Here is a 92,500-nt window from a genome sequence, read left to right as displayed (position 1 = left end):
CACGCCTGTATCAGTGGCAGCCAGGATAGCTGTGCCGTAGGGAGCGAGATCACGGATAGGAGGAGTGGGGAGCGGCGTGGTTACTGTGGCTACAGGGTCGCCCAGGGTGGCAGGTGCGGCCCGCAACACTTCGCTGCCCCCGCCCAGCGCAGGCCGGGCTACCACGCCCGTATCGCCCAGCACCGCCAGCCGAACTGGGGGGGTATCGGGGCCGGGAATCGGCGGGGTAAAGGTGGGCAGGGTGGCCGTCCAGATCAGCGTGCCGTCGCTGCGGTACAGGGCCAATTGCTGAGGCCCGTTGAGGCAGGCACTGAGGGTCAGCAGGCGGTCACGGGCAGCGCTGGTGGCCGTACTGGTGAGACACACGGGGGTAAAAGGCAGTGCAGTAAAGGCTTGAGGAGTGGCCAGATTGGCGTCCCGGCTTTCTAGCCCCGCCGCCAGCGTGAGGAGGGCGCGGCCACCCCCCGGCAAGGTATCCAGACTGACGCCGCCCGTGACCGGAACCGTGAATTCGGCAGGGGCAGGGTCGCCAGATATCCCTCCTGTGGTCACGGTTTGAAGGGTTGTGCCGCCATTGGTCAGGACAGCCAGCCGCAGAATAGGCAACCCTTCTTCGGTGCCGGTGCAGGCAGCCAGCAGCACCGGTAGCAGAAGGAATGACAGATGCTTTGGCCGAAGCGGAGTGCTGCTAGGCCATCTGCCTTTCCCACTGACCACTACCGACTCCCCACGCACAATCTGCCCTATCAAATTCCGTTTCAACATACTGACCTCACAGGGACGAACATCATCACCGGACACCCGGTAACAGCGTGGGCAGGGGCGTCAGGCCGCCCGCACCAATATCGAAGAGGGGGTAAGCGGTGCTGCCGGGAAGCCCGATGGCGAGTCGGTAGCGCTGGATGCTCAGGTCTATTTCGGCCTGTAGCGCCCAGCAGCAGCGGTCTATGGTGAGGCCGATGACGGGCGCGAGCGGGGTCGGGTTAAGCCGCACGCCATCTTGCCAAATAAACGTCTGGCGCAGGCTGGCCGTGAGGTACGCGCCGGGTTTGGGGCCGTTGCCCAGTGCCAGCCCCAGCTTCAGCGGGTTCAGGGTCAGGCTGTCGGTGGCCTTGTCGTCGGGGAAGGTTCCGGTGCGCGTGCGGCTGTAATTGGCTGTACCGGACAACGAAAAGCGCGTTCCAAATTGCCAGTCGGCGGTGAGGTTGGCTTGGGCGAGTTCAGTGCGCTGCTGATCCAGGCCCTTCACATTGAACAGAGCCGTCGCGCTGATGCTCTGGCCCGGACGGGTGGTTCGGAGGCTGGCACTGAGGTTGGGGCGCGTCCAGCCAAAACGGGCCACATCGAAGGGGCCGCCGTAGGTCACCTGCCAGTTGGTCGCTTGCCCCGCCGCCGTGCCCACGCTGAAGGTGACGGTGCCACTCTCTTTGACATTGGCGGGCTGATTGACCAGCAGATCATGTGCCGTAGACAGCGTGTAAGCGCCGCGCCAGGTCACGCTGGCGCCGCCGTTGAGGCGGGGAGTGGCCTGCGCCGAGGCAATGGCCGCGTCGGTGGGAAAGGTCAGCGTTTCGCGGGCACTGACGGTGAAGGGATTGAGCACCGTATCCCGTGTGCCCGTCGCGTTGAACTCTGCGCCGATGGCACTGATATTGGGCGTTTGAATGGCGTGCGTGACGAACACGTTGAAGTTGTTGGTTCGCACATCGCCCGTCACAGTGGCCCTCACCGTAAACGGCAAGTATCCCCCGGAGCGCGTGTAGCCCCCAGTGGCAGAAAGCGCGAGGTTGGGCGCAGGCCAGAGGCGGCGAATGGGCGGGGGTGGGGGCGGCGTGACAGGCGTGCTGGTGGTTACCGTGTTGGACGCTGCGGGCGCAGTTATCGTGGTTGGAATGGTTGTCGCCTGATTGGCTGGAGTCTGACTGGCTGTGGTCTGAGCTGCTGTGGTTGCCGTACCGTCAGCCTGAGTGCTACCCGCTGAACTGCCCGCGCCCACGTTCGCTCGGGTCTGTCCGGCTCCAGTCTGTGCCCCTCCAGTTTGCGCCGCGTCCGTTGACGTGCCCGTGCCCGAATTGGCCGAGGCTTGATTGGCATTGGGAACTACCTGGCTCTGACCCGTACCGGTTTGGCCCGTACTGGTTTGACCTGTATTGGTTTGACTCACGTTAGCCCGGTTCAGCGCTTCAATCTGCTCGTCGGTGCGTGGGTCGCTGAGCGTGATGGAATAATTGGCGCTCTCTACCACTCCGGTATAAAAGTTGTGAGACAACGACGCCGACGCACTCAGCGGCACGCGGTTCACCGACAGGTTGAAATTCGCGGGAGCCTGAGCCTCTGGCCCCAGCATCAGGTCGCGGGTAAGAGAGACGCCGAAGGTCACGTCCTTGACTGGGACAGTGCTGATGGTCAGGCCGATGGGCGCACTGACGCGGCGGCCCGACAGAGCGTCAAAGGCGAAGGGACTCGTGCCCTCGATGCGGGTATACGCGCCGCTGACGGTAAACGTGTTGGTGGTATTCCAGCGCTGGGTCAGCTGTGCGCCCAGATTCAGCTGCACAGTTCTGGCCCCAGTGCCGTAGTAGCGCCCGGTAAAGGTATTGTTGAGGGTCAGGTCGGCATTCGTCCACGGTTTGGCGGTGTAGGAAATGCTGTGCTGTTCTTCCAGCCGCGAGGTGGAGATGTTGATGCCCTGCAAAGTGGCGCTGCGTGAGAGTGGATTGCTCTGACCACTGTATTGCCCCACCGTAAATTTAAAATCGGTGCTGAGGCCGCCCTGCACGTAAGGTTTCGGGTCAACGACGACTTCCGGCTGCTTGAGGGGCGTGGTCAGCCGCGTGACTCCCTCAGGGCCATAGCGGTCTATGTAATTGAACTGCCCGCTGAACGACGGATACTCCACATTGACGCCAAAATTGACGTTGGTGACGCCGCGTTCTGGGTCGCCACTGGCGCGGCCCAGATCGCTACGGGTCACGGTAAGGCTGTAATCGAGGTCGCGCACGGCGGTCACGAGCGGAATCCGGCCCTTGGCGCTGAAATTGATGTCCAGATCGGTGCCGGGCTGCTGCGTACCGTCAGACAGGAAGGGGCGCGGGTTGTTGAGCACGTACAGATTCAGGCGGTCGATGAACGGGAGCGGCTGATAGGAACGCAGCGACACGCCGACGCCGAAGCTGGGGCTGCGGTTCTGGTAGTAGCGCAGCAGGGTCGTGCCCAGCGTGGTAGAGCCGATGCTGAAGGGCAAATCGGCTTCCACGGTGTAGCCGTCCTGCGCCGCCTGCCCAATCGAGAGGCGCGGTTGGCGTTCGGGGTCGTTGAGGGGCAGCACCAGCACGGGCAGATACAGCACCGGAAAGTCGGCCAGCAGCAGTTGGGCGCGGTAGGCGACAAGGCGGTCTCCGGGGTACACGATCAGGCGTTCGGCGCGGAAGGCGTAGTCGTTGGGCGTGCGGCCACACTTGGCGCAGGGCGTGAAGTAGCCGTTATTGGCCCGCAGTTGCCCCGGAATCCGGTCGACTTCCGAACCCCGAATCTCCAAGTCCGCGTCGCTGATCAGCACGTCCTGTCCGGTCAGTTCCTCGGTGCCCAAATCCACCACCAGGTTCTCCCCGGTCAGTGTTTGCGCGTCGGACGCTGAAAAATAGCTGGCCTGCCCCACCAGCGTCAGCGTGCGGCGGGTGCGGTTGTACTCCACGCGCAACGCTTTCACTATGTCGTCGTCTACCCGCAGTTCCACGCCGCCCGATTCCTGTGCGCCACTGATCAGGACGATCTCTTGGCCGTCCAGTTGCCGCAGTTCCAGCGTATCGGCGCTGATGATTTTGACAGTGCGGGCTTCTGCACCGCTTATCAGCCCAGCGAAGGTGAGGGCCGCGCCCAGCAGCAAGCCCGCCAGTCTGCTCCTCCGCTTCCTGACTGTGCCAGACGCACCTGCCCGCTTCATTGGGTCATCCAAGTGGGGGCAGCGGGGTGACTGGCAAAGAGATTCAGAGATGCAGGAGAAGGCAGCGGGCGAGCCAGCGCCAGCCTAGGCCGCGTTCCCTCTACCCCGCCCGCCAGCGCACTCAGCGATGTGCCGGGGTAATAGAAGCCCAGTACGTGCAGATGGTCGTAGCCCTGCCGCGCCAGCCCCAGCGCCCCGTACTGCGAGAGGCCGACGCCGTGCCCCGCGCCCGCGCCCTCCACGATCAGTGGGTTCAGGCCCGAGAGGGTGGCCCGGCTGCTGACCGCGCCCAGCGAACGCACAAAGCCGCCTGCCTCGGCCCCGGAAATGCGGGCCACACCCGACGCACCCGTAAAGCTGATCTGCTGTGGCCTGCCCGACGCGCTGAAACCGTTGACCGTGACGGCCTGAAGGATGCCGACGCGCACGCCGTAGCGCCCCGCGACTTCCTGCACCTTGCTCAGCGGAACCTCTATGCGCCACCGCGCACGTGGGCTGCCTGCCGAAAAGGGGTCAGCTTTGGCCGTCAGGTAGGGCACGTCCTTACCCCAGACTTCGGCGCTGGACGCCGTAAACCCGCCCGAATCGCTGGAAAAATAGGTGCTGGCCGCCTTGCCTGCGTAGGCCACGACTTGCCCAGCAGTGGCGGCAATGGCGGCGTCGGTGGCGGGTTTCTCGGACGCTATTCCGGTGTAGACCTGACAGCTTTCGGTGGCGCAGGTGTCAAACGGTAGGGCGGGATTCACGCGGGCAGCGACGTAGGTGCGGGCAATCACAGCCTGAGCCGCCAGCGCCGCAGCGGGCCAGGAACTCGGCATCTCGGACGCCACCACGCCGCGCAGATAGTCCTCGACATTCACCACATTAATGGCCTGCACGCCGCCGCGCTCGGTTCGCAGGAACACCCCGCCCCGGTAGGCCTTGCCGCCAATTTCCACGACGCTGCCGGGGGTTGGGGGCAAATACAGGGTAGCGTTGCCAGAGTCTTGCCCGTTCAGCGTCAGGCGTGCACCTGCGCCGCTACCCTGCACGCCCACGCGCCACGCCGCAAATTGCAGGGGCGCGGGGGTGGGCACGGCCGGATAGACCGGAAGGGGCGTTGCCGGAGGGGCCGCCACCGGAACCCGCACCGTCAGGCTGGGCGCAGCCAGCACCAGCACGCGCACATTCAGGGCCGAGGCCGCAGGAGCGCACAGCAGCCCGCCCACAACCAAGACGTGTGTGGGCAGCCGGGAAGAGAAACGCGGTGCAGACATGTGCGGCGAGTATACGCAGCCCCCCATCAGAGGGCCATGAGAAAAGCCGACTGTGGGTAAGGGGTGAGGATGGATTGGCGGTCAGGAACAGTCTAAGGGCCGGGGGTCTAAAGAAGGGCAAGGGCCACCCTCGTTGCCGACTCTCTTTTCGTGCTGCAAGTCCCGTAATCCACAGAGAAACAGCTTTAGCCAGAGCTTGTGATCACTTCTCAGACCGTCAGGCCCTTGACCCTTAGATGCCCTTCCCGTCAGGCATTCCCACAACGCACAGCCAAACACGCCATCATGCCCCCATGACGGCAGCGGCGGCGGGACAGGTCTGGGCACACGTCGGGCAATCTTTTTCGGAGACGGAATACGACATCGTGATCATCGGGGCCGGACGAATGGGCGCGGCCTGTGCCCTGTATCTGCGCCAACTGATGCCCGGTTCCAGACTCTTGCTCACCGAACAAGGTGGCCTGCCAAACGAAGACGGCGCGACGATTCTGGCGGCAGGCGTGTGGACCGTGCAGGACATTCCAGATGGAGACTCAGCTCAACTCTGGAAAGAGCGGGCCAACTGGACGCGGGCGCAATTGGCCGCCCAAACCGCCTCGATAGGGAACGGCATTCAGTTTCAGAGTCGCCCGTTGCTGAGCCTGCATCCAAAAGCTGCACTGCAACGGGTGCCGACTGCGGAGGCTCTGGCTGCGTATCCGGGTTCGCTGGCCCTGCTGGACGCCGATCTGCTCCCCTTCGCCGAGGCTGACCTGACGGCGGCCGCCTACAGGCCCGGTGCGCTGGCGGCGGCACAGGCGAGCGCGGCAGTGCGGGCGGGGGCTGACCTGATGCTGAACACTCAGGCTCATCTGGTTCCCGGCGGCGTGCGCCTAGACCGCCTGACCGTGACCAATACGCACCAGATCGTGACGCACGAAACGCACACCATCCGGGCTGGATTCGTGGTGGTGGCCGCTGGAGCCGAGGGGCCTGAACTGCTGGAGCAGGGGTTGGGCATTCATACCACCCACGCCCGCGCCTACCGCCAGACGCCGCGCCTGAATGCCCCCAGCGACAGTGGCGGCAGCGGGGCTGACCTCTCCCCTGTTCTGCGGGTGGATGGTCTGACGTTGCGCCCGCAGAACGGCGGCTACACGCTGTATCCGCGCATTCATCACCGTGACCCACACGGCTACGCGCCCACCGGGGGCCGCCTGACCGGGGTTCCGGTGGGCCTGCGCCGCGAAACGCTGGAAGATCTGGTGGGCCTGATGGACGCCCTGCCTGTATTGGGAACGGAGGCGCTGGAAACGGGCCGCAGCTTGGCCGACGTGCCGGGTGCGTGGCTGGCGTTGCCCAATGGCCGAACAGACGCGCCGCCCCTGCATCAGCGGGTGTTGCCGGATGTATCGCTGCTGCTGGGTGGCCCGCTGGCCGATACGTTTGGGCTGGCAGTAGCGTTTGATCTGGCGGCGAGTTTGGCGGGGGTGGAGGGGCGGCCCTGGGAGGAAGGCAATCACGTTGCTCACTCCCTCCCTCCCAGCCTCCCCCCTCAAGGGTGAGGAGCAAAAGGCCTCAGATTATTGCCCTCGCCCCAGCACCTTAGACCGCCCCCTTACGCCGGATTCAGCGTCAGCATCGTGATCTCTGGCGTACACAGATTGCGAACCGGCAGCCCGCTGACGCCTAAGCCCCGGCTTACATAGGCGGGGGTTTCGTGTGCTCCGGCGACCCAGCCCATCGCGTATTTTTGGCCGTAGCGACTGGGCACCATGAGCGCGCCTAACAGCGGCAACCGCACTTGCCCACCGTGCGTGTGACCGCACAGCACCAGACCCACTGGGGCGAGCAAATCGGGCAGAAGGTCGGGGTTATGCGTCACCAACAACGTGGCGCGGCTCCCCGCTCCGGCCAACGCTGCCGCCGCGTCTGGCTGGCCGTGCCATAGGTCGTCTACGCCGCCAATGTGCAGGTCGGCACGCAGGGTGCGGCCCTCATTGCGCAGCAGGGTCACGCCTGCTCCCGCAAACGCAACGCGCAATTCCTCGCGGCGATTTTGCCAATCGGGGCGCTTGGAGCCGTAATGCCGGTTGCCGTAATAGCCGAAGCTGCCGTAATCGTGGTTGCCCCACACGCCGTACACGCCCAGCGGCGCTTGCAGCCGTTCCAGTTGCCTCAGCAGCGGCGTGGGCGGGCCATCGGTGCGGTAATCCATCAGGTCGCCGCCCAGCAACACCACATCCGGGCGCTCGGCGTTGGTGGCCTCTATCCACTGCTGCACGTTGTTTTCGTGCATAAACAGGCCGTAATGCAGGTCGGTCAGGAAGGCCAGACGCAGCGGGGCTTGCAGTCCGGGCAAAGTGCGCGTATGGCGCGTGACACCGTGCAGATAACTCTGGGCCACCGTTGCGCCGCCGAGCAACCCCAACGCCGCGCCGCTGCCCAGCAGCCCACGCAGGAAGCGGCGGCGGGAAGAGTTGGGCACGGTGGACGGCTTGGGGAGGTCAGACACGCGCACAGGTTAGGGCAGGCGGGCGCGGCGCGGCATCCTCTAAAAGTTGGCCTTACCCGCGAGGAGGCCGGGTGCCGAAGCTCATTCCGTGAATTACGCGACGAATTTCTTGACCCAGTTCAGAGTTGAAAGCTGTACTGGGCGCTACACTGCCGCCTATGTCTGGTTCTGCCGCCCCCGAAAACCTACTGGCCCCAAATGTGCTGGTCATTGACGTGCTGGACGAGGAAGCAGGACTGGCCGACGTGGAGGATTTGCAGGGCCGTACCTTTCAGTTGCCTGCCGAATGGTTGCCTGGAGCCGCTGACGGAGCCGCCTACCGCGTGGAGGTGCAGGGGGGCCGCGTGACCTTTGTGCCCGATGCAGACGGCGCACGCCTGCTAAGGGAACGGAGCAAACAGACCCTCTTGGACTTCAGTGACGAGCACAGCACCGATGAACTGGAAGACGGCCACCAAAGCAGGCACGAATGAGTCGCCAAGTCCTGATCGTGCCCGACCTGCACGGACGCGCAGACCTGCTGATCGCCGCCGCCGAACGCTACCCGGACGCCCACTTTCTGAGCCTGGGCGACGCCATAGACCGGGGCAGGCACAGCATGGAAACCGTGCAACTGCTGCTGGATCTGAAGGGTCAGGGCCGCGCCACGCTGCTGATGGGCAACCACGAGCGCATGGCCGAAGAAGGCCTGAAGTGGTACACGCGCTACACGGGCACGCACGATCTGGGCGATTACCGCAAGGCGATGGAAGGCTACCAGTGGTGGATGGGGAACGGCGGAGACAGCGTGCGCAAGGAACTCGGCAGCCTGACGCTGGAGAAATTCCCGCCCCTGCTGTCGGCTTACTTGGAGCAACTGAAGCGGGTGGTGTTTGTCACCGCAGACGGGGAAATTCACGACGAACCCCCGTCTGAGCCGAGTGTGCTGGTATCGCACGCCGCGCCGCCCGTGAAGCATCGGCAGTACCCCAATCCCTTGTCGGCGGCGCTGTGGCTCCGGCCATTCGAGGGGCCCTTTGCCATGCCCGACGGCGTGGTGTACAGCGTGCATGGACATACGCCGGTGCGGACGCCCACGCGCCTGTACAACCATGTGTACATAGATCTGGGCGCGTATGAGACGGGCAGACTGGCCCTGCTGGACGTGAATGTGCAGGCCACGCCCGATATCACGGTGCTGTGCGGGCGCGGTGATCCGGGTGTGGCCCGCCGCTACAGCGCGTTCGGGGAGGCGATTCCTACCCAAAGCGTGAATCTGCTGGGGATGCTGTAGGACTGTAAAAGCTAACGAAAGAGGAAGGCAGGCGCGAACTTGATACTGTTTCCGCGCCTGCCAATCTGATGGGAGTTCGTCAGTCCAAGAAAGCCACAAATTCCCGCCCCGCCGATTCGTTTTCGGTATTCATCAGGACGCGGTGCCAACTGGGAAGGTGCAGCGTGGCGTGATCTTTGTGGCGCACGTCACCGCGCACGTACAGTTCGGGGTTGCGTTGGAAGGATTGCCAGTTCCAGTTGCGGGCCTTCGGGTTGGATTGGAGCAACTGGGTGTACCGCTGCATAGAAATCCCGTTGCGGTGCTTGTCGCAGGCCATCACGGGTTCGCCACCCAGGCGGGCGGCCTCGGCGCAAATGTGCGGTTTGCTACCCGCGCCCCGCGTCAGGGGTTCGTTGCGGCGCACCCGTTGAGCAGGCACGATCAGGTCAGGCATAGGCGCAAAAAACCATTCCCCTTGACGCACGAAGGCGGCATTCCGGCGGCGCAATCGGTCTTTGCCACGCACCCGCAGCCGCGCCTCACTGATCTGAATGGGCGTGGGCTTCAGCGCGTGCATGGCCCCCAGCACGTCGCGCACGCTTTGACCGGGCACGGCGGCGGTAAACAGGTGGCGTTCGTCGAAGCCGCACAGGAACTTGTCTTTGCGCTCCCCCACGCGGGCCAGCAACAGCAGTTGGCGCAGTTCGGGGCGCACGTCCAAGGTCAGCAGTTCGGGCGCGGCCTCTTCGGGCAGACGGATCAGGAAATGTTCGCCGCGTGCGTCACGGGCCACATCAATATCGAAGGTGGAAGCGCGGCGGCCCCAGCGCGGCATGTGTGTGGGCGCGGTCAGCACGCGCATGCCCAAGCGGGCAAAGGAACGCTGGAGATGCTGAACCGGGTCAGCAGTGTGAATAGTCATGGGAAAAACCTCGGCAGGAACGCCTTCCGAAGTAGAGTGGCCTGACCAGCCGGACAGGAGGATCAGGCCACCAGAAAGCGCGTCCTCAGCGGGAAGCGGGGAGAGTAAAAATACCGTCGGGTTGGGTTTGTTTCATGCGTAAACCTCCGTGCGTTGAAGTGCCCTACTGTAAAAGCCACACCGCCCACCGCGCATCAGCCAAGGGGCAGAGGTGGGGTAGGCGGTGTGGCGTGCAGGAGGAAGAAAATTAGGGCAGGAGGTACGCTGGCGGCAAGTTCATTAGGTGCAGAGAAATCTGGGCGTCGTCGGGAACAGTCCCGGCTTCCAACTGCTCTAGCAGCGCAGCGATCTCGCGGGCACAGTCCTGCACGGCCCGGTTCATGGTCGCCTCGCTGAAATACGGATATTTGCGGTCTAGGACAAAGGCTTCGGGATGGCTGTAAAACTCGCGCAGGTCGTCCAGACGGTAGGCCAGCGCCTCCGAGGGCAGAAACGCGAACGGTGACGGCGGATTGGGCGCACCCATCACCCAGCGGGCAAAAGCGTTGTCGGGGCAATCGCGCAGATATTTGTGATCCAGGCCGTACCAGTCGTCTTTGACACGGCCCCAAGTCGCTGCTTTGTCTTCAGCAAATTCGGCGGCAAACGCCTGCTTGATACTGTGTCCAATCAGGTGCATCCACAGGTTATCGGTGACCAGATGCGTGAAATACCCCAGCATGAAACTGAAATGGGCCGGGTCGCCGCCCCGCAATGGCCCCACGAACTCCCGATAAAAAGTCAGGTCACGAATTCGGCCTTCATCGTCGCCGGGTTGCAGGAAATGCGTGACCGACTTGGGCGGGTCGAAACTCGTCCAGTCGTGGTTGGGACGCCCGGAGTCGGGGGCCACATTGCCGATCACGAACTGTTGGGCGTCTAGGCCGGGTAAGCGTTCCAGCAGTAACTCTGCCACACGGAAATGACTGATCCAGGTGCCCATGCGGAGATTTTAGAACACTTCTTGCTTTACTGACCAGCTATACACTCTCGCCTGGATAATTTTCCCCCTCCGGAATTTCAGGTCAGAGTGAGCTAAATAAACAGAGGGAGCGGCCAAACAGCATAGAAGACCCACAGCTAGCATATTTTCAGCCCATTCAGCCTTCCAGCGCGGCCTTCAGTCCTTCTGCTACCGCCTGCGGCTCGGCTTTGCCCCCGGTGGCCCGCATGACCTGACCGGTGAAAAAGCCCATCAGGCCCACTTTGCCGCCCCGGTAAGCCTGCACCTTATCGGGGTTGGCGGCCACCGTTTCGGCGATCACGCGGGCCAGTTCGGCGGGATCCAGGCGGGCGCTGAGGCCTTCGCGCTCGATGATGGCGGCGGGGGCCTCGCCCGATTCGGCGGCGCGGGCCAGCGTATCGCGGGCAATTCGGCTGGTCACGGTTCCGGCGGCCAAGAGCGCGGCCAATGGCGCAAGGTCTGCGGGCTGCACGCGGGCACGGCCTTCACGGATGGTGGCGGCCAGATCATTGACCGCCCACGACGCGACCTGGGCCAGCGTGGAATCTGTAGGAGCCGTATTGACGAAGGCCAGCAATTGAGGATCGCGGGCCAGCGTGCGGGCGTCGGCGTCGGACACACCCAGCGCGGTCAGGCGGGCGACTTCGGCGGTTTGTTCGGGTGTCAGGGAGGTGGGCTGAGGGGCGTGAGGCGCGGGCTGCGGCGCGGCTTTTGCGTCCGCTTTGGCCTCGGCTTTCCCCCGGCGCGTCTCCACTTTGGCCGCCTCGCTGCTCTGGTTGGCCCAGGCATCCTTCAGCGTAATAATTCGCCCGAAGACCAACTTGTCTGCGCTGCTGTCTACCGGATCGCGCCAGAAGTAGCCCTGCCGCTCGAACTGGTAGCGGGTATCCAAGGGATCGGCGGCCACGCTGCCCTCAACAAACCCCTGTGTAATGTTCAGGCTGTTGGGGTTCAGATGACGCAGGAAGGCGGCGTCCAACGGTGCGGCGTCTTCCTCCATTTCTGGCGCGTCCTCGTCGGCGGCCTCGGTACGCTCCGGGTTGGGCACGGAAAACAGGCGGTCATACAGCCGGAATTCGGCGGGCAGGGCGTGTGCGGCGCTGACCCAGTGAATCACGCCGCCCGCTTTGGCCTCCTCAGTCAGCAGCGTGGCGTACACGCGGGTCACGTTGCCGGCTGAGTCAATATCAAAGCGGTCTGCACGGATAATCCCTGCACCGCGTAGCCGCACCGTGCCTCCCGGAGTCAGGCGCTTAAAACCTTTGGGTGGGTCGGCGTTGAAATCGTCCTGCTCTATGTACAGTTCAGCCCCCAGTGGCACGTCGCGCACCGCCTGTTCGGGCGACACACGCTGTCCGGTGGGCAGAGGCACCAGGCCGTCCTCACTGGCCTGCACCACGTCGTGCGGGTAGTAAGGAATGGGCAACACACGGTCAGCATCCAGACCGGCCAGGGTCACGGGCAGCGGCTCCAGCACGGCCATCACGCGGGGGGCGCGGTGGTTCAGGTCGCCGCGCACGGCGTTTTCGTACACAGCGAGGTCTACGGTGCGGTTGGTGCGGCTGACCCCGATCTGGGCGGCAAAGGCCCGCACGGCTTCGGGCGTCACGCCTAAACGCCGCTGGGCACGCAGCGTGGGCATCCGGGGATCGTCCCAGCCCGACACATGACCCTCATTGACCAGCAACCGCAATTTGCGCTTGGACACAATCGTGTATTCCAAGCTGCGCCGCCCAAATTCGTACTGATGCGGGCGGGGATTGAAGCCCAGCGTGTCCATCAACCAGTCGTAGATGGCGCGGTTGTCCACGAATTCCAGGCTGCACATGGAGTGCGTCACACCCTCCAGCGCATCTTGGAGCGGGTGCTGAAAGTCGTACATCGGATAGATGCACCACGCACTCCCGGCGCGGTAGTGGTCGGCCCGCAAAATCCGGTACAGCACGGGGTCGCGCAACTTCATATTCGCGTTGGCGAGGTCTATTTTGGCCCGCAGCACGTGTGCGCCTTCGGGGAACTCTCCGGCCCGCATCCGGGCGAACAGGTTCAGGTTTTCCTCGACTGAACGCTCACGGAACTCGCTGGGCGTACCCGCCTCGCTGGTGGTGCCACGCAGGCGGGCCATCTCGTCGCCGCTGACCGAATCCACGTAGGCTTTGCCCATCTGGATCAGCTTTACGGCGTAGTCGTAGTAGCGCTCAAAGTTGTCGGAGGCGTAATACAGATGCTCGCCCCACTGCCAGCCCATCCAGGCCAGATCATCCTGAATGCCCTGCGCGAATTCCTCGCTCTCGCCTTCCGGGTTGGTGTCGTCCATGCGCAGGTGGTAGCGCCCGCCGTACTGCACCGCCGTCTGGAAGTCCAGAAACGACGCGAAGGTATGGCCGAGGTGCAGGTAGCCGTTGGGTTCGGGCGGAAAACGGGTCACGACCTGAGGGTATTTGCCGGATTGAAGGTCGCGCTCGATGATTTCGGTGATGAAGTTGTCGATAACAGAAGTAGGGGCCGCACGCGCTGCGTTAACGGGAGCGGCAGCAGCGTCGGCAGGGGTGGGGCTAGGGTCGGGCACGGTCATAGCATGCAGGATACCCGCCCGGTCTGCCCTGAGCGCCTGCTTGGAGTGCTGACTTCCAGCACATATTGATAGTGATAAACAACACCAAACTCACCTGACACGTAAGGTCTGCGTCACTGACAACCCGGTAGGCTCGGCCACATGTCTGTCCCAACCCCGCCGCGTACCATCCTGATCGTGGATGACAGTTCTGGCGTGAGGCTGATGCTGGCCCGCCTGCTGGCCCCACATCTGTCGGTGCGTTTGGCCGATGGAGCCAGCAGTGCCCTCGACGCCCTGACGCCCGAAACGGCGCTGGTGCTGTCGGATGTGAGGATGCCGGGAGAAAGCGGGCTGGATCTGGCCCGGATGTTGCGTGAGCAGCGGCCCGATTTGCCCGTGGTGCTGATGACGGGGGTGGTAGAAGACGAACTGCGGGCACAGGCGCTCGAACTCGGTGTGCTGGACGTGCTGCGCAAGCCCATTACGCCCGGCACGCTGTTTCCGGCCCTGCGCGGCTGGCTGGGCGACGGGCTGGAAGCTGTCCTTTCGGCCAGTGTAATTGAAGCCAGTGTGATCGAAGCTGAGACAGCGCACAGCGCACAGCTCCATGAAGGCGCTGGTGCTCTGGCTGCCGCCCCCCCACCCTTTGACCCAGAACCCAACCGCGCCCTGATGACGGGCCTCGGCGCGCTGCCAGGGGTGGCGGCGGTGGCGCAGTACGACACTGAGGGGGTGCTGCAAGAAAGCTGGGGCGCGGCGCTGCCCAGCGAACTCGGCCCATCGGTGCGCGTGTTGGTCATGGCGGCCCGGCTTGGTGGCCCGCACATCGGTACATCCAATCTGCCCCGCGCCGTGCAGGTGGAGTACGCAGACCGTGTGCTGGTGGTCGCCGCTGTGCCCACAGGCTTTCTGGCCGTGCTGGTACGCGATACGCCGGGGGCCAGTACGGTCAAGGCGTGGCTGCGAAACCGCCTGGGCGACTGAGCGGGCCGTGTTGGCGGAGTGGACAGGAGAATTCGCCCAGTACCTCACCCCCGGGAGACGGAGGCAAAGGAAATTCCAGCTCTGCCTTAATTTACCTTCGCTGGCCTGCCGCTACACTGACTTATGCTCACCTTTGCAGAGGCGGCACGGCAACCAGAAGGCCGTGTAGGAGCCGAATCTCACCGATTGGCGGCGCGGGAGCCAGAACTGCCGGGCGGCATGGTGGTTCCGGCGGGCTTCGAGGAAGGCTTTTACCGGGGCGCGAACTTGCCCGAACAGATTCGGCGGCTGTTTTCGCTGATCAATCCGGCGCGGATAGATGAAGACCACCTGGAGGCGCTGTGCTTTCGGGCGCAGGAGGTGGTCCGCACCAGCTACCTGCTTGACGACGCGGTGCAGGTGTTTTACCGCGCTCTGGCGAATGCTGGGCTGGCCGGATCAGGCATAGCTGGGGTCGCCATTCGGGACGTGCATCTGCGCCGCCCCGGAGAACTTGGCAGCGAATCCGCCCACGTGACCCCGCCCGGAACCGCCGCCCTGCACGCCCTCAAGCGCCTCTGGACAGCCGATTGGACATTCGATGCCGTACTGACCCGTCTAGACGATACCGGCGGCGTGGGCTTGGAGGCGCGGCCTACTCTGATTTTGCCCGGCCCACCCGGAGTACCCGACAACGCCAAAGCGGAGGCGTTGGGCGTACCTGTGGCGCTGGTCAACGGGTTTGGGTTGGTGGGACTGCCCTAGGGGGAGGTGGTTGTCGGGTGTGGGACGGAGGAAGGGCGTCTAAGGGTTCAGGGTCTAAGGAACCAAGAGAGGGCAATCGCTGGCGCTCACTCTCCCCTCTGCTGGCGCAGCGGTCAGGCGTCCTCATGGGGAGGAATGGCTTGCCCATGCGAGTCCGTTTATGATGACAGTCCGTTCTGACCAAGAAGCTCTGCGAGTCCCAACCTCCGCCCTCAAGGGTGAGGAGCTAAAAGCCCCAGTTTCTAGCTCTTGCCCTTCCTTAACCCCTTGACTTTTAGACTCTTAGACCAACACCCACACAGCCAGAACGACATCATCAGCCCTTGCCCCGCCGCCCCTGCGCCAGCACCGCGCCGCCCAGAATCAGTAGGCCGCCCAGCAGCACCGCAGGCCGCAAAGGTTCGTCCAGGATCAGGAAGGCCAGCAGCACCGTAAACAGCGGCTCCAGCGTGCCCAGCAAACTGGCGCGGGCGGCCCCCAGACGGGCGATTGCGCCGTACAGGGCAGGCACGGCAACGATGGTGGATACCAGCGCCATGCCGCCAATCACGCCCCATTGCGGCCACGTGGTTGGCACGCTCAGTTGGCCTTCTGCGCCCGCCAACACCGTGAACCACACGCCTGACACCAGCGCCATATGCGCGGTAGCCGCCACAGGACTGACTCCCAACAGCCAGCGTTCGGAGGCCAGCAGGTACAGGGCGTAGAGGAAACCCGCGCCTGCCGCCAGCCCCAGCCCCAAAGCGTTCTGATCGCCTGCACCGGGAATACCGATCACGAGGGCCAACCCTGCCCCGGCCAACGCCACCGCGCCCAACTGCCTGCCGCCGGGTTTTCGGCCCAGCACGGCCCAGCCCAGCAGCACCACAAACGCCGGGGCCAGATACAGCAGCAGGCTGGTGGTTCCGGCGCTGATGCGGTCTAGCGCCCCGAAATACAGCGTGGTCGCCAGCGCATACACCACGCCCACGCCCGCCATTTTGCCCCGCGCCCGCCACGTCAGCCCGCGAGAGGTGAGGGGCAGCAGCAACACCACCACCCCCACAAAACGCCATGCCAGCGCCGTAAAACTGTTCAGTCCCACTTCTGAAGCCAGCTTGCCCCAGATGCCCAGCGTGCTGAAACTGAGGGCCGACAGCAGCGACAGCAACACGCCGGAGCGGGCAGAGGGCGCGATCACAGGAGCGGCAGTGGAAACAGCGTGGGGAGCAGACACGCCCGGCAGCGTAACGCCTGAGGGAGTGGGAACAGGCTGCCTTGTCTTGTGCCTGTGATCTGAAGAGCAACGTCAGTCTGGAGGGAGCCGTCTGTGGCTGCTCTGTGCAGGAAGCGGGGCACAGGACACAACGAGAGATACAAGCCAGCCTCAAGCCGCGAACCTCCTCAACTCCGCCTGTCTGTAGCCCCCTTCTGCTTTGCAAATCCGCCGCCGCGCTAGCCTGAAGATTGTGACGCCGCCCGCCGCCCCTTCTCTCGTTCCGTGGCTGGTGGCCGTGCCGCTGCCCGTTCCGGCGCTGGACTTTGCTGTGCCACACGGCTGGACGGGGCCAATCCCGCTGGGCTGCCGCGTGCTGGTGCCCTGGCGCGGAGAACTGACGGTGGGGCTGGTGGTGGGCACGGGAAATCCGGTCAGTGCCCACCGAGTCAGAGATGTGGTGACGGTGCTGGACGCCCCCGAACAACCCTGGGTGCCCGCCGCCACCACGGCTGGCATTGGCGGATGGGCGGCAGATGCCCAGTTGCCCGCCGGACTGGTCTGGGGCGACCTGGTGGGCGTGGGCTGGGACGCCACCTATGACCACCGCGTGCGGGCCGTGAAGGACGCAGACCTCTCGGCCTTCGGGCGTAAGGTGCCGGGGCTGGCGTGGGCCGATGCCGCCGCTTTTGCCCCCAATCTGCTGGACGCCATTCGGGAACAGGGCCTTCTGGAAGAAGCGTTCCGCCTGACGCCCAAAATGCGCGGCGTGGTTCAGGCACGGACGTTGGATGAGGTACCGCAGGCCAGCCGCCTGACCACCCTGCTGAGGGCCGAACCCTGGGCACAGGCCGACGCCAGCGTACGCCTAGAAACGTGGCTGGAAGCCGTGCCACCGCCCGACCCGGCAGCCCTAACCCCCAAGCAGGCAGGTGCGTGGGGCTGGCTGAATGCCAACGGCCCAGTTCGCAGCTTCAGCGAGTGGGCACACGGCACAGGCGTGGGCACGAGCGTGCTAAACGGCGTGACGGCCAAAGGGGGCACGCGGGCCGTGCAGCAGGAGCGGGAAGCGCCCCCCGCTTGGCACTGGCTGGCCGCCCACGAACCCCAATCCAGCCTGAGTGGGTGGGCCAAGGGTGCGGGCGTGAGTGCCGCCGCCGTGACTGCGCTGCTGAATGCGGGGGCGGCAGCCCACGTGCCCGAACTTGCGCCGCCGCCCGCCGCGTGGTCGTGGCTGCAAGAGCATGGCCCGGTGGAATCCCTGACCGCCTGGGCCAATGGCGCAAGCCTGGCGGGGGTGCATCTGACGCCTACGGTGGCCGGAACACTGGCGGCCAAAGGCTGGGCCGACACCGTGCAGCGGCCCGCCCCGCCGCCCCCACTTCCCGCGCCCACTCCCGCTGGCCCGCCCAGAGCGCCCGACCCCGACCTCTTGCCCGAAGCCCCGATCTGGCGTTTGCACGGTGGCCGCCCCACCAGCCGCGCCCGCACGCTGGCCCCGCGCATTGGCCGCCTGCTGACTCAGGGGCGCGGCGTGTTGGTGCTGGCCCCCGACCACGCCACCTTGCGCCGCGCCTGGGAACACTTGTCGGGGCTGGCAGAGGCGGCGGGCACGCGGGCCATTCAGATCAGCGGGCACCTGAGCGAGGTGCAGCGGGCGCACAGTTGGGCCTTGATCGGGTCAGGTGAGGCGCGGCTGGTGATCGGTTCCTATCTGGCCCTGACCGCGCCGCTGCACGACCCCGCCCTGATCGTAGTGCTGGAAGAGGGCAGCGACGCGCACAAGCTGCAGGCCGGATCGAGGGCCTTCGTGCCGGATGTGGCCGCACGCGTGGCCGCCGCGCACGACGCTGCACTGGCGATGGTCGGAGCCGCGCCCGCCGCCGAAAGTGTGCCCTTCGTGGGGGCCGTGCTGCCGCCGCCCCGTGCCCGTGTGCATGTGGTGGACTACGCCAACCCGCCCGAACAGGCCGAACTGGGGCCGCTGAGCAGCACCCACCTCACGCCCGCCGATCTGGGCTATCCGCTCAGTCATGATCTGGTGCGCCTGCTGCGGCAAGTCCATGAGCGCGGCAGACAGGCGGCCCTGCTTGCGCCCCGGCGAGGTTATTCCGCGCTGCTGCGCTGCCCCACCTGCGAGCATGTGCCGCAGTGCCGCAACTGCGATGTGCCGCTGCGGTTTCATCAGGACACCCGCCAGCTGACCTGCCACCAGTGCGGCTATCACGAGGCCATTCCCGAACGCTGCGACAACTGCGGCGAGCGCATGTGGCAGGCACGCGGCCCCGGTACCGAATGGATTGCCCAGATGGTAGAAAAGCTGGTGCCGGGGCTGAAAGTGTACCGACTGGACAAAGACCGCCAGGACGACCTGACACCCCTGTATGCCGGAGAAAGTGGCGTGGTGGTGGGCACTCAACTGCTGCTCTCGCACGACGCGCCGCCCAATCTGGCCCTGTTGGGCGTCACGCTGGCCGATACGTGGCTGAACGTGTCCGATTTCCGGGCCTCGGAACGCTACCACCGCCTGCTGAGGCAACTGGCCGAATGGCACCCAGACCGCGCTCCGCTGTTGGTGGTGCAGACCTTTCAGGCCGACCATCCGGCGCTGAAGGTGCTGATCGAGGGCCGCGACGCGCTGGCCTATCCCGCCGCCGAGGAACGGGTCAGGAAGGAGTTGGGCTACCCGCCGCACGCCCGCCTGGCCCAGGTGGAAATTGCCGCCCGTGACCCCGAAAAGGCCAAAATTGCCGCGCAAGCTGTAGCCGACGCCCTGCACGGCGCAGGAGCCACCGCGCAGGAAGTGCTTGGCCCCGCCGCCAGTCCGGTGGCCCGCCTGCGCGGCGTGTACCCCTATCACCTGTTCCTGCGTGCCCGCGACGACGCCCGGCTGGCGCAACTGCTGGCAGCGGTAGACCGCAGTGTGAAGGCCAGAGTGCGGGTAGACGTGAACCCGCGTGGGGGGCTGTAGCGAAGCCCACCTAATCGGCATTTCAGTTCCCATTTCAGCAACAATCCAGCGGCCCCTGCACCTGGTCAGCGGCAATCAAGACCAAGAAACCTTTGCGGCCTCGCCCGCCCGCTATCCTGCCCCCATGACCGACCTTTCCCCCGCCCCTGCGCCCCGCACCGATGAACGTGTGCCTGTCATCGTGATCGGCGGTTTTCTGGGGGCGGGCAAAACCACGTTGGTCAATCACCTGATCCGCTCCCTGCCGCACCGCCTGGGCATCATCGTGAACGAATTTGGGCAGGCGGGCGTGGACGGCGGCCTGATAGAACGCCTGAACGACGACGTGACCGAACTGACGGCGGGCTGCCTGTGCTGCACGGGCCGCGACGACCTGCTGCGGGCGCTGGTGACAATTGCCATGCGCGAGCAACAGCCTGACGCCGTAGTGGTGGAACTGTCGGGTGTGGCCGACCCGACGCCTGTGCTGGCAACCTTGCTGGAACGCTCGGTGCGGGCCGCCTTCCGCGTCACCACGCTGGTGGCGGTGGTAGACGCCCGCCACGCCCTGCAAACTCTGCGCGACCACCCGGAAGCGGCGCGGCAACTGGCTTACGCCAACGTGATCGTGCTGAACAAAACCGACCTGTCTGACCCCGTTTTGCTTGATCACGCAGAGAGCGTGCTGCGCGGTGTGAATCCCTTGGCCCGAATGGTGCGGGTAGAGCAGGGCCAACTGGACGCCGACGCGCTGCTGGCCCGCGACGACTTCGATCCCCGCGTGCTGGACGGAGCCGACACCGCCGCGCAGCACACGCCGGGGCTAAAATCCTTTACCTTGCGGGCCACCCGCCCTCTTGACCCCTACCGCTGGCAACGCTTCATGACCGACCTGATCCTGTCGCGCCCTGCCGAAGTGCTGCGCGTAAAGGGTTTTGTCGACCTGTACGGCTACCCCCAGCGCATCCTGTTTCAGGCGGTGCGCGACCTGTTTACCGCCGATGCCTGGGAAGCGGGCGACGGTAACACAGAACTGGTGTTCATCGGGCGTGGGCTGGATCAGGCGGAATATACGGCGGCGTTTGAGGCGTGCTTGACGGAAGAAGTGATGGCCTGAGCGCGGAGAAGCAACTCCAGCTCAGCGAATCTCTCCGGCCTGCCACAGCTCCACAAACAGGTCGGTGAGGTCGGGATCAAACTGGTTGCCGCGTCCGGCCCGAATAAGGTCGAGTGCCTGTTCGGGGGGCATGGCCCGTTTATAGGGCCGGGTGCTGATCAGCGCGTCGTACACGTCGCAGAGGCTAAACAGACGGGCCAGCAGCGGAATCTGCTCGCCGCTCAACTGGTCTGGGTAGCCGGTGCCGTCCCACCGTTCGTGGTGGTGGCGAATCACGGCGTGCGCTTCGGGGTGCAGGTAGGGAATACGGGCGGCGAGCACCGATCCGAGTGGCGCGTGGGCCTCCATTGCCAGGCACTCGTTGGGGGTCAGGCGTCCAGGTTTGAGCAGCACCGCGTCCGAGATGCCCAGTTTGCCGATGTCGTGCAGGGCCGCGCCGTGCCGCAGGGCCATCAGCCGGTCTTCGGGCAGGTTCAGCGCCTTGCCCATCACATGCGCGTGATGCCGGACGCGTTGGGAGTGGCCCTGAGTCTCGAAATCCCGCACTTCCAGGGCCACACCCAACGTGTTCAGCGCGGCTTCCAGGGCTTCCCGGAGGTCGGCCACATGGGCATGGCGTTCAAGCAGGCGCGATCCGACACTGGCGAGTAGCAGACCCAGATTTTCGTCGGCGGGCTGGAAAGGACGGTGGGCATCACGGGTCACGACCAACACGCCCAGCGGATCGTGCTGCCGCCCGAAGAGCGGCACGGCCATCATGCAATCGTGCCCCATCTGCTCGCGCCTGTAGATTCTGGGGTCGGCCCGTACATCGCTACTCCGCATGATGTTGCCAGTGTCGAGCGCCACCCACGAAAGCCCCTGCCCACGCGGCAACTGCACCGGGCCAAAGTTCCGGTAATGCCCCTCGGTTGCGCGGGAAGTCAGTTGATCTAGGTCGGCGTCGTAGCGCAACAAAGTAGCTTGATGGGCATGCAGCAAGTCCAGTGCGGCTTCGGTCAGGTGGAGTTCCAGGCGGGCTTCTTCTGCCGGGATATCAGGGGCCAGAGTGCCAGAAGGTAGAGCCCTGAGTCCGCCATCGGTCTGAAGGCCGAGGTGCAATCCACCCAACAAGTCGAGTTCGCGCCAGCGCTGCTGAAACTGGAGCAGGGCGGCCAACTGGTGTGCAAAGGTGCCTGCCACTTCGATGCTGGCCGCCGTAAACGCCTCCTCCGACGAGAACGAATCCAGATTCAGGTGAGCCACCACCTCGCCGCCCAGAATCACAGGGAGGCACAAATTGGCCCGCAACTCTGTGCGCCGTCCCCCCTCGTGAAAGGCCACATCCTGCCCGGTATCGTGCAGCAGATCAGCTTGAGTCCAGACGTCTACCAAAGCTGACCCGCTCAGCACCCGTGCCACACCCGCTCGCCAGTGGCCTACATCTGCACCGTACCAACGCTTCTCAGACCGTTCAGTGAGCGGCAAGCCCACCAGCGCACCGTCATAGCCTTCCACGGCACACAGCCGGAATTCCCGACCTTCGCGCACGTTCAGTGATCCAGCCTCCGCGCCGTCGACGCAGGCAATCGCCAACCGCAGCAACTCGGCCCAGTCCTGGTCGGTGATACTGCGCCGCTGAGACAGCAAATCCACGGTGGTTCTGAGCGATTGCCACAGCGTAAAGCGGGGCAAAATCTCCAGCGGGGCAATGTGTGGCGGGGCGGCGTCAGGCGTTTTTGCAACGCCCGGCTCACCCACCCGCGCTCGGGCTGGCGCGGCTTTGGCGTCCATTTGTTCCAAGCTGTTCGAGGCTGCTTTGACCTGCACAGGAATCAAGGCGGGATGCCCCCAGAAGGATGCGCTGGCCTCTGCCGGACGGCCGCTGGCCCGCGCATCAGCGGGTTTTCTGGTCTGTGCAGCCAGATCAGGGCTGCACACCAGGCGGTTGCGCCCATTGGTTTTGGCCAAATACAGGGCTTCATCGGCCCGCCGGAACAGGTCATGCGGGGTTTCGTGGACGCGGCGGGTGGCCAGGCCCGCGGAGATGGTGAGCGTGGTGGGCGGCAAGCCATTTGGACGGGAAGGAGAGATTCCGGCCAGCGCCATTCCTACCCCCGCCACTTCGGTCAGCAGGCCGCCGACGAGTGTGCGGGCGCGGCTCTCACCTCCCAGATCAGTCAGCAGGGCAAATTCTTCGCCGCCCACACGGTAGGCCCGCGCTTTTTGACGTTCATCGCGCCCCAGCAGCCGCGCCACGCCCTGCAACGCCTGATCGCCCACATCGTGCCCGTACTGATCGTTCACCACCTTAAAATGATCCAAGTCCAGCAACACGAGTTGTGCGCCTGCATCCAACTCGGCAAGGTCGGCGTCGAACTGGCGGCGGTTGCCCAGCCCCGTCAGTGGGTCGGTCAGCGCCTGGGTACGGAAGGCCTGCGTGACCCGCAACAATTGAAAGCGGGACAGCAAAATGACGGTGGCGATGCCCAGCCCCAGAGTATTGAGAGTCAGTCCCAGCGGGTACACCTGCCAGAACACCGCCCGGCCATCCGGGAAGGCCAACATGACCAGATTGACGCCCAAGAAAGGCAAGGGCAGCAACCAGCTATTCCGGGGGGTCAATACCAACATCTGGAGTTTGGGGCGCAGGAGACCCACCATCAGCATCATCGCGGCAATATTGAAGGCCCCCGTTACGCCAGCCTGAGTCCCGCCCTCCAGGTAGCGCCACAGCAGCATGGGCAAAGACGCCAGCGCCCCAATACCCACCCCGTAACGCACGGCCACCAATACCAGCGGCACCAACCGCAGATCAAAACGGAAGCCGTAGTGCTGAATAGAAAAAGCCATCAGCAGCAATGAAAAGGCGGACGCCAGCCCCACGCGCAGAGCGTGCTCACGGATTCTGCGGCGCACCGGCCATTCCTGATAGGTCAGGCTGAGGCCAAAAATACAGGTCACCAACAGGCAGAGGTTAAACAGGACTTCAGCAAAGCCCATGATCGCCAGCCCACCTCACCGTTCTGGTTCCAGCGACATCAGTTCCCACTCTGCACTCTGAATACTCCGCCGAGGGGGGCAGATGCTATGACTTTTTCGCCGCGCTGATGGGCAGAGGGCGCCTCCTGAAATTGGGGGTCGACTCCGCAACGGCAGCGCTGGGGCCGATCCTACTGTTCAGCGGCTGCGGAGCGTGCCCTGTACGGCGCTCATAAACTCGGCGCGGGTGCGGGCGTCATCTTTAAACAGGCCGCGCATGGCCGAGGTGGTGGTGCTGGAATTCTGCTTTTGCACGCCGCGCATCGCCATGCACAGGTGGACGCCTTCCATCAGCACGGCCACGCCTTTGGGAGCCAACAGTTCCAGCACTGCGTCGGCAATCTGGGTCGTTATGCGTTCCTGCACCTGTAGGCGGCGGGCGTACAAGTCCACAATTCGGGCAAACTTACTGAGGCCCAGAATTTTGCCGTCAGGGATGTAGGCGATGTGGGCGCGGCCATAAAACGGCAGCATATGGTGTTCACACATGGAATAGAACTCGATGTCCTTCACGATGACCATTTCGCTGCCTTCGGCCTCGAAGACGGCTTCATTGGTCACGTCGGCCAATGTTTGAGTGTAGCCACCGGTCAGGAATCCCCACGCTTTGGCAACCCGCTCCGGCGTTTTTAGCAGGCCTTCGCGCTCCGGGTCTTCGCCAATGGCCGAAAGCCAATCGTGAGTCAGCACCTTCAGGTCTGGCCGGGCCGCCGCCGAATGCTCGGCCACCGGGTCGCTGTGGCCGGAGTCGAGAAGGTCGAAATCAGTGTCAGTGGGCTTGGTGGTGGTCAAAGTACACGGCTCCAGTGTCGTTCCGCCAGGAGGAATGCGGAGGGCCGACAAATTGAATGCCGCGAGTGTAGGCCAAGGCCACTCGCGGCAATTGTCTGATGGATTTCAGGCGGGAGGTTGGAATTGGGGGCAGCGCGGTGGGGGCAGTCAGGCGGGGGGCAGGGGTGGGCGGTGGAGACTGGGATAGAAGGGGCGTGGTCTAAGAGCCAGGGGGTCTAGGCGCTCAGGTGTTGAGGTGGGTACGTCGTTGAACTGCCCCTCACCCCACTGGTGCTCAGCGCCCCTCTCTGCTCCGCAGCTCTACGAGTCCCACAAGGGGCGAGGGGGGATAAAGGCAAAGGCTAAAAGCGTTGTGTTCCTGCCTCACCCTTGAGGAGAGAGGGGAAGTGAGCGCAGCGATTATCCTTCCTTAGACGCCTTAATACCCTGCCCACGTCCCACACCCGACTTAAACCCAGTCCACCGCCCCATAGGTCTGCTCGCGGGCGGGGCCACACGAGAAGATGACCACCGGGCAATTGACCGTTTCCTCGATCAAGTCCAGATACGCCTGCGCCTGTTTGGGCAAGGTATCGCGGCTGTCGGCTCCGTCGGTGGTGGCCCAACCGGGCATCTGGCGGTAGACGGGCTGGCCGTCCCCGTCGTAGTGGGTACACACCGGAATGGTATCCAGGCCCGCCAGAATGTCCATCTTGTTGATGACCAGACCGTCCAGGCCGTTCACGTCTACGGCGTAGCGCAGCAGTTCCAGATCCAGCCAGCCCACGCGGCGGGCGCGGCCTGTGGTGGTGCCGAATTCATCCCAGGGCTTGGAGCCGTCGCCGCGCAACCGCAGTTCCATATCCCCGAACACTTCGGTGGGAAACGGGCCGTGACCCACGCGGGTGTTAAAGGCTTTGGCGACGCCGTACACACGGTGAATGGCCTTGTGGTTTACGCCTGCGCCCACCAGCACGCCGCCCACAGTGGGATGGCTGCTGGTGACGAAGGGATACGTGCCGTAATTCAGGTCGAGCAGGGTGGCCTGAGCGCCTTCAAACAGCACGTTCTGGCCCTCCTTGATGGCCTGACGTAGTTGCCCGCCGGTGTCCTGCACAAAGGGCAGCAGGGCTTCACGGGTGGGTGCGAGGGCGTCCAGGGCCACTTCTACGCTCGTCCAACCTGCGTCGCGGGTGCTGTTGGGTTTGGCTTCCAGCAGCCGTTCTACGCGCTCACGAAGCACGCCGTCGTCAGCGAGGTCGCCAAAGCGGATGCCCACGCGCCGCGCCCGGTCTGCGTAGGCGGGGCCAATCCCGCGCCCAGTCGTGCCCACGAAGTCCTTGCGTCCATCGACAAACTTGTGGTGAGGCAACACCAGATGCGCCCGGTCACTGATTCTGAGGTCGGGATTCAGGCCCGCATCCAGCAGATTCTGGCGTTCCTCCATAAACTTCTGAGGGTCGATGACCATGCCGTCGCCCAGCACCGACACCGTGCCTTCGTGCAGCACGCCGCTGGGCAGCAGATTCAGCTTGAAGGTCTGACCCTTGGCGGTTACGGTATGGCCCGCGTTCGCGCCTCCCTGATAACGGGCGATAAATGTTGCGCGGGGAGCGAGGAAATCGGTGATCTTTCCCTTGCCTTCGTCTCCCCACTGGGCACCAATAATTGCGATTCCGGGCATTTCAGCCTCCTGCCGCACGCGCAGACTTGCCCTTTTTTCCCACGCCGACGCTGCGGCAAGGCAAAAAAAAGCACGGCGCACAGCACCGTAATTCAGTGTACCCCGGCGAGGGGCAAAGTGTGGGCGGGGAGAGCTAGAAGTGAGGCAAGGCGTCTAAGGGTCGAAAGTCTGAGGGTCTGAGAAGGTCAAGGGCAACAACCTACGGCCTGCCTATCCCATCTGGTCTTTTTCCTAGAGAGCCAAAAACGCGGGAGGGGATCAGCACGATCCACCTCCCACGCTCCACGTTCTAAAGCTCTATCTCGCTCAGACCAGCAAGATTACAGGCTTCTCTAGCGTTTGGGCCACGCTGGCAAGGAAGCGGGCGGCGCGTTCGGTGTCCACGTTGCCGTTGAGGGTCAGGGCGGCGCGGCCCCCCTGCACGCGGCCCACACTGAGTGTCAGGGCGTGCGGGTAGTGCAGGTCGTCCAAGTCCAGCAGTCCGGCGTCCACGATCAGCAGGTCGGGCGTGCCGTCGTGGTCGGTGTCCAGGGCAGTCACGGCGTCACGGATGCTGCCGGGTTTTGCGCTGCGGGTGCGGCCCACGCTTGGGTCCTGAATGGCGACGGCGCTCAAGTCCAGTATGGCGGCGTGCTGCTGGGCGGCGCGGGCCACCAACAGGGCCAGCGGGACGTCGCGGCTGAGGGCTTCGCTCAGTTGCTCGCGGAGATCGGTTGCGGCGGCCACCTGTGCGTCACGGCGCAGGTAAGTTCCGAACCACACGGCGCCCTGGGGCAGGGCAGCAGGCGCGGTCACGCTCTGGCTCAGGCCTGCGCCCGACGTGGCAACGGCTCCGATCATCGCGGCGGCCACCGGGTCGGGTGTGGGCACAGGCTGCACTTCGGGGGTTGCGGCAGCCGCCATCGGCACCACGTCGTCTTTGCTGGCCCAAGGCTGCACGGCGTCGCTGACAGACCCGCTGACAGAAGGCAACTCCACCTGTGGGGCGCTGAAGTCGGGCGTGTTCTGCTCGGCTTCGATGCTCAGGTCGGCGGCGGTCAGTTCGGGTGCGGCCACTTCTGGGGCGGCCAAGGAAGGCAGAGCGATATCGGGAATCATCGGCGCGGCAATGTCCGGCACGGTGATATTCGGCGCGGCCACCTCTGGCATCGACACTGCTGGCATAGACACATCGTCTTTGGGCGTGGCAAACGCGGGGCCGACCATGCTGGGTGCAGGGGCAGCGGGCGTGTCTTGGGGCGCGGCGCGGTTCTGGTACAGGCGCGACAGCAATCCGCCCAGGCCGCCTTTGTTGGCAGCGGCGGCAGCGGGCGGAACCACAGCGGCGGCAGGAATCTGAATGGGTTCGGGTTGCACGGGTTCAGATCGCACAGGTTCGGGCAACGCAGGCTCCGGCACCACGATCCGTTCGGGGATCACGGCAGCGGCGTGCTGCACCTCAGGCTCAGGCACGGCTGCGGCGACGTCCGGCACTTCGATCTGGGCGGCAGGCACAAACGCGGGCGGCTCGGTGGTCAGCAAGTCTTCGCCGTCGTCCTCGCCCTCGTCCATTTCAAATTCCATCGCGTCTTCCTGAAAAGTGGACACAGGAGTCGCCGGAATGTGCGGGGCAGAGGGCCGGGCCTGCTCGATGTACGACGTGATGTCGGCGTCCACGCCCGCTGCACTCAGCGCGGCCATGTCGAAGTTGCTGTTGGCAAGGTCGCCTTCCCAGTCGGGCGGCGGCAAGTCCACGGGGGTTTCAGGCGGCTCTTCCTCACCGCTCATGACGCGTGACAGGTAGTTCAGGATGTCCTGCTCCACGATCATCCCGCCCTCGCCCGTGCCGTTGAGCCTCTGCCAGTCAATCCCGTTTGCTTCTGCCAGAATCTTGGCGAGCGGAGCAATCCTATCCATCATCAACTTCCCCCTTGGGCGTGCAGTGTAAGTGACATTCTTAGGGGGCATTCTAGCGAACAGACCCGCCTAACGCGTGCAATTTTCGTGCTAGAGGGCGGGGTGCGCGGGGGGCAATGGGGGTGTCTGCCTTGGGTTAAGGCGAGAACCCCGTGTTTTGAGACGATTTCGGGTCAGTTGACTGGCCTGATGGGAGTCGGACTTCACGGCTTCCCGGCGGCGCGGTGCTACCCTGCTTGGCATTACCGCGCAGCCAAAGCGCGTCAGGAGTCCCCATGCAGCGTCACAGTCTGGAGCCGTACAGGTCGGAGCAGTTCTTATGTTGATCTTAGAAGAAATGCAGGCGCGGGGCCACGAAGCCCTGACCCTACTGCACCACGCGCCCAGCGGCCTGCGGGCGGCTTTGGCTATTCATTCCACCGTGTTGGGGCCAGCCATCGCGGGCGTCAGGCTCGGCGCTCAGGATGAGCAGTTGGCGGTGCGCGGCGCACTGGCCCTCAGCGAAAGCCTGACCCTGAAGGCGGCGCTGGCGGGCCTGAACTACGGCGGCGGCGCTTGCGTCCTGATGATGCCCGAAGCGGGCGTAGACGACCCACACGCCCGCGAAGCTCTGTTCCGGGCACTGGGACGGCAGGTGCGTCCGCTGGAATCGCGGGTGGTTCTCACCGAAGACATTGGCGTATCGCCCGCCGATATTGCGTTTGTGGCGCAGGAAACGCCCGCCACCCTGGGCGTGAACACCGACACCAGCAGCGTCACCGGGTACGGCGTGTACCGGGGCATGAAGGCCGCCGCCCGCTTTGCCCTCGGCAGCGAGAGCATGCGCGGCGTGCGGGTGGCGATTTTGGGCGTGGGCGCGGTGGGCCGCACGCTGGCCGGGCACCTGCACCGCGAGGGCGCTCGGCTGACGGTGGCCGACCAACGCGCAGACCGGGCCGAAGCCCTGGCCGATCAACTCGACGGCGTGCAGGTCGTTTCTGCCGACCAACTGCTGGATTCACCCTGCGATATTTTCGCCCCCTGCGCCTACGGCCATTCCATCCGTTCCGACGATGTGCCGCGCTTGCAGTGCCGCCTCATCGCGGGCGGCGAGCATCACCCCCTGACCCGGCGCGGAGAAGCTGCCGTGAAGGAAGCCGGAATTATCTACATGCCCGATTACGCCATCAATGCCGCTGGCCTGATTGCCGCCGCGCAGGGAACCACGCCCGAACAGGCCGCCGAGCGCGTGTACATGATCATCAACCGGATTACGGCGGTGGCCGAGCAGTACGGCAAACCCGTGCATATCGTGGCCCGCCGCATGGCCGAGCGCCGCATCGACCTGATCGGCAGCCTGGGCCACGGCAAATGAGCATCAGCAAAGCCGAACCCTTCGTGATCGGCGTGGCGGGCGGGTCGGGCAGCGGCAAAACCACCGTGACCCGGCGCGTTATAGAAACGGTAGGCAGCGACGGTGTGGCCGTGCTGAGTCAGGACAACTACTACCGCGACCAGTCCGATATTCCTTTCGAGGCCCGTCTGAAAACCAACTACGACCACCCGGCGGCCTTCGATTGGGCACTCTTGCGCGAACACGTCGATGCACTGTTGGCGGGCGTGCCAATTGCCATGCCCGAATACGATTTTACCAAGCACACCCGCTCCGACCAGACCACGCGGGTTTTGCCGGGGTCGGTGGTGGTGCTGGAAGGCTTTTTCGCCCTCTATGACGAACAACTGCGTGAGCGGATGCACCTGAAAGTTTTTGTGGACGCCGACGCCGACGTGCGCTTTATTCGCCGCCTGCTGCGCGATACACAGGAACGCGGGCGCACCCCCGAAAGCGTGATTCAGCAGTATCTGGACTATGTGCGGCCCATGCACCTGAGTTTCGTGGAACCCACCAAACGCTACGCCGATGTGATTATTCCGCACGGCGGCATGAACGAGCCCGCGCTGGATATGCTGGCGGCGCGGATTCGGTCTACGGTTTAGGCAACGGCCAGAACTCACCCTCTCATCCGATAGGCGGACGATTCACCGGGCTGGCTGAAGGTAAGCTGGCCCGTTTTGCTGCCTTGCCTTAACCCTTGCCGCTTTCCCCTTTAGGATGTGCCCTGTGACTGATCCGAATCCCGCCGCCCGTTCTTCCCTGCCCGAATCACCGGGCGGCCCCTCCGCTCCCCCTAAGGCGACCCTCTCTCTGGAAACGCTGCCCGTGCCTACCCGCCATAGGCTTGCGCCGCTGCTGCTGGGCCTGATTCTGCTGTCGCTGATTCCGGCGTTCATCCTGGCCTACGGCCGCGTCACCTTCGAGCAGGCCGGAAAAACCACGTCCTACATCATGGATTATCCGAATCTGGTGTCTCAGGCGCAGCGGTACGGGCTGGAGCCGCAGGCACTCCTGAACCGCTACAAGGCGCTGGGGCTGAACGGTGTGGCCGTGTACGAGGACACGATTGGCAGCCTGCAACAGCGCGGCGAAGTGTATTTTCAGGACGGTTCCGATCTGGCGGTGCAGTTTCCCGGTCAAGGCGCACAGCCCCAGAAGTCCTACCTGCGCTCGCTCAAACCCGGTGTGGCCGAGGCGCTGCCTGCCCGCTACACCATTCCTACGCGGTTGGTGCAAATTGGCGGGAACCAGTGGGTAGAGTGGGCCACCGACCCGCGCTTCCTGCCCGCTGGGCCCAATACCGCACTCATCAACGATCTGAGGGCGCAGGGCATGACGCTGGTATACCGCCCTTACGCAGACGACGCCGTGCGCGAACCGGGCGCAGATTGGCCCGATGTGCCGTTCATCTCCTTTCCCAGCAGCGAGGTCATGGGCGCACGCAGCCCGGAACTGTTGGAGGAAATCAATGACCGCCTGGGCAAGCGGATTCCGACCCTGATCGAGGCGACGCCCCAGCTTGGGCTAGACAAACTGGTCGAGCGGCACGGCGCGGCCCGCATGTTCTCCATCAGTGCGGCGTGGCAAAACCTGCTGCTCCCCGAAGAGACTGCCAGCAAATTTGCCCTCGCCGCCCGCGAACGGGGCCACCGCCTGCTATACCTACGAACCTTTCCCACCATCGGCGAAACCGAGGTGTTCCTGGCCCGCACCACCAAACTGCTGGGCGATGCGGGCGTGAAGCTGGCAAATCCCACCATTACCCGCTACGAACCCAGCCCGTTGCTGCAAGTTCTGAGCGCGGTGGGGCCACTGGCGGCGCTGCTGCTCCTGGGCCTCAGTTACCCGCTGGTGCGGCTGGGGCTGCTGGCCTCGGCACTCACGGCGCTCCTGGCATTCGGCCTCAACAGCCTCGGCCCAGACGGGATCAAGCCGCTGGAAGGCCTCGCTCTGATTGCCGCCGTCACATTCCCTTCTTTGGGGCTGGTGCTGCGGCGTCGGCGCGTGTCCGATTGGTTCCTGGCTACGGGCCTCAGTCTGGCGGGCGTACTGTTCGTGTCGGCGTTGGGGGCCAACGGCAACTCCATGATCGGCCTGGAGCCCTTCCGGGGCGTGGGCCTCACGTTGTTGCTGCCGCTGGTGCTGGTGGGCGCAAGCTTCCTGCCGCGCCAGGACATCCGCAAAACCGCGCAGGACATCTACAACGCACCCATCAAACTGGGCGACATCGTGGTGATGGGCCTCGGAATCGCCGTGTTTGCGCTGGTGTTTTTGCGCCGGGGCAATACCAGTTCGGTGGGGGTCAGCGACGCCGAAAAAGAAGTGCGCCAGAACCTGCAAGATTCCATCGTTCGCCCGCGTTTCAAGGAACTCGCCGGGCATCCGTTGGCGCTGGTGGGCCTCAGCGGGGTCTTGCCGGGCTACTTCAGCACCCTGATTTTGCTGGGCGGCGTGATCGGTCAGGCCAGCATCCTCAACACGTTTTCGCACTTCCACACGCCCCTGCTGATCAGCGCCGCCCGCTGCTTTATTGGCCTCGGCGTGGGTCTGGTGGCCGGATACGTGGCGATCTGGGCCGTGAAGCAGGGCATCCGAATCTGGAACACGTATGGCACGCGCCGCACCGGAGCCGCTGCATGAAGGTGCCGCTCTGGAAGGTGGCCGAATGAAAGTTACCGTCAGCGGTTACTACGGCTTTGGGAACACGGGCGACGAGGCCATTGCGCTCGCCATTACCCGTGAGTTGAAGCAGCGGGGGAACAGGCCGCTGCTGCTGTCCGAAACGCCCGAAAAGACAGCCCAGACCTACGGCTGCGAGAGTGCGCCGCGCATGAAACCTGCCGGATTGCTGGGAGCCATTGCCCGCTCGGACGTGCTGCTGTCGGGCGGCGGCGGCCTGCTGCAAGACAAGACCAGCGCCCGCACGCTCACCTACTACCTCGGCGTGATCCGTGCGGCGCGGCTGCTGGGCAAGCGCGTGGTGATTTTTAACCAGAGCATTGGGCCGCTCAGTCCGGAAGGGGGACGCAAAGTGGCCTCTGCCCTGCGCGGTCTGCGGGTGATCGTGCGTGACCGGGGGAGCCTCGATACCCTGCAAGCCCTGGGGATTTCGGGCGAACTCGGCGGCGACCCGGCCCTGCTGCTGCACCCCAGCCCCAACCTGCCGCGCCAACTGGATCAGGTCATCATTGCCCCACGCGGCGACGTGACCGAGGCCACCGAGCGCCTGAAAACGGTCACGGCAAGCTTGCAGGCACAGGGCCGCCGTGTGCTGGCTCTCAGCTTTATGCCTGCCCACGATGACGCCGCCGCCCACAGTTTGGGGGCCGATGAAGTGCTGAGTACCGTAGACCCGCAGGTGGCCCTGGACGCGATTGCTTCGTGCGGCTTCGTAATCGGAGTACGCCTGCACGCCATCATTCTGGCTGCCGCTGCGGGCGTGCCGTTTGCAGGCGTGGCCTACGATCCCAAAGTGCAGGGCTTTTGCGCCGATGCTGGTGCGCCGTTTCATCCCATTGCCCTGGATCCACAGGAAGTGTGTCAGCAGGCCTATACCCGCACCGCGCCCGACTGGAACGCGGTGGCCGAGATGAAAGACCGGGCAGAGAGCAGTTTTACGCGGGCGCTGAGTCGGTAGAGCAGAGCGGGCAAAAGTAGAGAACGTGGAGCGGAGAACGTGGAGAAGGCCAAACCACGTTCTCCGCTCCACGTTCGTTTTCCCCAACAGCTCCGTTACCCCCGTGTGTTTACCCCCCGTGCGTCACCACATTGCAGGTGCAGCGGGCCAGCGTCGTCGTGCGGCCCTGCTCGTCCTTCATTTCCACTGTCCAGACCATCACTGTGCGGCCCCGGTAAGCCAGCAGAGCCTCGGCGGTCACCCAGCCCTCGGAAATGCCGCGAACATGAGTGCCGTTCAGGTCGACGCCCACGCCAAATTGTGTTCTGGGGTCGACATTCAGGAAGCTGCCCAGGCTCGCCAGTTCTTCGGCCAGGGCCAAGCTTGCGCCGCCGTGCAGCCGTCCGGTGGGCTGGCGGTTGCCCTCTACGGGCATGCGGGCGGTCAGGCGCTCACGGGTCACGCTCAGCAGTTCTATGCCGAGGCGTTGGCCGAGTGTGCCGCTCAGTTTGCCCATGCGCCCGGCCAATTCTTCGGGCGACAGGCGGGCAAATTCTTCGGGCGTAGGGATTTGAATATCGGGGTGGAGGGTCATGCGGGCATGGTAGAGCGTTTCTGACCGGGTGACCCGCGCCCTGATTTACTCTGGCTGACCCAAGTTCAGTGCAGCGGCGTACAGCATCTTCACGCCCGTTTCTAGGCTGGCTTCGTCGATGGTAAAGCGGGGGTGATGGTGCGGCCAGTGGCTGTCGGCGCTGTCGCTGGCACTGCCCACATTGAAGTAGGCTCCGGGCGCTTTTTGCAGGTAGGCGCTGAAATCTTCGCCTCCCATCGTGGGTTTGGCATCTTGGTACAGGTCAGGGCCGACCGTGTCCAGCGCAATCTCGCGCAGTCTGGCGGCCACCCAATCGGTGTTGATCACGGGGCGGTACCCGAACTCGTAGTTCAGGTCGTACGTCGCGCCGTGTGCGTCACACACACCTTTGATTACTCGCTCGATCAGTTGGGGGGCGCGTGCCCGCAACTCGGCTTCGAAGGTGCGCACTGTGCCTTGTAGCAGCGCCGTATCGGGAATGACGTTGTGGGTACTGCCACTCTGGAACAGCGTAATAGACACCACCAGCGCGTCGAGGGCCGCCACATTCCGGCTGACCACATGCTGCAAATTGGTCACGACCTGTGCGCCGACTGCAATCGGGTCTACGGTCTGTTCGGGGTGTGCGCCGTGTCCGCCCTTGCCGCGAATGGTCAGTGTGAGGGTGTCGGGCGCGGCCATGAACGCCCCCGGCTTCACGGCCACCACTCCGGCAGGCAGCGAGGAATTCAGGTGCAGGCCCGTCACCACGTCCACGCCGTCCATCAGCGGCGTCTCCATCACCAATTCTTCGGCCCCGCCCGGCCCGATTTCCTCGGCATGCTGGAAGATCATGCGGATTTCTCCAGCCACCTCTTCGGGGCGCTCGCTCAGCAGTTTGGCGACACCCAGCAAAATGGCGGTGTGTCCGTCGTGGCCGCAGGCGTGCATCACACCGGGGGTTTGCGAGGCAAATTCAAAGGTGTTTTCCTCGTGAATGGGCAGCGCGTCTATGTCGGCCCGCAAGAGCACCGTGCGGCCCGCTTTTTGACCCTTCAATACGGCCAGCACACTGGTTGGCGTGGGGCGAGACACGCTCAACCCCGGCATCTGCCCCAGCTCCGCTTCGATGTACGCCGCCGTCTGATGCTCGGCAAAGCCCACTTCTGGGTTTTGGTGCAGATGCCGCCGCCACGCCACGAGTTGCTCGGTCAGGGTGCTGGCCCGGTCAATGGATTGTGTCATGTGTGTAGGGTAGACCATTTGAGCGCAGGCGAACAACAAAAACCCCAGCGATGGCTGGGGCTGGGATAGAAAGCTTAACTTAAGAAAACTACTTGCCGTCCTGCCCGATTCGCTCGCTGCTCAGGCGGCCTTTGCCACTGACGTCGTCAAGCTGGGTGGCTCCGTTCTTCCGCATGATGCTCAGGGCTTCGTCGGCCCGCTTGCTGTCGGGGTCACGGGCAATAACGAGTGTGTGGCCGCTTTTCATGGCGTCGTAAAAGCGTTCGGCCTGCACGGGGGGCACACCCATCCGGCGCAGCAATTTGACGTAGTCGCCGTGATCGGAACCGGCCAGCGCACCGAACAGCCCACCGAGGCCCGCGCCGCCCAGCGCCCCGAAGAGCATGCCGTAGATGCCGCCCAGTTGGTAAATCCGGGTTTCGGGAATGATCAGCAGCAGCAGCCAGATGGGGAGCGTGAGGGCCACGCCCGCCAACATGCCGCCGATGGTGCCGCGAATGACCGAGGCGCTGCCGCCGGGTGCTCCAGCTTCGGGGCCGACGCCGGTGGCCTGCGCGATGTCGTCTTCCATGACCACATCGGTGAGGGCAAAGCCGAGGTGATCCCGGTCAAAGCCACGCGCCTTGAGGGCTTCGAGGGCGCTCTTGGCCTGTGTTGGCTCGCGAAAGACGGCAATGACACTTTCCATATCCTGTATTTTTAGCATGAGCGCCCCCCCCGATGTGAGGGACAAACTTCCGGAGGCGTTGGGCAGTCTTCCCAAAGCCGGGCCAAAGCGGGTGTACTGGGGAGCGGGGGTACTTTCGGCCCTAGCACACCGCGCTGCACTTCCTATACTGACAAGATGACTGGCGTGGTAGACGTGGCGGTGCCGAACGTGGCCTTCGAGGGGCGGCTGCGTGAGGTATTGCGCTCCCGCGTGGAATTTATCGAGCTGATCGGAGACGATCTGGTGGCGGCGGGCGGCAAGCGCACCCGGCCCCTGATTTCGTTTCTGGCCGCGCAGGTGCTGGGCGCACAACCGGAGCGGGCAGGCTGGAGCGACGTGATAGACGTGGGCGTGTGCGTGGAACTCCTGCACTCGGCCAGCCTGCTGCACGATGACCTGATCGACGATGCCGACACCCGGCGCGGCAAGCCTTCTGCATTCCGGCGCTTCGGCAACGTGGTCAGCGTGATGAGCGGCGATTTCATGCTGGCGCGCCTGCTGATGCTGCTCTCTAATTTGCCGGGCGGCGCGGCCCTCACGCGGGCTTTTGGGCAAACCGCCAGCGTGATCTGTGAGGGCGAGGTGCTGCAATTTCAGGTGGCCGCCTACGCCGAATACGCGCTGGAACACTATCTGGATGTGATTCACGGCAAAACGGCAGCACTCGTGGAACTGGCCGCCAGTGCGCCCGCCCTGCTGCTGTCGGCCCCCGATACCCAGCGGGAAGCCCTCGCCACATTTGGCCGCGAATACGGCATGGCCTTTCAGATGCAAGACGACCTGCTCGACCTTGCAGGCGAAGAAAGCAGCATTGGCAAGCCTGTGGGCGGCGACCTGCGCGAGGGCAAGGCCACGCTGCCCGTGCTGTACCTGCTGGACGGCCCCCACGCCGATGAGGTGCGCGAGATTCTGGAACGCCGCGCCGCGAACGAGGGCGACGTGGCCCGCGTACGCCAACTGGCCGCCACGGAAGGCACGCTGGAACGCACCCGCGACGAAATCAGACGTCGTGCCGGGCTGGCGGTGCGTGCGCTGGAAACCTTGCCCGCCAGCGAAGCCCGCAGTGCTTTGGCGGCGTTGGCGCAAAAAGAGATCGAGCGGAGTCACTAGGGACAAGGCCTCTCTAGGTCTAGGGTCTGATGGTCTAAGGAAGGGCAATCGCTTCGCTCACTCACCCTCTGCCCACCCCTCCCCCCTCAAGGGTGAGAGAGCCAAACACAGCTTTTTACTTTTAGCCCTCGCGCCCTGTGGGACTCGCAGAGCTGTGCAGCAGAGGAAACCACCAGTAACCGCGTGCGCCCCAGCCCCAGCACCTTCGACCCTCTACCCTTAGACCTCGCCCCTGCCGCCCCAACTCCCCCTCCCCGTCCCAATTGACCGGACAGCCTTTCTAGACCAGACTGACCCGCCGTTCTTCTCGTTTGGAAGGCGGCAGCGAGAGCTGGCCTCGCACTCACACGCTCTGGAAACGCTTCAACTTTTTGGCGTGCCTGTGGAGCTTTTCCGGTTCGCCTGCACTGTAGGTGGCGGCGGGGGCAAACAATGGGGGCAGGCCTCAGCCTTCACGCTTGCCCATTTGTCTATGCGTGTATGCTCTGGTTGCCTCACAATTGCACCGCCTTTTTTTGCTGACAACAGCAACTCACTACCTCTAAGGAGAACTCTGGAATGAGGGCATCAGGACTCAATTGGCAGGGCCTCATGGAGCAACTCCAGGATGCACTGCCCTACTGCGCGGTCAGCGATCAGTCGTTGGCCTATTTCAAGTACCCCAAACGCACCCTGAGCGTGAATTTGCCCGTTCGGATGGACGACGGCCAGATTCGCGTGTTCCGGGGCTACCGCACGGTTCACAGCACGGCGCGTGGCCCCAGCATGGGCGGCGTCCGTTTTAAGGCGGGCCTGAATGCTCATGAATGCGAAGTGTTGGCCGCCATCATGACCCTGAAAGCGGCGGTGGCCGACCTGCCTCTGGGCGGGGCAAAGGGCGGCGTGAACGTTGACCCGGCCACACTGTCGCCCGGAGAACTGGAAGGCCTGACGCGCCGCTATACCAGCGAACTGGTCGATCTGATCGGCAAGAATGAAGACATCCTGGCTCCTGACGTGGGCAGCGACGCGCAGGTCATGGCGTGGATTCTGGACACCTACGGCGAGAACACGGGTGAAACCGTGAGCGGCGTCGTGGTGGGCAAACCCATTCCGCTGGGTGGCAGTTACGCCAGCAAGGATGCACGGGGCCGCAGCGCCGCACTGGTGGCGGGCCGCGTGCTGAAAGAACAGGGCGAGAGCCTGAACCGCGCCCGCGCCGCCGTGTACGGCTTTGGCGACGTGGGCCGCAAGGCCGCCCGCACCCTCGCCGCAGAGGGCGCACTGGTGATCGCCGTGAGCGACCAGGACGGCGGCACCTTTGCCAGCGGCGGCCTGGATCTGGAAGCTCTCGCCGCTTACCGCGAGCAGCACGGCAGCGTTCAGGGCTTTGCCACCGACATCAGCGCCGACGAAGTGATCGAGCTGGACGTAGACGTGCTGATGCTGGCCTACGATTACGGGGCCGTGAACGCCGGAAACGCCCACGCCGTTCGCGCCCGCTACGTGGTGGAAGCCACCAACCGCGCCGTGCTGCCCGAAGCCGAACGCTTCCTGAAGGCGCAGGGCGTGACCGTGCTGCCCGATCTGGTGGCCTCGATTGGCGGCCTGATTGTCAACTATCTGGAATGGGTGCAGGACGCCAGCAACTTCTTCTGGACAGAAACCGAGATTGAGGAAGCGATTGACCAGCGCGTAGACCGGGCTGTAGACGGCGTGCTGGAATTTATGCGAACCCGCCAGACCGATATGCGGACGGCAGCTTACGCGATGGCCCTGAACAGGCTGCACGAAGCCAGCGTGATGCGCGGGGTTTATCCATGAGTCTGGGTTGCTCTGGAATTGATTGCTCTGGACTTGATTGCTCTGGGCCTGGTCCAAGGGTCTAGGGTCTAAGAGTCTGATAGCCCCCCTCATCTCCTGTTTTGCTCCCTCTCCCTTGAGGGGGGAGGGCCGGGGAGGGGGTGAATGAGCAAAGCGATTGCCCTTCCCACTCACTACCCCCGACAATCCACAACCCATATCCGCCCTCCAGAGGAGGTTCCCACCACATGACCACCACCGAACCCAACCCCAACGCCGCCGCGCAGGACACGTCCAAGCTCGGCCACCACGCCATTCCCAGCTACCTCGACTCCAACGACCTCGGCCCCTACGCCATCTATCTGGAGCAGGTGGAGCGGGTCACGCCGTATCTGGGCAAGCTGGCCTACTGGGTCGAAACCCTCAAGCGGCCAAAACGCATTCTGGTCGTAGACGTGCCGATTCACCTCGATGACGGCACGGTAGCGCACTTTGAGGGTTACCGCGTGCAGCACAACACTTCTCGCGGCCCGGCCAAAGGTGGCGTGCGCTACCACCAGGACGTGACGCTGAGTGAAGTGATGGCCCTCAGCGCGTGGATGACGGTGAAAAACGCCGCCGTGAACCTGCCCTACGGCGGCGGCAAGGGCGGCATCCGCATCGACCCGCGCAAGTACAGCACCGGAGAACTGGAACGCCTGACGCGGCGCTACACCACCGAAATCGGCCTCGTGATCGGGCCAGAAAAAGACATCCCCGCCCCCGACGTGAACACCAACCCGCAGACGATGGCGTGGATGATGGACACCTATTCCATGAACGTGGGCCGCACCGCGACGGGCGTGGTGACGGGCAAACCTGTGGCGCTGGGTGGCTCTTTGGGCCGCGCCGACGCCACCGGACGCGGCGTGTTCGTCACGGGCGCAGAAGCCCTCAAGAAGCTGGGCATCCGCTTGGAAGGCGCTCGCATCGCCATTCAGGGCTTCGGCAACGTGGGCGAGGCCGCCGCCCGCATCTTCCACGATCACGGCGCAAAAGTAGTCGCGCTTCAGGACGTGACCGGAACCATTTACAGCGACGGCGGAATTGACCCGCGCACGGCCTTCGCCCACCTGAAACAGACGGGGAAGATCACCGGCCTGGCCGATACCGACGAACTGACCCGCGACGCCTTCTGGGACGTGGACTGCGACGTGCTGATTCCCGCCGCGCTGGAAAAACAGATTACCGACGCCAACGCCGGACGGATCAAGGCCAAGCTGATCGTGGAGGGTGCCAACGGCCCCACCACGCCCGCCGCCGACGACCTGCTGGCCGAGCGCGGCATCACCATCGTGCCCGACGTACTCGCCAACGCGGGCGGCGTCACCGTGTCCTACTTCGAGTGGGTACAGGATTTCTCCTCGTTCTTCTGGACAGAAGATGAGATCAACAAGCGCCTCGACCGAATCATGGGCGAAGCCTTCCTGAGCCTCTGGGACGTGAAGGAGAAACACGGTGTGACTCTGCGGACGGCGGCCTACATCGTGGCCTGCACACGGGTGCTGGAAGCGCGGGCACTCCGCGGGTTGTACCCGTAAAGCTTGAGGGGGAAGGCGTCTAAGGGTCTAAAAGCCTAGGGTCTAAGGTGCTGGGGCAGTGCGATTTTTAGGTAGGCAGAGTATTTGAAATCAACGTCCAGCAAAGCATTCGCCCTTCTTGGACCCTTCGACACTAGACTATTAGACTTTCCCCGCATCTCAACCGAATCCCCCATTCAAAACAACCGCCCCAGCACCTCGGCGGTTGTTTTTCGTGTCCCCTAGCCCCTAGCCTGCCCTCATGCCCTCCCCTGCCCCCACGTTGCCGCCCGTTCTCGCCGAACTCGTGGCCTACTTCGAGCCGTTCTGTACGGTCAGGCGAGACTTCCGTGGGGCCGTGACCCTGCACACGCCAGGAATCAATGTGCTGGCGCTGAATACCTCTTATTTGCCGGAAGATGCGGGCGATGTGCTGCCACTGGTGCGGGCGTGGCATCTGGGGCAAGACGCGCCGCCGCTGGTGACCTCGGTGAGTGCGGTGGCGGGTGAGGACGTGGGGGGCCTGCGTGTAGGCACGTTTGCGCCCGTGCCTGACCCCGGCGTGATCGTGGTGGAGCAGGTGTCGCGGCTGCATCTGCCGACTTGGGCGGGAGTGCTGGCCGAAAGCTACGGCGCGGCAGAATGGGCCGAAGCGTTGGCCCGTCATTTTGCAGGGCCGCTGGAAGGCGATCCCACAAGTGTATTGCTGATGGCTTACGCGGGCGGAGAAGCTATCGGGTCGCTGCTGTGGCGCGAGTTGAATGGCCAGGGCGCAGCGCATCTGTGGGGCACACTCGATCCTGCCGCCGACGCGCCCCTACTGAATGCCGCTGCCCAACTATCGGGTGACACAGGGTCGGGCGGAGAGGTGCGTGTGAGTCTGCCCGACACCTCACCCCTTCATCTTCCGGATGCGAAAATCGTCGCCTTCACCCTCCTGCCGTGAACTATCGTTCTTTCAAGATGAGAAAGGTATCGTTTCCTTAAGATCAGATTTTCCACATAGGTCACATGCTTGGCCTACTGTACGGTCTTAGAGCGAATGTGAGAGATGAGAGGTTTAACCTCACGCCAGCAACAGGAGGAGCACACTCTAATGGCAGCACATGCACAAGCCTCTGCCTTTCGGCCAACACCTGCGCTCGTCTGCTGCCCCGGCGGCTTTTCTTCTTCTTGCGCTCACGCTGGCGGCCTGTGGAACTACGCCCAATTCGGGGCCACCTCCGGCTGAGGCTCCGGCGATTGCGGGCAGCCTGAACGCACAGGCCAGCGCCGGAACCCTTGTAGTGGGGCAGACCCGCCAACTGACCGTGACCGTGAGTGGCCGCGCCCCGCAACCCGGCGAACTGACATGGACGACGGGCAATGCGGCTGTCGCCACCGTGTCTCAAACGGGCCTCGTGACCGCCACAGGAGCCGGAAGCACCACCATTCGCACGGCGCTCTCCTCCAATCCCAGCGCGTTTATAGACTTCACGCTGACCGTGACGGCGGCTGGAACCACGCCCGCTCCGGCCCCCGCGCCCACCACCGGAACTTTTGCCCAGCGCGTGCTGACCCTGACCAACGCCGCCCGCGCTCAGGCCCGCACTTGCGGCAGCACCAGCTTTTCCGCCGCCGCGCCTGTAGCCGCCAACGCCCAATTGACGCAGGCCGCGCAGGGCCACGCCGCTGATATGGCCGCCCGCAACTACTTCAGCCACACCAGTCAGGATGGCCGCACGATGGCTCAGCGTATTACGGCCACCGGGTACGCCTGGCGCAACATTGGGGAAAACATTGCCGCCGGACAGACCACGCCCGAAGCCGTAGTGGACGGCTGGCTAAAAAGCGAAGGTCACTGCCGCAACATCATGAACGCCAGCTTTACCGAACTCGGCGTGGGCTACGCGGCGGTCGGAAACTACGGCCATTACTGGGTGCAGGATTTCGGACGGCGCTAAAGCGTTTGCCTGAGAGTCAAAGAAGCCAGCCCCAAATCGCAATGGTTGAGGCTGGCTTCTTTTTGGTTTTCAGTCTCCTACAGCGGCATGTTTCCGTGCTTCTTGTACGGCCTCTCCTCCCGCTTTTCCCGCAGCATGCCAAAGGTCTGGATCAGGCGCGCGCGGGTGTCCTCCATCGGAATCACGTCGTCTATGTAGCCCTTGCTGGCTGCCACATAGGGGTTGTCGAAGGCGTCTTTGTAGTCGCGGATTTTCTCGGCCCGCATCGCTCCGGGGTCTTCTGCGTTTTGAATGTCGCGGCGGTACACGATATTGGCCGCCCCCTCCGCGCCCATCACGGCCACAGCAGCGGTGGGCCACGCATACACCACGTCCGCGCCCATATCGCGGCTGTTCATGGCGAGGTAAGCGCCGCCGTAGCTTTTGCGCGTAATCAGCGTGATTTTGGGCACGGTGGCCTCGGCGTAGGCATACAGCATTTTCGCGCCGTGCCGGATGATGCCCGCGTGTTCCTGTGCCACGCCCGGCAGGAATCCGGTCACGTCCACCAGTGTCAGGATCGGGATGTTGTAGCAGTCGCAGGTGCGAATAAAGCGGGCGGCCTTGTCTGAGGCGTCAATATTGAGCGTCCCGGCCATCACACGTGGATTGTTGGCGACGATGCCCACGCTCTGCCCGTTCAGACGGGCAAATCCGACCAGAATATTCTTGGCCCAATTCGGCTGGATTTCCAGAAATGTGCTGTCGTCCACCAGTTCATGAATCACGTCGTGCATGTCGTAGGGCCGACGCTGATCGGGCGTCACGATCTTCAGCAGGGCATCGTTGCGGCGGCTCGCGGGGTCAGAGGTAGGCTGCACAGGCGCTTTCTCGCGGGCGTTTTGGGGCAGGTAGCTCAACAGGTCGCGGATGCCGCGTAGCACGGCTTCGTCACCGTCGTATTCCAGGTGCGCCACGCCCGATTTGCGGGTATGCACGTCCGCGCCGCCCAACTGGTCAAAGGTCACGTCCTCGCGCGTCACGCTTTTGATCACTTCGGGGCCAGTGATGAACATATAACTGCTGCCGCCGCTCATCAGAATAAAGTCGGTGAGCGCCGGGGAATACACCGCGCCGCCCGCGCAGGGGCCGAGAATGGCGCTGATTTGCGGCACAGCGCCCGAATAAATCGCGTTGCGGTAAAAAATCTCGCCGTAGCCGCTGAGGGAATCCACGCCTTCCTGAATGCGTGCGCCCGCCGAATCGTTGAGTCCGATGACGGGGCAACCTGTGCGGGCAGCCAAGTCCATGACTTTGGTAATCTTGGCCGCGTTCATTTTGCCCAAACTGCCGCCCAGTACAGTGAAATCCTGACTGAACACGAAGACCTGCCGCCCGTCTATGGTGCCGCTGCCCGTGACCACGCCTTCGCCGGGAGCCTCCACGCCCTGCATCAGCCGTCCGCCCTGATGTTCCACAAAGGTGCCGAGTTCCAGAAAACTGCCCGCGTCCAGCAGCGTATGGATGCGCTCGCGGGCCGTGAGTTTGCCGCCTGCCCGCTGCTTTTTCTGGCGCTCCGGGCCGCCGCCGAGTTCCACTTTGGCGCGGCGCTGCTCCATCGTGGCGATGAGTTCCTGAAGTTCTAGGGCCAGTTGAGTCATGCCCCAATCTACCTAAACGCAGCTATCCAAACGCTCGTTAGGATCCGGGGAACAGTCAGCGGTAAAAGCAAAAGCGGTTGACCTCCGGCACGGGCGAGGCAGTTCAAGGTTCATAGCTCAGAGCCAGACCTGTCCAACTTTGGCCTGAAATCTCCTATACTATCCACATGACTCTTATATTGGACGATGCAGCGGCACAGGCTGATGCGGGGGAGCAGTTGGCCCACTGTATCCGGCTGGAGCGGGAAGCGCGGGGATGGTCACAGGCCGATCTGGCACAGCATTCCGGCGTGTCCAAGGCCAGCATCAGCAAAATAGAACGCGGTGAGATGAGTCCGACGGCGGGAACGCTGGTGCGCCTGGCGGGGGCGTATGGCCTGACGTTGGCGGGGCTGTTGCTGCGGGCTGAGGGCCACACCGGACGCCTGGTGCGGGCTGCCGATCAGCCCCGCTGGCGCGATCCCGGCTCAGGCTACGAGCGTCAACAGGTATTTATGCGCCCCGATCATCCGCTGGAAGTGGTGCGGGTCACGCTGCCGCCGCACCAGCACGTCGATTTGCCCGCTTCGTCCTATGCCCGAATTCGTCAGGTGGTGCTGCTGGAGGCCGGAGCGTTGACGGTTCAGGAAGGGCCAGAGCTTCACGAACTGGCCCCCGGAGACAGCCTCGCCTTCGGCCCGCCGCATGACGTGACCTTCCGCAATCCCGCCGCCCACCCCTGCACCTACCTCGTGGTGCTGGCCCGGAGTTGAGATGACGAACCCCACATTCCCCTTCCAGATTCGTGCCCTGAACACTGACCCAGACACCGCCGAGCAACTGTGCACGCTGCTGATTCAAACCGTTGCCAACGGAGAATCGGTGAGCTTTATGCACCCGCTGGCCCCCGAAGCTGCCGCCGAATTCTGGGCCGGATCGCTGGCCGCAGCAAGCCGGGGCGAACGCATCGTGTTGGGCGCTTGGCAGGGCGGCACACTGGTTGGCACTGTAACGCTGCTGCTGGATTTTCCACCCAACCAGCCTCACCGCGCCGAAATCGCCAAGATGATGACCCGGCTGGGCCACCGGGGAAAAGGCGTTGCCACGGCACTCCTGCAAGAAGCCGAGCAGTTGGCGGCACAGCAGGGCCGAACCTTACTGGTGCTGGATACCGCCACAGACGGAGGCGCGGCGGGCCTCTACGAAAAAATGGGCTACACGCTGGCCGGAGAAATACCCGATTTTGCCCTCAAACCCTACGGCGGACTGACGGGGACTTTGCTGTACTGGAAGCGGCTGGCGGTCGGTTGAAGGGCATCTAAGAGTCACATCTAAGAGTCAAGGGTCTGAGGGTCTAAGAAATGCGAAGGCTGTGTTGGACGTTGATTTTGGAAGCTCTGCCCACCCGTAACTTCACTGCCCAGCAACTTAGACCCTAGACCTTTAGACGCCCTCCCCAGCCGCGCCTACTGCCCCAACTCCACCACAATCCCTTCTGCCTCGCTCATACGCACAATGTTCGCCAGCGTATGAATCGGAATGTTGAGGTCGGCCAGCTTCAGGCGGCCTTCCTCGAATCCCTTTTCGATGACGCAGCCGAGGCCCAGCAACTCTGCGCCGCTGGCCCCAATGATGGTGTTCAGTGAGCGCAGCGTGCCGCCCGACGCCAGGAAATCATCGATGACGATCACGCGGTCATCTGGCCCCAGGAACTCACTGGACACGAACAGGTCTACGACGCCGCCTTTGGTGCGGCTGATGGACTGGGCCGTGTACGCAGGCTCTTTCATGGTGATGGGCTTTTTCTTGCGGGCGTACACCATCGGAATGCCCAGCACCAGCGAGGTTGCCAGCGCGGGCGCGATGCCGCTGACTTCGATGGTCAGGATTTTATTGGGGTTCAGGGGCGCAAAGTAGGCAGCGAAATGTTCGCCCATTTCACGGGTCAGGGCGGGCAAGAGTTGGTGGTTGACCAGTCCGTCTACCTTGAGGAATCCGCCCGGCAGGATGACGCCTTGTGCCCGGATAGCATCTACGAGAGCTTGCATAGGGGCAATCCTACAGGCAGAGGGGCAGCCAGACGGGACAGAAGATAGACTGTGCCGCCTGCCTTCTCGTCTGATCCCTTATACGAACTTGCTCTGATTCCCGAACATCCGCAAAAGCACCAGATGTTCGTCCATCGCCGCCAGTCCGTACTTGTTGCCACTCGCTTCGCTCGGATGATGTTCACGAATCATCGCAATTTGGTATTACAGGTCGTTGATTTCTGGCTTAAAGCCCACCTCACGCACATAGCGCAGGTATTCGGACTCGCTGAGCGCTTCTTTCTTGCCACTCAGGGCCACAAAAAACGCTTCCAGGACATTGGTGGCAAAGTTGCGGCTGCCCATGCGCGGCGTCGTGGTGATCAGGCGGGCCACGCCGCGCTCTTTCATCCATACGCGGTCTGCCTCGGTGATGGTCTGGGTCAGGATGGTTTTGCCGCTGAGGTCGTGCGGGGCATACCGTTTGGCGTAGTGGGTGTCTCCGGCGATCACGTCGGCCCAGGCGTAATAGCGGGTTCCCTTGCCTGCCACACTGCTTTCCTGCTTGGCCCCAGTGGGATAAAACCAGTCCTGCGGCAGCTTGGTGATGGCAGGCAACACCAGCCGCGCCACCCGCCGCAGCGAGGCAATGGAACGCAGCGGGCGGTCTATGTTCAGCCCGAACACGATGTCGCCGTACACGATGTCCGCGCCTGCCTGTGCCAACGCCTCGGCCATTCCGAAGCGGTCTACGGCGCTGACCATCAACACTTTCTTGGTGCGCCAGTTCATCACCGAATCAAGTTGGGCAATCGCGTCGCGCTCTAGCGTGTTTTTCAGGCCGCTGCCGTCCAGCACAGGCGTGAGCTTGGCATTCGCCACCAGCTTTTTCACGTTGCCGAAGGTGTAGCGTTTGCCGTCTGCGATCACGTAAATGTCGGCCCCGCCCAGCCCGAAGGCGTCTACGCGGCCATCGAGCGCCTGAAACAGTTCGGCGGCCTTACCTGCGTCTCCATCGGTGCCGATGCGTTCCAGAATAAAAGGCTGCGCCAGCACCGAGATCTCTTCGCGGGCGTTGCGCTTGCTGCTGCCGATAGACACGCTGACCACATGCTTGAATCCGGCAGGCGCGGGCTTCCAGTCGGCCAGCAGGGAGTCACTTTGAGTTGCGGTCATGCGGGGCATTGTAGAGCCACAGTGTTGTAGAGCCACAGTGCAGGGCAGAGGCCAAAAAAACCGCCTCCCCCGAAAGGAAAGCGGCTTGAGCAGTAAGCTCAGACTTGCTGGGTTTACTCTTGCTCGGTGCTGGAAACGTCGGCGCTGGGAGCGTCGGCCACAGGTGCGGCGGCAGCGGCAGCAGCGTCGGCTTTCTGCTGCTGGGCGCGGGCGGCGTCCTTCATCACGCGGCTGCGGTCGTTCTTGATGCGTGCAGCCTTGCCGCGCAGTTCGCGCAGGTAGTACAGCTTGGCGCGGCGAACCTTGCCGCGTTCCAGGATCGTCACTTTGGCGATCAGGGGCGTGCTGTAGGGGAACACACGCTCCACGCCTTCGCCGAAGCTGATCTTGCGAACCGTGAAGCTCTTGCGGCTGCCCGAACCGTTGATGGCGATAACAACGCCTTCAAAGGCCTGGTTGCGGGTGCGGGTGCCTTCTACAACTTTGGTTTCCACGCGGATAGTGTCGCCGGGGCGGAAATCAGGCAAGTCGTCTTTGATGTGGGGCTGCTCGACGGAACGCAGAATTGCGCCACGGTTCACTTTTACAATAGCGGTCATGAAAACTCCTTCGGTCAGCGGACTGCCCCACAGTCCCGCTGTACGGGCAGAGGCATTCATGAACCTACGCTGGCGGCCAATCCTGGCAGACCAAACTTTAGAAGTATAAACGGTGCAGAGGCCGGGGGCAAGTCCGGCCTGAAAGAGCCCACCTTACGGCCCGCTGCCCCGCGCCAGCACACCGCCGTCCTCATCTGTCAGCGCAAAAGCGTAGGCCTGTGCCGTGAGCCGAATCCACTGCACCCGCTGGTCTATGCAGGAATCGGGCAGCATCAGGCGGGCAGGGGTGGGATATATGCCGTCGATGCTGTCTCGCCGGAAGGTTTCCAGCGTGCGTGCGAGGTCGTTGGCACAGTTCTGGGCGGCGGCGCGGGCCATAAATCCTTCTGGGGTAGAGGCAGCAGGAGCCTTGGCCTGGGCCTGCCGCAACGCTTTCACTTGCTGCTCTAGCGCCGAAAGTCGCGCTGCCAACCGCGCATTCTCGCTGCGGGCCTGCCGATCCTGACACCCCACCAGTCCAACCGAGAGCAGTACCACCGCACCTATCCGAACCCACATCACAGGCGGCAGGCTAGCGCGGGCATGGGGTATGGGCGTGAGATAAACGCAGTGTTGTGGGCTTGACCAGACCTTTAGGGACTGTTGCCCGATCCATCCGGGTTGATAGCGGGCGTGACGGCAGGCGCGACTTCATCCAGCCGCAGCAACTCCCGCAATTCAGCCAGTGCGGCGCGTTCCTTGTCATTCACCAGTTCGCCGCCGATGCCCAAGAATCCGCCCTCTTTGGCAGCTTCGGCAGTGCGCTGGGCCACCGTCATCAGAAGATTCTTGTAGGCCACAGAATCCTCTAGGCTGGCTTTGGCACTGACCAACCAGATCGCCTGCCGTACAGCTTCCAGCCCTTGCTGGCGGGCCTCGTCCATGTTGCGGGCGCGGTCTGGCTGGGGCATGGTTTTCGGGTCGGTGGGCTTGCCCATCAGGTCGGCTGCCATCGCTTCCAGCAGCGGCGTGCGCCCCGGCCCGCTGACTTGCTCGCGGATCGCGTCGCCAATGGCGCGGGCTTCGGCCACAATGCCCGTGATCCCACTGGGACTGGCCGCCACGATCACTGCTCCAGCCCGTCCGGGGGCGGTCATGACCTTGAACCATTCTTCCGGCGTAAAGCTGTCTTTAAGACTCATGCGGTCAGGTTAAGCGCCGCGCCCCCCTGCTGTATGGGCGAGCATGACGGGAGTGTAAAGGAGCGTTTATCTAGAGAGCGTTTATGTGTCGTCGGCCCTGTGCGCGTCAGCTCTGTGCCCATCAATTCTGTGCCCGCCAAAATCAAAGGTCACGGGTTCGGTCTCTTCCGGCAGCACGCGCTCATCGGGGGTCAGGCCGTGCCCGCCAAAGATGCCCCGCGCCGCCAGGCCCTCGCCCCACGGGTCGCCGTACTGCTTATCACGCTGCACCAGTGGCCTAATAAAAAAAGCTGCCACGATCAGGAGAACGGGCAGCACGATGAAGAGGAGAATGGCGGTCATGGTCAGACCGTTGACCCACAGCCAGCAGAGGCTTCCGACTTGCCCTCATCTTCGTGCAGGTGCTCGCGTGCCCACATATCGATGGCCTGAATCACGCCCTGCAATTCGCGTCCAGCGGGCGTCAGGGAATACACGCTGCGGGCCAGTTTGCCGTGCGTGTCCTCGGTGCGCTTGCCGATCAGGGCCAACGTTTCCAGGTGTTCCAGGCGTTGCGTGAGGGTGGCGCTGTTGCAGCCGCCCACCGCACGGGCCAGTTCGTTGAAGCCTTTTTCGCCGTCCAGCAGCGCCCGGACAATGTGCAGCACCCATTTTTCCTGCAATACACCGATGGCACGGTAAACAGGGCAAAATCCGGCGGGGACAGCGGTGGCAGCCGCGCCACTGGGGGCAGCGACCTGCGGAGGCGCGGCAAGAGTCATGACAGTACTTTACACCTAAACGCCGGACACACTGCGGCGCAGATTACACCGCTTGACAATGTAAAGCACTTGCATTATTGTTCTTCCTATGACCGCTACGACCACCCGCCCCGCCACCGTCACCGAAGCCATCGAGACCCGCCGCAGCATTCGTAAGTTTGTGCAGGAACCCATTCCCGCCGCCGACCTGCACGAAGTCCTGCGCCTTGCCAGCCTTGCCCCCAGTGCGTGGAATGCCCAGTCGTGGCGCTTTGCCGTGATTCAGAACCCAGAGGTGCAGGCCAAGTTGCAAGAAGCGGCCTACGGACAGGGCCAGATCACCAACGCGCCCGCTGTAATCGTGGTCTACAGCGACATGGAAGACACCCTGAACACCGTGGAAGAAACTGCCCACCCCGGCATGGGTGACGCGGGACGCACCGGCCAGCGCAACACCTTCGACGGCGTGTTCGGCGGGCAAGAAGTGGCCCAGCGCGGCGCGTGGGGTCTGTCTCAGGCCAACATCGCCTTCGGCTTCATGATGGTCGCCGCACGCGGCCTCGGCTACGACACCGTGCCTATGCTCGGCTTCAACCCCGAACAAGTCAAAGACCTCCTCGGCCTGCCCGCCCACGTGCAGATTGCTGGCCTGCTGCCCATCGGCAAGCGCGCCGAAGAAGGCTTTCCCCACCACCGCCACAGCGTCGAGCGCATCACCAAGTTCTACTGAGTTTGACGCAAATCAAACCTTCTCCGTTGGCCGCCTCCTTTGTGGGGCGGTTTTTTTGGCTACAAGATGAGGGCTGGCTCTTTCTGAAGATGACAGAATTGCCCCATGCCCCTGACCTTCAATTACGTCTCGTTTGTGGTGGCCGACCTGGAGCGCAGCCTAGACTTTTACCGCACGCTGGGGCTGCCGATTCCCGCTGGAGCGCATTTGAATTCGGAGGGCGGGCCGGAACAACACGTGGAAATTGACCAGAACGGCCTGCGAATCGCGTGGGAAACAGAAGACTTGGTGCAGCGGGTGTATCCGGGTTGGGTGGCTCCGCCAAAAGGTCAGGCCCGCATAGGAGCGGCGCTGGAAGCGGGCACTCCGGCAGAGGTAGACGCGGCGTGCGAACGGTTGCAGGCGCAGGGCTACGAGGTAGAAACCGCGCCCTACGACGCTTTTTGGGGCCAACGCTACGCCACTGTGACCGACCCGGACGGGAATAGCGTGGACGTTTTTGCCTGGTTGGAAGGCCAAGGCTGACGTCCTCTCCCCTATCAGTCTCGCTTGCGGAAAGCCAACGCCGACAAAAACAGCGCCGTGTTGACCAGCACGATGGTCGCGCCGGGAGCCGTGTTCACGTAATAGCTGAGATACAGACCCACCACGCCGCCCAACGTGCCCAGCAGGGCGGCCAACCCGATCATGGTACGGAGGCTGCGCGACAGCAGGCGGGCCGAGGCGCTGGAGGTAATCAGCAGGCTGACGCTGAGGGTCGTGCCTACCAACTGCACGGTCAGCACGACCACCAACCCGATCAGAATCAGCAGCAAGCTCTCCAGGCGGCGCACCGGAAGGCCGATGGCGCGGGCCTCGGTGGGGTCGAAGGACGCCAGCAGGAGTTCCTTTTGCATGGCGGTGAGGATGGTGCCGACGACCAGCGTGACCGCCAATGCGCCCCACAAGTCGGCTGGGGTAACGCCCAATGGGTTGCCGATCAGGAAGTTGCTGAGGTCGGTGGTAAAGGTGGGCGCGCGCGACAGCATCACCACGCCCAGCGCGAACATGCCCACGAACACGATGCCGATGGCGCTGTCTTGCTTCAGACCACTCTGCCGTCCCACTGCGCCGATGCCCAGAGCCGTGAAAACAGCAGCGATCAGCGCACCTACCAGCAAATTTCCGCCCGCCAAAAAGGCCCCGACGATGCCGGGAAATACGGCGTGGCTCATGGCGTCGCCAATGTAGCTGAGGCCGCGCAGCACTACCCACACGCCCACCAAGGCGCACAGCACACTGACCAGCACGACAGCCAGCAGCGCCCGCACGAAAAATCCGAATTGCAGGGGGTCAGTCAGCCAGTCCATGAATGTGCCTTGTGGTGGGGAACGCAGTTGAGTTGGTCGGGGCTTGGTCTAAGGGTCTAAGGGCAAAAGCACAGAACCTCTGGGGGGTGGTTGTTCTCAGACCCTCAGACCCTTTGACCCTTTGACCATCTCTTCCCGCCCCCATCAGGCTCCCGCGTGGGTGTGGCCCAGATGACTGCTGCTGAAGGTGGCTTCTATGTTGCGCGGCGTATACACCTCGTCGGGGGTGCCATCGGCAATGATGCGGCGGTTCACCAAAACCAGATGGTCGCACCATCGCCGTGCCTGCTCCAAGTCGTGCGTAACCATGACCACGGCGCGGCCCCGGTCTGCCTGTGCCCGCAGCAGGCCCATCAATTGCTCCTGCGTGGCGGCGTCCACTCCGGTCAGAGGTTCATCCAGCAGCAGCAGATGGCCGTCGCGGGCCAGCATCCGGGCCAGCAGCACCCGCTGACGCTGCCCCCCGCTGAGTGCGCCGATATGACGGCCCCGCAGTTCGTACACGCCCGTTTCCTTCAGGGCCGCCACCACCCGCGCCCGGTCAGCTTTGCTGGGCCAGCGCAACCAGCCGAGGCGTCCGGTGCGGCCCATCATGGCGACGTCCCACACGGTTACGGGAAAGCCCCAGTCCAGCGTTTGCTGCTGCGGCACGTAAGACACGCAACTCTGGGCAGTGTGACCAGCATCGAATCGCACGCTGCCGCTGGGGTCGGGCAAGAGGCCCACCATCGTCTTCAGCAGGGTACTTTTGCCCGCACCGTTAGGGCCGATCACGGCGCTGAATTGGCCCGCCTCGAAGCGCACTGTGGCGTCTTCCAGCGCCGTATGGGAACCGTATTGCACGGTCAGATGGTCTACGCCCAGCATCCGGCCAGCATAGCGCGTGCAGGGTGATAATGCGAAGGCGGAATCAAGATGCACAGCAAGACAGGCAGGCGGCGGGAGATTACTTCAGCGCCTTGACCATCGTATCTACGTTGAAGCGGAAGGCGTTGAGGTAGCTGTCGCCCACGCTGCCTTTTGGCCCCAGCGCGTCGGTGTAGAGGGCCGGGGCAATGGTAATGCCCGTTTCGCGGGCCAGCGTTTGGGCCAGGCGGGCATTGACGGTGTTTTCGGTAAAAATGACGCGCACGCCGCTCTTTTTAACCGTCTGGGCCAGGCCCGCCAACTCCCGCGCACTCGGCTCGCGCTCGGTGCTGATGCCCGGAATCACGGCCCCCACGATCTTCAGGCCGTAGCGTTCGGCCAAGTAATGCAGGGAGTCGTGGTTGGTCACGATGGTGCGGCGGGCCACCGGAATCCGGGCAAACTGCGCTTTGGCGTAGGCGTCGGCGGCGCTCAGCTGCTTCAGGTAGGTGGCGGCGTTGTTGGCGTATACGGTTTTTCTGGCAGGATCGAGCGCGGTCAGGGCCACCCGCACATTCCGTACGTATCCGGCCACCAACGCCGCATCCCACCACGCATGGGGGTCGAACGCGCCGTGCTCCTCTTCCCCGGCATGGTCGTCGTGGCCTTCTTCGCCCGCCTCATGCAGTTTCAGACTGTTGGTCAGCGTGACCACCCGTACCCCCGGCGCAGAGGCCGTCAGTTTGGGCAGCCAGGGCTCCAGCCCCGCGCCGTTGATGAACAGGGCGCGGCTGCCCGCCAGCGCACGAATCACGGCAGTAGACGGCTGAAAAGTGTGGGTGTCGCCGCCCGCAGGCACGATCACATTGACCGACACCCGGTTTCCGCCGACCACACGCACAAAATCAGCGAGGATGGTGGTGGTGGCGCTGACGCTGAGGGGCGCAGCCTGAGCCGTCCCCAGTGCCAACGCTCCGGCAAGAAGGAGAATCTTCATGCGAGTTCCACGCCCGGAAAGCCGCCTTTTTCCAGCGTGCGGATGGCGTGGGCGCTGAGCCACACGGTCTTTTCTACGCCCTGCTCCCGAATGGCTTTCTTTTGTAGGTTGGCTTTCTGGGTGCGCTTGGTCACGCCCGTCACTTTGCGGCCCACCCCGCCCGCAGCACGCGCTTTCCCCCGGCGCGTCACGGCATTCACCACGAGGTTCTTTTTTCCAGTCAGGTAACATTCACGGCTCATATTGATACATCCTTATCATATTCGGGCAAGAGAAGATTGAGAGACAGGGTGCTTTGTGCGGCTCTCACGCCTGGAGCGCCCCATCTAACAGGGCGTCTAGGGCCGCGCCGTCCAGCTCCTGGCCAATAAACACGATTTCGCTGAAGGCCTGATCCGCACTCAGCCACTCTCCGGCCTGTTCCAGCGCCAGTTGGCGGCCCGTGTGGTTCCATAAGGTCGCCACGCCGTTGCCCAGATTGATCCAGCCCTTGGAACGAATGACGTTGTGCGGCAATCCATTGGTCAGCGCCCGGTGAAAGGCGTCGGCGTCGAAGGGTTGGTCGCGGCGGTAAATGTGCGTGCCGAGGCCGTAGCTCTCCGATTCTGGCGTGTGTTCTTTTTCCAGTTCTTCCATCCAGGAATCGAGCTGACTGGCGGCTTCAAAGTCGAACAGATTGACGTTCAGCACGGCGTCGGCCTCTACCCTGCCGCGCACTGCTTCCAGCACACGGGCGCGGGGATTGGTAATGGTGACGAGTTCGCGCAACCTCTGCACGTCGTCTGCCGAGGCCAAATCCAGCTTGTTCAGCACGATCAGGTCGGCAAATTCGATCTGTTCGGCCAGGAGTTCGCCGTATCCGCGTTCCTGTTCATCGCCCGGAATGCTCTCGGAGAGGTTCCAGAGCGGGAAAAACTGCGCGGCGTCGACCACCGTGACCATCGCGTCCACATGCACGCGGCCCAACAGATTGGGAATCGGCGCTTGGCCGGGTTCAGGCTCCAGCTCCAATTCTTCGGGGGTCAGGCAAAAGCTCTGGGCAATCGGCAGCGGCTCGCCAATCCCCGTCGATTCGATCAGGATATGGTCGAGTTGGCGGGTTTCCAGCAGATCGTGAACGGCCTGCAGCAGGTCGCCGCGCAGGGTGCAACAGATGCAGCCGTTGCTGAGTTCGATGGTTTGCTCATCGGTTTTGACGACCAGACTGGCGTCTATGTTGACCGCGCCAAACTCGTTGACGATCACGGCAACGTTGCGGCCTTCCGTCTGGGTCAGCAGATGATTGAGCAGTGTGGTTTTGCCTGCACCCAGAAAGCCGCACAGGACGGTAATAGGAACGGAAACGGCGGGGGGATGGCGCGGGTCGCTGGGGGCAAGACTGGTCATATTTGATAATGATAAGCTATTATCAAATATATGGCAAGGTTCCACACCCTCCCCCGCTGCCCCCTGGCCGTTCAGTTTTGGCTACTGGGCCTGGACGCGCGGCGCGGCGACCTGACTGGCTTGGGCTACCGGAAAACTCCGATGCCGACGGGCAGCAGTGCCTACACTCTCAATTTCATAAATCGGCACAGCCTGACGCTGCACAGCACGGGTCTCACCCTCTCCTTGCCGGAAGGCGAATTGAACTACGAGCGGCGCACCGGGCGTTTTACGCTGGACAACCCCACCTTGGGCGCTCAGCTGATTGTGCCTGCACGGGGCCGCGAACTGGCCCGCCCCTTCCTGCACCACCACGAGGCCCAGATTCTTTGCACACACGGCCCCAACTGGCGCGAGTTTCAACTCAGACTCTATGCGCTGCCCGCCCCGATTCGGCGCACGCTTCCGCACTGGCAGGCGTATATGCAGGGGCTAGAGGCGCAGACGTGGCGATCAGAGCAGGTTTGACACCATCAATTCATCTGCTCTGGGTCAGCGATCGGCGCATACTTCGTATCCTCTAAAAACCAGAAGCCCATCCGGTTCCGCTGCTCCATTGCCTTCCGAAAAGTGGCATTGAGGAACGGATCGACGGCTGCCCGCCGAGCGATCACGTGGGCGACCGCCAAGGTCTGTTCGGCATCCAAACTTGACCAATTGGGCCAGTGTTCAGTGTGAAGCACGCGGACATTCAACTTATTGTCGTCATCGGCATAGACTGGAGACTCTGCTTCCAGCTGCAGCACCATGCGCCGCACCCCCGAATCGTTAGCGCGTTGCCACAGAAGATGGAGGTCTGCAAAATTGCTGTCGCTGTGCAGGACACACACTGCCATTCCGTCAAGCACAGGGGCAGAAATGGGCACGCTCCCCTCACTCTCTTTCGACTGCTCCGGCAGAAAGACCGTGCGGTATTTGCCGGGGCGTCTGCCCATCGGGGCCTCTTGCTGAACCAGCAGGCCCGCTCGCAACAACGTAGGAAGGGCGCGGCCCGCCGTGCTGCCCAATGCGGCCTCTAAGCTGCGAACGCTGTGGTGGCCGGGATATTGATGGATATAGAGCCACACCAGCTTGCTTGTTGCGGGCAAGGGGCGCAGAGCAGCAGGCAACGACTTGTCCATGTATAAATTCTTACATTATTTGAGGTGAACTAGTTCACGTCGTGTAGGTCACTTGCCCAGATCGCGGAAGGGGGCGCGTGAGACGGGCAGTGCAGACGAGTGCCCATCCTCTCCCCCCAGCCCCCCCTTCTGAATCGGTTAAACTCGCGCTCATGACGCAGCCCGTATCGACTCCCGCGACTTCCGAATGGTACAAAAGCGCCGTCTTTTACGAACTGTCTGTGCGAACCTTTGCAGACGGCAACGGCGACGGCAAGGGCGATTTTCCGGGCCTGACCGGACGGCTGGACTACCTGAAGACTCTGGGTGTGGACTGCCTGTGGCTGCTGCCCTTTTACCCCAGCCCACTGCGCGACGACGGCTATGACGTGGCCGATTACGTGGGCATTCACCCCGATCTGGGCACGATGGACGACTTCAAGGTGTTTCTGCGAGAAGCCCATGCACGCGGCCTAAAAGTGGTGGGCGACCTCGTGACCAACCACACCAGTTCCGACCACGCCTGGTTTCAGGCGGCGCGGCGCGGCCCGGTGCTGCCCGACGGCACGCCCAACGAGTACCACGATTACTACGTCTGGAGCGACACCGGCACCGAATACAGCGGCGCACGCATCATTTTTACCGACACCGAAACCAGCAACTGGACGAAAGACGAGCAATGTGGGCGCTACTACTGGCACCGCTTTTTTGGCAACCAGCCCGACCTGAATTACGACAATCCCAAGGTGCAGGAAGAACTGCTGACCGCCGCCCGCTTCTGGCTGGATTTGGGTCTGGACGGCTTCCGGGTAGACGCCGTGCCGTACCTGATCGAGCGCGAGGGCACCAACTGCGAAAACCTCCCCGAAACGCACGACATCCTGAAGGGCATGCGGCGCATGGTGGACACCGAATACCCCGGACGCCTGCTGCTGGCCGAGGCGAACCAGTGGCCCGAAGAAGTGGCGGAATATTTCGGCACCGACGCCGACCCCGAATTCCATATGTGCTTCAACTTTCCGGTGATGCCGCGCCTGTACATGAGCCTGAAAAAGGAGGACACGACTTCCATCCGCGAAATCATGGGCCGGATGCCCGCCATTCCCAAGTTTGGACAGTGGGCCACGTTCCTGCGCAACCACGATGAATTGACGCTGGAAATGGTGACGGACGACGAGCGCTCGTTCATGTACGCCGCCTACGCACCCGACACGCGCATGAAGATCAATGTGGGCATTCGCCGCCGCCTCGCGCCGCTGCTGGACAATGACCGCCGCCGCATAGAACTGCTGAACACCGTGCTCCTGGCCCTGCCCGGCAGCCCGATCCTGTACTACGGCGACGAGATCGGCATGGGCGACGATCTGACCCTGGCTGACCGCAACGGGGTTCGCACGCCCATGCAGTGGAACGCGGGCATGAGCGGCGGCTTTTCTACGGCCACGCCCGACCAATGCTTCTTTCCCCCCATTGGCGACCCGGTGTACGGCTACCAGCGCGTGAACGTGAACAGTCAGGAACGCGACCCCAGCAGCCTGCTGAAATGGACGGCCCGCCAGCTGGAACTGCGCCGCGCCCACCCCGCTTTTGCACACGGCGACCTGACCTTTGTGGACACGGCAAACCCGGCAGTGTTGGCCTTCATTCGCCAGCACGAGAACGAAACCCTGCTGATCGTGAGCAACTTTGCAGGCAACGCGCAGGCGGCCACCCTCGACCTGACCGACTTTGTGGGCCGCACGCCCGTCACGTTGGCCGGAGCCAGCCCCTTCCCACCAGTTACAGAAGCCGCGTACCCCATGACATTGGGCAAATACGATTACTACTGGATGCGCCTGAACTAGGGCAGGCCACAAGTGAACAGGGGAATGTGGGCAAATGTGAGCCCACATTCCCCTGTCTTCGTTTCAACTGCTCTCTAAATCCGAATTGTTACCCGCGCCCCGTCATCCTCCAGATGCACGGAATCTATGAAGCGCACCACCCGCGTGGCGTAGCCCATGACCAGCGTATGGGTGCGTGCCCCGCCGCCGAATCGCCGCACACCGTTGAGGAGTTCGCCGTAGGTAATCCCGGTGGCGCTGAAGACCATCTGGTTGCCGGGGGCGAGGTCATTGGTCTTGTACACGCGGCCTTCTTCCACGCCCATGGTCTTGAAGCGTTCGCGCATGGCGTCGTCTTCGGCAATGAATTTGCCCTGAATCTCTGCACCCAAACACTTCAGGGCCGCCGCACTCAGCACGCCTTCGGGTGCGCCGCCTGACCCCATCAACGCGTGAACGCCTGTGCCCCGCACGCCTACCGCGAGGCTGGCGACCACATCGCCGTCACCGATCAGCTTGACCCGTGCGCCCGCGCCGCGTACCCGGCTGATCAGGTCGGCGTGGCGTTCCCGATCCAGAATCGTAATCAAGAGGTCTTCTACATTGCGTTCCAAGCTCTGGGCAATCACGCTGAGGTTGGCTTCTACAGGCCAGTCGATGTTGACGCGGCCCGCTGCCGGGGGCGGCACCACCAACTTGTCCATGTAGCAGTCGGGCGCGTGCATCAGGCCGCCGCGCTCGCTGAGGGCGATGACCGCCAGACCGTTGGGCAACCCCTTGGCCGTGACCACCGTACCCTCTACCGGGTCTACGGCAATGTCTACCTCGTATTTGCCCTGCCCCACCTGCTCCCCGATGTATAGCATGGGGGCTTCATCCATCTCGCCTTCCCCGATAACAACAGTGCCGCGAATATCCAGACTGTTGAGGAGTTGGCGCATGGCCTCGGTGCCCGCCGCATCCACGGCGTTTTTGTCGCCCATGCCGACCCAACGGCTGGCCGCCAACGCCGCCCCCTCGGTCACGCGGGCGGTTTCCAGCACCAGCGCATGCTCGAAGTGGGCGTGATCCGCGCTGGCCCCCGCCGCCCCGCCCTGACCCGATCCACGTTGCCCCGCCTTCTGTGCAGTCATACCTGACCGTAACACGCCGCAGCCAAAAAGCCGCGCTGGGAGCGGTTCCATTGAGTGTACGTGTGTGAGGGACGGATCAGATGATGTGCAGGGAACTGGGCCGCGTCAGGGCCAAAGCAGGACAATCATCTGCATCCTGCATGTGGCTAGGCGGCGGGGTCTTTAGACTGACCCCATGCGCTCCCCGCCGCCGCCCAGCGTTTATCCCCCAAATACGCCGCCTGTTCGCACCCGCCGCCCGCCTGTGGTACAAGCTGGCGTGGTTACGGCGCTGTTGGTTGCTGGGCTGTGGCTGCAAGAAATCACCGATCAGTTTGTGTTGGGCGGCGCACTGGACAATTACGGCATCCTGCCGCGCAACCCGGACGCCCTGAGTCACATCTTCAGCGCCCCGTTTTTGCACGGCGGTTTCGATCATCTGCTGGCGAATACCGTACCCGTAGCCGTCCTCGCCTTCATGTCGGCCCTGCGCGGGCTGTGGCGCTTTTTGCTGGCAACGCTCATTATCGTGGCCTTGGGCGGCGGCCTGGTCTGGCTGTTCGGACGCGGCGGCAGCGTGCATCTGGGGGCCAGCGAACTGGTGTTCGGCTACCTCGCCTACCTGCTGGGCGCGGGTTGGTGGGAACGTTCGGCGTCGGCCATCATCGCCGCTGCGGTGGCCCTGCTGCTGTACGGCGGGGCGCTGTGGGGCGTGCTGCCGGGCAACCCGGAGATTTCGTGGGAAGCACACCTGTTCGGCTTTGTGGCCGGGGTGGTGGCGGCGGCGGTGTTGCACCGGAAGCGGAAGGTCGTTGGTAGATCGTAGAACGTGGGAAAAGTGGGGGAGTTGCCTTTTTGCATTGAGGCAACCCCCCGGTTGCTTCGCAACGGCCCCCAGAGTGGGGTGAACAGCGTATCTGGTGGGCTTTCCCCACCTTCCACGCTCCCGCCCCATCACCTCAGACCCTAGACCTTTAGACCTGCCCGCCCCAGTCGCAGGAACAGCACCAACGTGGCCCCCGCCAGCAGCACCAGCAGCAGCGAAGCATGGCCGCCACTCAGGAACCCCAATGGAATCACGGCGGCCAACGCCAGCGGTACCAGATAAAGCCGTCCCAGCGCGGTCACGGCCAGCGCAAGGCCCACGCCCACGCCCAGCAGTTGGGCCAGCAGCACGGGCAGATAAAAGGTCAGGACGCCGCCCAACACCAAGCCGAGGCTGAGGCCCAGCACCGCGCCTGCCAGCGGCAAAGGCAGCAGGTTCAGGCGGCGCGATATGGCCCAGCCACCGCACAGCAGCGCGGAAAGTAGCACGGCCAGTGGCCCCACGAGGCCCAGTTTGCCCAGCGTTTCGCGGATGCTGCCCTGCGTGAACACCACCGCCACGTCCTGCGCGGTAATCACGTCTTCCAGTTGCCAGCGGAGTACCTGTGCCATGCCCAGCGCCGTGCGCGTCTGGCTGGTGGGAAACAGGGTGTAGCGTTGGAATTTGGCGGGCCTGTCGGCGTTGATGGTCAGGTCAAAATTCTTCACGCTTTCGCGGCGTTGGCCCAGCAGGTAGCTCCAGCCTTTGGCCCCCTGATGGCGGTAAGTGACATTCACTCGCACGGATTGGCCCGCCGCCACTTCGCCCGTCCACACGCTGCCGCCCGCCAGATCAGAGGCGCGATAGGCCTGGCCATTCACGGTCAGCTTGAAGCCGCTGAGGGTGCCGCTTCCATCTGGCAGCGGGAAGGCGAAGCGCAATGTGGCTGCCTCCGCTTGCGGGTTGGTGAAGGTGTAATCGGCGTTGAAGGCCGCGTTGTAGTACGTGCCGCGCCCGCCCGCCGGGTCTACGAATTTCAGGTCGGCCAGCACTTTGCTGGTGTCCAGATTCACGGGTTCTTCGGTTTGCAGGGTCACGTCGCGGGTGTAGGTCAGGTTGCGGCCCCGGCGCGTAAAGCCCTCGCGGAAGTCCTGCACGGTCTGGCCATTCGGGTTGCCAAAGTAGGGCAGCAGCGTTTCCCAGCCGCCATTGACCTGAAGGCGGGCGTAGACCTCGGCGGGTAGCGTAATCGAGCGCGTGTAGGTCGTACTTTTCAGCAGGCTGGCGCGGGGAGCCTGTTGGGTGGTCTGGCCCCCATCCGGGTCGGCAGCGTTGGCATAGCGGGCCGATTGCTGCGCTCCCAGGCGGGCATCCACGGCCCGCCGGGTTACGTTCAGGGCCAATGCCCCCGCGCCCACCGCCAGCGCCACCAACGCCCAGCGCCCCAGCAATGGCAGGCGCGCCCCCGCCCAACTCAGGCCCGCCCGGAAGCGTTCACGGTCAAGCAGACCGATCAGAATCAGCGCCAGCAGCAAGCCAGCGGCAATGATCGCCAACGGCCTCGCCAGCGCCAGCATAGAGGAAACTGCGTTCAGCAGGGCATTCAGGGCGGTTTGAACCATAGGAAAAACCTCCGGTCAAGCGGTGGGACAGTAGGAATAGGTTGAGGAGTAAAGGGCTTATCTGAGTTGATACCTCAAAAGCCGTATAGCACTCATCCTCCTTTGGGTGGAAGCGGTGGGTTGGAAGGTGAACCCCCCATTGCTGACGCAATGCCCCCCTCAAGGGGAGGAAAACTCCACTTTTTTCTTGCCTTCACGTTTCATCTGTCAGGATGATCTATGCCCCAGTCCTCCCGTATTCCGACCCTGCCCGGAACCCTCAAACCGCTGCTGGAAATGCAGATGGGCACGGGCATTCTGGCAGCGCGGTATGCCGGAGAGGAAAGCGGATGCGAAGTCTTTGCGCTCGATACGGCGCGGGGGCCACATACGGTCAGAGTGTGCAGGCGCGGCATTCCTAATCTGTTTTTTGCCGAGGTGCAGGCGTTGGCCCAGCAGCGTGAAACGGGCAGGGAAAGCGTGCCAGACGTGATTGCTTTCGCCGACGCGCCTTACGCGGGTTTGGGCGCACCGGGACAGGCAGGGCCAGCCTTCTTGCTTCTCAGGATCAGAGCAAACATAAATATCAAATCGGTTGACTTTATAAAGCATAAGGAGGATGCTGAAGTATGATTGCCTCTTTCTCCATCTTGCCGCCCCAAACCCACACCGGAGCCGTGACGCTGCGGGTGCGCGATTTGCCCGGCCTGACCGAGTTCTACAGCACGCTCCTTGGCCTCACGCGCCTCGCTGAAAGCCAGAACCAGGTGACGCTCGGCGCACACGGCACGCCACTGCTGCATCTGGAAGGCGACCCCAGCTTGCCGCTCGCACCCGTATCTCGCCCTGGCCTGTACCACACGGCGTTTTTGCTTCCCACTCGCGCCGATCTGGGGCGTTGGCTGCGGCACGCGGCGGGGCTGAACGCATCTGGATCGGGCCTGCGCCTCGGCACGGGCGATCATCTGGTCAGCGAGGCCATTTACCTGAACGATCCCGAAGGCAACGGGATAGAGGTCTACCGAGACCGCAACCGCGACGCGTGGACGTGGCAAGACGGGCAGGTGCAGATGGACACCAAAGCCGTGGACGTAGAAGACCTGCTGGCCGCCGCCGGAGACACGGTGTTTGACGGCGCGCCCGCCGGAACTGCTGTCGGGCATGTGCATTTGAAGGTGGGCAGCGCGGCGCAGGCGGCCCAGTTTTATGCCCACACCTTGGGGCTGGACGTGGTGGCCGATATGGGCAGCGCGGCCTTCCTGTCCTGGGGCGGATACCACCACCACATCGGCCTGAACGAGTGGCATTCACGCGGGCAAGGTGCGCCCAGCACGCCCGCTGCCGGACTGGGCGGCGTAGAGATTCTGACGCCTGACCTGAGCGGCCTGCGAACCCACCTGAGCGGGCAGGACGGCGTACAGGACAGCGGCGACTCACTGACCCTGCATGATCCGTGGGGCAACCGCCTCACTGTGCGGGAAGTGGCGCAGAAGTAGGCCAAACAGGGCATTCTCTTTCCCTCTGCACTCTCTAGACTGCCGTCATGGGCGGCCACCTCTTTCACTTTCCGCGCCTGCCGCGTGCCGAATACCTGCGCAGAGAAAGACAGGTGCGGGCCGTGCTGCACCAGCTTTTGCCCGGTACATCTGCTGGCCCGCAGTGGTTTATTCCGCACGTCCACGCCGACAAGCCTGATTTTGGAGATTTGGATGTGCTGGTCAGCCAGGACGCCCTGACCGCCCCCTGTTTGGCCGAGTTCCGCGCACGCCTGGGCATCAGGCAAACACGCCGCGTGCAGGGCATCGAATCGCATGATTTCGGCGGATTCCAGGTGGATCTGATGGCGACACCGCCCGCCGAACTGTGCACAAGGTTCGAGTTTATGAGTTGGGGCGATCTGGGCAATATTCTGGGCCGAATGATGCGCCCACTGGGGCTGAAATGGGGCGAAAGTGGGCTGCTGTACGTGTACCGCCGCCCCGATGAAACACATTACCTCCGCACTTTCGCCGTGAGCCTGAACATTGACGACGTGCTGCGGGCTGCCGGACTGGACGCCACGCACTGGCACACTGGATTTGCAAACGAGGCCGCCATGTTTGAGTGGGCGGCGGGTGCGTCCCGCTTCAGCGCCCGCCCCTACCTGTCGCCGGAAGGGGATTTTGGGCGGCGCATTCTGGAGCGCCCCGGCCTGCAACGTTTTGCGGACTATCTGAAAGCGGCAGGCTGGGTGGCCCCCGCCGAGCGCGAACCCCCTCAGCCGCTTGAGGTGTTGCTGAGCCTGCTCCCCCAGTCGGGTTTGGCGGCCTTTTTGCAGGCCGAAGCCCAGGCCGCCGGGCGTGACCGGGTGCGGCGCAGCAAATTCAGTGGACGCCTCGTCATGGGGTTGCGCCCCGAACTGAGGGGCAAACCCTTGGGCCTGTTCATGCAGGCGTTCACAGCCTCTCCAGACTTTTGGGAGTGGGTGGACGCCGCTACGCCCGCCGAGATCGAAACTCGCATTCGGGTACAGCCCGCCCCGCTACACTCGCAGGCATGAGTCTGTCTTCCTCCTCTCCCTCCGCCACCCCACCCGAGCGCGTGCATGTGGACGCCACCGCCAACTTGCCCGAGGGCAGCCAGACCGAGGTGATGGTAGGCGGCGTCCATGTGGTCGTGGTGCGCTATGAGGGCGAATATTACGCCCTGCGCAACAACTGCACCCACAAAGATTTCCCGCTGCTGGGCGGCGACGTCAGCATGGGCCGAATCACCTGCGCCAAGCACGGTGCGAAGTTTGAACTGGCGACTGGCAAAGCCAAAACCCTGCCTGCCGTAAAGGCCGTGCAGATTTACAAGACGCTGGTGGAAGATGGGGAAGTGTACGTGCTGGCGCTGTAAACCCGTCCTTCAAAAGAACGCCTGCGCCCTAGCATCAGGGGCGCAGGCTTCTCTGTACATCAACCTTATCTCCGGTCATCCCCCGACACTTCATTCTGAAGTTCCTCGGTCACGCCCTGCGGCAAGTCGCCGGGGCGTTCGCTGGCATGGGGCGGCCCTTGCTCGCTGGGGGGCGTGTAGCCGGGATTGGGGTCGGCGCTGCGGCGTTGAGAATCGCCCGCCAAAGCCGCGGTGTTGTTCATGCCGAGGCCTGCTGAGGGGGCCACCGTATCCAGCAACTCGCCGCCCAGGCCTGCCACCGACTGCGCTCCGGCAAACTCTGGGGTTTGCAAGGTGTGTTCCATCTGCGCGGGATCACGGGTGGCAAGGTGGTCAAACTGCGCCGTAATTTCGTGTGGGTCTTGCATGTGTACCGGTTCATAGGTGCTGTGGTCAGCGCTACTGACGCGGCTGTCGGCGGGCGTGGTCGTGTAAAAAGGCTGGTGGTCGTCTTTGGGATCAGGCGTCTGAAACCCAGTGCGGTGGTCGGCGGGGCGGCCATCCTCATGCGCGACTGGTTTATCGGATCCAGCCGAATGGTCTACCGAGCGCGGTTGCAGGTCGTCATGGTCGCTCTTGGGATTGGTCATAGCTGTAGTGTTGCCCACGGCGGCGGGCGCTGCATTCCGGGTTTCTTGTGGCTTGACGTGGGGAGTGCTTAGAAATGGGCCCGTCAACAAGGTGCTTAGGAAGGCGGCCAACGCCGAATGTCCCTCTTCCTGCGCGATGCTGGCGGCGCTGCGTCCATCGTCGGTTTGGGCGGCAGCATCGGCTCCGGCGGCCAGCAGGTCTTCCACCAAGTCTGCGTTGCCGTGTTGGGCTGCCGCCATCAAGGGTGTGAATCCGTCTTGCTGCACGGCGTTCACATCGGCCCCGTGAGACAGGAGCAGCCGCGCCAATCCCGTATGGTTACCCGCCACAGCGGAATGCAGCGGCTGAACCTGCATGGCATTGGCGCTGACCGCGTTCACGTTGGCCCCGCGTGCCAACAGTTCAGCAGCCACCGCTTCTTGTCCGAAAAACGCCGCCAGCCCCAGCGGAGTAAATCCATCGGGGCTGACGGCATTCACAAGGGGAGCATCGGCGTCCAGCAACGTCCGCAAACAAGCGGTTTCGCCTGTAGCTGCGGCCTCGAAGACGGTCAGGGGTGGTCCGCCCAGTTCCGCGTGCAGTCCGGTCAGTGCCCGCGCCACCTCCGGTTTCCGGTAATAGGTGGCAAACAGCAGCGGCGACACCCCCATCGGGCTGGCCGCCGACAACAGGCCCGGAGTCGCCTGCACCAAGGCCCGCACGGTGTCCACATCGCCTGTCTGGATGGCGACGAACAGAGCAGTTGAATCGGTCATGGAGTTAGGGTACTGCTGGGTGAGACCATGAGTTCTTGGACTTGGGCTATGAAAGTGAATTCATCGGCTGGGGGCAGGTTCGCTACGGAACTGCCTCCTCTGCTTCGCAGCTCTACGAGCCATCCCGCTACTGGGCAGCGCCCCTCTCTCTTGAGGGGGCAGGGGGTGAATGAGTGAAGCGATTGTCCCGCCCACGCGTTACCCTACCCCCATGACCCGCCCCCAGCCGTGGCCGCGCCAGAGCTTTTCGTACCTGCATCCCACGCCTACCCGCTGGGCCGACAACGATGTGTACGGGCACGTCAACAACGTCACCTACTACGCCTACTTCGATACAGCGGTGAATGCGTTGCTGCTGGCGCGGGGCGTGCTGGACATCCAGGCGGGGGACACGATTGGGCTGGTGGTGGAAACAGGCTGCACTTTTTTTGCTCCCGCCAGCTTCCCAGAGTTGCTGCATGTAGGCGTGCGCGTGGCGACTCTGGGCAAAAGCAGCGTGCGTTACGAGTTGGCCGTGTTCCGCGCAGACGAGGCAGAGGGTGAGGACGCGGTGGCCTGCGCTCAGGGGCATTTTGTGCATGTGTACGTAGACCGGGACACGCGGCGGCCGGTGCCCATTCCCGCCGACCTGCGGGCCGTGCTGGAAAGCTTGCAGACTGGCGAACTCTGATCTAAACCCAACCCCAAGACCCCGCCCCGGCCCTGTGCGCTAGCTTGGCCCCATGCGTGTGTGGATCGGATGCGGCGGCTACAGCAACGACGATTGGGCGGCTCCCGGCCTGATCTATGACGGCGTGAAGAAGGACGCCTACCTCGACGCCTACGCCCGGCACTTCGACGCCGTGGAATTGAACAGTTCGTTTTACGGCATTCCCGGCCTGAAAGCGTTCGAGGGGATGGCCCGCAAATCGGGCGGGCGCACGCGCTTTGCGGTGAAGGTGAACAAGGTCTTCACGCATGACCGCGCCCCCACCGACACCGACTTTGACCGGATGCTGCAAAGCCCCGCGCCGCTGGTAGAAGCGGGCCTGATGGGGCCGTATCTGGCGCAGTTTCCGTACTCGTTTCACCGTACTGCCGACAACCGCAAGTATCTGCTGCATCTGGCCGAACGCTTTGCCGGGCACGAATTGGCCGTAGAGTTGCGCCACACCAGTTGGGACAAGCCCGAAGTGCGGGCAGCCATGGGCGAATACGGCCTGATCTGGGTCAGCCCCGATTATCCGCCGGTGGGCGGGATGCCCGAACCGCAACTGCACGCCACCACCGACGTGGGCTATCTGCGCCTGCACGGACGCAACAGCGGCAACTGGTGGAATGGCGAGAGCGCCGCCGAACGCCACGATTACCTCTACAACCGCGCCGAGATGGACGAGTGGGCCGAGAAAATTGCTGTGGTGGCCGAGGATTTGTCGGAACTCTGGATCTTTTTTGAAAACACGACGAAAGGCCATGCGCTGAAAAATATCCCGATGCTGCGCGACGCCCTGAACGCACGCGGCATAGAGGTCAAGACGCCTGACCCGGCAGAGGATGGAGCGTTGTTCTAGGGCTTAAACCTGCTCCCGACGCCCTTCCCAAGCTTTTAACCCAGCCACGATCAGGAAGGCCACCACCACCAGCAGTGTCCACGACAGAACTTTGGCTAGGTGAACGGGCTGCCAGCCCTGCGCCTGATGCGGATAAACCCACGCACCCAGCGCGGTGGCGGCATTTTCGGCCAAGTAGACGAACAGCCCGATGAGTGCGAAGGCCAGCGGCAGTGGCAAGGTAAAGGGCACCTTCTGAACCAGGAAGCGAACGCGGGTGCGGCGGTAGGCCAGCAGGAGTAGGGCCGTAAGGACATAGCGCAGATCGGGGCCGTAGTGGTGCGTAAAGAAATTCAGATACGCGCCGCCCGCCAACGCCGCCTGAAGGCGCAAGCTGGGAAGTCCGGTCAGCGTGAGGTGAAAGCGCCGCCACGCCTGCGCCATGTAGCTTCCCACGCTGGCATACATGAACCCGGCATACAGCGGCACGCCCGCCACTTTGCTCAGCGCCTCTTCGGGATAAGACCAGCTGCCGTGCGCGGTTTTGAAGACCTCCAGGCCAAAGCCCAGCAGATGAAACAAGGCGATGACGCACGCTTCCCGCCCTGTTCCGAAGCGGGTCAGCAGGAGCAGCCCTTGCACCAGCAGGCAGCCCAGCAACACAAAGTCGTACCGGGCTATTCCCCAGGCCGCCAACGGCAACAGGTGCGGTAGGGCCAAGAGCGCAACCACGCTCAGCGCAAAGGTGCAGCTTGCCAGTTCTTGCCCCACGAAAGGCCACAGTACACGGCGCAGCAGGGAGAGAGCAGGAGCTGGGGCGCGTGCAGGAAGGGCCACAGCCCCAGCATCCTTACTTCCGGCAGATGGAGCGTCCGCCTAAAGAGGCACTCCCCTTCCCCACAAAACTTCCCGTCAAACTATTTCCCGTCAAACACCGCTGGGAACACCTGCCGCGCTCCGGCTATCGGCGGGTTCTGCACCCAGTACGGCAGCCCCGGTGTGGCATTGCGGATCACGAAATTTCCCGGCTCGCTGACCGTCATCACAGCGTTCCAGCCCTTACGGAGCGTGAGGTTGTAGCTGGTATTCAGGCCCGTGCAGCGCCCGCTGATGGTGGCGGCCCTATCGCTGTACATCCACTGGCTGCGGCGGGTAGGTTCGGTGGGATGATCGGCCTGCGTAATCAGCGCGGCGGTGTTTCGGCCCGCGTGATAGACCATCAGGCTTTCGGCGGTGTAGGTGCGCGGCTCGCTGGGCACGCTGCGAACGCCAGGACAAAAGTCGGCGGGCTGCACGGGGGGTTTAAAGGAATCTGGAATCTGGATTTCAAAGCCGCTCCCCGCCAGCGTTCCCAATCCCACGATGCGGCCCTGAGCCAGACTGGTCAGCAAGATCCGCACGTTGTCGGAGCCGAAAGCGCGGGCCAGAGCGGGCGCGTTACTGACCTTGCCCTCTATGCCCACCGCCTGCGCCGTGCCGAACAATACCGGAGAAACGAACAGGGCTAGGCCCCAGAGAGAACGGATGAGCTTCATAGGCTGATGCTGGACGAGCCGAGTCAGGCCAGCGTTTCCAGGCCTGTGCTGTATTCGCGTTGGCAGGGGCAAAATGCACCCGAGAAATGAAGTTTTTCTCCTGAACCGCCTCATGCAAAGGATGGACGACCCCGCCCCGGCCCAGCGCCTAAGCTGCCCCTATGCACCCGCTCCCCGCCCGTGACCGTGACCCGGCTTCCCGGCGCACTCACCAAATCCCGCTAGAGTTGAGCCGATGAGGTTTTTCACGGGCATTGGGGTGTTGTTGTTGGCGGGTGTGGCGGGGGCGGGCGGCCTGTGGTACGCGTGGGGCCGCGACCTGCCCAACGTGTCCGATCTGGATGTGCTGGAATTTAGCGGCCAGACGCGGGTCTATGACCGCAACAATGCCCTGATCGGCACACTGACGCCCAGCCTGAGCAGTTCGGGCGGCGTAAACCGCGACCTGATCAAGCTGAACCAGATCAGTCCCTGGTTGCAGGACGCGGTGGTGACCAGCGAAGACCGCCGCTTTTTTAAGCACAACGGCGTGGATTACATCGGCATCGGGCGCGGGCTGATTAAGGGCGTCCTGCAAAATGACCTTGAGGGCGGCAGCTCCATTACGCAGCAGGTGGTGAAAAACACGCTGCTGGCCGACCTGAACAGCGCCCGCACCGCCGAGCGAAAATTTAAGGAAGCGGTGCTGGCCTACCAGTTAGAGCGCAGTTTCGACAAAAAACAGATTCTGAACGCCTACCTGAACGTCATTTACTGGGGCGACGGGGGCCGCAGCGACATCGTGGGCGCGGAAACGGCGGCGCGGGCTTACTTCCGCAAAGGAGCCAGCGACCTGAATCTGGCCGAAAGCGTGTATCTGGCGACCATTATTCCGGCCCCCAACCGCCGCTACAAAAGCTTTCAGGCATTCCGGCCCCTGATGAAAGACCTGCTGGGCCGCATGGTGGAAGACGCCCGGATTACGCAGGCGCAGGCCGATGCCGCGTGGCGCACGCCAATTTATCCGGCGGGGTGGCGAATAGGCTGGAACACCGACGGCAGCCTGAGAAGTGCCGTGCTGGAAAATCCGGCCCGCCTGCAGTCCAATCTGAACGAGGCCGAAGCCGCACGCGGGGGCAACCGCTACCAATATCTGGCCTATTTGCAGGCCGTAGAAAAGGAACTGACACCGATTATTGGCCGCAAAGCCTTGTACGGCGGCGGCAAGATTTACACCGGCATGGACTTGCAGACGCAGCAATCTGCCGAACGTGCCAGCCGGAATGCCGATTTGCCCGATGGGGCCACGCTGGGCATTGCGTTGGTCAGCCCCAAAAACGGCGAGGTGCTGGCACTGGTGGGCCAGAAACTGACTGGGGATCGCCCCAGCGACTGGAACAATGCGACGCAGGCGCGGCGACAGGTGGGCAGTTCGGTGAAGCCGCTGCTGTATACGCTGGCCCTGCAACGGGGCTGGAAACAGAGCGATACCGTGCTGGACGCGCCTATTCGCGGCGACTATCAGCCCAAAAACTACGACGGGCGCTGGACGGGCCGTTACGTGACCATGCGCTATTCGCTGGATCACAGCCTGAACCTGACCACCGTTAGGACGGCTCAGGCAGTCGGCATCAAGGAATTTGAGGCCAAACTGCGCGAACTGGGCCTGACGCCGCCGCCCAACGCGGGCCTGAGCCTGAGCATCGGCACGCTGGAAGCCAGCCCGCTGCAATTGGCCTCCGCCTACGCTAGCTTTGCCAACGGCGGCCTGTACTACGCGCCCACACTGGTGCGCCGCGTGCAGGACACCCGCGACAAGGTGCTGTACACCCGGCCCGCCCCGGTTGCCAAGCGCGTCTGGGACACCCAAACCGCGTGGCTGGGGCTGGATATGCTGCGCGGCGTGGTCAACGACCTCGACACCTCGCAGGGTGGGCTGGCGGTGCGTGCCCGCATTCCCGGCGTGCAGGTGGGCGGCAAAACCGGAACCACCAACGAGATTAAGGATCTGTGGTTTGCAGGCGTGACGCCTACGGTGGCCGGGGCCGTGTGGGTGGGCAAGCAGGAGGGTGGGCCGCTGCCGTCCTGGGCCTACAGCGGCGAGATTCCCACCCCGATCTGGCAGGCAGCGGTAGCGGGAGCGCTGGCAGGCAAACCCAGCGCCACCTTTGCCGAACCGGGCGGCATCACCTACCGCGTGGTGCGTCAGGTGAATATGGCCTTCTTGGACAGCAATGCCGAAGAAGAACCGGTGGCCCGCGACGGCGAGGACACTGCGGGCAGAGGCGGCTTCTTCTCGCGCCGCAGCCGCGACCCTGTGCAGACCGAAGCGCAACCTCGGCCTGCGCAGCAGCCCACCGAACCGGAAGTGACCGAGCCAGAGCCTGTGCAGGAGGTCGTGCCTGTAGAGCCTGTGCCGGAAGCTGTGCCCGAAGAAGCTATGCCTATTGACACCGCGCCTGTAAACACCGTGCCTGTTGAACCTGTACCTGAAGAAGCGGTGACCGAGCCTGTGCCCAGTGAAATCGTCACGCCGGAGCCTGTCCCTGCCCAACCCACCCAGCCCGAACCGCTGCCCAGTGAGCCGGAGCCTGCCCCGACGCCCGAACCCGTTCAGCCCGATGCTGTCGGCACGGTGACCGAAACGCCGCTGGTGCCGGAGCCTGTGCCCGCCGGAGACCCCGAACCCCTGCCCGACGATTCTTTCAATGACTTCCCCGCCGATGAGGGCGTATTCAACGAGATGCCGACTGACGGGGAGTAAAGGTTAGGGGGAGTGATGAGCAAGCCTCTGCCTCACGCCCCTAGTCCACCGGAATCAGCGTAACCAGCCCCGTTTCGGCGGAGCCGTCTATGGTCAGCACTTCCAGGCGGCAGGGCAGATCTTCGCGGCCGTGTTCGCGCAGCAGGTAACTCTGGGCGGCGCGGTACATCAGGGCCAGCTTCTGCGGCGTGATACTGGTGGCGGCCCCGCCATACCGTGCGCTGCTGCGGTGGCGCACCTCGGTAAACACCAGCACCGGGCCGTCCAGCGTGACCAAGTCTATTTCGCCGCCCCGGATGCGGTAATTCTGGGCCACCACTTCCCGCCCCAGCCCTTGCAAATGCCGTGCTGCACGGGCTTCGGCGTCGGCTCCTTTCATGTGGCTGTGTCATCTCTTCTGGCGTCAGTCAAGCCACAGCTCAAAGTTCCTAAAGTCTGGAACCGTGAGGGTTGCCCCGGCCCGCACCAACGCTTCGGCGGGGGCCGTGGTGGTCAGGGCCACCACCGTACAGCCCGCGCCCGCCGCGCTCAGCACACCATTCACGGCGTCTTCGTGGGCAAGACACTCGGCGGCATTCAGACCCAGGCGGGACGCACCTAGCAAAAAGGGTTCGGGGTGCGGCTTGCCCCGCGTCACGTCCTCGCCCAGCACACGCGGCCCAAAGCGGGGGCCGAAGCCCAGCGCCTCCATGCCAAATGCCACGTTCACGGCGTCGGCACTGGTCACGAGGGCGAAGGGAATGCCGCGCCCCTCCAGCGCGTCCAGGTAGGCACTCAGGCCCTCCACTTCGGTCAGTGCGCCTGCGGCCAGTTGGCGGTAGCGGCCCTCTTTGGCGTCATGAAAGCGCAGGGCCAGGGCGTCGTCGGGGTAGCTTCCGGTCAGCCGCTCGATGATTTCGGGGTTGCGGCCCCCGTCTACTTTGGTGTCCAGATCGTGTTCGGTCAGAGTCAGGCCCAACACTTCCAGCGCCACTTCCTGCCACGCCTGACGGTGGAACAGATTGTTGGCGGTCAGCACGCCGTCCATATCGAACAGCACGCCTGCCGGACGGGTCGGAAGAGTCAGACTCATTCGGGCCCGTGTCCCAGATCGGCCAGAAGGTCGCGGTAGAGGCGGCCCGCTTCCCGGCGCACGTCGTCCACGGAGGCGTCTTCGTCGGCCAGATCCAGCGCCACATCCAACGCTTCGGCCAGTACCGCCGCGTAAATCGGCCACTGGCCCTGCGATTCCTCGTCCGTCTCGCCTTCTGTCTCAGTTGTCTGCTCGCTGGCCGCCTCCTGCCGTCCGTCCAGCACCCTCAAGGCCGCTTCAGAGGCCAGCCGCTCGGCGTCCTTTTTGCTTCGGCCCTCGCCTCCTGCGCCCAGTTCTCGCCCGCCCACCAGCACCCGTACCCGGAAGGTGCGCTCGTGCGCGGGGCCGTCGGACGACACCTGAAACGTGGGTGCACCCGCTCCCAGCGTGATCAGGCGGGCAATCAGGTCGCCTTTGGGATTGGCCGGAGCAGCAGTGCTGGCCTGATGAGAACCGGGCGGGGTCGGCGGCGTGCTGGAGGTCATGGGCCTCAGAGTACCGCGTGTGCAGATGCCAAGCCGGGCAGGAGGGGGCAGAGACTCTAGAAGCAGTCTAAGGGTCGAGGGGCGAAGCGTCTAAGAACGGCAACAGCCAACGCAGCAGCTGCACAGCCTCAACAAACGCCAACTTTAATGAGTCACCCCTCGACCCTTAGACGCCCGTTCCCTCACCGCGAAACCGTCCAGATCCCGCCAAACTCTGCAAGTTGCGTATTGGCATCCGGCGTGGCGTAGGCGCTGATGCTGCCGTCCAGATACAGGGCGTCGGGGCACTTCAGGGCGTCGCGGAAAAAAATGGCGAAGCTGTAGAAGTTGACCGGGCCAGCGCTGACCACAAACCGCACCCGCCCGTCGCTGCATACGCCGACGCCACTGCGGGTTTTAAAACTGGTACCGCTGCGGTTGAATTCCGGGTGCAATTTGCCGCCCGACACCAGCAGCGGCCCCGACTGCGTGGCATAGGTGGGAACCAGATTCTGGCGGCGGTAGGCCTGCGTTTCGGTCACGCCTGCGCGGGTGCCCTTGACCCAGAACACGCCGTTGGGCAGCAGGGCAAAGTTGCCGCCAGAGCGGGCATTGTTGAGACGCACCAACGTGTTGCCGCCCTGAACGTGCAGCCCCAGCGGGCGCGGGCCGGGGGCATAGATGCCGCTGTTGGTGGCAAACAGCATCTTCTGGCCCTGCCCCACCAACCGCTTCTGCACGGCGTCCAAGGTCTGGTAGGGCTGGCCTGTGGCCGGGTTCTTCCAGTGCAACTCCAGGCGGTCTTGGGCCAAGTTCACCACAGCTACCGTGTACAGCATTCCACCCGAAGTCACGCGCTGCACGGTCAGGGCGTCGGCCTGCCCACACGAAGACAATCCCAGCAGCATTCCTGCCAGCATACCGATCTGCACTATTTTTCCCGGCCTGTTCATCACCAAGCATGATGGCGGCTCTGGATGAGCGCGGGGCATCACGGCTGAGAACAAAGACTGGGCTTTACACTGCCTGCCATGTCCGCCGAAATTGAAATCAACCCACTCCTGACCACGCCAACACTGCGGCTGGAACCGCAGGTGGCGGCCCAAGCACCCGCAGTGTTGGCGGCGCTGTCCGATCCGCGCATCTACCTGTACATTCCCGGCACTCCACCCACCGATGCAGAGGCGCTGCGGCGACGGTTTGCCCACCAAGAATCTCGCCGCTCGCCGGATGGCCGGGAATTGTGGCTGAACTGGATCGTCTGTAGCGGGAAAACAGTGCTGGGAACCGTGCAGGCCACCGTTCACGTAGCCCAGCGCACGGCAGATGTGGCCTACGTGTTCGCGCCGGAAGCGTGGGGCAAAGGCCACGCGGCAGAGGCGATGCGGGCCATGCTGGGCTTTTTGCATACTGGGCTGGGCGTAGAAGAATTCGTGGCGAACCTGGACACGCGCAATACGGCGTCGCGGCGACTGGCGCAGCGGCTGGGTTTTGTTCAGACAGACCTTGTTCTGGGAGCCGATCACTTCAAGGGCAGCGTCAGCGACGAATACGTGTATAAGCTGTCTGCGGCGGCGCTTTCAGACACCCCGCCTGTGCCGCCGCTTGACTTCCCGCCCGCTGGCCCTTAATCTCTTGTCCGCTGGTCTGCCAGAATTGGTTGGTCAGTGTTCGCTCAACAAGAGTGGTCCGGTAGTGTAGCGGTTAGCATATCTGCCTGTCACGCAGAAGGTCGCGGGTTCAAATCCCGTCCGGACCGCCAAATACAGAGTTGAAAGAGAAGAGAGTGAGGCTGAATGCTTTGCTCTTTTTTTTGCTGGGTGCCGGTATGCGGGCATCTGCCCTGTGTCTTCTCCCTGTCAGCCCGCCGCAAATGCCATTCTTCCCCCCACTTGTGGCCGCGCTGTGCCGTATTATGCCCCCGGTTTCGCACGGCGTCCGTTGAGTGCCCATCTGCCCCGGCAGGTCTGATACTCCGAACCCCGCGCACGGCGAGCCTACCCCACTGCACTTCTTGGAGGAGGACGCCCCTTGACTACGACGCCCCTAAACCCCGGACAACCCTTTACCACCGTCGACGCCGCCGAACTCTATCAGGTGCCCAACTGGAGTGGCGGCTGGTTCCGCGTGTCCGACAAAGGCCAGATGGAAGTGACGCCTGCGCCCGGTTTGCACGCGCCGCTGCGGGCCATCATCGACGAAATCGTGGAACGCGGCGAGAGCCTGCCCGTGATTCTTCGCTTTCCGCAAGTGCTGGCCGGACGGGTCAAGCATCTGAACGAAGCCTTTGGCGCAGCCATCACCGAGTACGGCTACGGCGGCCATTATCAGGGCGTGTTTCCTATCAAGGTCAACCAGCGCCGCGCTGTGGTGGAAACGGTAGCCGCCGCCGGATACGACTACGCGCACGGCCTAGAGGCAGGCAGCAAAGCGGAGTTGGCGCTGTGTTTGGCCCAGCGGATGCACCCCGACGCCCTCTTGTGCTGCAACGGCTTCAAGGACGACGGCTTTATCAAGCTGGCCCTGTGGGGCCGCACCTTGGGCAAAAACGTGGTCATTACGCTGGAAAAGTACAGCGAACTTGACCGCGTGCTGAAACAGGCCAAAGCGTTAGGCGTGAAGCCTGCCATCGGCGTGCGCTTCAAGCTGCACGCACGCGGATCGGGGCAGTGGGAAGAATCGGGCGGCGATCAGGCCAAATTCGGATTGAACGCCTACGAGCTCCTGCGCGTGGTGGAGCGTTTGCGGGCCGAGAATATGCTCGATAGCTTGGTCATGCTGCACACCCATATCGGTTCGCAAATCACCGATATTCGCCGCGTGAAGGTGGCTGTGCGGGAAGCCACCCAGACCTACGCGGGCCTGATCGCCGCTGGCGCACAACTGAAATACCTGAACGTGGGCGGCGGCCTCGGCGTCGATTACGACGGCTCCAAGACCACCTTCTACGCCTCCATGAACTACACCGTGCGCGAGTACGCCGCCGACATCGTCTACACCGTACAGGAAGTCTGCCGCGCCCGTCAGGTGCCCGAACCCGTGATCATCAGCGAATCGGGCCGCGCCCTGACCGCCCACCACGCGGTACTGGTGATGCCCGTGCTGGACGTGACCGGGCCAACCCGCGACCTGGAAGACCTCGCGCCGCCCGAAGGCGACAGCCACCAGATCGTGAAGGACTTGGAAGAAGGGCTGGCGAATATTACCGCCCGCAACTACCGCGAGACGTACAACGACGCGGTAGGCGACAAGCAGACGCTGCACAACCTGTTTGACCTCGGCTACGTGACGCTGGCAGACCGGGCACGCGGCGAGGCGCTGTTCAACGCCATCCTCCGCAAGATCGCCAAAATGATTCAGCACGAGAAGTATGTGCCCGACGAACTGGAAGACCTGGAAAAGGTGCTGGCCGACAAGTTCATCTGCAACTTTTCGCTGTTCCAGAGTCTGCCCGACAACTGGGCGATTCAGGCGCTCTTTCCGATTGTGCCTGTAGACCGCCTGAACGAGCGTCCCACGCGGCAGGGCACGATTGTAGACATCACCTGCGACAGCGACGGCAAGATCGAGAAGTTTATCGACCTACGCGACGTGAAAGCCACGCTGCCTCTGCACGAGCCGGGGGGCAAGCCGTACTACCTCGGCGTGTTCCTGATGGGCGCGTATCAGGACGTGCTGGGCAGTTCTCACAACCTGTTCGGCAAGGTCAGCGAGGCCCATATCACGGTGCGTCCGGGCGGGCGCTACCACATCGACCTGTTTGTGCGCGGCCAGAAAGCCCGCCGCATGATCGAGTCGATGGGGTACGAGGAACCCATGCTGCGCGACGCGATTGAAGATCAGGCCGACGCTGCGATTAAAGCCAAAATGCTGACGCCGGAGCAGGAGACCGAGCTGCTAGAAGACTACGGCGAGGAACTGCTGGGCTACACGTATCTGGAGTACGAAGAAGAGGGTTGAAGAGAACTGAGCAAGAGTAGGGCGGCCAGCGGGAAGGGGCCGCCCTTATTCGTTTCCCAGACCCTTTCCTCGCCCGCTCCCTTTTCCCCCCGCCGCCCTGCGCTACCCTGTAGGTTATGTCTGACGCCGCACACACTCCCGCCACCCCAGCACACACAGGGTTGGTCACACTCGAAATAGAAAAATTAGTTGCCGGGGGGCTGGGACTGGCCCGCGACGCCGACGGTGTGGTGCTGGTACGCGGGGCATTGCCCGGTGAGCAAGTGACTGCCGCCCTACGCGATGGCCGGGGCGTGCGCCAAGGTGTGACCCGCGAAGTCTTGCGGGCCAGCCCTGACCGGGTAGAAGCCACCGCGCTGCCCACCGCCGACCTTGCCCACGCGTCGTATGCCGCGCAACTGGTTTTCAAGCGCGGCTTTGTGGAAGAAGCCCTGACCCGCATTGCCAAGGTGCGCCACACCGTGCAGGACACCGTGCCCAGCCCCCGCGAGTGGTTTTACCGCAACACGGCGCAGTATCTGGTGACGCCGGAAGGGTTTGCTTACCGCGAACGCCGGGGCACTGGGCCGCTGGTGGTAGGCGCTGACCCCCTCGTGATGCCGCAGATTCAGGCCATCATGGACAAGCTGGACACCGAACGCTTGGCCCCCGCCACCGAAATCGCCTTCCGCGCCAGCCTACTGACCGGCGAAGTGGTGGCTGCCGTGATCGGCGCGGGCGAGACGCGGGCCTTCCTGCGGGCCTCCGATCACCTGATGGAAGCGGGCGTGGTGGGCGTGTCGTTGGCGCAACCTGCCGGAAAACGCTTCAGCGCGGGCGTGCGCCTGATTGCGGGCGAGTCCGAGATTCGGGAGCAGTTTGGGCTGGTACAGGTCAGCGTGAGCGCCACCGGATTCGCACAGGTAAACCCCGAAGCGGCGGGTCTAGCCTACATAAAGGCCGCAGAACTGGCCGGAAAAGGGGAACATGCCGTGGACTTGTACGGCGGCGCGGGAGCCATTGGCCGCCACCTGTCACCCAGCTTCCGCAAGGTCACGGTGCTGGATTCCTCGCCCGAAGCCCTGTCGCGTGGCCGTCAGGATGTGGCCCTCAGTGGAGAAAAGAACGTGACCTATCGCAGCGGCGACGCGGCCCGGTTTAGCGAGCTGGGCACCGATGTAATCGTGGTCGATCCGCCCCGTGCCGGACTGGAACCCGAAGCCCGCGAGCATATCCACGCTTCTACCGCCGACCGCTTGGTGTACGTATCGTGCGACCCGGCTACGTGGGCACGTGACGTGGGCGACCTGACCCGGCGCGGCTGGAAACTGGGCGCAGTCATTCCACACGACTTTTATCCGCAGACCAGCCACATCGAAATCGTGAGCGTGCTGGAACGGTAACTGGAGCGGTCATTGGGGGAGCAGGCTCGTCCGAGTGGTCTGGACGTGCCGCCTCTCCCCCGCCGCCCGCACCCTGTATGCTGCGGCCACAGCGGGCGGCAACTGGCGCTGAACGTGGGGTCTACCACGGGGAAGCCGCCCAAGCAAGACTGGATCGCACGCCTGGGTCGGACGCATCACCGCTGCACGGTTAAGACTGTGCCGCTGGCTGGAGCGTCCGACTTTCGCTTGAACAGGAGGCTGGACATGACGGGACAGACGAAGAAACGGGCCTTGATTTCGGTGAGTGACAAGGCGGGCGTGGTGGACTTTGCGCGGGTGCTGGTGGAACGCGGTTGGGAGGTGCTGAGTACGGGCGGCACGCTGTCGGCCCTCACGGGGGCGGGCGTGGCGGCCACCGCCGTCAGCGACATCACGGGCTTTCCTGAGATTCTGGATGGACGGGTCAAAACCCTGCATCCCAGCATTCACGGCGGCATTCTGGCGCGGCGCGACGCGGGCCATTTGGCCGAGCTGGACGCCCACGGCATCGGCACGATTGATCTGGTGTGCGTAAACCTGTATCCCTTCCGCGAAACGGTGGCACGCGGGGCCGAATTTGCCGAGGCGATTGAGAACATAGACATCGGCGGCCCCGCCATGATCCGGGCCGCCGCCAAAAACTATGCAGGCGTGCTGATCCTCGTTGATCCGGCAGATTACGCATTGGCCTTGCAGGACGAGGTGACGGAGGCAGACCGCCGCCGCCTCGCCGCCAAAGCCTACCGCCACACCAGCGAGTACGACGCGGCGATTACGGCCTATCTGGACGGCTCATCGGACACTCTGCCGACCCAGTTGCCGCAAGCGCTGACGCTTGAACTCTCGCGGGTGGCCGAGGTGCGTTACGGCGAAAACCCCCACCAACCCGGCGCGATCTACCGCTGGGGCGCGGCGCGGGGGCCAGTGCTGGATGCCCGCGTGGTGGCCGGGAAGCCCATGAGCTTCAACAATTATGCCGATGCCGACGCGGCTTACGCCCTATGTGGCGAACTGGCCGCGCAGGAAACCGAGGCAGGCGACCCCCGACTGGTGTGCGTGGCGGTCAAGCACGGCAACCCGTGCGGCGTGGCGGTGGCTGATAGCGTGCACGCGGCCTGGGAACAGGCCCGCGACGCCGATACGCTGAGCGTGTTTGGCGGCGTGGTGGCGGTCAGCGGTGCAGTGGATCTGGCAGCGGCCCAGGCCATGCGCGGTACTTTTCTGGAAGTGCTGATCGCGCCGGACGTGACGCCTGAAGCCGTGGAATGGTTCGCGGCCAAAAAGCCCGACCTGCGCGTGCTGATCGCCGCGCCCACCTCCGCCGTCAGCGTGCTGGACTTGCGCCCCATCGCAGGCGGATTCGCCGTGCAGGAGCGCGACGCCCGCCCCTGGGCCGACCTCTGCCCCGAAGTGGTCACGGCCCGCCAACCCACCGATACCGAGTGGGCCGACCTGCGCTTTGCCTGGGGTGTGGTCAAACACGCCCGCAGTAACGCGGTGGTGCTCGCACGCGGCGGCGTCACTGTGGGCCTGGGTGCTGGAGCGGTAAGCCGCATCTGGGCCGCCGAACGCGCCGTAACCAACGCCGGAGAGCGGGCGGTGGGCGCGGTGCTGGCCTCGGAAGCCTTCTTCCCGTTTGACGATGTGGTGCGGCTGGCAGCGGGCGCGGGCGTCCTGAGCATCCTACAACCGGGCGGCGCAAAACGTGACCCGGAAGTGATCGCGGCGGCCAACGAACTGGGCCTGAGCATGGTGTTTACGGGGTCACGCCACTTCCGGCACTAAGTTTGGGTTGAGGGGCGGAAGGTCTAAGGGTCTAGGGCCTGAGGGTTTAAGCAATGACGGGAGGGCAATCGCTGGCGCTCACTCACCCCCTCTGCTGGCGCAGCGGTCAGACGTCCTCATGGGGAGGAATGGCTTGCTCATGCGAGTCCGTTTATGACGACAGTCCGTTCTGAGCAAGAAGCTCTGCGAGTCCCAACCTCCGCCCTCTCCTGCGGAGCTGTACCAGCCGAGGGTGAGGAGCAAAAACCACGACACCGCCACCCCACACCGTCCCCGCCCCCATCTGTGTGGCCGTCGTCAACGCAATGGGCGGGCCAATTCCAGCTTCAAGACGACTGGCAATTCCGCTTCAGATGAACGATTTCGCCAAGTCTGAATGCGACAAGATCAATCCTCCTCAGCGGACTCGCAGAGCTGCGAAGCAGAGCGCCGCTCCCCCTACCCGGTGGGGTACTTGCAAAGCTGCGAACCAGAGGGGGTGGGGTAAAGCGTGGGACAGGCCCCAAAAATCCCGCCCAATTCCCCAAATAAGGAGCCAACATGTCAACCCTCATCCTCGGCAAACCGCTGGCCGACCCCGTGACCGAAGGCGTCAAGTCAGCCCTAGCCATCTGGCAGCAAGAAGGATTCCAGCCCCATCTGGTCAGTGTGCTGGCCTCTGACGACCCGGCCTCGCGGGTGTATGTGCAGAGCAAGGCGCGGCGGGCCGGGCAACTCGGCGTGCGTTTTACGGTGCGCGACCTGGGCGCAGAGCTGGGGCCAAAGCTGACGCAAGACGCCCTGAATGCCGAACTCCGGGCATTGTCCGAGCAGGAAGACGTGCAGGGCATCGTGCTGGAATTGCCGCTGGCAGCAGGGCTAGACCCTGACCTGAGCCTGCTGCATCTGGCCCACCGCAAAGACGTGGAAGGTCTGACGCCCGCCAACCTCGCCCTCGTGACGGCGGGCCGCGAACAGGAAGCCATTTTGCCGCCCACGCCGCGTTCGGTGCGCTTCCTGCTGCGCTCGGTACTGGGCGACGACCTGCGCGGTCTGCGCGTGGCCGTGATCGGGCCGGGGCGCACTGTGGGCCGCCCGCTGACATGGATGCTGGGCAACCGGGGCATGACCGTGACCGTGTGCACCGAACATACCCGCGACCTGGCGGCGGTGCTGGCCCCGCAAGACGCCGTAGTGATTGCGGTGGGCAAGCCCGGATTGCTGCGGCCCCAGCAGGTGCAGCCTCATCATGTGGTGGTGGACGCGGGAATTAACGTGACCCCCAACGGCGTGGTCGGGGACGCCGCGCCCGAAGTGGCCGATGTGGTGCGGGCCTTCACCCCTGTGCCGGGCGGCGTCGGCCCACTGACCAGCGCCCTGATGTACCAAAATCTGGTGCGGGCCGTGAAGATGCAGCGGGGGGAGGCGGTGGAGTGAACGCTAGGAGGGAGGTCTAAGAAAGGCTCTTAGGCACGCAAAAACGCCCCGACCTTTTCCGGCAATTCGCCCGCATCCATCAAGAAAGCGTCATGGCCGTGAATGGAATCGAGTTGCCAGTAGGTACCGCGCCGCAACTGGGCCGCGTGCGCCTGCACTTCTGCCGCCGGGTACAGTACATCGCTGCTGATGCCCACCACCAGCACGGGCACGCCGATGCAGGCCAGTTCGGCGTCGCCCGGCTGGAAGGCGTCCATGGCGCGGGTCAGGGTCACGTAGGTGCGCTCGCAGAAGCGTTCGGCCAGCTTTTCGCCCTGATAGTTGAGGTAGGACGTGATGGCAGGCACGCCGGGCCGCCGCGTGCTGGGGCCGCTCTGGGTAGCCGCCAAACTGTCGGGGCTGCGGTAGCTGAGCATAGCGATCTGGCGGGCCACCTTCAGGCCTTCTCCTCCCGGCGCGGCGGCAATGGCGCTGCGGGCGGCGCTGTTCAGGCCGACAGCCCACGGCGAATGGCGGGCGGGTGCGCAGATGATGACGGCCCGTTCCACCAGATCGGGGCACTCCAGCAGCCACGCATAGGCCAGCATCCCGCCCATGCTCGCGCCGATCACGCGCACGCGGCCCACGCCCAGATGCCGCAGAAGTTCGCGGCCCACGCGGGCCATATCGCGCAGGGTGAGGGCCACCGGCTCGCCGCCCACGGTCGGCAATTCGGACGGCCCGCTGCTGCCCGCACAGCCGCCCAGCACGTTGGCGCACACCACGAAGTCGCAGCTGGGGTCAAGCGGCTTGCCCTGACCCAAAAAGTCGGGCCACCACTCGTGAACCGCGCTGGTTCCGGTCAGGGCGTGCAGCACCAGGGTGGCGTCTGGGCGGGCCTCGCCGTAGGTGTGATAGGTCACGCGCACATTGTTCATGGGCTGGCCGCAGTCGAGCAGCAGCGGCCCTGCGCGAAACAGGGTCACGGTGTGGCGGCGCGGCAGACATCGCTCCGGGGCGGCCTCGTCCGGTTTGAATGCTTCGGGCGGGGGCAGAAGTTCCGGTACAAAACTCACGGCGGTCATACGCCTTCCGCGTCCACGAGGGCGGCGGCCAAGGCCTGAGCAAAGTCCTCGCGGATGTCGTCTATATGCTCGATGCCCACCGACACGCGCACCAGTCCCGGCGTGACTCCAGCCGCCGTGCGCTGTTGGTCGTCCAGTTGCGAGTGCGTGGTGCTGGCCGGATGAATGACCAGGGTGCGGGTGTCTCCAACGTTGGCGACGTGCTGGGCCAACTGCACCGAACTGATGAAGGCCTCGCCCGCCGCACGTCCGCCGCGCAACTCGAAGGTGAGGACTGCGCCGCCCCCACGCGGCAGATAGGTCTGGGCGCGGTCGTAGTGGGGGTGGTTGCTGAGGCCGGGGTAAGTCACGCGGGACACGTCGGGGTGGGCAGCCAGCCACACCGCCAGCGCATGTGCGTTCTGGGCGTGGCGCTCGGCCCGCAGACTCAGGGTTTCTATACCCTGCAGGAATTGCCACGCCTGCTGAGGAGCCAGAGTCGGCCCCAGATCACGCAATCCCTCGGTGCGGGCGCGGGTAATGAAGGCCACGTTGGGCAGCCCCAGCGCGTTGCCCTCGCCAAAGGCTTCCCAGAAATTCAGGCCGTGATAGCTGGGACTCGGCTCGGTCATCAGGGGGTAGCGGCCATTGCCCCAGTCGAACTTGCCGCCATCTACGATCAGCCCGCCGATGCCGTTCCCGTGTCCGCCGATCCACTTGCTGGCCGAATGCAGCACGATGTCCGCGCCGTGCTTGAAGGGCTGGCAGTAGTAGCCGCCCGCCCCAAAAGTGTTGTCTACGAACACGGCCACACCCTTGGCATGGGCAGCTGCCGCAATCGCCTCGAAGTCTGGAATATTCAGCGCCGGATTGCCGATGGTTTCCAGGTACACGGCGCGGGTGCGGTCATCGATCAGGGCGGCAAATTCTTCGGGACGCTCGTCTTTGCCCGTAAAGCGAACCTCTATGCCCAACCGCCGCAGCGTGACCCGGAACTGGTTTACCGTGCCGCCGTACAGGTTGGGCGTGGAGACGATGTTGTCTCCGGCCTGGGCCACATTGGTGATGGCGAGGAACTGGGCCGCGTGCCCGCTGGCAACGGCGAGTGCGCCCACACCGCCTTCCAGCGCGGCAATCCGTTCTTCCAACACCGCGTTGGTGGGGTTCATGATCCGGCTGTAGATGTTGCCGAAGGCCCGCAGCCCAAACAGGTTGGCGGCGTGTTCCGGAGACTCGAACACGTAGGAATTGGTGGCGTAGATGGGCACGGCCTGAGCACCGGTGGTGGGGTCGGGGCGCTGCCCGGCGTGGACTTGCAGGGTTTCGAAGTGAGGTTTTTTGATGTTGGTCATGGAGCGGCCCTCCGGCAAGACAACAGATTGTCTGGGGTGGATGGGGGAGCCAACCGGAATGGAAAGCGCCCCCTCTCTTGGGGAAAAGAGAAGGGGCGAAAATATTCATCGCGTGACCTTCCCGGATCGTTCCCGTCGGGCGCAGTCATCGTTAACGCGCCTTTGGGCTGGCCTTGGCACCGTGACGCAATGAGGTTCGGTTGCCGCGCCGTCTACGAGCCAGTTCTCTCGGGCGCTCTGGATTGGGGTCGCTTCACGCGGAAGCTGACTTAAGGTATCAAGTCAGGCGGCGGGGGGCAAGTGGGGGAGCAGATACAGGGCAGTGGACAGCAGACTCAGGCGGAAGCGGCGGCGCACTGCGGGCATTGCCCATACAGCGTGACCTCGTGGGCCTCCACGATAAATCCGCCCGGATAAACCGTGCCGCGTGGCAGGGCCACCGGGCAGGTGTGCAGCGTAAACACGCGCCCACAGCGGGTGCAGGAAAAATGATGGTGGTGGCCTTTGCCGCTGGCCTCGTAGCGCGTTTCGCCGTCCAGCGTCACCGGGTGAATGCGGCCCTGTTCGGTCAGCAGTTTGAGGGTGCGGTACACCGTAGCAATGCCCAGACCGGGCAGATCAGAAAGGGCACGCTCATGCACGTCACCTACGGCCAACGGGCCTTCCGCACCCTCCAGCACGTGGGCAATCACATCACGTTGACGGGTCGTGCGCGTGGCAGTCATCTCTGAATGCTAGCAGACTTGGGCTGGGCAGTTGAGAAATAGGAATCAATAGGGCGGGTGGAGTGCAGAGACGGCGTGACACTGCTCCTTGATCTAGAAAACTCGCGAAGGCGGTGGGAGTGTCAGGACGGAAACCTAAAAACCTCGCGCTGAGACGAGGTTCGTGGTGGTGTATCTGAAGGGATTCGAAGCCCTTCCATCACCGAACCCTGCCCGTGTCTGCGTCTGCGGCCTGTTCTTCTGCTCCTTTGAAGTCCACCTGACCTTCAGCCAGTTCACCTTTGGGCAGCGTGAACGAGAAGGTCGCGCCCTGATCCAGCACTCCCTCTGCGGTCACCGTCCCGCCGTGCCGAGCCACAACCCGGCGTACATTTGCCAGTCCCACGCCGGTGCCCTCAAACTCCTCCTGACGATGTAGACGCTGAAACACGCCAAACAGTTTGTGGGTGTAGCGCGAATCGAACCCCACTCCGTTGTCCCGTACACAGACGCGCCACTCGTGTGGGCCGTCCTCTGCCCAGATCTCAATCCGTGCCTCTGACTTGCGGGCGGTGTATTTGAGGGCGTTGCTGAGTAAGTTCTCAAAGACTTGTCGGAGCAAGCCCTGATCCCCCATCACCCGGGGCAGAGGGCCTATGACCCAGACGATCTGCCGCTCTACGGCGTCCAACTCAAGAGTGGCCCGCACGGCCATCACCAACGCGTTCAGATCCACCCATTGGAAAGAGAGGGTGTGCCGGGACGTGCGCGAGAGATCCAGCATCGCATCGATCAGGGTGTTCATCCTCACCGCCGCCTGATCGATGATGCTGAGATACCGGGCTGACTTCTCGTCCAGACGGTCATCCAGCGTCTTGCGGAGCAAATTACCGAAACTTGTCATGTGGCGCACCGGCGTGCGCAGGTCATGCGAGACCGAGTAAGCAAAAGCTTCCAGCTCCTCGTTGGCCGCGCCGAGCGAGCGGGTTCGGGCGTCCAGCATGTCGCGTTGGACAGTCACCATCCGGGTCTGCCGCGCCCGGTCCAGGGCCAGATCCAGACTGCGACCGACCGCGCGGAAGATTCCCTTGCTCCGTTCATCCCAAGTCGGCGACGTCTGTGACCCGATCATCAACACGCTGTCCAGTGTTCCGTCCATAAAGTAGGGGTAGCCGGCAACTGCCTGATAGATCCCCGACTCTGGGATCAGCAGCCCGGTGTCCTGCCAGTGATCTATATACGCGGCTGTGTTCTGCCGGAGCCCCAGGGCGATGCTGGAGTGCTGCAGTGGGAAGCCCTGCCGTAAGTGAGGCAGGAGGGCAGGATCCGCCGAGGGGCTCCAGACCGCCGCACTGAAGAGATCACCATCACGCTCGAAGTAAGCGGCTTCCACATCACAGGTCTCGTGCAGCAGGGTGATGGCCTGCCCGACCAAGACCTGAACATCCGTTTCGCTGCCGACCAGCTCGGCAAAGCGCGTGAAGGCTGACAGGGCGGTGCGCTCCTCGTCCAGCGACTTCGTCTTGGCGGCCCGGTCCAGTGCCAACTCCAGGCTATGCACGGTCGTCTCCAGCACCACCCGGTCCACGCTCGACCAGTGCCGCTGGTCGAACAGCACGAACGCCAGGACGCCAATTAGCGCTCCCTCCTCCCGCAGCGGCAGCGTGGCAGTCGCACTGAAGTGGCCCGCGAGTGAAGGCAGATTGTCGGTGTCCTGGTCGTAGACGTCCTGGTAGTACGGTTGCCCCGTCGTCCAGGGGATGACCAGGTTCTGGGTTTCCGCATACGGGAGGCCAGCGTCGACCGCAGCCTGCAACTCGGGCGAGCGGAGCGTACCGTGTTGCACGCGGCTGTACCACTGGCCGTCTTCGAGGACATAAAACGACACCGCCCCGTCCACGAGCATGGACATCATCACCTCCAGCGCGCGCCGGATGAGCAGGAGTGGGTCGGTGGTGAGCGCCAGGTCGCGCGTCAGCTCCGCGAAGGCTTCCAGGGCCCGGGTGCGGGCCTGCAACTCGGTGTTCTGGAGCGCCAGCCGACGGGTGGTTTCGGTGCGTTCCAGCGCCAGGTTCAGGCTCCGCCCCACCGACCGCAGCAGCGCTTTGTCTGCTTCAATCCAGGTGCGGGTGCCCCGGAGACCGATGGACAACACCCAGTGCAGTCCACCGTCCATTACGAGCGGATAGTTGGCCGCAGCGCCGTATTCCTCGCTGGAGGCCACCCCCTCCCGTTCGGCGTCCCAGGCGTCCGTGAACACCGGCTGCCGGGTGTGAGACACTTCCGCGAACAGCGGGGTCTCCAGCGGAAGCCCAGCCGTGATCAGCGCGACCAGTTCAGGGCGCATGTCCTCGCTCCAGACACGCGCCTTCCATAGGTTCCCTTCCTCCTCGTAGTAGACGATGCTCGCTCCCAGAAAGCGGCCCTGGAGCACGGTGATCGCCTGCCGGATCAGCGTGGGCAGATCGGTCTCACTGCCGACCGCCTCGGTAAACGCCACGAAGGCGGCCTGGGCGGCCCGTTCCTCCTCCAGCTGCCGGGTGCGATCCTCGACCCGGTCTTCCAGCATCCCGGTCGCTTGTGCGCGTCCGAGAGCGACGGCGCACTGGGCCGACAGAATCTTGAGGAAGCGTCGTTCTGCGGAGGTGAAGTGGTGCGGCTCCTTAAAGTCCAGCACGATGACCCCGAGCGGCCGGTTGTCCAGGAACATCGGCAGCGCTGCGTTGGCGATCGCTGCCAGTCCCCCAGTGCGGCTCTCGAGTTCTGGATAGGCTTCCTTCAATGCACCGGCGTACTCGAAGTACAGGGCCTCACGCATCCGCAGGATGTCAGCGATCACCACATGGTCTTCGATCGGGCCTTCCTGCCAGATGGTCGGGGTTCCGTCTTCGTAGCCCTGACTGCCCGCGATCTTCAGCTGTTGATCGGTCTGGTCGACGAGCAGCAGGATCCCGGCGACGGCTCCGAGGGCGTTCACAGCCGGGGTGAGCACGATCTCGATGACCTCGCGCTCCGTGCGGGTTGCCGCGAGTGTTTCGATGATCTCCTGAAGATTTTCTGCCAGAGCAGCGAAGGGCCCCAGATCGGAGCCAGGCGGCGAAGTCATGGCTCAACATAACGGCTGTATCCCCTGGGAGCTGTTGTCGGACTCTTAACTTGGTGCGCAACCGGCCGTCTATGCCGTGGTCGATGAGTGCTGTGCTGGACGTCCCTTTCCTACCGCGCACGAGGAGTCCAGGGCGACACCTCGACGCCCGGCTCAACACGTCTTGGGTAGGCCGCTGGCGTGCTCTGGACTTTCTGAGACGATCTGATACGGACTCCGCTCCATTCCGCCACAACCGGAATCCGTATGAGCCGCGCCTTTCAGCTTCGGCGCTTACCCGCAGTCGGTGGTGTGGTGGTCACCCCTGGTGGACAGTTCAGCGGCGCAACAAAGGGCCTGAAATGGTCTGAGACACGCAGGTCAATCTAAGACATGTGCTGGGCGATGCGGTGTGCCCCTCCGGTGGTTCAGACGTTGTGAAGTCTTGTTCGGTGCCCGGAGAGGCGCCTTTCCACCGACGTTCCAGTCGGCAGCCTTCTCGCGCTGCCCACCCCCTCAACTCCTGACGCGAGGGCGGCCCGGAGCCTCATTCCGCACGCATCCCTGCAAGAGCTTTGGTGCCATACGTTCCCGGTCAGATCATCCCGACACTGAATCTGGTCGACAGGGATGAACCGTGAGGACAGGCCACCACTCTGAACGAAGGGGTCAATATCACCTCAGAATGCCGGGTGATCCACGACAAGGCGCATGACACTCGACTGTAGGAGGCCTGGGCACCTGATCACGATTGCGGAGCGGCCTTCAGCAAAGCGGATACCCGCCGTCACCTCCCCGGCTGGGTCGAGCGCCCGCACAGTCACACGCTCGAAACTGCCGATGTCTTCCGTCGGATATGTCTGGTCATACTCCCCGCCCTGCACGCTGAACCTGCCTCCCTTGACTGCGAAGCAGGACAACAGGGCTCACAGAGACACAGAGATCACGTGGGGAACGCCTAGGAAGGAGACCGCTCGGGCGCGTTCAGGTCAACCGGGGTATGAGGCGGCTGGTCGCAGGCCCGGTACAGCGCAGCGCCGAACTGAGATTGGGCCGCGCTCAGCCGTCTTCCAGGATCTGACGAGCCTGCTCCAGGTGACGGCGTTCCTGGTCGGCGGCCTCCAGCTCCCCCTGGCCCTCGTGCCAGCGGATCAGGTGCTGACGGCTGTCGAGATCCAGCGGATCGGCGGTGATCAGGGTGCGCAGCGCGTCGCGTCGCCGGACGTCGCCTTCCGGCTGCGCGGCGGCGTGGGTGCGCAGCGCGTCATGCAGGAGCCGCTCTGCCTGCTCACGTTCTTCCGGCAGTTCGCTGGGAAGATCAGGAAAGGCGCTCAGGGGGGCGGTCAGGGGTCTCAGCAACGCCGCGAGACGGGCAGCGTCCAGTTGCTGCAGGGCCGTGCGGAGATCCAGAAGATCGCTGTGAACTGGAAACAGCAGCGAGAGCTGACCGCGTTCGGTGCTGACCAACGCGGTACCAAAGGTGCTGCGCAGGTGATAGACGGCGGTCTGAAGGCTGGCCAGCGGATTTTTCGCCCCGGGCCAGAAGCGGTCGGCGAGGGCCTCACGGCTCTGGGGCCGCTCAGAGAGTGCCAGGGCCATCAGCAGCGCCGCACTTTTGCGGGTCGGAAAATCTGCCAGGTGCCAGGTGCGCCCCGCATGCTGAACCCGGAGGGGGCCCAGCGCCTGAACACGAAGTGGAAACAGCGTGCGGGTTTCAGGATCGCGGGCCACTTCCACCAAGCGGTGGGCGGCCCGGCTGCCCAGCAGCGGCAGGTAGCCCTGCGTCCGGATCAGCTGCAGGGCCTTGGTCAAGTCCTCCGACGTGCCGCGGTGGAGCAGCGCGGTGGCCAGTTCCAGCCGGGCTTCCTCATCGCGGGCGGCGGCAATCACTCCATCCAGTTCGCCCTGCCCCTGAAGAGCCGCTTCCAGATCGGCGCGCAGGCCGAGTTGCCGGGCCTGATTCAGGGCGACCTCGGCCTGCGGCCCCTGATCCAGTTCGCGGTGGGCCCGGGCCTGCAGCAGGGCCGCCTCAGCGCGCAGGGTCTGATCCTGGGTGGTGATTTTTTCCAGCCACAGCAGCGCCTGCGCTGGCTGGCCACGGTGCAGTGCCAGCAGAGCCTCCACACGCCGGATCCACCCGCCGGCGTCTCCCCTCTCCCCATCGCCGAGCAGACTGCGGGCAGCCTGGATGTGAGTTTCGGTGCGGCCAAAGTCGCCCAGGGCCGCGTACACCTCCGCAAGGTTCAGGTGGGTCATGGCCGCGTCTTGGGGCGAGCTTGATTGAAGTTCCAGCGCCTTGCCGTACGGAACGAGAGCCTCTTGCAGCAACCCGCGTCCGAATTGCAGCCCGCCCAACGTCTCGAGACTGCGAACCTCGCGCGGGGTATCGCCTGCAGCCCGGAAGGCCGCCACAGCCTGGCCCAGACTCCGCTCGGCCTCTGCGTGGCGGCCCGTCTGAATCAGCAGCAGCGCGCGGTTCTGGTTGGCTTCACCGGCAGTCACACCCAGGCTCCCGGTGGCCACCTCAAAGTCAGCCAGGGCCGCCCCGATCTGGCCGCGCATGGCCCGCACGACGCCACGCGCATTGTGGGCCGTCGCCAGCAGGCCAGCTTCCAGGCCCTCCAGCGCGTGGGTATAGAGCGCTTCCGCTTCGTCCAGGTCACCGCTGCTGCGTGCCAGCAGACCCGCCAGATACAGCGCGGCTGGGGCCTGCCGCCACGCGACTGGCACGCGGGCCAGGCGGGCCCGCAGACTGGTCTCGCCCTGTCCAGCACGCGCATTTTGCGCCAACACCTGTAGATGCTGGGCCCAGGCACCTGCACCAGCCAGCGTATTCAGTGCGGCAGCCTCGTGGCCAGCGCTATTCAGAACCTGGGCCGCCTGCCCGGCCACAACGGGATCAGGCACCGGGCACAGTGCACGGCGCAGGAGCTCTGGAAACGTCCACCCACCGGGCACCGGCCACAGCCAGCCTCCGTCGGCCAGCCTGTCGAGGTCGACCAGATCCACCTCCAACGCTGCCGCCACGGCCGGATTCACCAGGGCCGAGGTAGCCAGGCGCGCGGCCGAGGACGTGAGATCGGCTGGGGGCCAGTCAGGGGACAGCAGAACCCGCACCTGGGGGTCGCGGGGCAATTCATCCACGGACGGCAGGGCCAGACCGGCCTCTGGTGTTCTCAGCCGCTGCACGACGCTCAGCGCCGACGGCCAGTCCCCGTAGGCAGTGATGACGGCTTCCCGCCAACTGTCCGGGGTGTCGGGGAGTACGTCCCAGGCTTCCGGCGCCGGGAGGAGATCGCCTGGACGAACAAACAGGGCGTCCTGATGCTCGGGCCTCAAATCTCCCAGCGCCTTCCGGGACGCCGGACACCACAACCACTCCCGGTCACCAGGGCCCGGCAGCGTATCCAGCACCGTCCAGCCTCTGGCATGCGCCCAGGCACGCAGCGCGGCTTGACCCGCCCCCACGTCGACTGGGGCCACCACCCCCAGCCGCGTTTCATTCAGCGCCCGCAAGAGCGGGGCGGGCAACGCGTCCATCGGCCCACTATAACTCCGTCACCAGCGGCATTTTCAGAACTTTAGGCGTCCAGGAGCGCTGCTTCACACTTCCTTAAGCCTGCGCTTGCCCCCATCAACAGGCAGATTTGTGAAGTGCTTTTGAGTTTTTTTTGAGTTCTGTTTGCTGGAATGAGGGCATCTCAAATTTCCCGTTGCTCTATGCGTATCGACCTCTGTCCCAAACGTCAGGAGACTCACGATGAAACAGTTCACTGCTTGCAGCCTCGGCCTTACCCTTCTTCTCGCCTCCTGCGGCCAGACCACCCCCCAAGTCGCTGAATCTGGTGCGGCGACCCTCACGCCTCTCGCGGCGCGGGCGCAAACACAGGTCACCGCCCTGACGGCCTGTCAGGCCCTGTACTCCACAGCGCCCAGCACCGTGCAGGTGGACAGCACCATGCGTTACGGCCAGGTTGGCACGTTGATCCTGTCCTTTGCAGACGACGCCAGCAAAGGCCGCGCGATCACCTGGATGGACTCCAATCTTCCGGTCGACCTGGGCCAGGGTCTGGGTGCACTCACGACCCTACCGGTGGTGGCCGTCAAGACCCTGATCACCCCGCAACTGGTCGACAGTCTCCAGCGCAACCTGCCGGGCCTGGTGTCGGTGTACCAGGACGCTCCGCTGCGCTACCAGCTGGCCGAGAGCGTCAAGTTCATCGGTGCTGACAGCGCGCAGAGCACCTACAGCGTCAGCGGCAAGGGGGTGGGCGTGGGCATTATCGACTCCGGTGTCGATGCCAGCCACCAAGACCTGACGCACGTGGCGAAGAACGTCAAACTGGCTGGGCCTATCACGGATACGCCTGCCGGCGGCTACCTCTACGCTGACCTGCCGAACACTGACACCACCAGCGGGCACGGCACCCACGTGGCCAGCACGATCGGCGGCTCAGGTGCCGCTTCGGCAGGCAGCGCCCGCCTGCGCCGCGGAGTCGCGCCCGGCGCTACCATCGTCGGCGTCGGCGCGGGTGACGGCCTGAGCATCCTGTACGCTCTGCAGGGCTTTGACTACCTGATGAAGCCCGAAATCCGCGAAACTTACAACGTCCGCGTCATCAGCAATTCCTGGGGCTCCAGCGGCGAGTTCGCGCCCTACAACCCCATCAGTTTGGCCGCCAAGCGTGCCTACGACGCCGGCATGGTCGTCGTATTCGCCGCCGGGAACGAAGGCCCCGGCGCCAACACCCTGAATCCCTACTCAGCCAGCCCCTGCGTGATCAGTGTGGCAGCCGGCGATAAGCAGGGCTACCTGGCGGACTTCAGCAGCCGGGGCCGCGCCGGCGAAACCAACGTCCATCCGGACGTCACCGCCCCCGGAGTCGACATCAGCGCTGCCCGCGCCCTGACCGGCCTGGCCGCAACCACCGTGCCGGATCTCGACAATCCTGTGTATGCCACCATCAGCGGCACGAGCATGGCAACCCCGCATATCAGCGGCGTGGTGGCCTTGATGCTCGAAGCCAACCCCAAGCTCAATCTGGACAGTGTACTCAGCCTGTTCAAGCAGACCAGCCGCCCCATGTACTACACGCAGGCCGCCACCAGTGGCCTGGATCCCGCGCAGGTGGTCGTCAAGAAACGCGAGCTGTGGGAAGTGGGGTTCGGCTATGTAGACGCCAACGCCGCGGTGCGCGAGTCGGTCAAACTCAATCCCAGCCGCTCCACGGTGCAGACCACAGCGCTGCCGGGCTGGACCGGTACCGTGAATCCGGCGGTGTGCGCGCCGACCGCCGGCTGCGTGGCGA

At 63.9% G+C, this 92,500-nt stretch carries 79 protein-coding genes, 1 tRNA gene and 2 riboswitches (2 of these 82 only partly in view); of the genes, 37 read left to right on the top strand and 43 right to left on the bottom strand.

Going from position 1 to position 92,500, the window contains the following annotated elements:
- The 3 genes from M1R55_RS09500 to M1R55_RS09490 all read right to left on the bottom strand — a co-directional run.
- Nucleotides 1-642, bottom strand: partial view of a hypothetical protein gene (locus tag M1R55_RS09500; RefSeq protein ID WP_371827098.1) — the 5' portion only. Its footprint begins 378 nt before the window's first position; 642 of the gene's 1,020 nt are visible here — the first part of the coding sequence; the start codon lies at nt 640-642; its stop codon lies off the left edge, out of view.
- Between the two features lie 148 nt (nt 643-790).
- Nucleotides 791-3,943: a hypothetical protein gene (locus M1R55_RS09495; RefSeq protein WP_249391561.1), complete on the bottom strand. Its 3,153-nt coding sequence runs from the start codon at nt 3,941-3,943 to the stop codon at nt 791-793.
- Nucleotides 3,940-5,199: a SpoIID/LytB domain-containing protein gene (locus M1R55_RS09490; RefSeq protein ID WP_249391560.1), complete on the bottom strand. Its 1,260-nt coding sequence runs from the start codon at nt 5,197-5,199 to the stop codon at nt 3,940-3,942. Before M1R55_RS09490 ends, M1R55_RS09495 begins: the two co-directional genes overlap by 4 nt.
- A gap of 293 nt (nt 5,200-5,492) precedes the next feature.
- Here M1R55_RS09490 and M1R55_RS09485 point away from each other — a divergent pair, with 293 nt between their 5' ends.
- Nucleotides 5,493-6,743 (top strand): FAD-dependent oxidoreductase, encoded by a 1,251-nt coding sequence (locus M1R55_RS09485; protein WP_249391559.1) that lies wholly within the window; start codon nt 5,493-5,495, stop codon nt 6,741-6,743.
- 53 nt (nt 6,744-6,796) lie between these two features.
- Here the strand turns inward: M1R55_RS09485 and M1R55_RS09480 are convergent, their stop codons facing one another.
- Entirely contained in the window at nt 6,797-7,699 is a 903-nt protein-coding gene (locus tag M1R55_RS09480; RefSeq protein WP_249391558.1) for a metallophosphoesterase, read from the bottom strand.
- Nucleotides 7,700-7,851: 152 nt separating this feature from the next.
- On the opposite strand from M1R55_RS09480, the gene M1R55_RS09475 reads away from it, so the two are divergent.
- Nucleotides 7,852-8,166, top strand: a complete 315-nt coding sequence (locus M1R55_RS09475) for a hypothetical protein (RefSeq protein ID WP_249391557.1) — start codon at nt 7,852-7,854, stop codon at nt 8,164-8,166.
- Nucleotides 8,163-8,966 (top strand): metallophosphoesterase, encoded by an 804-nt coding sequence (locus tag M1R55_RS09470; protein ID WP_249391556.1) that lies wholly within the window; start codon nt 8,163-8,165, stop codon nt 8,964-8,966. The genes M1R55_RS09475 and M1R55_RS09470 overlap by 4 nt, the downstream gene beginning before the upstream one ends.
- Nucleotides 8,967-9,045: 79 nt before the next feature.
- On the opposite strand, the gene M1R55_RS09465 is transcribed toward M1R55_RS09470, so the two are convergent.
- The 3 genes from M1R55_RS09465 to M1R55_RS09455 all read right to left on the bottom strand — a co-directional run bounded on the left by M1R55_RS09465 (nt 9,046) and on the right by M1R55_RS09455 (nt 13,448).
- Nucleotides 9,046-9,870 carry a hypothetical protein gene (locus tag M1R55_RS09465; protein ID WP_249391555.1) on the bottom strand — a complete coding sequence of 275 codons (825 nt, stop codon included), beginning with the start codon at nt 9,868-9,870 and terminating at the stop codon, nt 9,046-9,048.
- A gap of 247 nt (nt 9,871-10,117) precedes the next feature.
- Nucleotides 10,118-10,852, bottom strand: coding sequence for a zinc dependent phospholipase C family protein (locus tag M1R55_RS09460; protein ID WP_249391554.1), 735 nt, complete (start codon nt 10,850-10,852; stop codon nt 10,118-10,120).
- Between the two features lie 157 nt (nt 10,853-11,009).
- Complete coding sequence (locus M1R55_RS09455; RefSeq protein ID WP_249391553.1) at nt 11,010-13,448, bottom strand: glutamine--tRNA ligase/YqeY domain fusion protein; 2,439 nt, start codon at nt 13,446-13,448, stop codon at nt 11,010-11,012.
- Between the two features lie 141 nt (nt 13,449-13,589).
- Between M1R55_RS09455 and M1R55_RS09450 the strand changes: the two genes are divergently transcribed.
- On the top strand, nt 13,590-14,414 hold the full coding sequence (locus M1R55_RS09450) for a response regulator (protein WP_249391552.1): 825 nt from the start codon (nt 13,590-13,592) through the stop codon (nt 14,412-14,414).
- A gap of 123 nt (nt 14,415-14,537) precedes the next feature.
- On the top strand, nt 14,538-15,158 hold the full coding sequence (locus M1R55_RS09445; protein WP_249391551.1) for a hypothetical protein: 621 nt from the start codon (nt 14,538-14,540) through the stop codon (nt 15,156-15,158).
- A 316-nt stretch (nt 15,159-15,474) separates the two neighbouring features.
- On the opposite strand, the gene M1R55_RS09440 is transcribed toward M1R55_RS09445, so the two are convergent.
- The gene (locus M1R55_RS09440; protein ID WP_249391550.1) at nt 15,475-16,374 is read right to left on the bottom strand and encodes a DMT family transporter; all 900 of its coding nucleotides are present in this window, start codon (nt 16,372-16,374) and stop codon (nt 15,475-15,477) included.
- 232 nt (nt 16,375-16,606) lie between these two features.
- Between M1R55_RS09440 and priA the strand changes: the two genes are divergently transcribed.
- Together priA and M1R55_RS09430 are read left to right on the top strand one after the other, a co-directional pair.
- On the top strand, nt 16,607-19,324 hold the full coding sequence (gene priA / locus M1R55_RS09435; RefSeq protein ID WP_249391549.1) for a primosomal protein N': 2,718 nt from the start codon (nt 16,607-16,609) through the stop codon (nt 19,322-19,324).
- Nucleotides 19,325-19,448: 124 nt separating this feature from the next.
- Nucleotides 19,449-20,420: a GTP-binding protein gene (locus tag M1R55_RS09430; RefSeq protein WP_249391548.1), complete on the top strand. Its 972-nt coding sequence runs from the start codon at nt 19,449-19,451 to the stop codon at nt 20,418-20,420.
- Nucleotides 20,421-20,441: 21 nt separating this feature from the next.
- Here M1R55_RS09430 and M1R55_RS09425 read toward each other — a convergent pair whose 3' ends face one another.
- From M1R55_RS09425 to M1R55_RS09410, 4 genes are all read right to left on the bottom strand, one after another.
- On the bottom strand, nt 20,442-23,402 hold the full coding sequence (locus M1R55_RS09425) for an HD domain-containing phosphohydrolase (protein ID WP_249391547.1): 2,961 nt from the start codon (nt 23,400-23,402) through the stop codon (nt 20,442-20,444).
- Nucleotides 23,403-23,579: 177 nt separating this feature from the next.
- On the bottom strand, nt 23,580-24,170 hold the full coding sequence (gene folE / locus M1R55_RS09420) for a GTP cyclohydrolase I FolE (RefSeq protein WP_371827185.1): 591 nt from the start codon (nt 24,168-24,170) through the stop codon (nt 23,580-23,582).
- Between the two features lie 511 nt (nt 24,171-24,681).
- Nucleotides 24,682-25,896 (bottom strand): adenylosuccinate synthase, encoded by a 1,215-nt coding sequence (locus M1R55_RS09415; protein WP_249391546.1) that lies wholly within the window; start codon nt 25,894-25,896, stop codon nt 24,682-24,684.
- Nucleotides 25,897-26,202: 306 nt separating this feature from the next.
- A complete protein-coding gene (locus tag M1R55_RS09410; protein ID WP_249391545.1) occupies nt 26,203-27,795 on the bottom strand; it encodes an E3 binding domain-containing protein in 1,593 nt (530 codons plus the stop codon).
- Between the two features lie 316 nt (nt 27,796-28,111).
- Between M1R55_RS09410 and M1R55_RS09405 the strand changes: the two genes are divergently transcribed.
- From M1R55_RS09405 to csaB, 4 genes are all read left to right on the top strand, one after another.
- A complete protein-coding gene (locus tag M1R55_RS09405; RefSeq protein ID WP_249391544.1) occupies nt 28,112-29,146 on the top strand; it encodes a Glu/Leu/Phe/Val dehydrogenase dimerization domain-containing protein in 1,035 nt (344 codons plus the stop codon).
- Nucleotides 29,143-29,769: a uridine kinase gene (gene udk / locus M1R55_RS09400; protein WP_249391543.1), complete on the top strand. Its 627-nt coding sequence runs from the start codon at nt 29,143-29,145 to the stop codon at nt 29,767-29,769. Before M1R55_RS09405 ends, udk begins: the two co-directional genes overlap by 4 nt.
- Nucleotides 29,770-29,884: 115 nt before the next feature.
- Entirely contained in the window at nt 29,885-31,807 is a 1,923-nt protein-coding gene (locus M1R55_RS09395; protein WP_371827097.1) for a DUF5693 family protein, read from the top strand.
- Nucleotides 31,808-31,832: 25 nt separating this feature from the next.
- Nucleotides 31,833-32,804 (top strand): polysaccharide pyruvyl transferase CsaB, encoded by a 972-nt coding sequence (gene csaB, locus M1R55_RS09390; RefSeq protein ID WP_249391542.1) that lies wholly within the window; start codon nt 31,833-31,835, stop codon nt 32,802-32,804.
- Between the two features lie 109 nt (nt 32,805-32,913).
- Here the strand turns inward: csaB and M1R55_RS09385 are convergent, their stop codons facing one another.
- The 3 genes from M1R55_RS09385 to M1R55_RS09375 all read right to left on the bottom strand — a co-directional run bounded on the left by M1R55_RS09385 (nt 32,914) and on the right by M1R55_RS09375 (nt 35,308).
- A complete protein-coding gene (locus M1R55_RS09385; RefSeq protein WP_249391541.1) occupies nt 32,914-33,378 on the bottom strand; it encodes a PaaI family thioesterase in 465 nt (154 codons plus the stop codon).
- Nucleotides 33,379-33,423: 45 nt separating this feature from the next.
- Nucleotides 33,424-34,602 carry a M20 family metallopeptidase gene (locus tag M1R55_RS09380; protein ID WP_249391540.1) on the bottom strand — a complete coding sequence of 393 codons (1,179 nt, stop codon included), beginning with the start codon at nt 34,600-34,602 and terminating at the stop codon, nt 33,424-33,426.
- Between the two features lie 88 nt (nt 34,603-34,690).
- On the bottom strand, nt 34,691-35,308 hold the full coding sequence (locus M1R55_RS09375; RefSeq protein WP_371827096.1) for a hypothetical protein: 618 nt from the start codon (nt 35,306-35,308) through the stop codon (nt 34,691-34,693).
- A gap of 138 nt (nt 35,309-35,446) precedes the next feature.
- Between M1R55_RS09375 and M1R55_RS09370 the strand changes: the two genes are divergently transcribed.
- The 5 genes from M1R55_RS09370 (at nt 35,447) to M1R55_RS09350 (ending at nt 41,705) form a co-directional block, all read left to right on the top strand.
- On the top strand, nt 35,447-36,421 hold the full coding sequence (locus M1R55_RS09370) for a polyprenyl synthetase family protein (protein ID WP_249391539.1): 975 nt from the start codon (nt 35,447-35,449) through the stop codon (nt 36,419-36,421).
- A 558-nt stretch (nt 36,422-36,979) separates the two neighbouring features.
- Nucleotides 36,980-38,224, top strand: coding sequence for a Glu/Leu/Phe/Val dehydrogenase (locus M1R55_RS09365; RefSeq protein WP_249391538.1), 1,245 nt, complete (start codon nt 36,980-36,982; stop codon nt 38,222-38,224).
- Between the two features lie 227 nt (nt 38,225-38,451).
- Complete coding sequence (locus M1R55_RS09360) at nt 38,452-39,783, top strand: Glu/Leu/Phe/Val dehydrogenase (RefSeq protein WP_249391537.1); 1,332 nt, start codon at nt 38,452-38,454, stop codon at nt 39,781-39,783.
- 241 nt (nt 39,784-40,024) lie between these two features.
- Nucleotides 40,025-40,708 carry a hypothetical protein gene (locus M1R55_RS09355; RefSeq protein WP_249391536.1) on the top strand — a complete coding sequence of 228 codons (684 nt, stop codon included), beginning with the start codon at nt 40,025-40,027 and terminating at the stop codon, nt 40,706-40,708.
- 160 nt (nt 40,709-40,868) lie between these two features.
- Nucleotides 40,869-41,705 carry a CAP domain-containing protein gene (locus tag M1R55_RS09350; protein WP_249391535.1) on the top strand — a complete coding sequence of 279 codons (837 nt, stop codon included), beginning with the start codon at nt 40,869-40,871 and terminating at the stop codon, nt 41,703-41,705.
- A 77-nt stretch (nt 41,706-41,782) separates the two neighbouring features.
- Here the strand turns inward: M1R55_RS09350 and M1R55_RS09345 are convergent, their stop codons facing one another.
- Entirely contained in the window at nt 41,783-43,345 is a 1,563-nt protein-coding gene (locus tag M1R55_RS09345) for an acyl-CoA carboxylase subunit beta (RefSeq protein ID WP_249391534.1), read from the bottom strand.
- 167 nt (nt 43,346-43,512) lie between these two features.
- Here M1R55_RS09345 and M1R55_RS09340 point away from each other — a divergent pair, with 167 nt between their 5' ends.
- Both M1R55_RS09340 and M1R55_RS09335 read left to right on the top strand, forming a co-directional pair.
- A complete protein-coding gene (locus tag M1R55_RS09340) occupies nt 43,513-44,097 on the top strand; it encodes a helix-turn-helix domain-containing protein (protein WP_249391533.1) in 585 nt (194 codons plus the stop codon).
- Nucleotide 44,098: 1 nt separating this feature from the next.
- Entirely contained in the window at nt 44,099-44,635 is a 537-nt protein-coding gene (locus M1R55_RS09335; protein ID WP_249391532.1) for a GNAT family N-acetyltransferase, read from the top strand.
- A 155-nt stretch (nt 44,636-44,790) separates the two neighbouring features.
- Here M1R55_RS09335 and xpt read toward each other — a convergent pair whose 3' ends face one another.
- From xpt to M1R55_RS09300, 7 genes are all read right to left on the bottom strand, one after another.
- Nucleotides 44,791-45,372 (bottom strand): xanthine phosphoribosyltransferase, encoded by a 582-nt coding sequence (xpt, locus tag M1R55_RS09330; RefSeq protein ID WP_249391531.1) that lies wholly within the window; start codon nt 45,370-45,372, stop codon nt 44,791-44,793.
- A 204-nt stretch (nt 45,373-45,576) separates the two neighbouring features.
- On the bottom strand, nt 45,577-46,527 hold the full coding sequence (locus tag M1R55_RS09325) for a quinate 5-dehydrogenase (RefSeq protein WP_249391530.1): 951 nt from the start codon (nt 46,525-46,527) through the stop codon (nt 45,577-45,579).
- A 113-nt stretch (nt 46,528-46,640) separates the two neighbouring features.
- Nucleotides 46,641-47,126, bottom strand: coding sequence for a 50S ribosomal protein L19 (rplS, locus tag M1R55_RS09320; protein WP_249391529.1), 486 nt, complete (start codon nt 47,124-47,126; stop codon nt 46,641-46,643).
- Nucleotides 47,127-47,279: 153 nt separating this feature from the next.
- Nucleotides 47,280-47,684, bottom strand: coding sequence for a hypothetical protein (locus M1R55_RS09315; RefSeq protein ID WP_249391528.1), 405 nt, complete (start codon nt 47,682-47,684; stop codon nt 47,280-47,282).
- Between the two features lie 74 nt (nt 47,685-47,758).
- Nucleotides 47,759-48,307 carry a hypothetical protein gene (locus M1R55_RS09310; protein WP_249391527.1) on the bottom strand — a complete coding sequence of 183 codons (549 nt, stop codon included), beginning with the start codon at nt 48,305-48,307 and terminating at the stop codon, nt 47,759-47,761.
- 81 nt (nt 48,308-48,388) lie between these two features.
- Nucleotides 48,389-48,649, bottom strand: coding sequence for a hypothetical protein (locus tag M1R55_RS09305; protein ID WP_249391526.1), 261 nt, complete (start codon nt 48,647-48,649; stop codon nt 48,389-48,391).
- 2 nt (nt 48,650-48,651) lie between these two features.
- Nucleotides 48,652-49,068 carry a helix-turn-helix domain-containing protein gene (locus tag M1R55_RS09300; protein ID WP_249391525.1) on the bottom strand — a complete coding sequence of 139 codons (417 nt, stop codon included), beginning with the start codon at nt 49,066-49,068 and terminating at the stop codon, nt 48,652-48,654.
- 88 nt (nt 49,069-49,156) lie between these two features.
- Between M1R55_RS09300 and M1R55_RS09295 the strand changes: the two genes are divergently transcribed.
- A complete protein-coding gene (locus tag M1R55_RS09295; protein ID WP_249391524.1) occupies nt 49,157-49,777 on the top strand; it encodes a nitroreductase family protein in 621 nt (206 codons plus the stop codon).
- Between the two features lie 105 nt (nt 49,778-49,882).
- Nucleotides 49,883-50,302: a VOC family protein gene (locus M1R55_RS09290; protein WP_249391523.1), complete on the top strand. Its 420-nt coding sequence runs from the start codon at nt 49,883-49,885 to the stop codon at nt 50,300-50,302.
- A gap of 14 nt (nt 50,303-50,316) precedes the next feature.
- Here the strand turns inward: M1R55_RS09290 and M1R55_RS09285 are convergent, their stop codons facing one another.
- The 5 genes from M1R55_RS09285 to M1R55_RS09265 form a co-directional block, all read right to left on the bottom strand.
- Nucleotides 50,317-51,126 carry a metal ABC transporter permease gene (locus M1R55_RS09285; RefSeq protein ID WP_249391522.1) on the bottom strand — a complete coding sequence of 270 codons (810 nt, stop codon included), beginning with the start codon at nt 51,124-51,126 and terminating at the stop codon, nt 50,317-50,319.
- 144 nt (nt 51,127-51,270) lie between these two features.
- Nucleotides 51,271-51,993: a metal ABC transporter ATP-binding protein gene (locus M1R55_RS09280; RefSeq protein WP_249391521.1), complete on the bottom strand. Its 723-nt coding sequence runs from the start codon at nt 51,991-51,993 to the stop codon at nt 51,271-51,273.
- A gap of 79 nt (nt 51,994-52,072) precedes the next feature.
- Complete coding sequence (locus M1R55_RS09275) at nt 52,073-52,969, bottom strand: metal ABC transporter solute-binding protein, Zn/Mn family (RefSeq protein WP_249391520.1); 897 nt, start codon at nt 52,967-52,969, stop codon at nt 52,073-52,075.
- Complete coding sequence (gene rpmB, locus M1R55_RS09270) at nt 52,966-53,211, bottom strand: 50S ribosomal protein L28 (protein ID WP_249391519.1); 246 nt, start codon at nt 53,209-53,211, stop codon at nt 52,966-52,968. The genes M1R55_RS09275 and rpmB overlap by 4 nt, the downstream gene beginning before the upstream one ends.
- Before the next feature lie 64 nt (nt 53,212-53,275).
- The gene (locus M1R55_RS09265; RefSeq protein ID WP_249391518.1) at nt 53,276-54,355 is read right to left on the bottom strand and encodes a GTP-binding protein; all 1,080 of its coding nucleotides are present in this window, start codon (nt 54,353-54,355) and stop codon (nt 53,276-53,278) included.
- A gap of 30 nt (nt 54,356-54,385) precedes the next feature.
- On the opposite strand from M1R55_RS09265, the gene M1R55_RS09260 reads away from it, so the two are divergent.
- Nucleotides 54,386-54,862: a hypothetical protein gene (locus M1R55_RS09260; RefSeq protein ID WP_249391517.1), complete on the top strand. Its 477-nt coding sequence runs from the start codon at nt 54,386-54,388 to the stop codon at nt 54,860-54,862.
- Between the two features lie 5 nt (nt 54,863-54,867).
- On the opposite strand, the gene M1R55_RS09255 is transcribed toward M1R55_RS09260, so the two are convergent.
- Nucleotides 54,868-55,515 (bottom strand): hypothetical protein, encoded by a 648-nt coding sequence (locus tag M1R55_RS09255; protein WP_249391516.1) that lies wholly within the window; start codon nt 55,513-55,515, stop codon nt 54,868-54,870.
- A 152-nt stretch (nt 55,516-55,667) separates the two neighbouring features.
- Between M1R55_RS09255 and treS the strand changes: the two genes are divergently transcribed.
- Nucleotides 55,668-57,338: a maltose alpha-D-glucosyltransferase gene (treS, locus tag M1R55_RS09250; RefSeq protein ID WP_249391515.1), complete on the top strand. Its 1,671-nt coding sequence runs from the start codon at nt 55,668-55,670 to the stop codon at nt 57,336-57,338.
- A gap of 74 nt (nt 57,339-57,412) precedes the next feature.
- On the opposite strand, the gene glpX is transcribed toward treS, so the two are convergent.
- Nucleotides 57,413-58,450, bottom strand: a complete 1,038-nt coding sequence (gene glpX / locus M1R55_RS09245; protein ID WP_249391514.1) for a class II fructose-bisphosphatase — start codon at nt 58,448-58,450, stop codon at nt 57,413-57,415.
- Between the two features lie 175 nt (nt 58,451-58,625).
- Between glpX and M1R55_RS09240 the strand changes: the two genes are divergently transcribed.
- Nucleotides 58,626-59,255, top strand: a complete 630-nt coding sequence (locus M1R55_RS09240; protein ID WP_249391513.1) for a rhomboid family intramembrane serine protease — start codon at nt 58,626-58,628, stop codon at nt 59,253-59,255.
- A gap of 140 nt (nt 59,256-59,395) precedes the next feature.
- Here the strand turns inward: M1R55_RS09240 and M1R55_RS09235 are convergent, their stop codons facing one another.
- The gene (locus tag M1R55_RS09235; protein WP_249391512.1) at nt 59,396-60,856 is read right to left on the bottom strand and encodes a hypothetical protein; all 1,461 of its coding nucleotides are present in this window, start codon (nt 60,854-60,856) and stop codon (nt 59,396-59,398) included.
- A gap of 219 nt (nt 60,857-61,075) precedes the next feature.
- Here M1R55_RS09235 and M1R55_RS09230 point away from each other — a divergent pair, with 219 nt between their 5' ends.
- The 4 genes from M1R55_RS09230 to M1R55_RS09215 are packed head-to-tail and all read left to right on the top strand — an operon-like array spanning nt 61,076 to nt 63,715.
- A complete protein-coding gene (locus tag M1R55_RS09230; protein WP_249391511.1) occupies nt 61,076-61,468 on the top strand; it encodes a hypothetical protein in 393 nt (130 codons plus the stop codon).
- On the top strand, nt 61,465-62,331 hold the full coding sequence (locus tag M1R55_RS09225) for a VOC family protein (RefSeq protein WP_249391510.1): 867 nt from the start codon (nt 61,465-61,467) through the stop codon (nt 62,329-62,331). The genes M1R55_RS09230 and M1R55_RS09225 overlap by 4 nt, the downstream gene beginning before the upstream one ends.
- Before the next feature lie 47 nt (nt 62,332-62,378).
- Nucleotides 62,379-63,374: a hypothetical protein gene (locus M1R55_RS09220; protein ID WP_249391509.1), complete on the top strand. Its 996-nt coding sequence runs from the start codon at nt 62,379-62,381 to the stop codon at nt 63,372-63,374.
- The gene (locus M1R55_RS09215; protein WP_371827095.1) at nt 63,371-63,715 is read left to right on the top strand and encodes a Rieske 2Fe-2S domain-containing protein; all 345 of its coding nucleotides are present in this window, start codon (nt 63,371-63,373) and stop codon (nt 63,713-63,715) included. The genes M1R55_RS09220 and M1R55_RS09215 overlap by 4 nt, the downstream gene beginning before the upstream one ends.
- A 65-nt stretch (nt 63,716-63,780) precedes the next feature.
- Here the strand turns inward: M1R55_RS09215 and M1R55_RS09210 are convergent, their stop codons facing one another.
- Entirely contained in the window at nt 63,781-65,100 is a 1,320-nt protein-coding gene (locus M1R55_RS09210) for an ankyrin repeat domain-containing protein (protein WP_249391508.1), read from the bottom strand.
- 211 nt (nt 65,101-65,311) lie between these two features.
- Between M1R55_RS09210 and M1R55_RS09205 the strand changes: the two genes are divergently transcribed.
- A complete protein-coding gene (locus M1R55_RS09205) occupies nt 65,312-65,770 on the top strand; it encodes a thioesterase family protein (protein ID WP_249391507.1) in 459 nt (152 codons plus the stop codon).
- A 52-nt stretch (nt 65,771-65,822) separates the two neighbouring features.
- Nucleotides 65,823-66,650, top strand: a complete 828-nt coding sequence (locus tag M1R55_RS09200; protein WP_249391506.1) for a DUF72 domain-containing protein — start codon at nt 65,823-65,825, stop codon at nt 66,648-66,650.
- 3 nt (nt 66,651-66,653) lie between these two features.
- Here the strand turns inward: M1R55_RS09200 and M1R55_RS09195 are convergent, their stop codons facing one another.
- Both M1R55_RS09195 and M1R55_RS09190 read right to left on the bottom strand, forming a co-directional pair.
- On the bottom strand, nt 66,654-67,466 hold the full coding sequence (locus M1R55_RS09195; RefSeq protein WP_249391505.1) for a DUF817 domain-containing protein: 813 nt from the start codon (nt 67,464-67,466) through the stop codon (nt 66,654-66,656).
- Between the two features lie 80 nt (nt 67,467-67,546).
- Nucleotides 67,547-68,164, bottom strand: coding sequence for a hypothetical protein (locus tag M1R55_RS09190; RefSeq protein WP_249391504.1), 618 nt, complete (start codon nt 68,162-68,164; stop codon nt 67,547-67,549).
- Nucleotides 68,165-68,399: 235 nt separating this feature from the next.
- Between M1R55_RS09190 and M1R55_RS09185 the strand changes: the two genes are divergently transcribed.
- Nucleotides 68,400-70,907 (top strand): transglycosylase domain-containing protein, encoded by a 2,508-nt coding sequence (locus M1R55_RS09185; protein WP_249391503.1) that lies wholly within the window; start codon nt 68,400-68,402, stop codon nt 70,905-70,907.
- A gap of 40 nt (nt 70,908-70,947) precedes the next feature.
- On the opposite strand, the gene M1R55_RS09180 is transcribed toward M1R55_RS09185, so the two are convergent.
- The 4 genes from M1R55_RS09180 to M1R55_RS09165 form a co-directional block, all read right to left on the bottom strand.
- On the bottom strand, nt 70,948-71,286 hold the full coding sequence (locus M1R55_RS09180; protein WP_249391502.1) for a YraN family protein: 339 nt from the start codon (nt 71,284-71,286) through the stop codon (nt 70,948-70,950).
- 24 nt (nt 71,287-71,310) lie between these two features.
- Nucleotides 71,311-71,979 carry an HAD family phosphatase gene (locus M1R55_RS09175; protein ID WP_249391501.1) on the bottom strand — a complete coding sequence of 223 codons (669 nt, stop codon included), beginning with the start codon at nt 71,977-71,979 and terminating at the stop codon, nt 71,311-71,313.
- Nucleotides 71,976-72,464, bottom strand: a complete 489-nt coding sequence (locus M1R55_RS09170; protein WP_249391500.1) for a putative dsRNA-binding protein — start codon at nt 72,462-72,464, stop codon at nt 71,976-71,978. Before M1R55_RS09170 ends, M1R55_RS09175 begins: the two co-directional genes overlap by 4 nt.
- Nucleotides 72,465-72,646: 182 nt before the next feature.
- Nucleotides 72,647-73,396: a phosphodiester glycosidase family protein gene (locus M1R55_RS09165; protein ID WP_249391499.1), complete on the bottom strand. Its 750-nt coding sequence runs from the start codon at nt 73,394-73,396 to the stop codon at nt 72,647-72,649.
- 78 nt (nt 73,397-73,474) lie between these two features.
- Here M1R55_RS09165 and M1R55_RS09160 point away from each other — a divergent pair, with 78 nt between their 5' ends.
- From M1R55_RS09160 to M1R55_RS09135, 6 genes are all read left to right on the top strand, one after another.
- Nucleotides 73,475-74,074, top strand: coding sequence for a GNAT family N-acetyltransferase (locus M1R55_RS09160; RefSeq protein WP_249391498.1), 600 nt, complete (start codon nt 73,475-73,477; stop codon nt 74,072-74,074).
- Nucleotides 74,075-74,129: 55 nt separating this feature from the next.
- Nucleotides 74,130-74,205: transfer RNA gene (locus M1R55_RS09155), tRNA-Asp, on the top strand.
- A 269-nt stretch (nt 74,206-74,474) separates the two neighbouring features.
- Nucleotides 74,475-76,403 carry a biosynthetic arginine decarboxylase gene (gene speA / locus M1R55_RS09150; protein WP_249391497.1) on the top strand — a complete coding sequence of 643 codons (1,929 nt, stop codon included), beginning with the start codon at nt 74,475-74,477 and terminating at the stop codon, nt 76,401-76,403.
- Nucleotides 76,404-76,519: 116 nt separating this feature from the next.
- Complete coding sequence (locus M1R55_RS09145; protein ID WP_249391496.1) at nt 76,520-77,785, top strand: class I SAM-dependent RNA methyltransferase; 1,266 nt, start codon at nt 76,520-76,522, stop codon at nt 77,783-77,785.
- A gap of 88 nt (nt 77,786-77,873) precedes the next feature.
- Nucleotides 77,874-77,960: riboswitch (ZMP/ZTP riboswitch) on the top strand.
- Nucleotides 77,961-78,031: 71 nt separating this feature from the next.
- On the top strand, nt 78,032-79,591 hold the full coding sequence (gene purH, locus M1R55_RS09140) for a bifunctional phosphoribosylaminoimidazolecarboxamide formyltransferase/IMP cyclohydrolase (RefSeq protein ID WP_249391495.1): 1,560 nt from the start codon (nt 78,032-78,034) through the stop codon (nt 79,589-79,591).
- 540 nt (nt 79,592-80,131) lie between these two features.
- Nucleotides 80,132-81,007: a bifunctional 5,10-methylenetetrahydrofolate dehydrogenase/5,10-methenyltetrahydrofolate cyclohydrolase gene (locus M1R55_RS09135; RefSeq protein ID WP_249391494.1), complete on the top strand. Its 876-nt coding sequence runs from the start codon at nt 80,132-80,134 to the stop codon at nt 81,005-81,007.
- A gap of 29 nt (nt 81,008-81,036) precedes the next feature.
- On the opposite strand, the gene M1R55_RS09130 is transcribed toward M1R55_RS09135, so the two are convergent.
- The 5 genes from M1R55_RS09130 to M1R55_RS09110 all read right to left on the bottom strand — a co-directional run bounded on the left by M1R55_RS09130 (nt 81,037) and on the right by M1R55_RS09110 (nt 90,731).
- Nucleotides 81,037-82,071 carry an alpha/beta fold hydrolase family protein gene (locus M1R55_RS09130; RefSeq protein ID WP_249391493.1) on the bottom strand — a complete coding sequence of 345 codons (1,035 nt, stop codon included), beginning with the start codon at nt 82,069-82,071 and terminating at the stop codon, nt 81,037-81,039.
- Nucleotides 82,068-83,402 carry an O-acetylhomoserine aminocarboxypropyltransferase/cysteine synthase family protein gene (locus tag M1R55_RS09125; protein ID WP_249391492.1) on the bottom strand — a complete coding sequence of 445 codons (1,335 nt, stop codon included), beginning with the start codon at nt 83,400-83,402 and terminating at the stop codon, nt 82,068-82,070. The genes M1R55_RS09130 and M1R55_RS09125 overlap by 4 nt, the downstream gene beginning before the upstream one ends.
- Before the next feature lie 142 nt (nt 83,403-83,544).
- A riboswitch (SAM riboswitch) is annotated at nt 83,545-83,647 on the bottom strand.
- Between the two features lie 90 nt (nt 83,648-83,737).
- Entirely contained in the window at nt 83,738-84,127 is a 390-nt protein-coding gene (locus tag M1R55_RS09120) for a Fur family transcriptional regulator (RefSeq protein ID WP_249391491.1), read from the bottom strand.
- A gap of 199 nt (nt 84,128-84,326) precedes the next feature.
- Nucleotides 84,327-87,212, bottom strand: coding sequence for a GAF domain-containing protein (locus M1R55_RS09115; RefSeq protein ID WP_249391490.1), 2,886 nt, complete (start codon nt 87,210-87,212; stop codon nt 84,327-84,329).
- A gap of 1,038 nt (nt 87,213-88,250) precedes the next feature.
- A complete protein-coding gene (locus M1R55_RS09110) occupies nt 88,251-90,731 on the bottom strand; it encodes a tetratricopeptide repeat protein (protein ID WP_249391489.1) in 2,481 nt (826 codons plus the stop codon).
- Nucleotides 90,732-90,951: 220 nt separating this feature from the next.
- Here M1R55_RS09110 and M1R55_RS09105 point away from each other — a divergent pair, with 220 nt between their 5' ends.
- Nucleotides 90,952-92,500, top strand: partial view of a S8 family serine peptidase gene (locus tag M1R55_RS09105; RefSeq protein ID WP_249391488.1) — the 5' portion only. 278 nt of this gene lie beyond the right edge of the window; 1,549 of the gene's 1,827 nt are visible here — the first part of the coding sequence; its start codon is at nt 90,952-90,954; the stop codon falls past the right edge of the window.

The sequence above is a fragment of the Deinococcus sp. QL22 genome (assembly GCF_023370075.1).
Lineage (GTDB): Bacteria > Deinococcota > Deinococci > Deinococcales > Deinococcaceae > Deinococcus.
This window is presented reverse-complemented; position numbering and strand designations above follow the sequence as displayed.

Excerpts from the sequence above, each read along its gene's own strand:
- M1R55_RS09495 (WP_249391561.1), bottom strand. The coding sequence starts at position 3,943 with ATGAAGCGGGCAGGTGCGTCTGGCACAGTCAGGAAGCGGAGGAGCAGA.
- M1R55_RS09490 (WP_249391560.1), bottom strand. The coding sequence starts at position 5,199 with ATGTCTGCACCGCGTTTCTCTTCCCGGCTGCCCACACACGTCTTGGTT.
- M1R55_RS09485 (WP_249391559.1), top strand. The coding sequence starts at position 5,493 with ATGACGGCAGCGGCGGCGGGACAGGTCTGGGCACACGTCGGGCAATCT.
- M1R55_RS09475 (WP_249391557.1), top strand. The coding sequence starts at position 7,852 with ATGTCTGGTTCTGCCGCCCCCGAAAACCTACTGGCCCCAAATGTGCTG.
- M1R55_RS09470 (WP_249391556.1), top strand. The coding sequence starts at position 8,163 with ATGAGTCGCCAAGTCCTGATCGTGCCCGACCTGCACGGACGCGCAGAC.
- M1R55_RS09465 (WP_249391555.1), bottom strand. The coding sequence starts at position 9,870 with ATGACTATTCACACTGCTGACCCGGTTCAGCATCTCCAGCGTTCCTTT.
- M1R55_RS09460 (WP_249391554.1), bottom strand. The coding sequence starts at position 10,852 with ATGGGCACCTGGATCAGTCATTTCCGTGTGGCAGAGTTACTGCTGGAA.
- M1R55_RS09455 (WP_249391553.1), bottom strand. The coding sequence starts at position 13,448 with ATGACCGTGCCCGACCCTAGCCCCACCCCTGCCGACGCTGCTGCCGCT.
- M1R55_RS09450 (WP_249391552.1), top strand. The coding sequence starts at position 13,590 with ATGTCTGTCCCAACCCCGCCGCGTACCATCCTGATCGTGGATGACAGT.
- M1R55_RS09445 (WP_249391551.1), top strand. The coding sequence starts at position 14,538 with ATGCTCACCTTTGCAGAGGCGGCACGGCAACCAGAAGGCCGTGTAGGA.
- M1R55_RS09430 (WP_249391548.1), top strand. The coding sequence starts at position 19,449 with ATGACCGACCTTTCCCCCGCCCCTGCGCCCCGCACCGATGAACGTGTG.
- M1R55_RS09425 (WP_249391547.1), bottom strand. The coding sequence starts at position 23,402 with ATGGGCTTTGCTGAAGTCCTGTTTAACCTCTGCCTGTTGGTGACCTGT.
- M1R55_RS09415 (WP_249391546.1), bottom strand. The coding sequence starts at position 25,896 with ATGCCCGGAATCGCAATTATTGGTGCCCAGTGGGGAGACGAAGGCAAG.
- M1R55_RS09410 (WP_249391545.1), bottom strand. The coding sequence starts at position 27,795 with ATGATGGATAGGATTGCTCCGCTCGCCAAGATTCTGGCAGAAGCAAAC.
- M1R55_RS09405 (WP_249391544.1), top strand. The coding sequence starts at position 28,112 with ATGTTGATCTTAGAAGAAATGCAGGCGCGGGGCCACGAAGCCCTGACC.
- udk (WP_249391543.1), top strand. The coding sequence starts at position 29,143 with ATGAGCATCAGCAAAGCCGAACCCTTCGTGATCGGCGTGGCGGGCGGG.
- M1R55_RS09395 (WP_371827097.1), top strand. The coding sequence starts at position 29,885 with ATGTGCCCTGTGACTGATCCGAATCCCGCCGCCCGTTCTTCCCTGCCC.
- csaB (WP_249391542.1), top strand. The coding sequence starts at position 31,833 with ATGAAAGTTACCGTCAGCGGTTACTACGGCTTTGGGAACACGGGCGAC.
- M1R55_RS09385 (WP_249391541.1), bottom strand. The coding sequence starts at position 33,378 with ATGACCCTCCACCCCGATATTCAAATCCCTACGCCCGAAGAATTTGCC.
- M1R55_RS09380 (WP_249391540.1), bottom strand. The coding sequence starts at position 34,602 with ATGACACAATCCATTGACCGGGCCAGCACCCTGACCGAGCAACTCGTG.
- M1R55_RS09375 (WP_371827096.1), bottom strand. The coding sequence starts at position 35,308 with ATGCTAAAAATACAGGATATGGAAAGTGTCATTGCCGTCTTTCGCGAG.
- M1R55_RS09370 (WP_249391539.1), top strand. The coding sequence starts at position 35,447 with ATGACTGGCGTGGTAGACGTGGCGGTGCCGAACGTGGCCTTCGAGGGG.
- M1R55_RS09365 (WP_249391538.1), top strand. The coding sequence starts at position 36,980 with ATGAGGGCATCAGGACTCAATTGGCAGGGCCTCATGGAGCAACTCCAG.
- M1R55_RS09360 (WP_249391537.1), top strand. The coding sequence starts at position 38,452 with ATGACCACCACCGAACCCAACCCCAACGCCGCCGCGCAGGACACGTCC.
- M1R55_RS09355 (WP_249391536.1), top strand. The coding sequence starts at position 40,025 with ATGCCCTCCCCTGCCCCCACGTTGCCGCCCGTTCTCGCCGAACTCGTG.
- M1R55_RS09350 (WP_249391535.1), top strand. The coding sequence starts at position 40,869 with ATGCACAAGCCTCTGCCTTTCGGCCAACACCTGCGCTCGTCTGCTGCC.
- M1R55_RS09345 (WP_249391534.1), bottom strand. The coding sequence starts at position 43,345 with ATGACTCAACTGGCCCTAGAACTTCAGGAACTCATCGCCACGATGGAG.
- M1R55_RS09340 (WP_249391533.1), top strand. The coding sequence starts at position 43,513 with ATGACTCTTATATTGGACGATGCAGCGGCACAGGCTGATGCGGGGGAG.
- M1R55_RS09335 (WP_249391532.1), top strand. The coding sequence starts at position 44,099 with ATGACGAACCCCACATTCCCCTTCCAGATTCGTGCCCTGAACACTGAC.
- xpt (WP_249391531.1), bottom strand. The coding sequence starts at position 45,372 with ATGCAAGCTCTCGTAGATGCTATCCGGGCACAAGGCGTCATCCTGCCG.
- M1R55_RS09325 (WP_249391530.1), bottom strand. The coding sequence starts at position 46,527 with ATGACCGCAACTCAAAGTGACTCCCTGCTGGCCGACTGGAAGCCCGCG.
- rplS (WP_249391529.1), bottom strand. The coding sequence starts at position 47,126 with ATGACCGCTATTGTAAAAGTGAACCGTGGCGCAATTCTGCGTTCCGTC.
- M1R55_RS09315 (WP_249391528.1), bottom strand. The coding sequence starts at position 47,684 with ATGTGGGTTCGGATAGGTGCGGTGGTACTGCTCTCGGTTGGACTGGTG.
- M1R55_RS09310 (WP_249391527.1), bottom strand. The coding sequence starts at position 48,307 with ATGAGTCTTAAAGACAGCTTTACGCCGGAAGAATGGTTCAAGGTCATG.
- M1R55_RS09305 (WP_249391526.1), bottom strand. The coding sequence starts at position 48,649 with ATGACCGCCATTCTCCTCTTCATCGTGCTGCCCGTTCTCCTGATCGTG.
- M1R55_RS09300 (WP_249391525.1), bottom strand. The coding sequence starts at position 49,068 with ATGACTCTTGCCGCGCCTCCGCAGGTCGCTGCCCCCAGTGGCGCGGCT.
- M1R55_RS09295 (WP_249391524.1), top strand. The coding sequence starts at position 49,157 with ATGACCGCTACGACCACCCGCCCCGCCACCGTCACCGAAGCCATCGAG.
- M1R55_RS09290 (WP_249391523.1), top strand. The coding sequence starts at position 49,883 with ATGCCCCTGACCTTCAATTACGTCTCGTTTGTGGTGGCCGACCTGGAG.
- M1R55_RS09285 (WP_249391522.1), bottom strand. The coding sequence starts at position 51,126 with ATGGACTGGCTGACTGACCCCCTGCAATTCGGATTTTTCGTGCGGGCG.
- M1R55_RS09280 (WP_249391521.1), bottom strand. The coding sequence starts at position 51,993 with ATGCTGGGCGTAGACCATCTGACCGTGCAATACGGTTCCCATACGGCG.
- M1R55_RS09275 (WP_249391520.1), bottom strand. The coding sequence starts at position 52,969 with ATGAAGATTCTCCTTCTTGCCGGAGCGTTGGCACTGGGGACGGCTCAG.
- rpmB (WP_249391519.1), bottom strand. The coding sequence starts at position 53,211 with ATGAGCCGTGAATGTTACCTGACTGGAAAAAAGAACCTCGTGGTGAAT.
- M1R55_RS09265 (WP_249391518.1), bottom strand. The coding sequence starts at position 54,355 with ATGACCAGTCTTGCCCCCAGCGACCCGCGCCATCCCCCCGCCGTTTCC.
- M1R55_RS09260 (WP_249391517.1), top strand. The coding sequence starts at position 54,386 with ATGGCAAGGTTCCACACCCTCCCCCGCTGCCCCCTGGCCGTTCAGTTT.
- M1R55_RS09255 (WP_249391516.1), bottom strand. The coding sequence starts at position 55,515 with ATGGACAAGTCGTTGCCTGCTGCTCTGCGCCCCTTGCCCGCAACAAGC.
- treS (WP_249391515.1), top strand. The coding sequence starts at position 55,668 with ATGACGCAGCCCGTATCGACTCCCGCGACTTCCGAATGGTACAAAAGC.
- glpX (WP_249391514.1), bottom strand. The coding sequence starts at position 58,450 with ATGACTGCACAGAAGGCGGGGCAACGTGGATCGGGTCAGGGCGGGGCG.
- M1R55_RS09240 (WP_249391513.1), top strand. The coding sequence starts at position 58,626 with ATGCGCTCCCCGCCGCCGCCCAGCGTTTATCCCCCAAATACGCCGCCT.
- M1R55_RS09235 (WP_249391512.1), bottom strand. The coding sequence starts at position 60,856 with ATGGTTCAAACCGCCCTGAATGCCCTGCTGAACGCAGTTTCCTCTATG.
- M1R55_RS09230 (WP_249391511.1), top strand. The coding sequence starts at position 61,076 with ATGCCCCAGTCCTCCCGTATTCCGACCCTGCCCGGAACCCTCAAACCG.
- M1R55_RS09225 (WP_249391510.1), top strand. The coding sequence starts at position 61,465 with ATGATTGCCTCTTTCTCCATCTTGCCGCCCCAAACCCACACCGGAGCC.
- M1R55_RS09220 (WP_249391509.1), top strand. The coding sequence starts at position 62,379 with ATGGGCGGCCACCTCTTTCACTTTCCGCGCCTGCCGCGTGCCGAATAC.
- M1R55_RS09215 (WP_371827095.1), top strand. The coding sequence starts at position 63,371 with ATGAGTCTGTCTTCCTCCTCTCCCTCCGCCACCCCACCCGAGCGCGTG.
- M1R55_RS09210 (WP_249391508.1), bottom strand. The coding sequence starts at position 65,100 with ATGACCGATTCAACTGCTCTGTTCGTCGCCATCCAGACAGGCGATGTG.
- M1R55_RS09205 (WP_249391507.1), top strand. The coding sequence starts at position 65,312 with ATGACCCGCCCCCAGCCGTGGCCGCGCCAGAGCTTTTCGTACCTGCAT.
- M1R55_RS09200 (WP_249391506.1), top strand. The coding sequence starts at position 65,823 with ATGCGTGTGTGGATCGGATGCGGCGGCTACAGCAACGACGATTGGGCG.
- M1R55_RS09190 (WP_249391504.1), bottom strand. The coding sequence starts at position 68,164 with ATGAAGCTCATCCGTTCTCTCTGGGGCCTAGCCCTGTTCGTTTCTCCG.
- M1R55_RS09185 (WP_249391503.1), top strand. The coding sequence starts at position 68,400 with ATGAGGTTTTTCACGGGCATTGGGGTGTTGTTGTTGGCGGGTGTGGCG.
- M1R55_RS09180 (WP_249391502.1), bottom strand. The coding sequence starts at position 71,286 with ATGAAAGGAGCCGACGCCGAAGCCCGTGCAGCACGGCATTTGCAAGGG.
- M1R55_RS09175 (WP_249391501.1), bottom strand. The coding sequence starts at position 71,979 with ATGAGTCTGACTCTTCCGACCCGTCCGGCAGGCGTGCTGTTCGATATG.
- M1R55_RS09170 (WP_249391500.1), bottom strand. The coding sequence starts at position 72,464 with ATGACCTCCAGCACGCCGCCGACCCCGCCCGGTTCTCATCAGGCCAGC.
- M1R55_RS09165 (WP_249391499.1), bottom strand. The coding sequence starts at position 73,396 with ATGAACAGGCCGGGAAAAATAGTGCAGATCGGTATGCTGGCAGGAATG.
- M1R55_RS09160 (WP_249391498.1), top strand. The coding sequence starts at position 73,475 with ATGTCCGCCGAAATTGAAATCAACCCACTCCTGACCACGCCAACACTG.
- M1R55_RS09145 (WP_249391496.1), top strand. The coding sequence starts at position 76,520 with ATGTCTGACGCCGCACACACTCCCGCCACCCCAGCACACACAGGGTTG.
- purH (WP_249391495.1), top strand. The coding sequence starts at position 78,032 with ATGACGGGACAGACGAAGAAACGGGCCTTGATTTCGGTGAGTGACAAG.
- M1R55_RS09135 (WP_249391494.1), top strand. The coding sequence starts at position 80,132 with ATGTCAACCCTCATCCTCGGCAAACCGCTGGCCGACCCCGTGACCGAA.
- M1R55_RS09130 (WP_249391493.1), bottom strand. The coding sequence starts at position 82,071 with ATGACCGCCGTGAGTTTTGTACCGGAACTTCTGCCCCCGCCCGAAGCA.
- M1R55_RS09125 (WP_249391492.1), bottom strand. The coding sequence starts at position 83,402 with ATGACCAACATCAAAAAACCTCACTTCGAAACCCTGCAAGTCCACGCC.
- M1R55_RS09120 (WP_249391491.1), bottom strand. The coding sequence starts at position 84,127 with ATGACTGCCACGCGCACGACCCGTCAACGTGATGTGATTGCCCACGTG.
- M1R55_RS09115 (WP_249391490.1), bottom strand. The coding sequence starts at position 87,212 with ATGACTTCGCCGCCTGGCTCCGATCTGGGGCCCTTCGCTGCTCTGGCA.
- M1R55_RS09110 (WP_249391489.1), bottom strand. The coding sequence starts at position 90,731 with ATGGACGCGTTGCCCGCCCCGCTCTTGCGGGCGCTGAATGAAACGCGG.